Annotated in this window: 92 protein-coding genes, 2 tRNA genes and 2 pseudogenes (1 of these 96 only partly in view); 53 read left to right on the top strand and 43 right to left on the bottom strand. The window is 70.1% G+C overall.

Annotated elements, in window-relative coordinates; all coding sequences use genetic code 11:
- Positions 1 to 346: 346 nt before the first annotated feature.
- On the top strand, positions 347 to 1,045 hold the full coding sequence (locus ACFY0T_RS39870) for a hypothetical protein (protein WP_388882570.1): 699 nt from the start codon (positions 347 to 349) through the stop codon (positions 1,043 to 1,045).
- Between the two features lie 908 nt (positions 1,046 to 1,953).
- Here ACFY0T_RS39870 and ACFY0T_RS39865 read toward each other — a convergent pair.
- The gene (locus tag ACFY0T_RS39865) at positions 1,954 to 2,490 is read right to left on the bottom strand and encodes a hypothetical protein (protein WP_388882567.1); all 537 of its coding nucleotides are present in this window, start codon (positions 2,488 to 2,490) and stop codon (positions 1,954 to 1,956) included.
- Between the two features lie 671 nt (positions 2,491 to 3,161).
- Between ACFY0T_RS39865 and ACFY0T_RS39860 the strand changes: the two genes are divergently transcribed.
- Positions 3,162 to 3,809 carry a hypothetical protein gene (locus tag ACFY0T_RS39860; RefSeq protein WP_388882564.1) on the top strand — a complete coding sequence of 216 codons (648 nt, stop codon included), beginning with the start codon at positions 3,162 to 3,164 and terminating at the stop codon, positions 3,807 to 3,809.
- 303 nt (positions 3,810 to 4,112) lie between these two features.
- On the opposite strand, the gene ACFY0T_RS39855 is transcribed toward ACFY0T_RS39860, so the two are convergent.
- The 5 genes and pseudogenes from ACFY0T_RS39855 to ACFY0T_RS39835 form a co-directional block, all read right to left on the bottom strand.
- Positions 4,113 to 4,901: a hypothetical protein gene (locus ACFY0T_RS39855; protein WP_388882561.1), complete on the bottom strand. Its 789-nt coding sequence runs from the start codon at positions 4,899 to 4,901 to the stop codon at positions 4,113 to 4,115.
- Positions 4,902 to 5,249: 348 nt separating this feature from the next.
- Entirely contained in the window at positions 5,250 to 5,747 is a 498-nt protein-coding gene (locus ACFY0T_RS39850; RefSeq protein WP_388882558.1) for a DUF1877 family protein, read from the bottom strand.
- Positions 5,748 to 6,223: 476 nt separating this feature from the next.
- Positions 6,224 to 6,361, bottom strand: a pseudogene (locus ACFY0T_RS39845) (ATP-binding protein); the annotation flags it as partial.
- Positions 6,313 to 6,765 (bottom strand): VOC family protein, encoded by a 453-nt coding sequence (locus tag ACFY0T_RS39840; protein ID WP_388882555.1) that lies wholly within the window; start codon positions 6,763 to 6,765, stop codon positions 6,313 to 6,315. The pseudogene ACFY0T_RS39845 and the gene ACFY0T_RS39840, both read right to left, overlap by 49 nt.
- 63 nt (positions 6,766 to 6,828) lie before the next feature.
- A complete protein-coding gene (locus ACFY0T_RS39835; protein ID WP_388882552.1) occupies positions 6,829 to 7,605 on the bottom strand; it encodes a transposase in 777 nt (258 codons plus the stop codon).
- On the opposite strand from ACFY0T_RS39835, the pseudogene ACFY0T_RS39830 reads away from it, so the two are divergent.
- A pseudogene (locus ACFY0T_RS39830) lies at positions 7,515 to 7,935 on the top strand (tyrosine-type recombinase/integrase); the annotation flags it as partial. The gene ACFY0T_RS39835 and the pseudogene ACFY0T_RS39830 overlap by 91 nt on opposite strands.
- Before the next feature lie 71 nt (positions 7,936 to 8,006).
- Here ACFY0T_RS39830 and ACFY0T_RS39825 read toward each other — a convergent pair.
- The 4 genes from ACFY0T_RS39825 to ACFY0T_RS39810 all read right to left on the bottom strand — a co-directional run bounded on the left by ACFY0T_RS39825 (position 8,007) and on the right by ACFY0T_RS39810 (position 12,616).
- A tRNA-Arg gene (locus ACFY0T_RS39825) sits at positions 8,007 to 8,079 on the bottom strand.
- Positions 8,080 to 8,541: 462 nt separating this feature from the next.
- Positions 8,542 to 9,162 carry a ScbR family autoregulator-binding transcription factor gene (locus ACFY0T_RS39820; RefSeq protein ID WP_388882549.1) on the bottom strand — a complete coding sequence of 207 codons (621 nt, stop codon included), beginning with the start codon at positions 9,160 to 9,162 and terminating at the stop codon, positions 8,542 to 8,544.
- A gap of 158 nt (positions 9,163 to 9,320) precedes the next feature.
- Positions 9,321 to 11,066 carry an IclR family transcriptional regulator C-terminal domain-containing protein gene (locus tag ACFY0T_RS39815; protein WP_388882600.1) on the bottom strand — a complete coding sequence of 582 codons (1,746 nt, stop codon included), beginning with the start codon at positions 11,064 to 11,066 and terminating at the stop codon, positions 9,321 to 9,323.
- Between the two features lie 272 nt (positions 11,067 to 11,338).
- Positions 11,339 to 12,616 (bottom strand): M6 family metalloprotease domain-containing protein, encoded by a 1,278-nt coding sequence (locus ACFY0T_RS39810; protein ID WP_388882546.1) that lies wholly within the window; start codon positions 12,614 to 12,616, stop codon positions 11,339 to 11,341.
- 352 nt (positions 12,617 to 12,968) lie between these two features.
- On the opposite strand from ACFY0T_RS39810, the gene ACFY0T_RS39805 reads away from it, so the two are divergent.
- Together ACFY0T_RS39805 and ACFY0T_RS39800 are read left to right on the top strand one after the other, a co-directional pair.
- Entirely contained in the window at positions 12,969 to 13,613 is a 645-nt protein-coding gene (locus tag ACFY0T_RS39805) for a TetR/AcrR family transcriptional regulator (RefSeq protein ID WP_388882597.1), read from the top strand.
- A gap of 138 nt (positions 13,614 to 13,751) precedes the next feature.
- Entirely contained in the window at positions 13,752 to 15,299 is a 1,548-nt protein-coding gene (locus ACFY0T_RS39800) for an MFS transporter (protein WP_388882543.1), read from the top strand.
- 204 nt (positions 15,300 to 15,503) lie between these two features.
- Here ACFY0T_RS39800 and ACFY0T_RS39795 read toward each other — a convergent pair whose 3' ends face one another.
- Entirely contained in the window at positions 15,504 to 16,016 is a 513-nt protein-coding gene (locus ACFY0T_RS39795) for a MarR family winged helix-turn-helix transcriptional regulator (RefSeq protein ID WP_388882540.1), read from the bottom strand.
- A gap of 109 nt (positions 16,017 to 16,125) precedes the next feature.
- On the opposite strand from ACFY0T_RS39795, the gene ACFY0T_RS39790 reads away from it, so the two are divergent.
- Positions 16,126 to 16,932, top strand: coding sequence for a dioxygenase (locus ACFY0T_RS39790; RefSeq protein WP_388882537.1), 807 nt, complete (start codon positions 16,126 to 16,128; stop codon positions 16,930 to 16,932).
- A gap of 32 nt (positions 16,933 to 16,964) precedes the next feature.
- Here the strand turns inward: ACFY0T_RS39790 and ACFY0T_RS39785 are convergent, their stop codons facing one another.
- Positions 16,965 to 17,492, bottom strand: coding sequence for a GNAT family N-acetyltransferase (locus ACFY0T_RS39785; protein ID WP_388882534.1), 528 nt, complete (start codon positions 17,490 to 17,492; stop codon positions 16,965 to 16,967).
- Between the two features lie 169 nt (positions 17,493 to 17,661).
- Here ACFY0T_RS39785 and ACFY0T_RS39780 point away from each other — a divergent pair, with 169 nt between their 5' ends.
- Together ACFY0T_RS39780 and ACFY0T_RS39775 are read left to right on the top strand one after the other, a co-directional pair.
- Positions 17,662 to 18,660, top strand: a complete 999-nt coding sequence (locus ACFY0T_RS39780) for an RNA polymerase sigma factor RpoD/SigA (RefSeq protein WP_388882531.1) — start codon at positions 17,662 to 17,664, stop codon at positions 18,658 to 18,660.
- A 550-nt stretch (positions 18,661 to 19,210) separates the two neighbouring features.
- Positions 19,211 to 19,831, top strand: a complete 621-nt coding sequence (locus tag ACFY0T_RS39775; protein ID WP_388882594.1) for a TetR family transcriptional regulator — start codon at positions 19,211 to 19,213, stop codon at positions 19,829 to 19,831.
- Between the two features lie 416 nt (positions 19,832 to 20,247).
- On the opposite strand, the gene ACFY0T_RS39770 is transcribed toward ACFY0T_RS39775, so the two are convergent.
- Positions 20,248 to 21,333, bottom strand: a complete 1,086-nt coding sequence (locus ACFY0T_RS39770; RefSeq protein ID WP_388882528.1) for a helix-turn-helix transcriptional regulator — start codon at positions 21,331 to 21,333, stop codon at positions 20,248 to 20,250.
- Between the two features lie 62 nt (positions 21,334 to 21,395).
- Here ACFY0T_RS39770 and ACFY0T_RS39765 point away from each other — a divergent pair, with 62 nt between their 5' ends.
- The 5 genes from ACFY0T_RS39765 to ACFY0T_RS39745 all read left to right on the top strand — a co-directional run bounded on the left by ACFY0T_RS39765 (position 21,396) and on the right by ACFY0T_RS39745 (position 28,062).
- The gene (locus tag ACFY0T_RS39765; RefSeq protein WP_388882525.1) at positions 21,396 to 22,919 is read left to right on the top strand and encodes an MFS transporter; all 1,524 of its coding nucleotides are present in this window, start codon (positions 21,396 to 21,398) and stop codon (positions 22,917 to 22,919) included.
- A 255-nt stretch (positions 22,920 to 23,174) separates the two neighbouring features.
- Positions 23,175 to 23,936, top strand: coding sequence for a DeoR/GlpR family DNA-binding transcription regulator (locus ACFY0T_RS39760; protein WP_388882522.1), 762 nt, complete (start codon positions 23,175 to 23,177; stop codon positions 23,934 to 23,936).
- Between the two features lie 73 nt (positions 23,937 to 24,009).
- Positions 24,010 to 24,963, top strand: a complete 954-nt coding sequence (pfkB, locus tag ACFY0T_RS39755) for a 1-phosphofructokinase (protein ID WP_388882519.1) — start codon at positions 24,010 to 24,012, stop codon at positions 24,961 to 24,963.
- Between the two features lie 613 nt (positions 24,964 to 25,576).
- Positions 25,577 to 27,670 (top strand): fructose-specific PTS transporter subunit EIIC, encoded by a 2,094-nt coding sequence (locus ACFY0T_RS39750; RefSeq protein ID WP_388882516.1) that lies wholly within the window; start codon positions 25,577 to 25,579, stop codon positions 27,668 to 27,670.
- A 131-nt stretch (positions 27,671 to 27,801) separates the two neighbouring features.
- On the top strand, positions 27,802 to 28,062 hold the full coding sequence (locus ACFY0T_RS39745; RefSeq protein WP_388882514.1) for a hypothetical protein: 261 nt from the start codon (positions 27,802 to 27,804) through the stop codon (positions 28,060 to 28,062).
- 182 nt (positions 28,063 to 28,244) lie between these two features.
- On the opposite strand, the gene ACFY0T_RS39740 is transcribed toward ACFY0T_RS39745, so the two are convergent.
- The 3 genes from ACFY0T_RS39740 to ACFY0T_RS39730 form a co-directional block, all read right to left on the bottom strand.
- Entirely contained in the window at positions 28,245 to 29,033 is a 789-nt protein-coding gene (locus ACFY0T_RS39740) for a DUF6227 family protein (protein ID WP_388882512.1), read from the bottom strand.
- A 157-nt stretch (positions 29,034 to 29,190) separates the two neighbouring features.
- Positions 29,191 to 30,411, bottom strand: a complete 1,221-nt coding sequence (locus tag ACFY0T_RS39735) for an Ig-like domain-containing protein (RefSeq protein WP_388882509.1) — start codon at positions 30,409 to 30,411, stop codon at positions 29,191 to 29,193.
- Between the two features lie 330 nt (positions 30,412 to 30,741).
- The gene (locus tag ACFY0T_RS39730) at positions 30,742 to 31,965 is read right to left on the bottom strand and encodes a low temperature requirement protein A (RefSeq protein WP_388882507.1); all 1,224 of its coding nucleotides are present in this window, start codon (positions 31,963 to 31,965) and stop codon (positions 30,742 to 30,744) included.
- Positions 31,966 to 32,129: 164 nt separating this feature from the next.
- Between ACFY0T_RS39730 and ACFY0T_RS39725 the strand changes: the two genes are divergently transcribed.
- Positions 32,130 to 32,342 carry a hypothetical protein gene (locus tag ACFY0T_RS39725; protein WP_388882503.1) on the top strand — a complete coding sequence of 71 codons (213 nt, stop codon included), beginning with the start codon at positions 32,130 to 32,132 and terminating at the stop codon, positions 32,340 to 32,342.
- Between the two features lie 43 nt (positions 32,343 to 32,385).
- On the opposite strand, the gene mscL is transcribed toward ACFY0T_RS39725, so the two are convergent.
- The 6 genes from mscL to ACFY0T_RS39695 form a co-directional block, all read right to left on the bottom strand.
- The gene (mscL, locus tag ACFY0T_RS39720) at positions 32,386 to 32,856 is read right to left on the bottom strand and encodes a large conductance mechanosensitive channel protein MscL (protein ID WP_388882501.1); all 471 of its coding nucleotides are present in this window, start codon (positions 32,854 to 32,856) and stop codon (positions 32,386 to 32,388) included.
- 114 nt (positions 32,857 to 32,970) lie between these two features.
- Complete coding sequence (locus tag ACFY0T_RS39715; protein ID WP_388882591.1) at positions 32,971 to 33,477, bottom strand: hypothetical protein; 507 nt, start codon at positions 33,475 to 33,477, stop codon at positions 32,971 to 32,973.
- Positions 33,478 to 33,690: 213 nt separating this feature from the next.
- Entirely contained in the window at positions 33,691 to 34,569 is an 879-nt protein-coding gene (locus tag ACFY0T_RS39710) for an S-methyl-5'-thioadenosine phosphorylase (RefSeq protein WP_388882498.1), read from the bottom strand.
- An 87-nt stretch (positions 34,570 to 34,656) separates the two neighbouring features.
- The gene (locus ACFY0T_RS39705) at positions 34,657 to 34,959 is read right to left on the bottom strand and encodes an FmdB family zinc ribbon protein (RefSeq protein ID WP_388882495.1); all 303 of its coding nucleotides are present in this window, start codon (positions 34,957 to 34,959) and stop codon (positions 34,657 to 34,659) included.
- Positions 34,960 to 35,027: 68 nt separating this feature from the next.
- Positions 35,028 to 36,290, bottom strand: a complete 1,263-nt coding sequence (locus tag ACFY0T_RS39700) for an MFS transporter (RefSeq protein ID WP_388882492.1) — start codon at positions 36,288 to 36,290, stop codon at positions 35,028 to 35,030.
- 262 nt (positions 36,291 to 36,552) lie between these two features.
- The gene (locus ACFY0T_RS39695; protein WP_388882489.1) at positions 36,553 to 38,115 is read right to left on the bottom strand and encodes a potassium/proton antiporter; all 1,563 of its coding nucleotides are present in this window, start codon (positions 38,113 to 38,115) and stop codon (positions 36,553 to 36,555) included.
- Positions 38,116 to 38,312: 197 nt separating this feature from the next.
- On the opposite strand from ACFY0T_RS39695, the gene ACFY0T_RS39690 reads away from it, so the two are divergent.
- Complete coding sequence (locus tag ACFY0T_RS39690; RefSeq protein ID WP_388882486.1) at positions 38,313 to 41,069, top strand: penicillin acylase family protein; 2,757 nt, start codon at positions 38,313 to 38,315, stop codon at positions 41,067 to 41,069.
- 67 nt (positions 41,070 to 41,136) lie between these two features.
- On the opposite strand, the gene ACFY0T_RS39685 is transcribed toward ACFY0T_RS39690, so the two are convergent.
- Positions 41,137 to 41,712, bottom strand: a complete 576-nt coding sequence (locus ACFY0T_RS39685; protein ID WP_388882484.1) for a 5-formyltetrahydrofolate cyclo-ligase — start codon at positions 41,710 to 41,712, stop codon at positions 41,137 to 41,139.
- 133 nt (positions 41,713 to 41,845) lie between these two features.
- Here ACFY0T_RS39685 and galU point away from each other — a divergent pair, with 133 nt between their 5' ends.
- From galU to ACFY0T_RS39650, 7 genes are all read left to right on the top strand, one after another.
- On the top strand, positions 41,846 to 42,748 hold the full coding sequence (gene galU, locus ACFY0T_RS39680) for a UTP--glucose-1-phosphate uridylyltransferase GalU (RefSeq protein WP_388882481.1): 903 nt from the start codon (positions 41,846 to 41,848) through the stop codon (positions 42,746 to 42,748).
- Positions 42,749 to 42,753: 5 nt separating this feature from the next.
- Complete coding sequence (gene glp / locus ACFY0T_RS39675) at positions 42,754 to 44,076, top strand: gephyrin-like molybdotransferase Glp (RefSeq protein WP_388882479.1); 1,323 nt, start codon at positions 42,754 to 42,756, stop codon at positions 44,074 to 44,076.
- Positions 44,077 to 44,227: 151 nt separating this feature from the next.
- On the top strand, positions 44,228 to 44,740 hold the full coding sequence (gene moaC / locus ACFY0T_RS39670; RefSeq protein ID WP_388882476.1) for a cyclic pyranopterin monophosphate synthase MoaC: 513 nt from the start codon (positions 44,228 to 44,230) through the stop codon (positions 44,738 to 44,740).
- Entirely contained in the window at positions 44,737 to 45,249 is a 513-nt protein-coding gene (locus tag ACFY0T_RS39665; protein ID WP_388882474.1) for a molybdenum cofactor biosynthesis protein B, read from the top strand. The genes moaC and ACFY0T_RS39665 overlap by 4 nt, the downstream gene beginning before the upstream one ends.
- A 23-nt stretch (positions 45,250 to 45,272) precedes the next feature.
- Positions 45,273 to 45,932 carry a GNAT family N-acetyltransferase gene (locus tag ACFY0T_RS39660; RefSeq protein ID WP_388882588.1) on the top strand — a complete coding sequence of 220 codons (660 nt, stop codon included), beginning with the start codon at positions 45,273 to 45,275 and terminating at the stop codon, positions 45,930 to 45,932.
- 187 nt (positions 45,933 to 46,119) lie between these two features.
- Positions 46,120 to 47,403 carry a gephyrin-like molybdotransferase receptor GlpR gene (gene glpR / locus ACFY0T_RS39655; protein WP_388882471.1) on the top strand — a complete coding sequence of 428 codons (1,284 nt, stop codon included), beginning with the start codon at positions 46,120 to 46,122 and terminating at the stop codon, positions 47,401 to 47,403.
- 97 nt (positions 47,404 to 47,500) lie between these two features.
- Positions 47,501 to 47,574, top strand: a tRNA-Ala gene (locus ACFY0T_RS39650).
- A 57-nt stretch (positions 47,575 to 47,631) separates the two neighbouring features.
- On the opposite strand, the gene ACFY0T_RS39645 is transcribed toward ACFY0T_RS39650, so the two are convergent.
- The 3 genes from ACFY0T_RS39645 to ACFY0T_RS39635 all read right to left on the bottom strand — a co-directional run bounded on the left by ACFY0T_RS39645 (position 47,632) and on the right by ACFY0T_RS39635 (position 50,385).
- Complete coding sequence (locus tag ACFY0T_RS39645; RefSeq protein WP_388882468.1) at positions 47,632 to 48,858, bottom strand: hypothetical protein; 1,227 nt, start codon at positions 48,856 to 48,858, stop codon at positions 47,632 to 47,634.
- Positions 48,859 to 48,886: 28 nt separating this feature from the next.
- A complete protein-coding gene (locus ACFY0T_RS39640) occupies positions 48,887 to 49,768 on the bottom strand; it encodes a YwqG family protein (protein ID WP_388882465.1) in 882 nt (293 codons plus the stop codon).
- A 140-nt stretch (positions 49,769 to 49,908) separates the two neighbouring features.
- The gene (locus ACFY0T_RS39635; RefSeq protein WP_388882462.1) at positions 49,909 to 50,385 is read right to left on the bottom strand and encodes a GNAT family N-acetyltransferase; all 477 of its coding nucleotides are present in this window, start codon (positions 50,383 to 50,385) and stop codon (positions 49,909 to 49,911) included.
- Positions 50,386 to 50,443: 58 nt separating this feature from the next.
- On the opposite strand from ACFY0T_RS39635, the gene ACFY0T_RS39630 reads away from it, so the two are divergent.
- Positions 50,444 to 51,247: an exodeoxyribonuclease III gene (locus tag ACFY0T_RS39630; RefSeq protein WP_388882460.1), complete on the top strand. Its 804-nt coding sequence runs from the start codon at positions 50,444 to 50,446 to the stop codon at positions 51,245 to 51,247.
- A gap of 971 nt (positions 51,248 to 52,218) precedes the next feature.
- Here the strand turns inward: ACFY0T_RS39630 and ACFY0T_RS39625 are convergent.
- Positions 52,219 to 52,848 (bottom strand): MerR family transcriptional regulator, encoded by a 630-nt coding sequence (locus ACFY0T_RS39625; protein ID WP_388882585.1) that lies wholly within the window; start codon positions 52,846 to 52,848, stop codon positions 52,219 to 52,221.
- Between the two features lie 154 nt (positions 52,849 to 53,002).
- Here ACFY0T_RS39625 and ACFY0T_RS39620 point away from each other — a divergent pair, with 154 nt between their 5' ends.
- From ACFY0T_RS39620 to ACFY0T_RS39605, 4 genes are all read left to right on the top strand, one after another.
- Positions 53,003 to 54,529: a flavin-containing monooxygenase gene (locus tag ACFY0T_RS39620; RefSeq protein WP_388882457.1), complete on the top strand. Its 1,527-nt coding sequence runs from the start codon at positions 53,003 to 53,005 to the stop codon at positions 54,527 to 54,529.
- The gene (locus tag ACFY0T_RS39615) at positions 54,526 to 55,509 is read left to right on the top strand and encodes an alpha/beta fold hydrolase (RefSeq protein ID WP_388882455.1); all 984 of its coding nucleotides are present in this window, start codon (positions 54,526 to 54,528) and stop codon (positions 55,507 to 55,509) included. The genes ACFY0T_RS39620 and ACFY0T_RS39615 overlap by 4 nt, the downstream gene beginning before the upstream one ends.
- Positions 55,506 to 56,390, top strand: a complete 885-nt coding sequence (locus ACFY0T_RS39610; RefSeq protein WP_388882452.1) for an SDR family oxidoreductase — start codon at positions 55,506 to 55,508, stop codon at positions 56,388 to 56,390. The genes ACFY0T_RS39615 and ACFY0T_RS39610 overlap by 4 nt, the downstream gene beginning before the upstream one ends.
- 115 nt (positions 56,391 to 56,505) lie before the next feature.
- Positions 56,506 to 56,688 (top strand): hypothetical protein, encoded by a 183-nt coding sequence (locus ACFY0T_RS39605; RefSeq protein WP_388882449.1) that lies wholly within the window; start codon positions 56,506 to 56,508, stop codon positions 56,686 to 56,688.
- A gap of 115 nt (positions 56,689 to 56,803) precedes the next feature.
- On the opposite strand, the gene ACFY0T_RS39600 is transcribed toward ACFY0T_RS39605, so the two are convergent.
- Entirely contained in the window at positions 56,804 to 60,103 is a 3,300-nt protein-coding gene (locus ACFY0T_RS39600; RefSeq protein WP_388882582.1) for a S41 family peptidase, read from the bottom strand.
- Positions 60,104 to 60,353: 250 nt separating this feature from the next.
- Here ACFY0T_RS39600 and ACFY0T_RS39595 point away from each other — a divergent pair, with 250 nt between their 5' ends.
- Both ACFY0T_RS39595 and ACFY0T_RS39590 read left to right on the top strand, forming a co-directional pair.
- Entirely contained in the window at positions 60,354 to 60,941 is a 588-nt protein-coding gene (locus ACFY0T_RS39595; RefSeq protein WP_388882446.1) for a TetR/AcrR family transcriptional regulator, read from the top strand.
- A 141-nt stretch (positions 60,942 to 61,082) separates the two neighbouring features.
- Complete coding sequence (locus tag ACFY0T_RS39590) at positions 61,083 to 63,299, top strand: MMPL family transporter (protein ID WP_388882443.1); 2,217 nt, start codon at positions 61,083 to 61,085, stop codon at positions 63,297 to 63,299.
- Positions 63,300 to 63,386: 87 nt separating this feature from the next.
- Here the strand turns inward: ACFY0T_RS39590 and ACFY0T_RS39585 are convergent, their stop codons facing one another.
- Positions 63,387 to 63,797, bottom strand: coding sequence for an SsgA family sporulation/cell division regulator (locus tag ACFY0T_RS39585; RefSeq protein WP_388882440.1), 411 nt, complete (start codon positions 63,795 to 63,797; stop codon positions 63,387 to 63,389).
- 241 nt (positions 63,798 to 64,038) lie between these two features.
- Here ACFY0T_RS39585 and ACFY0T_RS39580 point away from each other — a divergent pair, with 241 nt between their 5' ends.
- The 6 genes from ACFY0T_RS39580 to ACFY0T_RS39555 all read left to right on the top strand — a co-directional run bounded on the left by ACFY0T_RS39580 (position 64,039) and on the right by ACFY0T_RS39555 (position 69,059).
- The gene (locus ACFY0T_RS39580; RefSeq protein ID WP_388882437.1) at positions 64,039 to 65,088 is read left to right on the top strand and encodes an energy-coupling factor ABC transporter permease; all 1,050 of its coding nucleotides are present in this window, start codon (positions 64,039 to 64,041) and stop codon (positions 65,086 to 65,088) included.
- A 1-nt stretch (position 65,089) separates the two neighbouring features.
- Positions 65,090 to 65,851 (top strand): cobalt ECF transporter T component CbiQ, encoded by a 762-nt coding sequence (gene cbiQ / locus ACFY0T_RS39575; RefSeq protein ID WP_388882434.1) that lies wholly within the window; start codon positions 65,090 to 65,092, stop codon positions 65,849 to 65,851.
- A complete protein-coding gene (locus tag ACFY0T_RS39570) occupies positions 65,839 to 66,600 on the top strand; it encodes an energy-coupling factor ABC transporter ATP-binding protein (protein WP_388882431.1) in 762 nt (253 codons plus the stop codon). The genes cbiQ and ACFY0T_RS39570 overlap by 13 nt, the downstream gene beginning before the upstream one ends.
- Positions 66,601 to 66,640: 40 nt before the next feature.
- Entirely contained in the window at positions 66,641 to 67,108 is a 468-nt protein-coding gene (locus ACFY0T_RS39565) for a MarR family winged helix-turn-helix transcriptional regulator (protein ID WP_388882428.1), read from the top strand.
- A 274-nt stretch (positions 67,109 to 67,382) separates the two neighbouring features.
- On the top strand, positions 67,383 to 67,829 hold the full coding sequence (locus ACFY0T_RS39560; RefSeq protein WP_388882425.1) for an organic hydroperoxide resistance protein: 447 nt from the start codon (positions 67,383 to 67,385) through the stop codon (positions 67,827 to 67,829).
- Between the two features lie 66 nt (positions 67,830 to 67,895).
- Positions 67,896 to 69,059, top strand: coding sequence for a serine hydrolase domain-containing protein (locus ACFY0T_RS39555; RefSeq protein ID WP_388882422.1), 1,164 nt, complete (start codon positions 67,896 to 67,898; stop codon positions 69,057 to 69,059).
- A gap of 289 nt (positions 69,060 to 69,348) precedes the next feature.
- Here the strand turns inward: ACFY0T_RS39555 and ACFY0T_RS39550 are convergent, their stop codons facing one another.
- From ACFY0T_RS39550 to ACFY0T_RS39525, 6 genes are all read right to left on the bottom strand, one after another.
- On the bottom strand, positions 69,349 to 70,194 hold the full coding sequence (locus tag ACFY0T_RS39550; RefSeq protein WP_388882419.1) for an EamA family transporter: 846 nt from the start codon (positions 70,192 to 70,194) through the stop codon (positions 69,349 to 69,351).
- Positions 70,191 to 70,739, bottom strand: a complete 549-nt coding sequence (locus ACFY0T_RS39545) for a YbaK/EbsC family protein (RefSeq protein ID WP_388882416.1) — start codon at positions 70,737 to 70,739, stop codon at positions 70,191 to 70,193. Before ACFY0T_RS39545 ends, ACFY0T_RS39550 begins: the two co-directional genes overlap by 4 nt.
- A gap of 45 nt (positions 70,740 to 70,784) precedes the next feature.
- Positions 70,785 to 71,516 (bottom strand): DUF4253 domain-containing protein, encoded by a 732-nt coding sequence (locus ACFY0T_RS39540; protein ID WP_388882413.1) that lies wholly within the window; start codon positions 71,514 to 71,516, stop codon positions 70,785 to 70,787.
- 108 nt (positions 71,517 to 71,624) lie between these two features.
- Entirely contained in the window at positions 71,625 to 73,298 is a 1,674-nt protein-coding gene (locus ACFY0T_RS39535) for a penicillin-binding transpeptidase domain-containing protein (protein ID WP_388882410.1), read from the bottom strand.
- 96 nt (positions 73,299 to 73,394) lie between these two features.
- Positions 73,395 to 75,038, bottom strand: coding sequence for a penicillin-binding transpeptidase domain-containing protein (locus ACFY0T_RS39530; RefSeq protein WP_388882407.1), 1,644 nt, complete (start codon positions 75,036 to 75,038; stop codon positions 73,395 to 73,397).
- Between the two features lie 116 nt (positions 75,039 to 75,154).
- Entirely contained in the window at positions 75,155 to 76,894 is a 1,740-nt protein-coding gene (locus ACFY0T_RS39525) for a dolichyl-phosphate-mannose--protein mannosyltransferase (protein ID WP_388882404.1), read from the bottom strand.
- 62 nt (positions 76,895 to 76,956) lie between these two features.
- Here ACFY0T_RS39525 and rsmI point away from each other — a divergent pair, with 62 nt between their 5' ends.
- The 11 genes from rsmI to ACFY0T_RS39470 all read left to right on the top strand — a co-directional run bounded on the left by rsmI (position 76,957) and on the right by ACFY0T_RS39470 (position 91,845).
- Positions 76,957 to 77,814 (top strand): 16S rRNA (cytidine(1402)-2'-O)-methyltransferase, encoded by an 858-nt coding sequence (rsmI, locus tag ACFY0T_RS39520; protein WP_388882401.1) that lies wholly within the window; start codon positions 76,957 to 76,959, stop codon positions 77,812 to 77,814.
- Between the two features lie 197 nt (positions 77,815 to 78,011).
- A complete protein-coding gene (locus ACFY0T_RS39515; protein WP_388882399.1) occupies positions 78,012 to 78,422 on the top strand; it encodes a hypothetical protein in 411 nt (136 codons plus the stop codon).
- A 74-nt stretch (positions 78,423 to 78,496) separates the two neighbouring features.
- Positions 78,497 to 79,366 (top strand): TatD family hydrolase, encoded by an 870-nt coding sequence (locus ACFY0T_RS39510; protein ID WP_388882396.1) that lies wholly within the window; start codon positions 78,497 to 78,499, stop codon positions 79,364 to 79,366.
- A gap of 191 nt (positions 79,367 to 79,557) precedes the next feature.
- Complete coding sequence (locus ACFY0T_RS39505; RefSeq protein ID WP_388882393.1) at positions 79,558 to 80,955, top strand: ubiquitin-like domain-containing protein; 1,398 nt, start codon at positions 79,558 to 79,560, stop codon at positions 80,953 to 80,955.
- A gap of 169 nt (positions 80,956 to 81,124) precedes the next feature.
- Positions 81,125 to 82,030, top strand: coding sequence for a 16S rRNA (adenine(1518)-N(6)/adenine(1519)-N(6))-dimethyltransferase RsmA (gene rsmA, locus ACFY0T_RS39500; protein WP_388882390.1), 906 nt, complete (start codon positions 81,125 to 81,127; stop codon positions 82,028 to 82,030).
- Positions 82,027 to 82,926, top strand: a complete 900-nt coding sequence (locus ACFY0T_RS39495) for a 4-(cytidine 5'-diphospho)-2-C-methyl-D-erythritol kinase (protein WP_388882387.1) — start codon at positions 82,027 to 82,029, stop codon at positions 82,924 to 82,926. The genes rsmA and ACFY0T_RS39495 overlap by 4 nt, the downstream gene beginning before the upstream one ends.
- A gap of 117 nt (positions 82,927 to 83,043) precedes the next feature.
- Complete coding sequence (locus ACFY0T_RS39490; protein ID WP_388882384.1) at positions 83,044 to 84,417, top strand: acyltransferase; 1,374 nt, start codon at positions 83,044 to 83,046, stop codon at positions 84,415 to 84,417.
- Positions 84,418 to 84,962: 545 nt separating this feature from the next.
- A complete protein-coding gene (locus ACFY0T_RS39485) occupies positions 84,963 to 86,771 on the top strand; it encodes an ABC-F family ATP-binding cassette domain-containing protein (protein ID WP_388882381.1) in 1,809 nt (602 codons plus the stop codon).
- A 296-nt stretch (positions 86,772 to 87,067) separates the two neighbouring features.
- A complete protein-coding gene (locus ACFY0T_RS39480) occupies positions 87,068 to 88,948 on the top strand; it encodes a PQQ-binding-like beta-propeller repeat protein (RefSeq protein WP_388882378.1) in 1,881 nt (626 codons plus the stop codon).
- Positions 88,949 to 89,029: 81 nt separating this feature from the next.
- Complete coding sequence (locus ACFY0T_RS39475) at positions 89,030 to 90,871, top strand: PQQ-binding-like beta-propeller repeat protein (protein ID WP_388882375.1); 1,842 nt, start codon at positions 89,030 to 89,032, stop codon at positions 90,869 to 90,871.
- Between the two features lie 263 nt (positions 90,872 to 91,134).
- Positions 91,135 to 91,845, top strand: coding sequence for a LuxR C-terminal-related transcriptional regulator (locus ACFY0T_RS39470; protein ID WP_388882371.1), 711 nt, complete (start codon positions 91,135 to 91,137; stop codon positions 91,843 to 91,845).
- A 109-nt stretch (positions 91,846 to 91,954) separates the two neighbouring features.
- Here the strand turns inward: ACFY0T_RS39470 and ACFY0T_RS39465 are convergent, their stop codons facing one another.
- Positions 91,955 to 92,311: a hypothetical protein gene (locus ACFY0T_RS39465; RefSeq protein WP_388882368.1), complete on the bottom strand. Its 357-nt coding sequence runs from the start codon at positions 92,309 to 92,311 to the stop codon at positions 91,955 to 91,957.
- Positions 92,312 to 92,332: 21 nt separating this feature from the next.
- Positions 92,333 to 94,084 (bottom strand): sodium:solute symporter family protein, encoded by a 1,752-nt coding sequence (locus ACFY0T_RS39460; protein ID WP_388882365.1) that lies wholly within the window; start codon positions 94,082 to 94,084, stop codon positions 92,333 to 92,335.
- A 153-nt stretch (positions 94,085 to 94,237) separates the two neighbouring features.
- Between ACFY0T_RS39460 and galT the strand changes: the two genes are divergently transcribed.
- From galT to galK, 3 genes are read left to right on the top strand one after another with little or no spacing between them, the layout of a single operon-like run.
- Complete coding sequence (gene galT / locus ACFY0T_RS39455) at positions 94,238 to 95,350, top strand: galactose-1-phosphate uridylyltransferase (RefSeq protein ID WP_388882362.1); 1,113 nt, start codon at positions 94,238 to 94,240, stop codon at positions 95,348 to 95,350.
- Positions 95,347 to 96,306: a UDP-glucose 4-epimerase GalE gene (gene galE / locus ACFY0T_RS39450; protein ID WP_388882360.1), complete on the top strand. Its 960-nt coding sequence runs from the start codon at positions 95,347 to 95,349 to the stop codon at positions 96,304 to 96,306. Before galT ends, galE begins: the two co-directional genes overlap by 4 nt.
- 20 nt (positions 96,307 to 96,326) lie before the next feature.
- Positions 96,327 to 97,469, top strand: a complete 1,143-nt coding sequence (galK, locus tag ACFY0T_RS39445) for a galactokinase (RefSeq protein WP_388882357.1) — start codon at positions 96,327 to 96,329, stop codon at positions 97,467 to 97,469.
- A 204-nt stretch (positions 97,470 to 97,673) separates the two neighbouring features.
- Here galK and ACFY0T_RS39440 read toward each other — a convergent pair whose 3' ends face one another.
- Positions 97,674 to 98,129 carry a GNAT family N-acetyltransferase gene (locus ACFY0T_RS39440; protein WP_388882355.1) on the bottom strand — a complete coding sequence of 152 codons (456 nt, stop codon included), beginning with the start codon at positions 98,127 to 98,129 and terminating at the stop codon, positions 97,674 to 97,676.
- 256 nt (positions 98,130 to 98,385) lie between these two features.
- Here ACFY0T_RS39440 and ACFY0T_RS39435 point away from each other — a divergent pair, with 256 nt between their 5' ends.
- Complete coding sequence (locus ACFY0T_RS39435; protein ID WP_388882353.1) at positions 98,386 to 99,156, top strand: LuxR C-terminal-related transcriptional regulator; 771 nt, start codon at positions 98,386 to 98,388, stop codon at positions 99,154 to 99,156.
- Here ACFY0T_RS39435 and tamR read toward each other — a convergent pair.
- Positions 99,115 to 99,612: a MarR family transcriptional regulator TamR gene (gene tamR / locus ACFY0T_RS39430; protein WP_388882350.1), complete on the bottom strand. Its 498-nt coding sequence runs from the start codon at positions 99,610 to 99,612 to the stop codon at positions 99,115 to 99,117. The genes ACFY0T_RS39435 and tamR overlap by 42 nt on opposite strands.
- Positions 99,613 to 99,825: 213 nt before the next feature.
- On the opposite strand from tamR, the gene ACFY0T_RS39425 reads away from it, so the two are divergent.
- A complete protein-coding gene (locus ACFY0T_RS39425; RefSeq protein WP_388882348.1) occupies positions 99,826 to 100,647 on the top strand; it encodes a trans-aconitate 2-methyltransferase in 822 nt (273 codons plus the stop codon).
- The gene (locus tag ACFY0T_RS39420; RefSeq protein ID WP_388882345.1) at positions 100,647 to 101,006 is read left to right on the top strand and encodes a glyoxalase; all 360 of its coding nucleotides are present in this window, start codon (positions 100,647 to 100,649) and stop codon (positions 101,004 to 101,006) included. The genes ACFY0T_RS39425 and ACFY0T_RS39420 overlap by 1 nt, the downstream gene beginning before the upstream one ends.
- A gap of 55 nt (positions 101,007 to 101,061) precedes the next feature.
- On the opposite strand, the gene ACFY0T_RS39415 is transcribed toward ACFY0T_RS39420, so the two are convergent.
- Positions 101,062 to 101,742 (bottom strand): TetR family transcriptional regulator, encoded by a 681-nt coding sequence (locus ACFY0T_RS39415; RefSeq protein WP_388882342.1) that lies wholly within the window; start codon positions 101,740 to 101,742, stop codon positions 101,062 to 101,064.
- Positions 101,739 to 102,749, bottom strand: a complete 1,011-nt coding sequence (locus tag ACFY0T_RS39410; RefSeq protein WP_388882340.1) for an acyl-CoA desaturase — start codon at positions 102,747 to 102,749, stop codon at positions 101,739 to 101,741. The genes ACFY0T_RS39415 and ACFY0T_RS39410 overlap by 4 nt, the downstream gene beginning before the upstream one ends.
- A gap of 366 nt (positions 102,750 to 103,115) precedes the next feature.
- Here ACFY0T_RS39410 and ppc point away from each other — a divergent pair, with 366 nt between their 5' ends.
- Positions 103,116 to 105,848 carry a phosphoenolpyruvate carboxylase gene (gene ppc / locus ACFY0T_RS39405; protein ID WP_388882337.1) on the top strand — a complete coding sequence of 911 codons (2,733 nt, stop codon included), beginning with the start codon at positions 103,116 to 103,118 and terminating at the stop codon, positions 105,846 to 105,848.
- Positions 105,849 to 105,928: 80 nt separating this feature from the next.
- Here ppc and ACFY0T_RS39400 read toward each other — a convergent pair whose 3' ends face one another.
- Both ACFY0T_RS39400 and ACFY0T_RS39395 read right to left on the bottom strand, forming a co-directional pair.
- A complete protein-coding gene (locus ACFY0T_RS39400; RefSeq protein ID WP_388882334.1) occupies positions 105,929 to 106,606 on the bottom strand; it encodes an LPXTG cell wall anchor domain-containing protein in 678 nt (225 codons plus the stop codon).
- 238 nt (positions 106,607 to 106,844) lie between these two features.
- A protein-coding gene (locus ACFY0T_RS39395; protein ID WP_388882331.1) for a hypothetical protein crosses the window boundary here: on the bottom strand, positions 106,845 to 107,276 show its 3' portion. It continues 75 nt past the right edge of the window; only the last 432 of its 507 coding nucleotides appear in the window; the start codon falls outside the window, past its right edge — the gene reads right to left on this strand; it ends in the stop codon at positions 106,845 to 106,847.

Here is a 107,276-nt window from a genome sequence, read left to right as displayed (position 1 = left end):
CATCTCGAAGCGTGGAGGACGGCCGCGTCACGCATGCCCGGAAACGGGAGGCTTCAGCAGGTCGGATGACGTGCGAGGTTAAACATCAAGCTCAGGTCTCACGCGCATAAAACGTCACGCCGCCCGGAGGAAAAGCCTTGACTAGCCAATGACCAAAAAGTGGCGGCTGAAGTAACTCATGTACCCAGCCTCGGAATGGCCAATGAGCAAGGTACAGAGATAAATTATCTCGCCTACCTCAATTCCTCCTCAAGAGATCACCGGAACCTTCGCTACCGCCATGCCCCTGACATACGGTCAGTGTGTCCGACTGCCAAGAGAGCAGTCCCCACCGGATTGGCGTCTCGTGAATACGACAGCACGTCGCACGATGTTCATATCCTCGACAGCACTCCTCCTGTGCACGGCCCTGACAGGCCCGACATTTGCCGCGGATGAGACTCCGGTTCCTTCGCCGTCCGTATCTGCCCAGGCCGAAGACCCGGTCATCAACACCGCGCCTCCCGAGGAGCCCGAGGAGAACATCACCGAAGTTCCGGACGACACGATCAACGAGCCAACGGAAGATCCCACCTTCACGGGCAAGCCTCAGCCGGGCGATACGCCCAACCCTGCCGACTGCAGCCCTGCTCACGGCGTCTATCTCCCGACGAACCAGGGCAAGGAATACCACCAAGGTGTAGGTCCGACGAACTCGAACCGCAACAACACTTCCAGAACGGCGCGGTCGACTTTCACCTCGGAGGTGACCGGCGAGGTAGGCGTCGCGATCAGCGGCGAACTAGAGACCTCTGTCGGCGCGCTGATCGCCAAGGTCAAGGCCAAGTTCGGCGTCACCGTGTCAGCGAAACTCACGGCCAAACTTGGCAACACGATCTCCGTGGACACGCCGTCACACAAGACCACCCATGCCCGGTACGGAGTCTGGCGGCTCAAGCACACAGGCAAGAGCTACTGGGTGCACCAGAATTGCACGGCCACGCCATCGCACACCGTTGTCAGCTACTCCCCCTATCGAGTCGGCTGGTACCTGTGGGAAAGCTAGGGGTCCTCGCAGCGGCAGGTGGGCTAGCGGCGGTGGTCGCGTTGACTGGATGCACCAGCGACCAAGACGACACTGCGCGCCCTCCCCACGCGTCCTCTCCTCAGCCCACAGGAACAGCGACATCCCATCGGGCCGAGAGCGTTCCCGGAGAGACAGTGACCAAAGCCCCAGTCCTCCCAGAGGGAACGGTCGTCGCGCAGGCAGCAAACGCGAGCGGCAACCGAGAGGTGGAAATCCCAGGTGGAATCAAGGCCGGACCCCTGTCTGTCCTCGTGAACTGCCAGGGCAAGGGAACGCTGACCATCTCAGTGGAACCGGTCGGGCTGAGCTTTCCCCTTGACTGCGTGGAGGGAGAGGTCAGCAGCACCTTCAACCGACTGAACCTGAAGCGCACTCGCGAGCAGGCAACAGTAAGCGTCACCGCTCCATCCCGAGTCCGCTGGGCACTCACCGTGGGAACATAGGCAAATGGAGCCCGGCAATCACACCAATGCCGGGCTCCATTCCACAGACGTCGGTCACACCGAATGCTCCCTGACAATCAGCAGCAGAGTTTCACTGGGCTACGCCCCGAAAGGCAGGCGCCGCCGACCGAAGGCCCGATGGCAACGCCACCAGCAGACAGTCGCGGGCTCGGGGGCGCCGGACCCGCCGTACGGGCACTTGTCAAGCCCGAACCGGGCTCAACGAAGTTGCAGGCCGCAGACCCCACCCCCCTCATTCGCCTGGCCAACACGCTTTCCAACTGTGTTGGTGGGGTGGTGGGCTGTGTGCAGGGGCGTTCACCTGCGTTCATGGGCGACTGGCTGCCGGGGCGGGGGCGGGTTCGGCTCTCGCTTGAACGGCAGTGAACGAGGCTGAATGAGACGGAAACTGAGACGGCCTGGGCCGAGGCACCGTAGCTCCCTCTACGCGAAGGGATCGTCGCAGTACTCGGCGAGCAGAGCGATGGTGCCAGCGCTCGCTGGGGTGGCGACGGCGTCCAACTGCTCTTTGAACGTCGCTATGTCATCGGTCAGAGCCAGCTCCGCCGCATCCGCTGCGCTCTCCGCCTCTGTCTGCGCTCTCAAGCCGCCTTCGCGGTCCAACTCCTTGGCCGCCTGGCACGCGGTTTCTCTGTTCGGCTTGCCGCTACTGCCGGTCTCAAGCCCGCATACCGCTTCGGAGACGCTCTCTAGGCCTTGAGCCTGCTTCACGATCTTTGCCGCTGCAGTCAGGGTTTCGTCGCTCAAGGACACTGCGGTCACCAAGAGCTCACCAGACTTGGACAACGCTTCGTCGGCCTGGGCAGACGCCTCGCACGATGGGACGGTGGGGGACGGGTGCGCGGAGCTGCTGACCGGCGCCGGAGTGGTCTCGGCAGATGATGTGTGGGATGACGGCGCAGGTGAGCAGCCTGCAGTGCAGATGCCGACCACCAGCACGACTATGACGAAGCGATGCACGGCTCACTCCCGGAGCAGGTGTGGAAGTCGGCTGAGCATAAGGCCCCATGCAAGACCTACTCGTCAGCGAGAACGTCTGGCTCTTAGCTTGGGAAGCTTGGGTTATCCAGGGCGGAACCGGCTGCTGACCTGTGGCGGAGGGCCGACGGCACAAGGCCGGCCGCCGACGGACTACCCGCTGTTCCCCGTGGTTCCCGCAGGATCTGGCACGCGTCTGGCACGCCTCCGCGGGCGTTGGCGGGTGCTGCAAGGTCGTTGTCAGTGGCAAGTTAGCTTCGGGATCAGGTATGAGCCGGTTCGCTGTTCTCGCTGGGACACGGCCGCCAGGGGGCCGGAAAGGGTCACTGGATCTACTGAGCCCGGGGACGCCGAATGGCTCCGCACCCACCCCCCACCACCTTCCGATCCGTAGCTCTACTGAGCAGCCGGCTGCAGGTCGGGCGTGGAGGGCGGTCCTTGTCAGTCCATCCGCCCGGAGGCGGTCGGATTGTGCACGGACCACGTCCGACGGTCAAGTCCCGTGTTCTCCCGCCACGCGATGCAGTGGCATGACGCGGTTCGAGGCGCCGGGCCTAATGGACACATGCGCTCCACGGCCCGAGACCCGTGAATCGCACGTCTTGAGACGACCCTTTGTTTACTTCCCCCGCTTTCGCCGGATGTGATTCCCCATGACTTCTCGTTCGCAGTTCCAGCGCCTGCTGCTCACCGCTTCGTCCGCCGTGGTCGCCGTAGGGGCCCTGCTGCCCAGCAGTGCGTTCGCCGCCACGGCGGCGCCGCAGACCGGCATGGTCACCGAGGTTGCCGCCGCTCATGGCAGTCCCGGTCCGTTCGGCAGTGCCGCTTCCGCCGCACGGTGGGTGGACGTCACCGACGCCGAGAGCGGAATCCGGATCCAGCTTCCCGGAAAATCCGACGTCCTGCGCTTCACCGAGGCCAAGGATGGTGTGGATGGTCGCTTTTACATGGTGAAAACGGATTACGGGATCGTCGCATTCGCGGTGGTGGACGCTCCTGGTACCGCTCCGACACTCGACGACGAATTGAAGAGCTTCCTGGACGGCTTCAACAGATCGTCTGGCGACAAGCTCACCAGTACCGGCCTCCACAAGTCTACGATCGATGGTCGGCCAGCCCTCGATGCGCATCTGAAGAGCAGCCAGGGCCTGGTCGGTGCCACTCGCATCATCGACGACGGCGAGCATGCAGTTCAAATGGCGACCATCGGCCCCAAGAAGAATGCAAAGCCCTTGGACGAGATGCACCAGCGGCTTCTGTCCACCCTCCGCATGCCGCCCACCAGCGCCAGGGTGACCTGAGAAGCACCTGATGCCGTCCGACGCCCGGTAACCCCAGGGGCCGGATTCACCAAGCGGACCAGGCCCTGAATCCGGTGTTCCCGGCAGGATTCGCACCTGCGACACCCGCTTTAGGAGCGAGCGGGGACGAACTCACCCCGACCTGCTGCTCGCCGTCCCCGGCGGCAGCTGGCCGTGTTTCCTGCCAGCCGCCGGAGTTCCCCGTGGCTCCCCGCCGAATCTGGGCGCGGTTGTGGCACGGGGACTTTTGATCAGTGGCGCCAGGCCGCGTCCGGCGGTTCGTTCAGCGATGGCAAGCCTGCGTCAGTGCAGATCTACTTGGAAAGGATGACGGTGGTCGACAGGGCAGGCGAAGATCCGCAGGTCGCCCCACCGCCCTACGATGACTCCCGTCTCAGCGTCGCTGGCCACGGTGAACAGCAGCGTCATCTCCGTGTCGCACGTGCGGCAATGGAAGACCATGGGATGCGTCAGGTGCCAGGTCGGCCAGCCACCGAGTTTCCATCCCACGACACGAGTGATCACATCGTCGCCGTCACCGGTCTTGTTGACCAACTCTTCCAACGCCGGGCGGAGCTCCGAGGGAAGCTCCTCCCGGAAGGGGAAATCGGTCAGCGCCTCACCGGTGACGATGCACGGCTCGGGCAGATAACCATCCTCAGCGTGACGTGAAGGCGATGGCGGGGCCACCAGTCTGCTGTCCACGTCAGCGGCTCGACGCCACCGCAACTCCACGACGGGGCTCACATCGGCCTGTTGAGCGAGGGGATCCCAGTGCTCGTTGGGACACCACAGAATTTGCAAGAGATCGGCGTCAGCGGGCCACCACGGCCCCGGCACGTCCCGCTCGAAGACCTGGACCACCGACACCATGGCAGTAGCAGGCAGGCCGACGGGGTTCACTTCGTCGGGCAAGGAGCACACAGGCCACGGTTCGTCATTCGGCCAGAGCAGCGGGCCACCGATCGAACTGTCCCCAGGATTCGGCTCCCCCCGTTCGGGGCGAAGCACGACGGCGTCTCGTGCAAAAGGCGCGAGGTCCGGCAGAGCATCGAGTATCGCTTCGGTCGAAGGTCTCAGCGGGTGCGCCATCGCGCCTCCTCCTCGGCTGGCCACAGATCGCTCGTAACGTACAGGCCAGAGGTGACAGAGCACGCGAGGTCGGTGGCGTCTCAACGGCCAAGGCAAACCAGAGGCCCTCTTCCGCCAGGCTGAGCCCCCTGGCCGGCCGCAGGACTTGAATCTGTGGCCTCATCCTCATCAGGTCGATCACGGGGGACTGCCGATGTCGATCAACCGGCTCTGCGCCTCGATGGATCGTCCACTGAGGTCCGGCCTTGACCGTCGCTGTTCGCCCGTGTTGGTGTCAGCCGCTGATGTCAGCCAACCGTGCAGGTCGCAGTTATCAACGAATGGTTGTGACCGGCACGTGACCACGCCTCAAGCCCACACTGCCTTGACTACGGCGTGGCCCACTGCAGCCGCCCGCCCGTAGAACCCTAGGAGGTCCCTGTGATGGTCGAGGAACTCCTGCCTGTCCTGCGCCTCGTCTCGGCCGTAGTAGCGAAGCTTGGCACTGGCGACGTTCCACAGCTCATCGAAAGAGACACTCGCGAGGAAGTTTGCGGCCTGTGACACCCCGGGTGGCTCCAGAATCATCAAGGGCGGGTTGGAGGGGTCGGCTTCGGCGCTGTGTGCCACGGGGCGGCCGCCGTAAATCGGCAGCGTCCACAGCTTGTCGGCGTCTGCTTCGAGGGCATCGGCAGCGGCGTAGAGGTCATTGACGTCGTCCCAGACCTTGTCGATCGAGTCAGCGATACCCGCTGCGTACTCGTCGGGGTGGTTGTCCCAAGCCGTCCACATGAACGCCGCAAGCCAGGTGTGGTCGTCCCGGATCTCGGACTGCGCGACGGCGCGAAGGTGTAGGTGGATGCTCACGGCGACGAGTCCTTCTGTCCGTTCGGCCCGCCTTTCGGGCCGAACGGACAGAACTTATCCGACGGCACTGACGGCGAGACGTCGCGTCTCCTGGCGCGGAATCCCAGGCGCTGTCAAGGCGCCCTGCGGCACCCGAGCGCCGTGTGTCATCGAGATCGACCACTGCGGGCAAACCATCCGAGCTGGCCTGCTCCTTTGCTGGGGGAAGTGATGGAGTAGGGCCACCGACTACAGGGCGGCGGAGTCTCAACAAGATGCCCCCCTGTCGCTCCGGAGACGCTTGCCGATCCCTGGCGCATGCGCTGGCGAGGACGCGCCAGGCGTGATCTACAGTCCCTGCACGTGACGCGGATAGATACGACTCTCGCCCTCATTGCCCGCCGACGCCTCCGGCGCGTTTCGGCTTGGAAACGAGGTGTCCTGAGCGTGTCTGCGGCCCTCGGCGGGGTGGCCGTGGGTGATTGGGTGGCGGTCGCGAACAGCGTGCGCTGCCCGGCGAGGCAGGCGCGGATCCCGAGCGCGACGGCGAGGTGGGTCTTGCCGGTGCCGGGTGGGCCGAGCAGGATCACGTTCTCGCGGGCGTGGAGGAAGTCGAGCTGTCCGAGGTGCTCGACGGATCCATCCACATGACCTGCCAGCCGTGGCCGTCGAGGTCGAAGAAGCTGCGTGAGTACATGAAGCCGTGGTCCTCGGGGCCATCCGCCTCGGAGCCACCCGCGGCGAGCGCAGCCTCAGCGACCGTGTCAACCTCATCGCGGGCCGACACGCTGAAGCAGTAGAGCGCCAGCGTGTGCGTGGTGGGATCGGCCATCGGCAGCTTCGCGAACTGCGCGAACGTCTCGTGGCTGAGCAGCATGACGGAGGCTTGCTCGCCGACCAGCATGCAGGCGGCGGTCTCGTCGGTGAACATCGGGTTGTAGCTGAACCCGAGCCGCGCGAAGAAGGCCTTGCTGCGCTTGATGTCCGCCACGGGGATGTTCACGAACAGCATGCGGCCGGCGTGTGCGGGAGTGGTCATGGTGGGTCTCCAGTCCGAGGTTCGATGGTGTACGCCGGGGTAGACCGGCCCAGCCTGCGGAACTCATCGGTGGATTTCGGAACTCGCATCGAGCGACAGGCCGAAGCCGGGGGGAGAGATTTCCTGCACGACGCCGTCGGGGCTCTGGGAGCGCAACAGCGGCCGGTGATCGCGTTGGAGGATCTTGGCTTCGAACAGGCTGGTCTCGCTGTTCCAGCGTTCCGCATAGGCCGCGGCGACTTGCTGGGCCGGGGCTTCGTCAGGGTCCAGCAGGCTGGTGATCACGCGCAGTGGGCGGGTGCGGGGCGGTCCGTGTTGGGGGGCGGCGGTGATGTCCGCGTCCACGACCCGCACCGCGGCGCCGTGCGGATGGCCCGGGGGCATGCGCCGGTTGCAGAACCGGGAGGCGGCCTGGCGCTGGCTGGAGGCCCGGTCCGGGACACAGGACAGGAAGCTTCCGTCTTCCAGCTCGCGCAGGTGGGGCAGCCAGTGGTGGGCATGGGCCCGGACGATGAAGTCGGCGCCGCAGGCGGTGATCCGGGCGAGGATGTCGTGGCCGTGGAAGGCCCGGTCCATCAGTACGAGTTGCCCGCCGGACAGCATCGGGGCCGTGGCCAGGTGTTTGGCCAGGGTGACTTCGTTGTCCCGGCGCGGGCCGAAGCGGGCGCCGAGGATGCCGCGGGTTCCGCAGGCGATCAGCCGGACGAGTTTGACCTGGGGGCGGTGGCCGGGTTTGTGGCTGCCGCCCGGAGACGGAGAGCCGTCGTCGTCGCGTCGTTCCGCTGCCCGCGCTCTGCATCGCCCCGCTGCGCTGGCACCGGATGCGGCAGTCGGCCGCACGCGCCAAGGCGGGGGAGCAGTGGCACGAGTCGGGCTACGTCTTCACCACCCGCACCGGTCGCCAGGTCGAGCCGCGGAACGTGTACCGCTCCTTCACCCGCATCGCCGACTCCGCAGGCATCCGAGTCGTCCTGGCTGCACGACGCCCGGCACGGCACCGCCACCCTCCTCACGGCGGCCGGAGTCGCGCCCCGCGTCGTGATGGAGATCCTTGGGCACAGCCAGATCAGCATCACCATGGACGTCTATACGCACGTCGTGCAGGACACACAGCGCGAGGCCATGAGCCACATGGACCGGCTGCTCAGGAAGCGCTCCGGTCGTCACTGACCGTGCTCGTTGATGTCAATCGTGGATGTCAAAGGCCCCGGACCATGATCGGTCCGGGGCCTTTGCCCTTGTGCCCCCGGCAGGATTCGAACCTGCGACACCCGCTTTAGGAGAGCGGTGCTCTATCCCCTGAGCTACGAAGGCGTGCGGATCCCGGTGGGATCCGGTGGCTAGCCTAGCGGATGCGGGACGGAGGCTGGGAGAGTTCCGGTTTGCGCAGGTGGGGTGGGGGAGGGGTGGATTAGGAGAGGGCGTGGGGGATGCGGGTTTGGAGGCCGTCGAGGACTCGGGCCAGGCCGTAGGCGAAGTTGGCTTCGCGGGTGGCGCGGGGGTCCGGGCAACCGCCTGGGTGCCGGCGCGGCCTCCCCACCACCGAGGTCGACCAAAGGCCCCGGACCATGATCTCGACCAGGCGGCCTCGCTGGTGGCCATGCCGATGACGTAGGCGACGAGGGTCGAGGCCGCCTGGTGTACGCATCGATTGGGATGGAGGGGTTGTGGCGGGGGACGTCAGGTGGAGTTCTGGACGATACGGGGTGCGTGTACTTCGGGGTGCGGGTCGCGCTGAAGGTGGCGTAGCCGCGAAGACTTCAGTCGCGTACGGCGTCACCGCGCCGAAAGTGCCGGCCGCACCACTCGCAGCATCCGGGTCAGCAGCTGATCGGCCGTCTCGCGCGAGGTGAACCGGCCGTGGCCGAGGGCGAGTTCGGTATGGGGGGTATGGGTCATGGTCGTGGTGCCGATGATCAGGGACAGCATGAGGGCGGCGGCCGGTTGGGCGTCGACGCCGGGCAGCAGCGAGCCGTCGGCCTGAGCCCGGCGAAGGGTCGGGTGGAGGGCACCGAGCCAGGCCACGTGGCAGTGCAGCGACGGGTCGTTCGGGGTGTCGATCTCCTGGGCGAGACGGGCGCCCGCGCGGACGACGACGTCGGTTTCGAGGCGTCGTACGAGGGTGTGGGCCATGTCGACCGCGATCTCGAAGGCCGGTCCCGGGCGCTCCGCCAGCTCCGCGAGGGCGGCGCCCGACGCGGTGCAGGCCTCGGCCTGGACGGCGCGGGCGAGATCGGACTTGGCCGCGAAGTGGAAGGACAGCGCGCCCTTGGTGACCTGGGCGCGTTCGCTGATCACCAGCAGGGTGGCGCGCTCGTAGCCGACCTGGTCGAACACGGTGGAGGCGGCTCGGATCAGGTTGCCCCTGGTGCGCCCGGACCTCTCCTGCTTCACCACGCCGCAACCACTGCAACCACCGCAACCACCCTGATACTCCTAGTCACTTGGCCGCCAGTTGATCTGCCGCAAGCGACGCTAGGAATCATCGCTCCGGTTCGTCAACGGGGCCTTGCGCCGGAGATCACCGTACCAACTGCCCACGGGCAGAAGGGATTTCAGCCGCGCGGTACGCGCCGGAAGCGGCCCGCGACGCGCAGATCCGCCTCGATGCGGCCGGCCATCGCGTGGAGTTCGGGCAGCACGTCGCGGACGCACTCCTCGCGGGTGCGGCGGCTGCTGTGCATGGCGACGTTCACCGCGGCGACGACCCGCCCGTCGCGCCCCCGCACCGGCACGGCGATGGACCGCAGCCCCTCCTCCAACTCCTCGTCGACCAGGGCGTATCCGGCATCCCGTACGTGGTCCAGTTCGGCCCTGAGCTTCTCCGGGTCGGTGAGGGTGTGCGGGGTCAGCGGGAGCAGCTCGGGAAGCGGGGGCTCCGGCAGATCGGCCAGTATCACGCGGCCCAGCGAGGTCGCGTACGCGGGCAGCCGGGTGCCGACGGTGATGTTGACGCTCATGATGCGGCTGGTGGCGACGCGGCCCGTGTAGTGGATCTCGTCGCCGCTCAGGATCGCGAGCGACACCGAGTCGTGCAGCCGCTGCGAGAGTTCGGTCAGGTGCGGGGCCGCGATCTCGGGGAGGGAGGTCCGCGACAGCGGGGGGAAGCCGAGGCCCAGGACGCGCGGCGTGAGCAGGAAGACGCGGTCGTGCGTGGTGACGTATCCGAGGTGCTCCAGGGTGATCAGGGCGCGCCGGGCCGTCGCGCGGGCGAGCCCCGTGGCCCGGGCGACCTCCGTGAGGGTGAGTTCGGCGCGGCCCTCGCCGAAGGCGGTGATCACGGTCAGCCCGCGGGCCAGCGACTCGATGAACTCCCGTCCCAGCTCCTGCTTGGAGGCGCTGGTCCAGGTGGCGAGCCCGGATGCGGCCTCCGGTGCGGCCGGCGGCGCCTGACGCAACTCACGCTCCATCGCGGCGACAGCCGTCCGCAGCCGCGGCAGCAGCGTGTCGCGCAGGTCGGCCGCGGTGTGCCGGCTGGTGTGACTCACCACGCTCACCACACACGCGATGCGCCCCGCCTCCCGCACCGGCATGGCGACGGCGACGAGGCCCGGCTCGATCAGCTGATCGTCCAGCGCCCACCCGGCCTTCCGCGCCTCGGCCGCACGCTGTTCGAAGTCGTCGCCGACGGTGGGGAGCTGGGCCGGTGCGGCTGACGTGGAGTCGGCCGCGTCACCGCCCCCGTACGGTCGGCTCCGCGCCGGTACGGCGGGAAACCCGCGGTCCTCCGGATCGGCTGCCCGGCGTTCGCGCCAGCGCGCCCAGTCCTCCGCGCCCCATTCGGTGGCGAACAGCGGTCCCGGCGCGGTGCGTTCGGCGGGGAGCAGGTCGCCGATGCGGAAGCTCAGGGACATGGCGCGGCGCCGGGTCGCCTGGTGGATGAAGCGGATGCCGTCCCGGTCGCCGACGGCCAGGGACACCGACTCGTCCAGCGCGTCGGCGAGCGCGTCGGCGTGCGCGTCGAGGAGGCGGGGGAGTCGCAGGGCGGCCAGGTAGGCGTTGCCGAGTTCCATGAGCCGGGGGGCCAGTACGGCGTCCCGGCCGTCGAGGCGTACGTACCCCATGCGCGCGAGGGTCGCCGTGATCCGGTCGACGGTGGAACGCGCGAGCCCGGTGGCCCGTTCGAGCCCACTCAGGCTGGACACCCCGTCGGCCTCGGTCAGCCGCCGCAGCACGGCGATCCCGCGGATGAGGGGAGTGACGGCCTCGGCGGGCACGGCGGGTAGGGCCTCGGACCCGTGTCCCGCGGGTCGGTTCTCGGACCCGTGTCCCGCGGGTTCGTTCTCGGATCCGCGTCCCATGGGCCCGTTCTCGGACCCGGCGGCCTGCGGCGCGACGTTCGATGGCATGGGCTCTCCGTTGCGGCTCTCCGCAGAGACACCGTGGTGCGGACCTCAGAAGAGACGGATCTCAGAAGAGACGGATCTCAGAGATGGATCTCAAAAGAGGCGGATCTCAGAGATGGATCTCAGAAGAGACACCGTAATGCTTGCCCGGCCACTCCAGCAGGTCAGCAATGCCTGCACGGGCACTCGAGGCAGGCAGCGCGGGTCAGCAGCGCACCCGCTGAGCCTCAGCGCCTCGTCACAGACACCCGGTAGTTCCCCGCGAGGTCCGCCCCGGTGACCTCGACCTCGACGCCCGTCCGCGGGTCCTTGAAGGACTCGCCGGGCACGAAGGGCGCGTCGGAGAGTTCGGCGTGCACGTTGGGGGAGCGGGTGCAGCCGCCGCTGTCGCGCTGGGAGTCGTACACGGTGATGGGCCCGTTCCCGGTGTCGACGTCCGCGTCGACCTTGTAGATGAGGATGCCGGGACGGCAGACCGCGGAGTCGTTGCCCGCGCGGGTGCGCAGTTCGAGGGCGAACCCGGTCTTGGTGCTGGTGGGCACGAAGACGAGCTTGGTGCCGCCGGGCCGGGCCAGCGGGGTGAGCGTGTACTGCGTGGTGCCGGGCGCGGCGGCGCAGCGGACCTGGGAGTCGTCGAGCCAGCCGAGCTTCCATTTGTGCCAGCCGAGCAGATCGTTGTCGGCCCCCCAGTCCTCGCTCATGATGTCCCAGTGGCCGACCGCGCCTCCGCCGTCCTGGGTGTAGAGGTCGGGCAGGCCGAAGGTGTGGCTGTTCTCGTGGGGAAGGACCCGATAGCCGGTCTTGCCGTAGGAGCCGGAGCCGTCGTCCTGGCGGCTGTAGACGAAGGACGCGTTGGCGACCGGGACGCCGTCGGCGACCGGCGCCTCCGCGTTGCCGGCGAAGGTCACGGACAGCACCGTGTCCAGTGCGGAGGGCCCGGCGTTCGGCGTCACCAGGATGTTCATGATGTCGTACGAGTCGAAGTCGACGGTCGGGTCGGCGGCGGCCACGATGTCCTGGACGAGATCGCGGTATCCGGGGTCGAAGGGCGCGCCGCGCTCTATGCCGTACGCCTTGAACGGCTTGGGCATCCGCAGCCAGTGCGGGATGGGGGTCGCGGGGCGGTAGTCGAGGCGGCCGTACGAGCTGGTGCGGAACCACCGCCGGGTCTCCGGGAAGAACTCGCCGTAGCGGTCGAGCGCGCTGCCCTTTCCGGGCGCGTCGGAGAAGTCGACCATCAGCGTGAGGGCCCGGACGGTGCCGGTGGAGCGGGCGTAGCCGGGCGCGGTCGGGATGCCTTCCCCCATCTGTACGCCCGTCGAGCCGTTGATCATGCAGGGACCGAGCGCCGTGGAGCGGGCCAGCGCGATGGAGCCCGCCGTGGCAGAGCCCGCCGTGAGGTGCCCGGTGCCGGCGGAGGTGCTGACCGCCAGCGTCAGAACGGTCACCGTGGCGAGCGCGGCCACGCGGCGCGGGCGTATCCGGCGGCGGCTGGTCGGCTGCATGCGGGGCCCTTCGCTCCATGGCAGCCGCCGGTCTCCGGCTGCACCCTTGCGATCACCCTGTGTCGACGGCGTGTCGGGCGCGCGCTGGAGGAGCCCGATCGTGGGTTTCTCGCCGGGAGAGGCGCCACGAGCGGCCGACGAGCGGCCGACGAGCGGCGCCACGAGCAGCGCTATGCGCGGTCCACGAGCGGCCCACAAAACGCCCCGATGGGAATGTGACGCGGGTCACTCGAAAGTTTTCGGTGGGCGGGAAATAACCGGGGAGCGTTTCCCCGTTTAGCCATACGTCCGCGCGAAACGGGGAGCGAATCCCCGGATCGCATCAGGCTTGAAGAACTTCGAGGAGTACACCGTGGAGACCGCCACCCCCGTGCGGCGCCGAGAGGTCCGGCCGCGCGCCGATGCCCTGCGCAACCGGGAGCGGATCGTCGCCGCGGCCCGCGAGATGTTCGTCGAGTTCGGCCCCGAGGTGCCGTTCGACGAGATCGCCCGCCGGGCCGGGGTCGGCAACGCCACGGTGTACCGCAACTTCCCCGACCGCGACGCCCTGACGCGGGAGGTCGTGTGCTCGGTCATGGACCGCACGTCGGAGTCGGTCGAGGAGGCGATCGCCAGGGGTGGCGACGCTTTCGAGGCGCTGAGCGAGTTCGTGCACTTCGCCGCCGACGAGCGGATCGGCGCGCTGTGCCCGATGCTCTCCAAGACCTTCGACCAGAACCATCCCGACCTGGTCGCCGCGCGCGACCGGATCACCGCTCTGATCGAGCAGCTGATGGCCCACGCCCGCGAGGCCGGGCAGCTGCGCCCCGACGTCGAGTTCGGCGACCTGATGATCGCCGTCAGCCAGCTCACCAGGCCGCTGCCCGGCACCGCGTGCCAGGGCATCGACCGCTTCGTACACCGTCATCTGCAGCTGTTCCTGGACGGGATGCGGGCCCCGGCCCGCTCCGAACTGCCCGGAGTGGCCGCCACCGTGGAGGACATGCAACGAGCGTGACCCGAACCGACTACGCGACCGATTAGTTCAGCGCACCACGCCAGTCAGAACTCGCACAAAGCTTCCGGCCGTCGCCGATGACGAGCCGTCCGTTCTCCTCATCCTTTTTCGCCACGAAGTACCGAAGTGGGTACCCCCATGTCTGAAACAGCCAAGGCCCCCGCGAAGGCGGCACAGGCCGACGCCCATTCCAATCGCTGGAAAGCGCTCACCTTCATCGCGCTCGCCCAGCTGATGGTCGTCCTCGACGCGACCATCGTGAACATCGCCCTTCCGTCCGCCCAGCAGGACCTGGGGATATCGGACGGCAACCGGCAGTGGGTCGTCACGGCCTACGCCCTCGCCTTCGGTGGTCTGCTGCTCTTCGGCGGCCGGATCGCCGACCTGTGGGGCCGCAAGCGCGCCTTTGTCGCCGGTCTGGTCGGCTTCGCCGGCGCGTCCGCCCTCGGCGGCGCGGCCACGAACGAGGCGATGATGTTCGGCGCCCGCGCCCTGCAGGGTGCGTTCGGCGCGCTGCTCGCGCCCGCCGCGCTCTCGCTGCTCGCCGTGATGTTCACGGAGCCCAAGGAGCGCGCCAAGGCGTTCGGCATCTACGGCGCGATCGCCGGTGGTGGCGGCGCCGTGGGCTTCATCCTCGGCGGCATCCTCACCGAATACCTCGACTGGCGCTGGACGTTCTTCGTGAACATCCCGTTCGCGGTCGTCGCCGCGGCCGGCGCGTACTTCGTCATCCGTGAGCCGGAGGGCGGCCGCAACCGTTCGCCGCTCGACATCCCGGGTGTCGTCCTGTCCACCCTCGGTCTGGTCTCGCTCGTCTACGGCTTCACGCGTGCCGAGTCCGACGGCTGGGGCGACTCGACGACGGTCGGCCTGTTCATCGCCTCGGCGGTCCTGCTCGCGGCGTTCGTCCTGACCGAGTCCAAGGTCAAGGCCCCGCTGCTGCCGCTGCGCGTCATCACCGAGCGCAACCGCGGAGGCGTCTACCTCTCCCTCGGCCTCGCGATCATCGCGATGTTCGGCCTGTTCCTCTTCCTGACCTACTACCTGCAGATCGTGAAGGGCTACTCGCCGGTCAAGACCGGCTTCGCCTTCCTGCCGATGATCGGCGGCATGATGGTGGGCTCCACGCAGATCGGCACGCGGCTGATGACCCGGGTCGCGCCGCGCCTGCTGATGGGCCCGGGCTTCCTGGTCGCCGCGGTCGGCATGCTGCTGCTGACCCAGCTGGAGATCGGCTCCTCGTACGCCAGTGTGATCCTGCCGTCGATGGTGCTGCTCGGCCTCGGCATGGGTACGGCGTTCATGCCCGCCATGTCCCTGGCCACACAGGGCGTCGAGCCGCGTGACGCGGGTGTTGCCTCCGCGATGGTCAACACCTCGCAGCAGGTGGGCGGCGCGATCGGTACGGCCCTGCTGAACACGATCGCCGCCTCGGCGACGACCTCGTACATCAAGGACCACATCGGCGGCGCCGCCTCCAAGTCCCAGCAGCAGCTGGTTCAGCTGGAGGGCCAGGTGCACGGCTACACCAACGCGATCTGGTTCGCCGTCGGCATCCTTGTGATCGCCGCGACGATCGCCGTGACCTTCATCAACACCGGTCGCCCGGACGTCACTTCGGTCTCCGACGCGGGTGCGGGCGACGGCATCGAGGACGAGGTGAAGGTGCCGGTGATCGCCCACTGATCACCCGTACCACCGGTACCACCGGTACTTCGGGCACTTCGCGTACGGACGCGGGGTGGGGACGCCTCGTCCGTACGCATCCCAGGGTCTGCCCCGGCTCCGAGCTCATCGGAGCCGGGGCAGACCCGCGTCCGGGGCCGTCTGCAGCAGACCCGTGTCCAAGTCCAGCTGCCGGTCTGAGCGAGAGCTCCCCACGAGAGAGCTCTAGCGCAGCCAGGGCAGGTCGGCGGCCGCGTCCTTCGGCTGGAGCCCCTCGGCGATGATCCGCATGGCGTCGCCGAGGGCGTTCTGCTGGTCCGGGGTGAGGCGGTCGAAGAACGCCTGGCGTACGGCGGCCACGTGGCCCGGCGCGGTCCGGCGCAGCACCTCGTAGCCCTCGTCCGTCAGGACCGCGAACTGTCCCCGCTTGTCGGAGGGGCAGTCCTCGCGGCGCACCCAGCCGTTCTTCTCCAGGCGCGCGATGGCGTGCGAGAGGCGGGAGCGGGTGATCTTCGCGTTCATGGCCAGCTCGGTCATCCGCAGCCGTCGGCGCGGCGCCTCGCCGAGCTGCACGAGCAGCCCGTAGTAGACGTGCGGCATGCCCGCGTCGCGCTGGAGCTGGCGGTCGAGATGGTCCTCGAGGAGGGTGGAGGCGTGCATGTACGCACGCCAGGTGCGCTGTTCCTCGTCACTGAGCCAGCGCGGCTCTTCAGCGGGTGCCGTGTTCATGTACTCCACTCTACGAGCCCCTTCTTGAATATTAAACAAATGCACGCTAAGCTCCGCGGCAGAGCTTTAAACTTCAAGTATCGCCTCGTTTGGAGGGAACCCTCCGGAGGGAGTCGCCATGTCCGCCGCCACTGAGGAGCGTCCCGCGCTCGAGCGCATGCCCGCCCTCTATCTGAGCCATGGTGCCCCGCCGCTCGCCGACGACCCGATCTGGCCCGGCCAGCTCGCCGCCTGGTCCGCCGACCTGCCGCGCCCCAAGGCGATCCTCATGGTCTCCGCACACTGGGAAGAGGCCCCGCTCGCCCTCGGCGCGGTGCAGGCCGTGCCGCTCGTGTACGACTTCTGGGGCTTCCCCGAGCACTACTACCAGGTGACGTACGCGGCCCCCGGCGCCCCCGAACTCGCGGAGTCCGTACGGAAGTTGCTGCGCGCGCCCGGTACGCCGGTGCAGGACATCCCGGACCGCGGGCTCGACCACGGCGCGTACGTCCCGCTGGTGGAGATGTTCCCCGCGGCCGACATCCCGGTCCTGCAGATCTCCATGCCGACCCTCGACCCGGTCCGCCTGTTCGAGATCGGCCGCAAGCTGGCGCCGCTGCGCGACGAGGGCGTGCTGATCGTCGGCTCCGGCTTCTTCACCCACAACCTCGCGGCCCTGCGGCACGCCGGTGGGGGAGTCCCGTCCTGGTCGAGCGAGTTCGACGACTGGGGCCACCGCGCCCTGGACGCCGGCGACGTGGACGCGCTGCTCGACTTCGAGCGCAAGTCCCCGGCCGGCCGTCTCGCCCACCCGCGCACCGAGCACTTCGCGCCCCTCTTCGTGACCATGGGCTCGGCGGACGCCTCGGGTGAACTTGATGGGCAGCGGTCCGTGATCGACGGCTTCTGGATGGGGATGGCGAAGCGGTCGGTGCAGTTCGGCTGACGCGCTCCTGACCGGGGCGTTCCTGGCAGGGGCTAGGTGAGGTCCTTCTCGTACCAGGCCACATCCCAGTACCGGCCGAACTTGCGGCCCACCTCCCGGTAGGTGCCGACATGCCGGAAGCCGAAGCGTTCGTGCAGCCGCACGGATGCTTCGTTCCTCTCGGGCTGGGCGATGCCCGCGTAGGCGCGGTGCAGATCCTCGTCGGCGAGGGCTTCGAAGAGGGCCTTGTAGAGGAGGGTGCCGACGCCGCGGCGACCGGCGTCCGGGGCGAGGTAGATGGTGACCTCGACGGAGGTGTCGTACGCGGGCTTCACGCGAAAGGCGCTGGATGTGGCGTACCCAAGAATCGCCTGTGTGTTTTCGTCCGTGGCAACCATCAGGCGGTGCGGTCCGTCTTCAGGGTGGGAGAGCAGCCACGAGCGACGCTCTTCCGGCGTGAAGACAGCGGTATCGAATGTGATGGGCGTCTCACGTACGTAGTGGTTGTAGATGTCCGTGAGGGCGTCGAGATCGCCCTCGACTCCCGGCCTGACCTGCACCTCTGTACGTTCCGACGGCATCCGTCCTCCCCTGTGGCCCGACAGGGTACTGCATGATCAGAAAAATCGAGGGGCGGCTTGGGAATTCTGTCCGGATTCCAGTCGTTGTTTCCATCGGATGCCGGGCACCCGGGAGGGTGAGCCCGAAGTCCAGGACCACCCGCAAGCCCACCATCGCAAGGGAGCACGCATGGCAACCCGTGCCGTCGCCCGTCGTCAGTCCGCCAGCGGCGAGACCAGCGACGCGGCACGCAGTGTTCGCGTCGTAGGCGGCGAGATCGCCGACCGCGACCTGGTCGGCATGTACCTCGACGAGATCGCGCGTACGCCACTGCTCGATGCCGCCAAGGAAGTCGAGCTGTCCCAGATCATCGAGGCGGGTGTGTTCGCGCGGCAGATCCTCGACGGTGAGGAGGAGGCCAAGGCGGATGCCACCCGCGAGGAGCTGGAGGCGCTGGTCGCCGACGCCGAGCGGGCGAAGGACATCTTCATCCGCTCGAACCTCCGACTGGTCGTGGCCGTCGCCCGGCGCTACCCGCGCAGCGGCCTGCCCCTCCTCGACCTGATCCAGGAGGGCAACGCGGGTCTGGTCCGCGCCGTCGAGAAGTTCGACTACCGCAAGGGCTTCAAGTTCTCGACGTACGCGACGTGGTGGATCCGCCAGGCCATCACCCGCTCCATCGCCGACCAGTCGCGCACGATCCGCCTCCCCGTCCACCTGGTCGAGGAGCTGGGCCGGATCCGGCGCGTACAGCGCGAGTTCAACCGTGAGAACGGGCGGGAGCCGGAGCACGCGGAGATCGCCGCCGAGCTCGGTTCGACGCCGGAGCGCGTGGGCGACGTCCTGGACTGGGCCCGCGACCCGGTCTCGCTGAACATGGCGGTGGACGACGAGGGCGAGACCCAGTTCGGCGACCTGCTGGAGGACACCTCCGCCGTGTCGCCCGAGCAGTCGGTCCTCACCCTGCTGCGCAGCGAGGAGCTGGACGACCTGATCGGCCGCCTCGACCAGCGCACGGCCTCCATCATCAAGATGCGGTACGGCATCGACGACGGCCGGGAGCGCACGCTCACGGAGGTCGGCAAGGAGCACGGCCTCACGCGCGAGCGCATCCGCCAGATCGAGAAGCACGCGCTGCTCGAACTGAAGAAGCTGGCCCGCGACACGGGGTTCGACGCGGCGGCGTAACGCTCGTACGGGCCGCCACGCGCGGACCGTGGGCCGCCACACGCGGACCGTACGGACACGCCCGCCACGTTGGCCACAAGTCGACCAGACATGGCCATGTAAAGCCGCTTCAACCTGCTGGGCTCTGGGCACAAGACTTCAGGGCCCAGGGTTCAGGGGTTCCACCCAGGGGCGTACACACGCGCCCCTCCCAGAACCGAGTCCCGACGCACTCCCCCCGCGCCGGGACTCTTCCGGAGCCGAGCTTCGGCGCCTTTCCCCCCCCCTTGGCGCCGAAGCTCGGCTCCATTTGTTGACGGCGGAGGCGCTGCTTCTTGTTGGCGGCGGGGGCGCTGGTTCCGGGCAGGTCGTTGGCGGGCCACCCCGAACCTGAACCCCGGGGTGACCCGGATGGCAGATTCTGCCACAGGGGCATAACCTGCCGTCCGTGACCGGTACCGAACGCGTGGCGCGCACCTCCGCCGGCCGATCGGCCCCGGCTTCTGCCTCCTCGGATCGCGCGGCCGGCGCGGGTTCTTCGCTGACCGAGCGGCGCAAGGCGGCCACCCGGATGGAGATCGCCCGGGCCGCGGCGGAGCTCTTCATGCGCCATGGTCTGCGGGGCACCCGTGCCGAGGACATCGCCCGAGCGGCCGGGGTCGCGCCCCGCACCTTCTACCGGTACTTCGCGAGCAAGGAGGAGGCCCTCGGCCCCCTCTTCACCGCGGGCGTCCAGAAGTGGGCCGAGGCGGTCCGCGACGCCCCGGCCGAGCTGACGGTTCCCGAGGCGCTCCGCCACGCGATCGTCTCCACCTTGACCCCGGGCGTCGGTGTCCGACACGAGTCCCTGGACTGGGCCCGCGCCCTCCTCCGCCTGGCCGAGGACAATCCGGCCCTGCTGAGGGTGTGGGGCGAGGCGTGCCAGACGGCGGAGCGGACGTTGGCGGGGGTGCTGGCGGCGAGGGGTGCGGCGGCCGCTGAGCAGTCGGATGCCGTTTCCTCCGAGCCTGCCCCCGGGCTCCGCCTCAGCGCCGCCGTGGCCGGCGCGGCCGTCCGCGTCGCGGTGGAGGCCTGGGCGGCCGGGGACGACGCGGCGGACGGACCGAACGGCCCCGCCGCGCTCGCGCTGCGCAACCTCGGGGCCCTTCGCGACTTTCCCTGGGGCGCCGAACTTCCCTCGGGCGACGGCTGATCGGTGGGTCCGAGGGTCAAGTACGGGACGGCGTGCTGAGGTTGGAGTCTCCCGGGCCGCCTCCGGCCCGGGTCTGACGGGGTCGGCGGCCACGGAGCCGCCCCCGGGCTCGCGTCAGGCGGTCCGCCATCTCCCGTACATAGCCGACCAGTTCGTGCGGCGGCTCCCGGGCGACGGCTGATCGGCGGGCCCGAGGGTCAAGTACGGGATGGCGTGCTGAGGTTGGAGTGTCCCGAGCCGTCCCCGGGCCCGCGTCTGGCGGGGCTGGAGTCTCCGGAGCCGTCCCCGGGCCCGTGTCTGGCGGGGTCGGCGTCCCCCGAGCCGCCTCCGGCTCGCGTCAGGCGTTCTCCCAACTCCCGTACGTAGCCGACCAGTTCGGGCCGCTCCCGGGCGACGGCTGATCGGCTGCCCGAGGGTCAAGTACGGGACGGTGCGCTGAGGTTGGAGTCTCCTGAGCCGCGTCCGGGCCCGCGTCTGGCGGGGTTGGAGTCTCCGGAGCCGTCCCCGGGCCCGCGTCTGGCGGGGTCGGCGTCCCCCGAGCCGCCTCCGGCCCGCGTCAGGCGGTCCCCCAACTTCCGTACGTAGCCGACCAGTTCCGGCGGCTCCCGGACGGCGAACTCGCAGTCGACCATCGCGATCCGCACCGCCAGCCACTCCACGGAGTCGCCCGCGGAGGAACGCAGCCGGCAGCTGTGGTCGTCGATCGGCTCGGGTACGCCGAGCCAGGCGGGCAGGCGCGCCGCGACGAACGCGGCGGGTGCGGCGAAGGTGACCTCGAACTCGTACGTCTGCTGCCGCCGGAACATCGACTGCCGCAGAAACTCCGCCGCACTCCCCGTCGGCAGCTCGCGCGGCGTGAACCGCGCCCCGGTCGCGAAGGGCTCGGCGACCCGGTCGACACGGAACGTACGCCAGTCCTCGCGATCGAGGTCGTACGCGACGAGGTACCAGCGGCGGCCGGTGGAGACGAGCCGGTACGGCTCGGTCAGCCGCCGCGACGGTGTCCCGTCCCCGGAGCGGTAGGCGAACCGCAGCCGCTCCTGCCCCGCGATGCTCGACGCCATCACGGTCAGTGTCTCAGGCGCGATACTCGCCCCGTCTCCGCTGGTCAGCGGGGTGGTGGCGGCCTGCAGCGTGGACACGCGGTGCCGCAGCCGGGACGGCAGCACCTGTTCCAGCTTGGCGAGGGCCCGTACGGAGGCCTCGTCCACGCCCTCGACGGCGTGCCCGGCACCGGCCCGCAGGCCCACCGCGATCGCCACGGCCTCCTCGTCGTCGAGCACCAGCGGCGGCATCGCCTTCCCCGCCACCAGCCGGTACCCGCCGTCGGCCCCCTTGGTCGCCTGCACCGGATAGCCCAGCTCGCGGAGCCGGTCGATGTCCCGCCGGACGGTACGACGGGACACCCCGAGCCGCTCGGAGAGCTCACCGCCGGGCCATTCGCGGGGCGTCTGGAGGAGGGAGAGGAGCTGGAGAAGCCGGGCCGGCGTATCCGTTGTCATGAGTTCGAGGATGCCGCACCACTAGGACACAATCTGACCTAATGGGCCCGTAGCTTCGAGACATGACCTCCACCGAGACCACTCTCAACAGCCCGGCCGATGTGGCCGACAGCCCGGCCGACCGGCGGCGCTGGTTCGCCCTCGCCATCGTGATGACCGCGGCCTTCATGGACCTGGTCGACGTCACGATCGTCAACATCGCGATCCCGTCGATCCAGCAGGACGCGGGCGCCTCGTTCAGCCAGATCCAGTGGATCACAGCGGGCTACGCGCTGGCCTTCGCCGCCGGGCTCATCACCGGTGGGCGGCTCGGCGACATCCACGGCCGCAAGAGGCTCTTCCTCCTCGGCATAGGCGGCTTCACGATCGCCTCGGCACTGTGCGGCTTCGCCGCGAACCCGGAGATGCTCGTCGCCTCGCGCATCCTGCAGGGCGGAATGGCCGCGATGATGGTGCCGCAGGTGCTGTCGATCGTGCACGCCACTTTCCCGGCGCACGAGCGGGGCAAGGTCTTCGGCCTCTTCGGCGCGATCGTCGGCCTGGGCGCGGTCTCCGGTCCGCTCCTCGGCGCGCTGCTCACCGAGTGGAATCTGTTCGGCCTGGAGTGGCGGCCGATCTTCCTCATCAACCTGCCGGTGGGGGTGGCCGCGCTGATCCTGGGCCGCCGGTTCATCAGCGAGTCCAAGGCCCCGCAGGCGCTGAAGCTCGACCTTGTCGGCGTCGCCCTGGTCACCCTCGGAATGCTGATGCTGATCTACCCGCTGACCCGCGGCCGTGAGCTGGGCTGGCCGCTGTGGGGGTACGTGTCGATGGCCGGCGCCCTTGCCGTCTTCGCGGCGCTGGTCGCATACGAGAAGCGGAAGACGCGGATCGACGGTTCCCCTCTCGTCGAACTCTCCCTGTTCAAGGTGAAGAGCTTCGCGGCGGGCATCGCCGTACAGACCGTCTTCGGGGTCGCCCTCGGGATCTTCTTCCTGGTCTGGACGCTGTACATGCAGAAGGGGCTCGGCTGGAGCCCGCTGCGGGCGGGGCTGACCGGAGTGCCGTTCTCGATCGCCGTGTCGGCGGCGGCGGGCATGTCGGTGCAGCTGCTGGTGCCGCGCTTCGGGCGCAAGGTGCTGCAGGCGGGCGCCCTGATCATGGCGGTCGGCGTGCTGCTCTACATCTGGGAGTCCGACCGGTACGGGATGTCCATCGCCTCCTGGCAGATGGCGCTTCCGCTGGTGGTCATGGGCGCGGGCATGGGATTCATCGTGGCCCCGCTGACGGACGCGGTGCTGTCGGAGGTCCCGCGCGAGCACTCCGGTTCGGCGTCCGGACTCATCAACACCGTGCAGCAGATGGGCAACGCGCTGGGGCTCGGGCTGGTGTCGGTCCTCTTCTTCGGCGAGATCGGCGACCGGCTGACCCCGGCCCAGGTGGGCCCCGCCTTCGTCAACGCCTTCCAGTACGCACTGGGCTGGGTCGCGGCGGTGATGGCGGTCATCTTCCTGCTGATGTTCGCCCTGCCGAAGAAGCAGGCGCAGCATGTGGAAGGAGCTTCCGAGGTGGTCGAGGTGGAGAAGGAGCCGGCGCTGGTTGGGTGAGCGACGGCTGAAGGGGCCCGGCACCTCAGGTGCCGGGCCCCTCTTTGGGTTACCGACCAGGCCCGGAAGCTTCGGGTTACCGACCTGGCCCTGACGCTTCGGGTTACCGACCTGGCCCTGCAGTTTGGGTTACCGACCTGGCCCCGAAGTCCGTTCATGCCCGAATCACGCCCGAACCTGTTTACTTTCCAGAAATCCAGGCGTAGCCTCCGAGTGAAACCACAGGTTCGGGCATTGAATCGGAGGTGAACGGACATGTACGCACCGGAGCGGCAGCAGGAGATCCTCCGGCTCGCCCGTGACGGCGGCCGGGTGGACGTCCTCTCCCTGGCCGAGGAGTTCCAGGTCACCGCGGAGACCATCCGCCGGGACCTGAAGACCCTGGACCGCGCGGGTCTCGTACGCCGTGTGCACGGTGGTGCGATTCCCGCCGGGCGCCTGGACTTCGAGCCCGACCTCGCCGAGCGCGAGTCCACCGCGGCCGACCTGAAGGACCGTATCGCCCAGGCCGCGGTCGCCGAACTGCCCACCGACGGCACGGTGATCCTGGACGCCGGATCGACGGTCGCCCGGCTCGCCGGAGCACTCCCGCTGGAGGCGACGCTCACCGTCGTCACCCACAGCCTGCCGATCGCGGCCCGCCTCGCGGACCACCCCGGCATCCAACTCCATCTCGTCGGGGGGCGCGTACGGCACCGTACGCGCGCCGCCGTGGACGCCTGGGCGCTGCGCGCCTACAGCGAGATCCGTGCCGATGTTCTCTTCATCGCCGCCAACGGCTTCTCCGCCGACTACGGACTGACCACCCCCGACCTCGCCGAGGCCGCCGTCAAGCGCGCGACCATGCGTGCCGCGCGCCGCGTGGTGCTGCTCGCCGACTCCTCCAAGAGCGGCCAGGAGCACTTCGCCCGCTTCGGCGACCTGAGCGATGTGGATCTGCTGATCACCGACCGGGGGCTGAGCCCCGAAGACGCCGCCGCCATCGAGCGCGGTGGCACCGAAGTGCTGTGTGTATAGAGCGGCGAGCGGCGCGAAAGTGCCGTGTCGTCACAGCGGCGCGAAAGTGCCGTGTGTTGAGAAACGAGTGCGCATGATCCTCACCGTCACCCCCAACCCGTCCCTGGACCGTACGTACGAGGTCCCGTCGCTCGACCGCGGCGAGGTCATCCGGGCCACCGGCGAGCGCATGGACCCGGGCGGCAAGGGCGTGAACGTCTCGCGCGCGGTCGCGGCCGCCGGGCAGCGCACGGTTGCCGTGCTGCCCCTGGGTGGTGCGCCCGGCGCACTCGTCGCCGACCTGCTCGACGCGCAGGGCATCGAGGTCGCGCCGGTCCCGGTCGCCGGAGCCACCCGCTCGAACATCTCGGTCGCCGAACCCGACGGCACCCTGACGAAGATCAACGCCCCCGGCCCCGAACTCTCCGCCGCCGAGGCCGAACTCCTCCTGGAGACCGTCCGGCAGCAGTACCGCGCCGGCGACATCACCTGGATCACCTGCTGCGGCAGCCTGCCGCGCGGGCTCGGACCGTCCTGGTACGCCGACCTCGTGGCCCGCGCACACGCGGCGGGCGCCCGGATCGCGCTGGACACCTCCGGTCCGGCACTGCTCGCGGCGCTGCGCGAGCGGCCAGACGTGGTCAAGCCCAACGCCGAGGAGCTCGCGGAAGCCGTCGGGCGCCCCCTCGCCACGGTGGGCGACGCGGTGAAGGCGGCCGAGGAATTGCGCGAGCTGGGCGCGGGCGCCGTGCTCGCGAGCCTGGGCGCGGACGGGCAGTTGCTCGTCGACGCCGCGGGCACCTGGTTCGGCAGCGCGCGGGTGGATGCCGTACGCAGCAACGTGGGCGCCGGCGACTCCTCGCTCGCCGGCTTCCTGATCGCCGGCGGCACCGGCCCCGAGGCGCTCGCCTCCGCCGTCGCCCATGGCGCCGCGGCCGTCCAACTCCCCGGCAGCGTGATGCCGGGCCCGGCCGACCTCGACCCCTCCGCCGTGACCGTCACGTCGGAGGTCCCGGTGGATCTCGCACTGACGGAGCCCGTGTCATGAGCACCGGATCACTTTCCTACCGCGGGCGTGGCGCACTGCGCTACGACGAGCGTGGCGCGCTGCGCTACGGCGGCCGCGGCGCATTGCGCCACGGCGTGTGGGGCTCACCGCGGTTCGGCGAGCATGGCTCACTGCGCGTGGGTGGGCATGGCTCACTGTGCGACGGTGGGCATGGCTCACCGCGCTTCGGTGGGCACGGCGCACTCCGCGGCGGCGGGCACGGCGCACTGTGCGACGGTGGGCACAGCTCACTCCGCGGCGGCGCGTGCGGCTCACCTCGCCGTGGTGCTCGCGGATCGCTTCGCTACGGCGCGCGAGCCGCGTACGCCGCATCGCGTACGGGGCTTGTGAGCCCGGGGGCGCTCCCGTCCCGTACGCCCCCTGAACCGGCCCTGAAGCGGTGGGGTCTCCCCTTCCCCGCCGCAGCCATGCGGAGGTGGGATCCCCCCGGTCCCGCCCCCGAGGAGAGGCGGGGTTTCCCCGGCCCCGCCTCTTCCACTCACCTCACCACCCGTCCCACCCCTGCGACCCCTGCCCCCTCTGAGCGCAACACCCCTGTCCCCACCCCCGCCCACCACTCCCCCCGGGCGATACGCGTGCGAAGGAGCCCGCGATGAGCGAGATGATCACCGCGGACCTGGTCGACCTCGACCTGTCCGCCGATACGAAGGAAGCGGCGGCGCGCGCCCTCGCCGAGCGCATGGTCGCCAAGGGTCGGGTCACCGACCTCGACGGCTTCCTCGCCGACGTGGCCGCCCGCGAGGCCCAGATGCCGACCGGCCTGGACGGCGGCATCGGCATCCCGCACTGCCGAAGCGAACACGTCACCGAGCCGACGCTCGCCTTCGGACGCAGCGCGGCAGGGATCGACTTCGGCGCCCCGGACGGGCCCGCCGACCTGATCTTCCTGATCGCCGCCCCGGCCGGCGCGGACGACGCCCACCTCACGATCCTGTCGTCCCTCGCCCGCCAGCTGATGAACGACGAGTTCACCTCCGCGCTGCGGGCCGTGGACGACACGGCGGCCGCGGCAGCGCTCATCCGCGGCGACGAGCCCCTGGCGCCCGCAGGCGCCCCCGAGAACGCCGCGGCGGCGTCGAATGCGGCGGCCTCCGCCGACGCCGCCGCGGACGGCACGGCCCCGGTGCCGGGTGCGACCGTCGAGGACGGACCCGCCCCGGCGCCGGGCGCCACCGACGGCGCCAAGCCGTTCCGTATCGTCGCCGTCACCTCCTGCCCCACCGGCATCGCCCACACCTACATGGCGGCCGAGTCGCTGGAGAACGCGGGCCGCGAGGCCGGCATCGAGGTGGTCGTCGAGACGCAGGGCTCGGCCGGTTTCACCCGGCTCGACCCGGCGGTCATCGCCGCCGCGGACGGCGTCATCTTCGCCCACGACGTGCCTGTACGGGACAAGGACCGCTTCGCCGGGAAGCCGACGGTCGACGTCGGTGTGAAGGCGGGCATCAACAAGCCCGCCGAGCTGATCGCCGAGGTGCGGGACAAGGCCGCACGCGGCGAGGTGACCGCGGGCTCCGCGCCCGGCACGCCGGTGGAGCGCGCCGGTGCGTCCGGCGAGGGCTACGGCACCAAGCTCCGCAAGTGGCTGATGTCCGGCGTGAGTTACATGGTCCCCTTCGTCGCGGCGGGCGGTCTGCTGATCGCCCTCGGCTTCGCGATCGGCGGCTACAAGATCAACAAGGCGCCGTCGGTCATGGACCACTTCCTGTGGACCCAGGCGGACAGCTGGGGCGCGCTGTTCTTCCAGATCGGCGTCGTCTCCTTCGGCTTCCTCGTCCCGGTCCTGGCCGGCTACATCGCCTACGGCATGGCGGACCGGCCAGGTCTCGTGCCCGGCTTCGTCGGCGGCGCGATCTCCCTCACCATCAACGCGGGCTTCCTCGGCGGTCTGGCCGCCGGTCTCATCGCCGGTGGTGTGGTGATCGGGATCCAGAAGGTCAAGATCCCGGCGGCCTTGCGCGGCATCATGCCGGTGGTGGTGATCCCACTGATCTCCGCGGCGATCGTCGGGTTCCTGATGTTCGTGGTGATCGGCAAGCCCATCGCCTCCGCCCAGAAGGGCATGACCGACTGGCTGAACGGCCTCACCGGCACGAACGCCATCCTGCTCGGCATGCTGCTCGGCCTGATGATGTGCTTCGACCTCGGCGGCCCGGTCAACAAGGTCGCGTACACCTTCGCCACCGCCGGTATCGCGGTCGCGAGCCCCAGCGACTCGGCCATGAAGATCATGGCGGCCGTGATGGCGGCGGGCATGGTTCCGCCCCTGGCCATGGCCCTGGCGACGACCGTGCGCGGCAAGCTCTTCACGCAGACCGAGCGCGAGAACGGCAAGGCGGCCTGGGTGCTGGGTGCCTCCTTCATCTCGGAGGGCGCGATCCCGTTCGCGGCTGCCGACCCGCTGCGCGTCATCCCCTCCTCCATGGTGGGCGGTGCGGTCACCGGCGCCCTGTCGATGGCCTTCGGTGCCACGCTGCGCGCCCCGCACGGCGGCATCTTCGTGGTCCCGCTGATCGGCAACCCGTTCCTCTACCTGATCGCCATCGCGGCCGGTGTCTGTGTCACCGCCGCCCTGGTGGTCGTCCTCAAGGGCATGCGGAAGCCGGCCGCGGCGGGCGCCGCCACGGAGGTCGCGGACGCCGCGATATCGGCCCAGGCCGGGTCGAAGGAGCCGGTCGCGGCCTGAACGGCCAACTGCCTGCCCCTGTAGAGCGCCTGCGCCTGCCCCTTTAGGGCTCCAGTGAGGTGTTCACCGCATCTGCGAGATACATCACGGTCCGGGACTAAAGTCCCGGACCGTGGTGTCTACTGGGGCCTATGCCTGAGCATGTGTCGACCTTCCAGCTGATAGGCGTACCCGCCCTCGCCCTGGTGACCGCCGTCTGCATCGTCGGCCTGGGACGCCTCCGGCGTCAGCGCCGGTTCGAGGCCGCTGTGCGGCGCCACCGCGACACGCTCCGGGCCATGCCCGACCAGCGCCCTTCCGGCCCCGTCGCCGAGTCCGTCGAGCTCACCCCCGAGGAACACGCCGCCTTCACGGGCCTGGTACGTCGGTTCGGCAACGACAGCCGCCCGTAACCATCCCGTACGCGGGCGGGCGCAAAGCCACTTGGGGCCAAGTCACGCCGCGCGCCAAGCCGCGTGCGTGGACGGCAGGCAAGCCGCGCGGCGCGCCAAGCCACGTGCGTGGAGGTCGGCCAAGTCGCGCGGCGCGCCAAGCCACGTGCGTGGACGGCAGCGGCAAGTCGCCGGCGCGGGCGTCAGCCGAGGCGTGCGGCCCGGCGCTCCATCGCGTCCCGTGCCGCGTCCTCCGTCGCGTACACCTCGCACATGTGCCGTCGGTCCGGCGTCGCCGTGTGCTCGACCTCCCACAGGGAGATCTCCCGCCCGTCGCGCAGCAGGAACGCGTGCTCGTAGAGCGAGAAGCACAGCCCCGCCTGGCCGGCCCGGCAGGGGCGCCCGAAGGCCTGGGTGATCTGATGCGCGAACGCCTCACGCAACAGCAGCGTCGTGACGTCGGCCCCCGGCCGGTCCGGGTTCTCCGCCCGCCGCAGCAGCCGGCGCGCATGGTCCGCGGAGTCGTCGGGCACATACTCCCCCAAGCTCTCGACTCCGCTCGACCAGGAGGGACCCCCACGCCGCGGCTCGGGGATCGGTGACAGCTGTACGAACACGGGCAGTTCGAAGTCCGGCGCGTCCGCCGGCAGCGGGAGCCGGGCGGTGGCGGCGCGCAGCTCCTCCTCGTCGACGTACACCTCGTGCTGCGGTTCTCTGCCGGGTGCCGTGTTGTGCACGAGCTCCCACAGCGTGACCGCCGAGCCGTCGGCGAGCAGCCAGGTGTGACGGTACGTCTCCCGGTGCAGCCCCGCGCTGTGGTGCGCGGAGTGCAGCGAACTGTCGTGCGCCAGCGCGCAGTCGAGCCGCCTTATCGTCTCGTCGGGCAGCTCGAAGGAGTTCAGGGCGCGACCGAGGAGTCGCGCGAGATGCTCCTCCGGAGACTCGGGCGACTCGGGTGGTTCGTACGCTGCTGTCTCGTACGGAACGCTCAAGGTTTCTCCCGGCGTTGCTGCATGTCACCTTGTGGGTGCATACCGTAGCCCCTCGGTCGGACATCATGTCCGCGAACCGAGAAAACGTACGGACGGAAAACGGGCGGGCCGCGCGGCAAGTTCCCACGCGGCCCAGCCGGGCGTCAAAAGGCCCTCGTCAGACGGCACTTCCCGCGGTCCACGCGCTCCACGACATGTTCCAGCCGTTGAGCCCGTTGTCCGGGGAGACCGTCTTGTCGGGCGAGTTCTTGACCGTCACGACGTCCCCGATGAGCGAGTTGTCGTAGAACCACTTGGCGGTCGTGTCCCCCTGGGCGCCCTGCACGTCCGCCAGTCCCACGCAGCCGTGGCTGGTGCCCTGTCGGCCGAAGGGCGGATTCCCGCGGTTGTACCAGTAGTTGCCGTGGATGAACGTCCCCGACGACGTCAGCCGCATCGCGTGCGGGACATCCGAGATGTCGTACTCGCCGCCGTAACCGACCGTCGAGCCGTTCATCCGCGTCTGGACGAACTTCTCCGAGATCACCATCTGCCCGTTGTACGTGGTGTGCTCCGGGCTGCCCGCCGAGATCGGGACCGTCTTGAGGGTCTTGCCGTCGCGCACCACCGTCATGGTCTGCGTGTTGACGTCGACCGTGGAGACCTGGGAGCGGCCGATGGTGAAGGTGACCGTCTTCTTCTGCACCCCGTAGACGCCGTTCGCGCCCTGGACGCCGTCCAGGTCGATCTTCATCGTGACCTTGGACCCGGCCTTCCAGTACTCCTCGGGCCGGAAGTCGAGCCGCTGCGCCCCGAACCAGTGCCCCACCACCTGCTGCCCGCTGCTGGAGCTGACCGTGATGTGCGACTGCACGGCCTTCTTGTTGCTGATCACCTTGTCGAAGTTGAAGGAGACCGGCATGCCGACACCGACGGTGGTGCCGTTGTCGGGCGTGTACGTACCGATGAAGCTGTCGCTCGAAGACACCGTCGTGAAGATGGAGTTGGCCGCGGAGGTCCGCCCCTTCGCGTCCTTCGCGGTGACCGAGATCTGATACTTCGTCCCCCGCTCCAACTGCTCCTTCGGTTTCCAGGCACTGCCGTTCGCGGTTATCGCCCCGGGTACGGCCGTCCCGGTCCCGGCCACCGTCATCTTCACGTCGGTCAGCTTGCCGTCGCTGACCTTCACCCCGGTCGCGTTGATCGACGCGCCCGTCGAACCGTCCTTCGCCGAGATGACGATCTTCGCCGTGGATGTCTTGGTCGCGTTCTTGCCGTCCTTGCCGCTCTTGCTGTCGGCGTTGGCGTTGCCGCCGCAGGCAGTGAGGGTGAGGGCGCCGACCATCAGGGCGGCACAGGCCCCCAGTGCGCGCCGCGCTGTCATGTCCGGCGTTGTCACGGGTTGCTCCCCATTCTCGTGATGTGCGTGATCCGCTCCAGTGCGTGAAGAAAGAGCGAGCCGCGCCGCGAGGGGTTCCCACACCCCACGCCAAACGCCATCACGTGACAGAACCGGGACAATCTCCCAACTGACGCCCCCCTGAAACCCCTCGTACGACGGCCACACCCCACCCCGCCCCGCGAGCTTCTGCGCCTGCGGACGCGTCAGATCGGCGTCGGTGGCGAGAACGGGGAGCGCGGCGTGCGAAGGGGAGCGTGGTGTCGAAGGGGAGCGTGGTGTTCAACGCGGCGGGGCGTTCTTCGCCCGTTGGCACGCACGGCTCCCTTCCTAAGCGGTCCCCGCCCCCTCCCGGACGACCATCTGTGCCGTCAGCGTCACCCCGACCGCCACCGCCAGGGCCGAGACGATGCCCGCCGCGAGTACGGCCCAGTCGCCCAGGAAGGTGCACAGGATGACCAGCAGTGCGGTGGTCGGCAGGATGAGCTGTTGGGCGATGCCCACCTTGAAGTGGCGGGAGTGCAGCACCCATACGGTGAGGAGGTAGAGCGCCGTCGGCAGTGTCACCGCGGCGGACGCGGCCAGCGTCGAGATGTGTGCCTTGCCGACCGCCTGCTCGACCGCGACCTCCAGACCCGCCCCGATGGCGGCCGCCGACGCGAAGATCAGGTAGTGGCCGTATCCCCACAGGAACGCCTGCGCGCTGGACCGCAAATGGCCATGGATCGGCACCACGAAGTAGATCCACCACGCGGAGAAGACGATCAGCAGCCCGCCCGCGGCGATCGGCAGCAGGTCGCCCAGTGCGTCGTTCTCGTCCACCCCCGACTTCACGGCGACCGTGGCCGCGGCGATCGTCTCGCCCAGCACGATGATGGTGAACAGGCCGTATCGCTCGGAGATGTGGTGCGGGTGCCAGGACGTGGTGAGGGCCTTCTCCGCGTACACCGGCACGCACAACTCGGCGATCGCCATGACCAGGAACACCCAGGGGCGGCCGGACTCCGGCAGGAACAGCAGCCCCAGCCAGCCGATCTGACACAGCAGCACACCGCCCGCGTACCGCAGCGCCATCGTTCGCTCCGCCCCCTCGGCGGACCGTGCCACCCGCAGCCACTGCGCGATCAACGCGAACCGCATGATCGCGTAGCCGAGAACGACGATGAGGAAGTCGTGGTCCTCGAACGCCCGTGACACCCCGGCCGCGAGCACCAGGACGCCGGCGATCTGCACCAGCGTGACGACCCGGTAGAGCGCGTCGTCGTTGTCGTACGCCGAGGCGAACCAGCTGAAGTTCATCCAGGCCCACCAGATCGCGAAGAAGACCATCGCGTAATTGAGGATGCCCTCGCCCGCGTGCCCCTCCGCCACGGCGTGCACCAACTGAGCGCCCGCCTGGGCGATGGCCACGACGAAACACAGGTCGAAGAAGAGCTCCAGCGGCGTGGCGACCCGGTGCGCCTCGTCGCGGCCACGGGCGGTCATTCTGCGCAGCGGTCCACGGCCGCTGGGCCGTGGCGTCGGAGCCGATTCGGAAGTGGAACTGGACGTCATACGGCCAAGCACAGCAGAAAAGTCCCGGGAACTCTTCCTGTGGCCGTTCGACGGCTGCCACACCGCTCTCCGCGCCGTCCGCCGACGGTTCCGCGCTTGCCCGGGCGCCGAGGCCTCGGGCAGAGCCGGAGGGGGCCACCACCCCCTCGGCGTACCCTGGACGCATGAGTGCCGCCCCCGCCCCCGAACCGCGTGCCGCGACTTCCCGGGCCGTACCCCAGGACACCCGGAAGTCCGCTCTGGTCTTCGACGACCCGCTGAGCCAGCAGTCCTCGGACGACACGGACCACGGGTGGGGCGAGCGGGCCGACAGCACCGGCGACAGCGCGGCCGACCTGAAGCGCTTCCTCGACGAGAAGCCACCCCACCACATCTGAGCCCGGCCGCGGAGATTCTCGGCCCGGGCCCGGAGCCGCGCCGTCAGTCCTGGCCGTGCCCCGAACCGCGCTGGGCCACGAGGGCGTCGCGGATCTCCTTCAGCACTTCCAGCTCGGACACCTCGATGACCTCCTGCGCGCCCTCCTTCGCCTTCCGGCGGGCCTCCATCCGTGCCAGGTACTTGGCCATCGGCAGGACCATCAGGAAGTAGACGACGGCCGCGGTGATCACAAAGCTGAGCGTCGCGCCCAGCACCGAGCCCCACATGATCCGGATGCCCGTCGCGTTGTCCCCACTGCCGGCGCACGGGCTCTTGAGGCAGGAGCTGTAGCTGTCGAGGTTCTGCGTGCCTATCGCGCCCACCAGCGGGTTGATGACGCCCTTCACCACTGAGTTGACGATGTTGGTGAAGGCCGCGCCGATGACCACCGCGACGGCCAGATCGACGACGTTGCCACGCATCAGGAAGGCCTTGAAGCCCTCCCAGACGCTGGATTGCTTCTTCTCGCTCACCAAGGGGCCCCTCTGCACAAGTTGCGGAACAAACAGCTCCGCAACCTACGGCAGGGCGCGCCGACCCTGTCCGGTTCGGCAGATCCAGCGACGGACTTGACACCAATTCGTCACTCAGCACAGCGTCACCGCCAGCCGTGCGGTGGTGCTCGCGCCGGCCAGCCGCGCCGCCGTCGCCCGCGGGACGGAGAGGACGACCAGCGCTCCGGTATCGGTGGCGCCGACGTCCGGCACCTCGGTGACGCGCGCTCCGGCCGCGACCACCCGTGCCTCGCCGCCGCTGTCCGCCGCGACGACGTCGACCCGGTCGCCCGGCCGTAACAGCCGCACCGTGGCGCCGTCGGAGATCCGCACCGGCGCCGTCACCGTCTCGACCGCGTGCCGCTCGCGTGTGGGAGAGGAGGCGGTGGCGGAGGCGGCCGCCGGATGCCCGCGCGTCCGCTCGGCGTCCCGGGGACCCGCCGCCACGAGGGCTGCCGCCGTGACCGCGAGCCCCGCGGCCACGGCCCGCCGCCGGTGCCGGGCGAGGCGCCGCAGCTGATATCGCCCGCCGCGCACGCGCACAGGAGCGAAGTGCGGCACCTCGCAGGTCGGAGGCGCGTCCGCGCCGGGCGGGCGCATGGGATCCGTGCTTGGCGGGCGCGTGAGATCCGCGCCGAGCGGGCGCATGAGAGGGGAGAGCTGTGCCATGGAGACCACCACCTGCGACGAGAGATCGGCTTGCGATCCCACGATGAGGCTTCGCGGCGAAGCCCGTCGGAGCCCGTGGACCACCGACGGGTTGTGGACAACTCCCTCACCCGAACGGGAAGTTCCGCACTCCGGTGCGTCCCGCTACGGCAGCACGAACCCCGGATCCATCCCACCCAGCGCCGTCGTGCACAGACAGTCCCGCGTCTCGTTCGCCGGCAGCCCCGCGACCGCGTCGAACAACACGCTCCGCAGCCGGTCCACATTGGCGGCGAACACCTTCAGCACCTCGTCGTGCGAGACGCCCTCGCCGGTCTCGGCGCCCGCGTCGAGGTCGGTGACGAGGGTCATGGACGTATAGCAGAGCTCCAGTTCGCGGGCGAGCGCGGCCTCGGGGTGGCCGGTCATGCCCACCACCGACCAGCCCTGCGCCTGGTGCCACAGCGATTCGGCGCGGGTGGAGAACCGCGGTCCCTCGATCACCACGAGCGCGCCGCCGTCCACCGGCTCCCAGTCCCGCCCGCGTGCCGCTTCCAGGGCGACCTTGCGCCCGACGGGGCAGTACGGGTCGGCCAGCGACACGTGCACCACGTTCGGCACCGTGCCGTCCGGCAGCGGAATCCCGTCGAAGTACGTCTGCGTCCGCGACTTCGTACGGTCCACCACCTGGTCCGGCACGAGCAGCGTTCCCGGCCCGTACTCCGGCCGCAGTCCGCCCACCGCGCAGGGCCCGAGGATCTGGCGTGCGCCGACGGAGCGCAGTGCCCACAGGTTGGCCCGGTAGTTGATGCGGTGCGGCGGCAGATGGTGGCCGCGGCCGTGGCGGGGGAGGAAGGCGACCCGCCGCCCGGCGATCTCGCCGAGGAACAGGGAGTCGCTGGGCGCTCCGTAGGGGGTGTCCACCTGTATCTCGGTGACGTCGTCGAGGAAGGAGTAGAAGCCCGAGCCGCCGATGACCCCGATCTCGGCCCCGGCCGTCGTCCGTTCCCCGTCCGGGCTCTGTGCATTCTCCGTGTTCGCCATGGACCGCACCCTAGCCGGGTCGGGGAACGCCGAAGACCCTGCCGTCGTGCGACGACAGGGTCCGGTAAGAACTGGTCCTACGGAGCGTTACGCGGCGGAGCTGCCGGCCGAACCCGTGCCTGACGCCTTCGAGTCCGAGGACGACGAGGTCGTCGACGAGGACGAAGAAGCGGTCGAGGACTTCGACGACGCCGGCGAGCTGCTCGACGAGGAGCCGCGGCTGTCGTTGCGGTAGAAGCCGGAGCCCTTGAAGACAATGCCGACGGCCGAGAACACCTTCTTCAGGCGGCCACCGCAGTTGGGGCACTCGGTCAGGGCGTCGTCGGTGAACTTCTGCACCGCTTCGAGACCCTCGCCGCACTCGGTGCACTGGTACTGGTAGGTCGGCACTTGTCTTCCTCCTGGCACTCTCACTCAATGAGTGCTAACGACGGTCCATACTGACGTATTCCGAGAGATCAGTCCACCGTCACCGGCACTCGGTGACCGACGCCACGTGCGACGGTGCGACTCGGGGCCCGCGTCGCCAGCCGTGACCGCAGGGCCACCAGGGTCGCCAGAGCCAGTCCCGTACCGGCCATCGGCACCAGGAAACCGGCGCCGTCCCAGAGGCGGTCCTCCAGCTGTCCGGCGACCGTGACGGCGGCCGCCTGGCCGAGCGCGACCGCGCCGGTCAGCCAGGTGAAGGCCTCGGTGCGGGCGGCCTGCGGGACCAGGCCCTCGACCAGGGTGTAGCCGGTGATCAGGGCCGGAGCGATGCACATGCCGACCAGCAGGCCGATCGCGGCGAGCACGGTCACCGAGTGGGCGGCCCACAGCCCGGAGGCGGCGAGCGCCAGGGCCGTGTAGCCGAGGACGAGCCGGTGCTGCGGGGCCACCTTCCAGGCGATGGCGCCGCAGACGATGCCGGAGAGCATGTTGCCCGCGGCGAAGATGCCGTACAGGACGCCGTTCAGACCGGGTTCGCCGATCGACTCGCTGAATGCGGCGAGGGAGACCTGCATGCCGCCGAAGACGGAGCCGATGCCCAGGAAGGTGACGATCAGCACGCGCACTCCGGGGACCCGCAAAGCGGAAGCGTGCTCCACGCGCGCGTGCCCGGCGGGAGCGACCGAGGGCTGGGTGCTCTTCTGCGCGGCGAAGAGGAGACCGCCGATCAGGGTGAGTGCGGCCTCGGTGAGCAGGCCCGCGGACGGGTCCACGGCCGTGCACAGCGCCGTGGCGAGCAGCGGGCCGAACACGAAGGTCAGCTCGTCGGTGACGGACTCGAAGGCCGCCGCGGTGGTCATCAGGGGCGAGCCCTGCAGCTTCACGCCCCAGCGGGCGCGCACCATGGGGCCGATCTGCGGCACCGAGGCACCGGTCGGCACGGCGGCGGCGAACAGCGCCCACAAGGGGGCGTCGGTCAGCGCGAGCGCCGTCAAGGACAGGCCCGACAGGGCGTGCGCCAGGACGCCGGGCAGCAGCACGGCCCGCTGACCGTGGCGGTCGGCCAGACGCCCCGTGAAGGGCGCGAACAGGGCCATGGAGACACCGGTGACGGCGGCGACGGCGCCGGCGGCTCCGTACGAGCCGGTGGTGTGCTGCACGAGCAGCACGATGGAGATGGTCAGCATCGCGAACGGCTGGCGCGCCGCGAAGCCGGGAAGCAGGAACGTCCAGGCGCCGCGGGTGCGCAGCAGCTGTCCATACCCAGGGCGGGAGGTGACCGTGGATGCCACGGCCCGTGCCTTTCTGCCGCCTGGTAGCGCGCCCGTGCGGGGGCGCCGAGAGCTGTCCTCTTGCGCGGAACTGCGGTAGATACCGGGCTGCCCACTGCCAGGGCGCCGCGGCCGCCGTGCGGTCGCGCCAGCTCTGCGTCAGGCAGAGTTGGTTCGATCAAGGTGTGCCTTCATCGTACAGGGACACAGACGCCGATGCCTGTGAAAACGAGCACCATGGCAGCGTTCGCCTGTGAATGCCCATCGCCCCTTAATGTCCCGTTTACTGTCCCGGTCCGTTGCCCGACATCCCCAGCCAGCTGGCCAGTTTGCCGCCCTGGCCCACTGCGCGGAGCCGCTTCTCGGCCGCGTCCCGGACCGGATCGGTGGCCACCACGAGCAGCTCGTCGCCGCGCCGCAGCACGGTCGTGGGCAGCGGCACGAAGGACTTCCCGTCGCGCACGACGAGCGTGACGGCGGCGCCCGCGGGCAGCCGCAGCTCGCCCACCTCGACTCCGTGCATGCGTGACCCCTCGGGGATCGCCACGGACAGCAGATGGCCGCGCAGCCGCTCCAGGGGCGCCGATTCGATGCCCAGGTCGGCGGCCTCCACGGGCTCGCCCAGGCGCAGTGTGCGGGCCAGCCAGGGCAGCGTGGGCCCTTGGACGAGGGTGTAGACGACGACCAGGACGAAGACGATGTTGAAGATCCGGCGGCTTTCCTCGATGCCGCTCACCATCGGGATCGTCGCCAGGATGATGGGCACGGCACCGCGCAGCCCCGCCCAGGACATCAGCGTCTGCTCCTGCCACGGGATGCGGAACGGCAGCAGGCTGACGACGACGCTCAGTGGCCGCGCCACCATGGTCAGCACCAGGCCGATGACGAGCGCCGGCCAGATGTCGTCGCCGATCTCGTGCGGGGTGACCAGCAGGCCGAGCAGGACGAACATGCCGATCTGGGCGATCCAGCCGAGTCCTTCGGCGAAACCGCGCGTGGCGGGCCAGTGCGGCAGTTTCGCGTTGCCGAGCAGCATCGAGGCGAGGTAGACGGCGAGGAAGCCGCTGCCGTGGGCGAGCGCCCCGGCCGCGTACGCCACGACCGCGATCGCCATCACGGCGATCGGGTAGAGGCCGGAGGCGGGCAGCGCCACGTGCCGCAGCCCGTACGCGCCGAGCCAGCCCACCGCGATGCCGATGGCGGCGCCGATGGCCAGCTCCAGGGCTATCTCGCCCAGCAGCGCGTACCAGTGCTCCACGGGGCCCGCTGTGGAGAACGCCACGACGAGGATGACCACCGGGGCGTCGTTGAAGCCCGACTCGGCCTCCAGAACGCCCGTCACGCGCGCGGGGAGGGGGATTTTCCGCAGTACCGAGAACACCGCCGCGGCGTCCGTCGAGGACACCACCGCCCCGATGATGAGCGCCTGCCGCCACTCCAGCCCGATCAGGTAGTGCGCGCCCGTGGCCGTGATGCCGACGCTCACCGCGACCCCGACCAGCGCCAGCGAGGAGGCGGCCGGAAGTGCCGGTCCGATCTCCTTCCACTTCGTGCCCAGACCACCCTCGGCCAGGATCACGACCAGGGCCGCGTACCCGATGACCTGGGTCAGCTCGGCATTGTTGAAGTGGATGTCGCCGATCCCGTCCTGGCCCATCGCGACGCCGATGCCCAGGTACACGAGCAGGCTGGGGAGCCCGCTGCGCGACGAGATCCGAACCGCTGCCACCGCGACGAGCAGGACGAGCGAGGACACGAGCAGGAGCTGGTTGAGGTGGTGGACAGACAGCGGCTGTTCCCTTCTCGCCGATCCGGGCACGGAATGCGAGTACGTCGATCCGAACACCGGGCGTGAGTACTCAGTCCAAGTACTTCGTTACCTTACCTAACTCTTGACGCTTTCTTGACACTCCAGTAGGCAAGATCGAACTCCCGTGCGCTCGGGTACCCGACTCCGCGTCAAGGCCGTGTGGGCCCTGCGCCTATGGTTGCTCCAGCACTCCAGGACCGCCTGCCGCTCGCGTTAGGACAGCAAGGACAGCGATGCCCCCCAACACCACCGCCTCTTCCGGCCAAAAGCCCGGCAAGTCCGGCAGGAAGAAGGGGCGCAAAGCCCGACTGTTCTTGATTGTCCTGGTCCTGGCCATCGTCGGAGGCGTCGCCTTCGGCGCGTACTGGAGCATCAGCACCGTGCGCGCCTCCTTCCCGCAGACCAAGGGCTCCATCACGCTCGACGGCCTGTCGGGACCCGTAGACGTGAAGCGCGACGGCTACGGCATCCCGCAGATCTACGCCTCGTCCGACGAGGACCTCTTCATGGCGCAGGGCTTCGTCCAGGCGCAGGACCGGTTCTACGAGATGGACGTGCGCCGCCACATGACCTCCGGCCGGCTGTCCGAGATGTTCGGCAAGAGCCAGGTCGAGAACGACGAGTTCCTGCGCACCCTGGGCTGGGACCGGGTCGCGAAGAAGGAGTACGACACCAAGCTGTCGGACTCCACGAAGAAGTACCTCCAGGCGTACGCCAAGGGAGTCAACGCCTATCTGAAGGGCAAGGACGGCAAAGACATCTCCCTGGAGTACGCGGCCCTTGGTTTCACCAACGACTACAAGCCCCAGGAGTGGACTCCGGTCGACTCGGTGGCCTGGCTCAAGGCGATGGCCTGGGACCTGCGCGGCAACATGCAGGAGGAGATCGACCGCTCCCTGATGACGAGCCGCCTCGGCCCGCAGCAGATCGCCCAGCTGTACCCGGACTACCCGTACAGCCGGAACAAGACCATCGTGCAGGAAGGCCAGTACGACAGCATCACCAAGTCGTACGTCCAGGGCAGCTCCACCACGTCCTCCTCGACGTCCACGGCGGGCACCGGGCTCACGGACAACGCCACGGCGCCCTCCGGCCTGCAGAGCCAGCTGTCGGGCCTCTACGACGTCCTCGACGACCTGCCCACGGCCGTCGGCGTGAGCGGCAACGGCATCGGTTCCAACTCCTGGGTGGTCGACGGCGAACACACCATCACCGGCAAGCCGCTGCTGGCCAACGACCCGCACCTGTCGCCCTCGCTGCCGTCGGTCTGGTACCAGATGGGCCTGCACTGCCGCAGCGTCTCCGCCAAGTGCCAGTACGACGTCTCCGGCTACACGTTCGCGGGCATGCCCGGCGTGATAATCGGCCACAACCAGGACATCGCCTGGGGCATGACCAACTCCGGGGTCGACGTCACCGACCTCTACCTGGAGAAGCTCACCGGCGACGGCTATCAGTACGACGGCAAGGTGGTCCCCTTCACGACCCGCAAGGAGACGATCAAGGTCGCGGGCGCCTCGCCCAAGAAGATCGTCGTCCGGGAGACCAACAACGGGCCACTGCTGTCCGACCGCGACGACGAGCTCGTCAAGGTCGGCAAGAAGGCCACCGTCGACACCGCGGCGCCCGACCGCGGCGACGGCTACGGCATCGCGCTGCGCTGGACCGCGCTGGACCCGGGCAACTCCATGGACGCCGTCTTCGAGATGGACAAGGCGTCGGACTGGGCCGGGTTCCGCAAGGCGTCCGCGTCCTTCGACGTGCCCTCCCAGAACCTGGTCTACGCCGACACCAAGGGCCACATCGGCTACACGCTGCCGGGGAAGATTCCGACGCGTGCCGAGGGGGATGATGGATCGCTTCCGGCGCCTGGGTGGGACTCCAAGTACCGGTGGACCGGGTACATCAAACAGTCCGAACTTCCCTACGAGTTCGACCCCAAGCGCGGCTACATCGTCACCGCCAATCAGGCCGTGATCGACAAGGACAAGTACCCCTACACGCTCACCACGGACTGGGGCTACGGCACGCGCAGCCAGCGGATCGCCGATCTGATCAAGACGAAGATCGACGGCGGCGGCAAGATCTCCACCGACGACATGCGCCAGATGCAGCTCGACAACAGCAGCGAGATCGCCAAGCTGATCGTGCCCAAGCTGCTCAAGATCGACGTCGCCGACAAGAACGTCCGCGAGGCGCAGAAGCTCCTGGAGGGCTGGGACTACACCCAGGACGCCGACTCCGCGGCGGCCGCGTACTTCAACGCGACCTGGCGCAACATCCTCAAGCTCGCCTTCGGCAACAAGCTGCCCAAGGAGCTGCGGGTCAAGGGCCAGTGCCTGTGGGTCGACCGGGTCGACACCACCGGTCCCGCGGACGAGGACCAGACGGTGCGCGAGTGCGGCCAGCGTGACGCGGACCAGGCGCAGCCGGACGGCGGCGACCGCTGGTTCGAGGTCGTCCGCAAGATCATCGACGACGAGGGCAACGACTGGTGGAAGTCGCCCAAGACGCGCCTCGACAAGGCGACCGACACCCGTGACGAGCTGTTCGGGCGGGCCATGAAGGACGCCCGCTGGGAGCTGACCGCCAAGCTCGGCAAGGACATCGACACCTGGAGCTGGGGCCGGCTGCACCGCCTGTTCCTGAAGAACCAGACCCTGGGCGCCGATGGTCCCGCGTTCCTGAAGTACATGCTCAACCGCGGCCCCTGGAAGCTCAGCGGCGGCGAGGCGGCGGTCAACGCAACCGGCTGGAACGCGGCGGGCGGCTACGGAGTGGTCTGGGTGCCGTCGATGCGGATGGTGGTCAACCTCGGGGATCTCGACAAGTCCAAGTGGATCAACCTCTCCGGCGCCTCCGGGCACGCCTACAGCGCCCACTACACCGACCAGACGGACAAGTGGGCCAAGGGTGAACTGCTGCCCTGGGCCTTCTCGGGGAAGGCCGTCGACAAGAAGACGAGCGACACGCTGGTCCTGAAGCCCTGACGGCCGGTACGGAAGTGAAGGGGCCCTCCACGCACGCGTGGAGGGCCCCTTCACGCACGCGAGGGCGTCAGCGGAAGCGGCGCACGCCGGAAGGGGTCACCACCGCGTGGACGGGCCGGTCGTGCGCCTCCTCGGGCACCCGCTCGACGACCTCCGTGTCGTACAGGAGCACCACCAGCGCGGGATCGGCCCCCGCGCGCTCCAGACGGGCCAGGACGCGGTCGTACGAGCCTCCGCCGCGCCCCAGGCGCATGCCGCGCGCGTCGACGGCGAGGCCGGGCAGCAAAACGGCGTCGGCGTCCTGGACGGCCTCCGGTCCCAGCCGCTCGCCCGCGGGCTCCAAGAGGGCCATCTTTCCGCCGTGTTGGACCCGCACGAGGGAGTCCTCCCCGGAGTACGCCCCCCAGTCCAGGTCGTTGTCCGCCATCAGGACCGGCAGCAGCACGCGCACCCCGCGCGCGTGGAGCGCGTCCAGGAGCGCGAGGGTGCCGGGCTCGCTCCCCACGGAGACGTACGCCGCCACTGTGCGCGCGTGCGCCAGCTCCGGCAGCTCCAGGGCGCGGGTGGCGAGCGCCGCGGCTGTTTTCCGCACGTCATCGGCCGTCAACCTGTTTCTCACCGCAAGGAATCCTCGCCGCAACATTCGCTTGTCAGGCTCTGGTTCTGGTCCGACGTGACTCACAGGTTGCTCCCGTACCCTTTCTAATGCGCTCATATGAGAGCGAATTAACCGGAGCCTCAGATTCCGCACATAGCCACCGGATATGGTTGCGGGCATGACTGAGTCACACCCCAGGATCAGCAAGGCTGTCATTCCCGCAGCAGGCCTCGGCACCCGGTTCCTGCCGGCCACCAAAGCCACTCCCAAGGAGATGCTGCCGGTCGTCGACAAGCCGGCGATCCAGTACGTGGTCGAAGAGGCCGTGTCGGCGGGTCTTGACGACGTCCTGATGATCACCGGCCGAAACAAGCGCCCCCTCGAAGACCACTTCGACCGCAACTACGAGCTCGAGTCTGCCCTTCAGAAGAAGGGCGACGCCGACCGGCTCGCCAAGGTCCAGGAGTCCAGCGACCTCGCCACCATGCACTACGTGCGCCAGGGCGACCCCAAGGGCCTCGGCCACGCCGTCCTGTGCGCGGCCCCCCACGTCGGTCACGAGCCCTTCGCCGTACTCCTCGGCGACGACCTGATCGACCCGCGCGACCCCCTGCTCGCGCGCATGGTCGAGGTCCAGGAGCAGCGCGGCGGCAGTGTCATCGCGCTCATGGAGGTCGCGCCCGAGCAGATCCACCTCTACGGGTGCGCTGCCGTCGAGCCCACCGACGAGGGCGATCTGGTCAAGGTGACGGGCCTGGTCGAGAAGCCGGACGCGGCGGACGCGCCCAGCAACTACGCGATCATCGGGCGCTACGTCCTCGACCCGCACATCTTCGACATACTGCGCAAGACCGAGCCGGGCCGCGGCGGTGAGATCCAGCTCACCGACGCCCTCCAGCAGCTCGCCACGGACGAGAAGGTCGGCGGCCCCGTGCACGGCGTCGTCTTCAAGGGCCGCCGCTATGACACCGGCGACCGTGGCGACTACCTGCGTGCCATTGTCAGACTCGCGTGCGAACGTGAAGACCTGGGCCCGGACTTCCGGACCTGGCTTCGCAGTTACGTAGCCGAGGAGATGTAGGGACTTTGAGCAGCGCCGCGACCCGCACCACCGGCCAGGACCACCTGTGGTCGGTGACCGAACACCTGGAGGACATCCTCGCGACCGTCCGCCCCCTCGAACCCATCGAGCTGCAACTCCTTGACGCCCAGGGCTGCGTCCTGGTCGACGACGTCACGGTGCCGGTCTCGCTGCCGCCGTTCGACAACAGCTCGATGGACGGGTACGCGGTGCGGGTCGCGGATGTCGCGGGCGCGAGCGAGGAGTACCCGGCCGTCCTCACGGTTGTCGGCGACGTCGCGGCCGGCCAGGCCAAGCTGCTCCACGTGGGCCCCGGCCAGGCCGCACGCATCATGACCGGCGCCCCGCTGCCGCCCGGCGCCGAGACCGTCGTCCCCGTGGAGTGGACCGACGGGGGTCTCGGCGAGGGCCCGGTGACCGGAATGCGCGCCCGCAGCCTGGCCCCCGAGGCCGCCTCCGGACATGTGCACGTGTACCGCCCGGCCGAGGCACGCGCGCACGTGCGCGCGAAGGGCAGTGACGTGAAGGCCGGCGACCGCGCCCTCGAAGCCGGCACGATCCTCGGCCCGCCGCAGATCGGCCTGCTCGCCGCGATCGGCCGCGGCACCGTACGCGTGCGCCCGCGCCCGCGCGTGGTCGTCCTGTCCACCGGCAGCGAACTGGTCCAGCCCGACGAGGAGTTGGGCGCAGGCCAGATCTACGACTCCAACAGCTTCGCCCTCTGCGCCGCCGCCCGCGACGCCGGAGCCATCGGCTACCGGGTGGGCGCGGTCGCCGACGACGCCGAGACGCTCCGCGCCACCATCGAGGACCAGCTCATCCGCGCGGACCTGCTGGTTACGACGGGCGGCGTGAGCGTCGGCGCGTACGACGTGGTCAAGGAGGCCCTGTCCTCCGTGGGCGACGAGGACGAGGAGGGCAGCGGCGTCGAGTTCCGCAAGCTCGCCATGCAGCCCGGGAAGCCCCAGGGCTTCGGCTCCATCGGCCCCGACCACACTCCCCTGCTCGCGCTCCCGGGCAATCCCGTGTCGTCGTACGTCTCCTTCGAACTCTTCGTACGCCCCGCGATCCGCACCCTGATGGGCCTCAAGGACGTCCACCGGCCCACGACCAGAGCCACCCTGAAGACGGACAAGGCGCTGACCTCGCCCGCGGGCCGCCGGCAGTTCCTGCGGGGGACATACGCGGACGGCGAGGTGACGCCCGTCGGCGGCGCCGGGTCCCACCTGGTCGCGGCCCTCGCACACGCCGACGCACTGATCGTCGTCCCCGAGGACGACACCTCCGTCGAGCCCGGCGCCGAGGTCGAGGTGGTCCTGCTCGGCTGAGCCGCCGGGCCCGAGAGAGACCTGCTCACCTGAGCTGCCCGGCCAGAGAGGATCCTGCTCGGCTGCGCACCCCGACTTGGCGGTACCGTGTCGCGCACAACAGGCCCACGCGCCGCACCGCGATGGGCCCGGACCGGGAGCGCCGACGCACATGACTGTTCCGCCCCGGGGGGAGACCCCCGGACCCCCTGTGCAGGACCGACTGACCCACATCGACGATGCGGGCGCCGCCCGCATGGTCGACGTGTCCGGGAAGGACGTGACCGCGCGCACCGCCCGCGCCAGCGGCCGCGTCCTGGTCTCACCCCGTGTGATCGAGCTGCTGCGCGGCGAGGGGGTCCCCAAGGGCGACGCCCTCGCCACCGCGCGCATCGCGGGCATCATGGGCGCCAAGCGCACACCGGACCTGATCCCGCTGTGCCACCCGTTGTCGGTGTCGGGTGTCAAACTTGATCTGTCGGTCGCGGACGACGCCGTCGAGATCATCGCCACCGTGAAGACCACCGACCGTACGGGCGTCGAGATGGAGGCGCTCACCGCGGTCAGCGTGGCGGCCCTCACCGTGATCGACATGGTCAAGGCGGTCGACAAGGGGGCGGTCATCACGGACGTACGGGTGGAAGAGAAGACGGGCGGGAAGTCGGGCGACTGGAGCCGGGCATGACGGCATCGTCGTATCGCGCCCTGGTGGTCACCGCCTCCAACCGGGCCGCCGCGGGGGTCTACGAGGACAAGGGCGGTCCGTTGATCGCCGAGGGGCTGGCGAAGTTCGGCTTCGCGGTGGACGGGCCGCAGGTCGTCCCCGACGGCGACCCGGTCGAGGCCGCGCTGCGGGCGGGCGCCGACGCCGGGTACGACGTCATCGTGACCACCGGGGGTACGGGGATCTCGCCGACCGACCGGACCCCCGAGGCGACGCGGCGCGTGCTCGACCACGAGGTGCCGGGCATTCCCGAGGCCATCAGAGCGTTCGGAAGAGAGAAGGTGCCCACGGCGGCGCTGTCCCGGGGGCTCGCCGGAGTCGCGGGACGGACGCTGATCGTCAACCTGCCGGGCTCCACCGGCGGGGTGCGTGACGGCCTCGCCGTCCTGGAGCCCCTCCTGATCCACGCCGTCGATCAGATCCGCGGCGGCGATCACCCCAGACCCAGCGGCAGTGGGGGTGCGAGCTGAACAGCCCATCCTGGCCCGTCGAGCTGGTGGACGGTGATGTCGTCCTCCGGCCGATAAGGCTGCGCGACCAGCGGGTCTGGCGCGAGGTGAACCGGCGCAACCGGGACTGGCTGCGGCCTTGGGAGGCCACCATTCCGCCGCCGACGCCCAGCGGCCCGATCGCGCACCGGCCGACCTATCGCCAGATGGTCCGGCATCTGCGCGCCGAGGCCAACGCGGGCCGGATGCTGCCCTTCGTGATCGAGTACCAGGGGCGGCTCGTCGGGCAGCTGACGGTCGCCGGGATCACCTGGGGCTCGATGTGCTCCGGGCACATCGGTTACTGGGTGGACCAGGCGGTCGCGGGCCGCGGAGTGATGCCGACGGCTGTCGCGTTGGCGACCGACCACTGCTTCCGCACCGTCGGACTGCACCGCATCGAAGTCTGTATTCGCCCCGAGAACGGGCCCAGCCGTCGGGTCGTGGAGAAACTCGGATTCCGCGAGGAAGGGCTTCGCCCACGTTATCTTCACATCGACGGGGCCTGGCGCGACCATCTCGTGTACGCGCTCACCGCCGAAGAGGTGCCCGAAGGGCTGCTCGGACGCTGGCGCCGGGCGCGCACGGCACAGACCCGCTCGGAGCAGGTGGGATCGGAGCAGGCGGGCTCGCAGAACCCGAGTAAGCCGGGCAACGCCGGATAATGGAATAGGTGTTCGAAATTGACCGGTCGGCGATCGTCTTGAGTCTGTCTCCGGTCATTGAATTCGCGGTCTCGGCGGCCTGCTGATCGCATCGGTCACAAAAAAAGCTCGAAATATCAGCCAGATCGTGCGACACACCGGCTGAATTGGCAGATGGCCTCACGCAAACCCCTCTACCGTGTGAGGCGTGAGCAGCAGCGGCCTCATCTACGCAGTCATCGTCGGGGCCTGGGCCGCCTACTTGGTGCCGATGTGGCTCCGTAGGCAGGACGAGCTGAACGAAGCCCGTCCGACGGAACGCTTCAGCACCGCCATCCGGCTGCTGTCCGGACGGGCGGGTATGGAGCGCCGGTACGCCAAGGACCTGCGGGCGCGCTCCGCCGAAGAGGGGGAGTCCAGCGTCGACCCGGACGGCGTCACCGATTCGGTGGACGTCCGGGCCTTCGCCATGCCTCCGACCCGGTCGCAGCCGCAGGCCCAGCACCGGCCTCAGGTGCAGGAGCGGGTTCAGCCGCCGTCCCCGGAGCAGCCCGAGGCGGCGTCCAAGGCGGCCGCCAGGCAGGGGGCCGCCCACGAGGCCCCGGGCGCCGCCAGGCCCGTACCGCAGCAGTCGGCCAAACCCGCGGCGAAGCCATCGGCCAAGTCCGCGCCCCAGCCGTCGGCCAAGTCCGCGCCCCAGTCCGCGTCCCGGCAGGTGCCGGGCGCGCGGCGTGGTTCTTCGGCGGAGGCCGCAGCGCGCGCCCAGCGCTCGAAGGTGCTCGCGCGCCGACGGCGTACGACGGTGATGCTCTTCCTTGCCTTCACGCTCGGCGCGATCGTGGCGGCCGTCGGCGGGCTCGCGTTCCTGTGGGCGCCTGGTGTGCCCGCGGTGATGCTGAGCGCGTACATCGTGTACCTGCGTGCCCAGGAGCGCCGGCGCTTCACCTACACCATGGACCGCCGCCGGGCCGAGGCCGCGGCGCAGCGGCTGCGGGAGCGGCAGCCGCGCCGGCGGCCGACGGTCGACCCCGCCGGGGCCGACGAGCCGGACGAGGGCCCAGAGCCGGAGACCGACCCCGGCCTCTCCGCGCTCGCGGCCGACCGCCGCGCGCTCGTCGAGCAGACCGACCACGCGGAGTGGGTCGACCAGCAGCGCGAGCGCCAGCGCGGTCCCGGCCAGGGCGACAGCTGGGACCCGGTGCCGGTTCCGCTGCCGACGTACGTGACCGCGCCGGTCGCGCCCCGGGCCACGCCCAGCGTCGACCTGGGCGCACCGGACGCGTGGAGCTCGGCGCGCTCCAGCGCCGTCGAACCGTCCGCGCCGGAGGCCGAGCCGACCGCCGAGGAGCAGTCCGGCACCGCGGAGGCCGTCGACGACGGTCGTAGTGACGCGCGTCGCGCCGCGTCCGCCCGGCGCGCCCGCGAGCGCGGTCGCACTCCGCTCTTCGACCAGTACGAGGACGGGGAACGGCCGCGCGCGGCCAACGAGTGACGGGTGTGACGACGGGGGCCCGGGAGCCCCTGGCTGACCAGCCAGGAACGGATTTCCAAGCACCTCGATGGGGATGCTAGAGTTTCACTCGTTGCAAGGGCCTGTGGCGCAGTCCGGTAGCGCACCTCGTTCGCATCGAGGGGGCCAGGGGTTCAAATCCCCTCAGGTCCACGCAGCTCAAAGCCCCCGTCGGGGATACCGACGGGGGCTTTGGCATGTCACGGGGGTTCAATTCCCTTGGCCTACGTCGCACATGGCGAGGTCCGGGAGGATCGCCAGGGCCACGTCGCGGGGGAGCGCGTGGGGGCCTGCGGCCTTTTCCTGTGCGCGGGGATGCCATGAGGACACTTGGTTCAGCGCTGTGGCCACGGCGTGGTCGTCTCGGGTGAGGAGTGCTGTCACCAGGGACAGGACGTCGGCTCTGGTGGTGCCGGACGGGGCGGGCAGCTCGTTCAGTCGGGGTGGGAGCGGGACGTTCTGGTCGTCGCAGGCGGCGGCGAGGGCGGCCAGGGCGAAGCGGGTGGCGTCGGTCTCGTCGGGCCAGCGGGCCAGCAGGCTTGGCAGTTCGCGGGTGATGGCCTGGCGGGTCAGGTGGTCCCCGGCGGACTCCGGTCGGGTGGCGCCGAGGGCGGCGGTGCGGTCGGCCAGGGAGACGGCTGTCGCCGCTGCGGTGGCGGCAAGTCGTAGAAGGTCGCCCAGCAGGAGGATGCGCGTCCCGTCGGGGAGGTCCTCATCGCGGGCCAAGTGGGCCAGGAACGGGACGGCCTCGGCCGTGGCGGCGGTGCAGGTGCCCTGGTGGGCCACGGCATCCACCAGATCGCCCAGGAACTCGGCCGCCGTCTCGTACGGTTCGCCGAAGGCGAACTCCTCGTCCAGCAGCCAGCCCACCGCGTCCGGGGCGTCCTCGGCGCTGCCGTACGTCTGCTCGGCCGCCGTCACCACCGCGCGGACCACTTCTGTCGGGTCGCCGATCCCGGCGAGGGGCCACGAGGGACCGGCCGGCGGTCGGATGGGGTCGGTGGGGAGAGGGGTGGGCAGGGGGACCTCGGCCGTTGGGTGTTCGTGTGTCAGGCCGTCCCTCGGGAAGACCCTTTCGAGGGTGTCCGCGTGTCCTTCGCCGGCGCCCTGCTGGAAGCCGCCGTGTGTGCGGGCGATGTGGGCCACCTGTAGGCGTTCGCCTCGGAGGAAGGGCTGAAGGGCCAGGCGGTTGAGGTCGCGGCCGGCTCCGCCATAGACGGCCAGCGAGAACACCTGCCACCAGCCTGCCAGTTCGGGGTCCAGTGACGTCGTGCCCTGCCAGGGGCTCGATGGGACGGTGCCGGAGGGGGCGTGAGCTCGTACCGCTGTCAGGCGGTGTCCTCGGCCGGCCAGCTCGGCAGCGGCTGCCCGTGCCGCGTCCTCGGCGGGCAGGCACAGCGCGTACCGGACGCCCCAGGCCGGTGGTGTGGTGGTCATCGGGTGCGCCTTCGGGCGTGCGCGGTCATCAGCAGCACTGCCACGTGAACAGCGCGCGGTCGAAACGGCGCTCGGCCAGATCTCGAGGACGGATCAGCCAGTACAGGGCCCCGCTGTCGCCCCACATCATGTCCGCGGCGTCCTCGCTGTCGAACTGCGCCAGCAGTACCCAGTTGCCCGCCTCTTCGGACAGGCGCGGGTCCTCCCAGGACACCTCCCCGTCCAGCGACGCTTCCGCTGTCTCGATCTCCACCGGGTTCTGCACGGAGCGTGCGTGGCCGCCGATCTGGTGGCCGATCGCGTCGCCGAAGTCCCAAAGAGCGTTGAGGAACTCCTGGGCGCACACCGGGTGGTTGTAGCGCTGCCCGAGCGGGGCCCCCGGCGCGAAGGCCTCGCGGATCCGCGGGTGCCAGGGCTCGGCCGCCGTCATCTCCACCCGCGCGGTCAGTGGCACCACGGGGTACGGCTGGAGCCCCCCGGGTGCGGTGTGCTCCATCACCGTCTCTCCGGCGGGAATGTGGAGCACGCGGGCGCCCGCCCAGCTGTCGCGGTCCTCGGCCAGGACCAGGGCCTCGCCGTCGTCCAGCTGACCGTCGAAGTAGAAGAAGAGCAGCGTTCCATCGGCCGGGAGATCGATGTCCAGGGCGTCGGCGGGCAGCGCCGCGCAGTCGATCGCGGCGATGAACGACAGGGGACCGTGCGCCGCCCACACCGGCCAGTGCACGTCGGCAGGCAACTTCGGAAGGCCGCCGAGCTGCCCGACCACGTCGTGCGCCGCCGCGGCGCTCCCGTGCGCGGTCGCTTCCAGGCGCACGCCGGGCCGCAGCAGATTCAGCCACCGCTCCGCGTCGTCGGGAGGCAAGTGCCGTACGGCGAGATCGCGCAGGGCGTCCAGGGATCCGTGGGTCATGGGCTCGATCTTGCACGGTGCCACTGACAATCGGCTCACAGCCCCGTCCTACCTGCCCTGGAGAGCCCTGCCCCAGTCCTGAAACGCCTAGGCGTTGGCTGGAGCGCGTTGGGCAGAGCGCGTTGGGCAGAGCGCGTTCGCTAAAGCGTCTTGGCGTAGCAGAGGCTCAGTTCGTGGAAGCGGTAGTAGCCGAATTTGGGGCAGAGTTCATAGCCGCTCGATGTGTAGAGGGCGACGGCCTCGGGCTGCTTGGAGCCGGTTTCCAGGACCATGCGGGTGCGGCCGGCCGCGCGGGCGTCGGCCTCCAGGGCGGCCAGGATGCGCCGGGCGAGGCCGAGACCGCGGGCCTCGGGGACCACGTACATGCGCTTGAGCTCGGCGTCGCCGTCCGAGTACCCCTCGTCGTTCTCGTCCTGGGTGCGCCAGCCGCCTGTGGCCAACGGGCGGTCCCGCTTGTCGTACGCCATGAGGTAGAGGCCGAGCGGCGGGGCGAACATCGACGCGTCGAGGTGTGTGGCGTCGCCCTCGTCGCCGTAGCGCTCGGCGTATTCGGCCTGCACCTGGTCGTTGAGCTTGACGGCATCGGGGTGGTCGAAGGGGATCGGCTGGATATTCATGCGTAATATCGTACTTCTATGCATCGGCTGACGTGTACGGATTAAGTATCGTGCCCGGGTGCTGACTGTGACCTCTGTGAATGTGAACGGGCTCCGGGCCGCCGCGAAGAAGGGTTTCGTGGAGTGGCTCGCGGGGACCTCCGCGGATGTGCTGTGCCTTCAGGAGGTGCGGGCCGAGCCCGGACAGCTCCCCGAGAACGTACGGGCGCCGGAGGGGTGGCATGTCGTGCACGCTCCCGCCGCCGCCAAGGGGCGTGCGGGGGTCTCTCTGTACACCCGGCGTGAGCCGGACCGCGTACGGGTCGGGTTCGGGTCCGAGGAGTTCGACTCCAGCGGGCGCTACGTCGAGGCCGACCTGCCCGGTGTCACCGTCGCCAGCCTCTATCTGCCCTCCGGTGAGGTCGGGACCGAGCGGCAGGACGAGAAGATCCGGTTCATGGGGGAGTTCCTCGCCTACCTGAAGGGGCTGCGCGAGCGGGCCGCCGCCGACGGGCGCGAGGTCGTGGTCTGCGGCGACTGGAACATCGCCCACCAGGAGGCCGACCTCAAGAACTGGCGCGGCAACAAGAAGAACTCCGGCTTCCTGCCCGAGGAGCGGGAGTGGATGGGGCGGGTCTTCGACCTTGAGGACGGCGGGTACGTCGATGTCGTGCGGGCGCTGCACCCCGATGTCGAAGGGCCGTATTCGTGGTGGTCGTACCGGGGACGAGCCTTCGACAACGATTCAGGTTGGAGGATCGACCTCGCCGTCGCGACTCCTGGGCTCGCCCGGCGTGCGGTCAAGGGGTACGTGGAGCGGGCCGCCAGCCATGAGGAGCGCTGGTCGGACCATGCGCCGGTGACCGTGGTCTTCGAGACCTGACGGGTACGGGATGTGCCGCTCCGATCGGCGCGGCACGCCCAGTGGGACCTCGGTCGCCCCGACATGCGGCGGGGAACTGCCCGATGGTGAAGGTCAGGCGTGAGGTGTCCGGCCCGGCCAGGCGAGCGGGGCCGCCGCCCGAGCGGCCTTTGGCGACGGTGACGCGGACACCGCTGTGGAGAAGGTGCTCCCGGATCACCTCGGCCTCTGCGGTGGCCGTCCGGCGGTAGCGGTTGACCGCGTATTCCTCGAGCCGGTCGGATCGCATGCCGGAGGCGCGGGCACACCTAGCCTCGGGCAGGGGCACGGCACACGTAGTCGCCATACGGATACCCCTTGCGCGCGGCGAAGTACATGCGTCCGCCGCAGCCGGCACAGTGCCGCTCCGGCCAGCCGCACGCAGCGCTTCCGAAGACGAGTGTCCGGTCGTGCTGCCGCCCCCATGCGATCAACTCGGTCATGTGCGCCACAGATCGCACGGCACGGTCAATGTGGGACCACACGACGGTGTCCTACTTCTGGGGGCGCCGCGGCCAGGACGACAGGGACGGCCTGTCGAACGGGGACGTCCTGCGGGCCGAGACGCCAAGGTCCGATGCTTCGCCTACCAGCGTGAAGTCGAGCCGATCGGCGCAGAGTTGGATCGCGGAGCGCTGTCGACCAGGTGAAGTGGTCGCGCCGGTCAGGTAGTTGAGGCGCAGTGCGGTGAGAGCTCTCGGTCGCTCAGCGCAAGGCGAAGGCGGCGAAGCCTGTGGGGCCTTGCGCTTGGGCATGTTGGCACTCCTCGACGGTGTCGGCCATGCCCCGGGGCTGGTAGGACAGCCGCCGGGGTCTTTTCGGTCTCACTCTCGGAGTGCGAACTGAGGTTTGTCTTCCGTTGGCCGGAAAGTAGCTCGATGGGGTGAACGCTCAGGGGGCGGGGTTCTGGATCTCCGATGGTTCCTCCGCGGCCCCTTCCGGACCGCGGACACTCAAGCCCCGGGACGTCGGCTGAGCCGGCGGTCCAGTGCCATCGACACCTCCGCCTCCACCACGCTCTTCGCCAGCGGGCGCAGGCGCTGGAGGTCCTCGGCCGTGCGGTCCTCGGTGAGGACGAGGGTGGTGAAGAGTTCGGCGAGGGCGTCGGCGTGTTCGCGGACGCGGCGGGCGGCGGTGAGGACGTCGGCGAGCGGGATGCCCTCGCGGACCAGGGCCGCCGAGACGTCGAGCAGTCGACGGCTGATGTGGACGATCTCGCCGCCGTCGGTGCCGAGGTAGCCGAGGTCGAGGGCGGCGGCGAGGTTCTCCGGGGTCGCCTGGCCCGCGAAGACGTCGGCCAGTTCCTCGGGGGAGAGGCGGACGGGGGTTTCCTCGGTGGGCTCGCCCAGGCCCAGCAGCTCGCCCACGTCACGGCCGTGGTCGAAGGCCTCGGCCAGCTCGGCGATGCCGCTGAGGGTGTGGCCGCGTTCGAGGAGCGCCGAGATCGTGCGCAGGCGGGCCAGGTGTGTGTCGTCGTACCAGGCGATACGGCCCTCGCGGCGGGGCGGCGGTATGAGCTTGCGCTCCCGGTAGAAGCGCAGGGTGCGCACGGTGATGCCGGCCTCCTTGGCCAGCTCCTCCATCCGGTACTCACGCTTCTCCGCCACGTCCGCACCCTATGTCGTACCCCGGGTAACTTTCGCGGTCGCGACCCCTACCCATGAGTACGCCGCTGCTCTACGCTCCCCACTGCGCCAGTGTTCACTGGCAGGGTCGTGCGGCTAGGGAGGCGTCGGGATGACCGAGCACGAGCATGTACGGGTGGCGGTGATCGGGTCCGGGTTCGGCGGTCTGGGAGCCGCCGTGCGGCTGCGCCGCGAAGGGGTCACCGACTTCGTCGTCCTGGAGCGGGCCGACAGTGTGGGCGGCACCTGGCGGGACAACAGCTACCCGGGGTGCGCCTGCGACGTACCGTCCCACCTCTACTCGTTCTCGTTCGCGCCCAACCCCGACTGGCCGCGCACGTTCTCCGGGCAGCGGCACATCCGGGCGTACCTGGAGCACGTGGCGGACGTCTTCCGGCTGCGGTCGCATCTGCGCTTCAACTCCGAAGTGAAGATGATGACCTGGGACGCGGAGAAGCTGCGCTGGGGGATCGAGACCAGCAGCGGGTTCCTCACGGCGGACGTCGTCGTCTCCGCCACCGGGCCGCTCTCCGACCCCAAGATCCCGGACATCCCGGGGATCGACACCTTCCCCGGCAAGGTCTTCCACTCGGCCCGCTGGGACCACGACTACGACCTGCGCGGCAAGCGTGTCGCCATGATCGGCACGGGGGCCTCGGCCATCCAGATCGTGCCGTCCATCCAGCCCGAGGTCGCGAAGCTGACGCTGTTCCAGCGCACTCCGCCGTGGGTGATGCCGCGCGTCGACCGGGCCATCAGTGGCGCCGAGCGCTGGATCCATCGCCAGTTGCCCTTCACCACGCAGGCCCGGCGCGGACTCCTGTGGGGCATCCGGGAGTTGCAGGTCCAGGCGTTCACCAAGCGGCCGGGCGAGCTCGGTCCGGTGGAGCGGCTGGCCAAGCGGAACATGGCCCGTGTCATCAAGGATCCGGCCTTGCGCGCCAAGCTGACCCCCGACTACCGCATCGGCTGCAAGCGCATCCTGCTCTCCAGCGAGTACTACCCGGCGCTCACCCGGCCGAATGTGGACGTGGTGGCGTCCGGGCTCGCCGAGATCGACGGCTCCACCCTCGTCGCTGCCGACGGCAGCACCGCCGAGGCCGACGCGATCATCTTCGGTACGGGCTTCCACGTCACCGACATGCCGATCGCCGAGCGGGTCGTGGGCGCCGATGGCAGGACGCTCGCCGAGGTGTGGCGGACCGGCATGAAGTCGCTGCGCGGCGCCACCGCGGCTGGCTTCCCCAACTGGATGACGATCATCGGGCCCAACACCGGTCTCGGGAACTCGTCGATGATCCTGATGATCGAGTCCCAGCTGAACTACATGGCCGATTTCGTACGGCAGTTGGACGTACTCGGCGGGCGCGCGGCCCTCGACGCGCGCCCCAACGCCGTGAACGCCTGGAACCGCAAGGTCCAGGAGCGCATGAAGCGCACGGTGTGGAACACCGGCGGCTGCACCAGCTGGTACCTCGACGCCAACGGCGTCAACACCACCATCTGGCCGGGCACGACGAGCGAGTTCCGCACGGCCACACGGCGCGTGGACCTCGGGGAGTACGAGGTCCTGCGGGCGCCCGAAGCGTCGACGGTCGGCACGTCCCGCACCGAGAAGAAGGTGGAGGCCGAGGCGTGAGCCGACTGATGCATGTGGCGCACGGGGCGTACGCGCCACCCGCGCCCGCGCGCGAGCTGACCGCCGTCTCCGCCGACGGCGCACGACTGCACGTCGAGGTGCATGGGCCCGAGAGTGCGCCCGCCGTCGTCCTCGCGCACGGCTGGACCTGCTCGACCGCCTTCTGGGCGGCGCAGATACGCGACCTCGCCGCCGACCACCGGGTCATCGCCTACGACCAGCGCGGGCACGGGCGCAGCCCCGCGAGCGCCAGGTGCAGTACGGAGGCGCTCGCCGACGACCTGGAGGCGGTGCTCGCCGCCACCCTCGCGCCGGGCGAGAAGGCCGTGCTCGTGGGGCACTCCATGGGCGGGATGACGCTCATGGCCGCCTCGGCGCGGGCGCGCTTCAAGGAGCACGCGGCGGCAGCGCTGCTGTGCAGTACGGGGAGCTCGCGGTTGGTCGCGGAGGCGCGCGTCGTGCCGATGCGCGCCGGGCGGCTGCGGACCCGTATCACCAAGTCCGTCCTCGGCTCGCGCGCGCCGCTCGGGCCGGTCACACCGATCGCCCAGCGGATCCTCAAGTACGCGACCATGGGCGCCGGTTCGTCGCCCGGCATGGTCGAGGCGTGCGCGCGGATCGTGCACGCGTGCCCGCGCAAGGTGCGGTACGCGTGGTCGGTCGTCCTCGAACTGCTCGATCTCGACCACGGGGTACGGGAGTTGCGGGTGCCGACGGCCGTGGTCGCGGGCACGGCGGACCGGTTGACGCCCATCGTGCACGCGCGCGCCCTGGTCGCCGCGCTGCCGAACTGCGTCGGGATCACCGAGTTGCCGGGGCTCGGACACATGACACCGGTGGAGGCGCCCGAGCTGGTGACCTCGCGCATACGTGAACTCGTCACCACGTACACCTCAGGGGCGCCGGAAGCCGCAGAGACCGCAGAGACCGCAAAGACCGCAGAGATCGCAAAAACCGCAGAGATCAAGGAGGGCGCATGAGCAGGGTGAGCCTGGAAGGGCAGGTCGCGGTCGTCACGGGGGCGGCGCGGGGCGTCGGCGAACTCCTCGCCCGTAAGCTCTCCGCGCGCGGCGCCAAGGTCGCGCTCGTCGGCCTGGAGGCGGCCGCGCTCAAGCAGGTCTCCGAGCGGCTGCACAGCGACAGCGACCACTGGTACGCCGACGTCACCGACCACGAGGCCATGGCGCGGGTCGCCGAGCAGGTCAAGCAGCGGTTCGGGAAGGTCGACATCGTCGTCGCCAACGCGGGGGTCGCCAGTGGCGGGCCCTTCATGGACTCCGATCCTGTCGCCTGGCGGCGCGTCATCGAGGTCAATCTGATCGGATCGGCGGTGACGGCGCGGGCGTTTCTGCCCGTGCTGATGGAGAGCCGGGGGTACCTGCTGCAGATCGCCTCGCTGGCCGCGATCACTCCGGCCCCCATGATGACCGCGTACTGCGCGTCCAAGTCGGGCGTAGAGGCGTACGCGCACAGCCTGCGCGCCGAGGTCGGCTACAAGGGCGTGCGGGTCGGGGTCGGTTATCTGTCGTGGACCGACACCGACATGGTGCGGGGCGCCGACCAGGACGAGGTGATGCGCGAACTGCGGCAGCGGCTGCCGTGGCCGTCCAACAAGACGTATCCGCTGGGGCCCGCGGTGGACCGGATCGTCGCCGGGATCGAGCGGCGGTCGAGTCATGTGTACGCGCAGTGGTGGCTGCGGGGGATGCAGGGCGTCCGTGGGTATCTGCCCGGGATCATCGGGGCGGTCGGCCAGCGGGAGATGCGGCGGTTCGAGCCACGGCTCGCAAGTGTGCGTACGGGGCTGGTCGGGGCCGGTGGAGCCGCCGACGAGCAGCAGCGGCAGGGCACCTCACCTTGAGTCATCTGCCATGGCTCACCGTGCGTCACTGATCGAAATGCGTGCTTTGTGCCACCGTGTCAGTCTGGTCGAGGCCCAATCCCCTCACCCACTACGGGAGTGAAACCTCATGGGCATGAAGGACCAGTTCCAGGACAAGGCCGAGCAGATGAAGCAGCAGGCCAAGAAGAAGATGGGTGACGCGAAGGAGCAGACGCGCGAGCGGACTTCGCCGAACCAGCGCTCGCAGAAGCAGCGGGAGACCGAGCGCACTCAGCAGGAGGCTCAGGACCGCTTCGACCAGGACTACGACGTCTGAGTCGCTGCGACTTGCTGCGCCGGCTTTACCCGGGATGGGGCGCCCTCTTGAATGAGGGCGCCCCATTCTTGTGTTGGCTGCCGCTGGGGTTGAGCGGGACGCGTGGGCACGATGGTCAACTTCTCGGGGGAAGCTTCGGTCTCGTTCTGTCCGGGACGTGTGAGTAGTCCGGTGGGGATGCCGCCGGGTTGGTGTGCAGGAGGTCCAGGGCGAGTTGGATCGCGTCGTCGAGTTGGGCGTGGCGGCCCTCGGCCCAGTCGAGTGGGGTGCGCAGGATGTCCAAGTCCGGGATGACGCCCCGGTTTTCGATGGACCAGCCGTACGCGTCGAACCAGGCCGCGTTCATGGGGACCGTGATGACCGTGCCGTCGCCGAGGCGGTGGCGGCCGGTCATGCCGACGACGCCGCCCCAGGTGCGCTGGCCGACCACAGGGCCGAGTTTCAGCAGCTTGAAGGCGGCCGTGATCATGTCGCCGTCCGACGAGGTCGCCTCGTCCGCCAGCGCCACCACCGGGCCGCGCGGGGCGTTCGAGGCGTATGACACCGGCTGGGCGTTGCGCGTCAGGTCCCAGCCCAGGATCGTGCGCGTCAGCTTCTCGATGACCAGCTCGCTGATGTGGCCGCCCGCGTTGCCGCGTACGTCGACGATGAGGGCGGGGCGCGAGAGCTCCATGCGCAGATCGCGGTTGAACTGGGCCCAGCCCGAGCCGCCCATGTCCGGGATGTGCAGATACCCGCACATGCCGTGGCTCAACTCCCGTACGACTTCGCGGCGTTTGGCCACCCAGTCCTGGTAGCGCAGTGGCCGCTCGTCGATCAGCGGGACCACGGCCACCCGGCGCGAGGGGCCCTCGCCCTCCGCCGGGGTGAACGTCAGCTCCACCGTCGTACCGCCCGCGCCCGCCAGCAGGGGATACGGACCCGTCACCGGGTCTACGGGGCGGCCGTCGACATGGGTGAGCACCGCGCCCTCGCGGATGCCCGTACCGGCAAGCGGAGAGCGGGCCTTGGAGTCGGAGGAGTCGCCGGGGAGGATCCGCTTGAGCATCCAACTTCCGTTGCGGCGAACGAAGTTGGCACCCAGCAGGCCCTGCCAGCGCTGGTAGTGGGCCGGGCCTTCGTTGCGGCGGGCGGCGGAGACGTACGCGTGCGACGTGCCCAGTTCGCCCAGCACTTCGCGCAGCAGGTCGGCGAACTCGTCCGGTGACGCGACCCGTTCGACCAGCGGACGGTACTGATCGAGGACCGCGTCCCAGTCGATGCCGCACATGTGCGGTTCCCAGAAGTAGGCGCGGATGATGCGGCCCGCCTCCGCGTACGCCTGGCGCCATTCGGTGGGCGGGTCCACGGTGTGGATGATGCGGCGCAGGTCGATCCAGACCGTGGAGTCGATGTCGCCGGACTCGGTGGAGGGGACGGCACGCAGGTCGCCCTCGTCCACGACCACCAGCCGGGTTCCGTCGCCGCTCACCGCGAACCAGTCCAGATGCTCGACGAGTTCGGACTTCTTCGCCTTGGCGAGGTTGAAGTATTCGAGGGTCGGGCGGCCGGACAGGTCGGCCGGGTTCGCGAAGGTCTCGCCGAGCGCGCCCGAGATCGGCCAGCGCAGCCAGACCAGGCCGCCGCCCGCGACCGGGCACAGCGCCGAGTACTTGGAGGCGGTGACCGGGAAGGGTGTCACCCGGCTCTCCAGGCCTTCGAGCTCGACGCTCACGGCGCCGTGGTCGCCCTCGTCCTCGACCGGGTCCAGGCCCCCGGCGACCGGACGCCCTTCGGGGTTCAGAGCGAAGGGGGAGGGGACCGCGGACGACAACGGCACCAGATAAGGCCTGCAGCCGAGCGGGAAGGAGAGATCCCCGGTGTGCACGTCGTAGACCGGGTCGAAGCCGCGCCAGGACAGGAAGGCCAGATAGCGCCCGTCCCGTGTGAACACCGGGTTCTCGTCCTCGAAGCGGCCGTTGGTGACGTCGACGATCAGGCGGTCCTTTATCCGCGCCATCTTGATCTGGCGCAGGGAGCGGCCGATGCCCGGGTGCGACCAGGTCAGCCATGCCCCGTCCGGCGAGAAGGCGAGGTCGCGTACTGGCCCGTTGATGGACCGAATGAGCTCGGTGACCTCGTCTCCCCCAGACTCCGTCCGGGAGGTGCCCCCGGACTCCTCGGTGCCCGCGGCGGCAGCCGCTTTGTCAGACACAGTGAGCAACAGCAGCCGCCCGTCGTTCGAGGCGATCGCGAGACGCTCGCCCTGCGGGTCCGACACCAGTTCCTGTACGCGGCCCAGCTCGCCGGAGGCGAGGCGGCGCGGTTCGCGGTCGCCGGTGGCGCGCGGGAGGAAGGCGATCTCGACGGCGTCCTCGCCCTCCGCGCTCGTCACGTAGGCGACCTGCCCGCCCGAGCCGAGCATCTCCGGGAGCCGGACCCGTACGCCCGGGGCGTCCGTGAGGGTGCGCGCGGGACCGTCGCGGTGGGTGAGCCAGTACAGGCTGCCGCGTACGACGACGGCGCTGGCCCGGCCCGTCTCGTCCACGGAGATGCTGTCGACATTCTGCGTGGCCGGGACCTGGTACGTACGGCGTCCCGCGCGCGGCCCGCCCAGGCGGACGTCGAGGCGGCGCGGGATCGACTCGGGAGACAGGTCGTCGACGATCCAGAGGTCGCCCGCGCACTGGTAGACGACCCGGGTGCCGTCGCTGGACGCGTGCCGGGCGTAGAAGGCGTCGTGGTCGGTGTGCCGGCGCAGGTCGGAGCCGTCGTACGCGCAGGAGTAGAGGTTGCCGATGCCTTCGTGGTCGGAGAGGAAGGCGATCCGCCCGCCGACGAACATGGGGCAGTCGAGGTGGCCTTCGATGTGGGCGAGCAGCTGCTGGCCGTGCAGCCAGATGCGGCCCATCGCACCGCCCCGGTACCGCTTCCAGGCGGCCGGTTCGTGCGGCGGGGTGCCGGTGAGCAGCAGGGTCTTGTGCACGCCGTCGATGTCGGCGACCTGGATCGCGGAGACCGGGCCCCAGGGCAGCTTGCCGCCGGGGTCGCCGTTGGTGGGGACCTTGTAGGCCCAGGTGTAGTGCGAGAAGGGCTCGCCGTGCGAGGCGACGGCGAGGATGTCGCCGTCGGGGGACCAGCCGCAGACCTGGGTGTCCGCGCTGCCCCAGTAGGTGAGCCGTCTGCCGGGACCGCCGGCCACCGGCGCCAGATGGATCTCCGGGACGAAGCTGCGCCAGCTCGTGTACGCGATGTGGCGGCCGTCCGGCGAGAAGCGGGGGTGGCCGACCTTGGTGCGGTCCACGGTGACCCGCCAGGCGCGGTCCGACCCTTCGAGGGGGGCCACCCACAGGTCGTCCTCGGCCGCGAAGCACAGCAGGTCGCCGCTGAGGTGCGGGAAGCGCAGGTATCCGGGCGCGTTCTCGTCCGTGATCACCTCGTCGGTGGTCACCTGGCCCGTGGTCGCCTGGTCCGTGATCGCCTCGTCGGTGGTCGCCTGGTCCGTCGTCGCCTTCTCGTACTCGTCGCTCACCTACCCATGCTTTTCCTCTCGGCGGGCCCCGGCAACTTGTGAAAACGCGGGTCGTGACCCAGAACACGTACGAAACGGTTTCGTTTCGTTGACGCTGGGGGTATCGTCACAGACGTACGAAACCGTGTCGTTCGGAGCAGAGAAGGTGAGTGGGATGGCTGAAGTCGCAACGGCGCGTCGCAGTCGGATCACGCCCGAGCGCGAGGCCGAGCTGTACGGGGCCGTGCTCGACCTGCTCCGGGAAGTCGGCTACGACGCCCTGACCATGGACGCCGTCGCCGCCCGCACCAAGTCCAGCAAGGCCACTCTCTACCGCCAGTGGGGCGGCAAGGCCGAGCTGGTCGTCAAGGCGATGCGGCACAGCAAGCGGGGCATCGCCGATGTCGACACGGGGTCCCTGCGAGGCGACTTCCTCACGCTGCTGGCGCGTGAGGACGACTGCACCATGGAGCAGAACTCCGCGCTGATGCGGGGCCTGGCCATGGCGGTCCACTCCAACCCCGATCTCCTCAAGGCCTTCCGGGAGCTGCTCATCGAGCCGGAGATCGTGGAGATGCGCACGGTGCTCCAGCGTGCCGTCGACCGGGGTGAGATCCGTCCGGACAACCCCGCGCTGGACTACGTGCTGCACATGGTGATCGGTGGCTTCGTGGCCCGCACGTTCATCGACGAGCTGCCGCCGACTCAGGAGTTCCTCCGCAAGTACTTCGACGCCGTGCTCTTCCCCGCCCTCGGCGCCTGACTCTTCCCCCCATTCCCTTGTAAGACCCATCAGTTGCACCTGACGCGACCGCTCACGTCGTCGGGCTGATCCCCCCTGTCCCCACTACGGGTGATCACACCAGCCCCTGCCATCCCACGACCTGACCGGGAGTACGCCCTCGTGGCCACGTTCCTCTACAAACTCGGCCGACTCGCCTTCAGGCGACGGCACTTCGTCGCCCTGATCTGGGTGGCACTGCTGACGCTCGCGGGTGTCGGCGCCGCCTCCGCGCCCGCCGCGGGCTCGTCGTCCTTCTCGATCCCCGGCACCGAGGCGCAGAAGGCCTTCGACCTGCTGGAGAACCGCTTCCCCGGCATGAGCGCCGACGGAGCGACCGCGCGCGTCGTCTTCAAGGCGCCCAGCGGCGAGAAGATGTCGGACAAGGACAACAAGGCCACCGTCGAGAAGACCGTCAAGGCCCTCGGCACCGGCTCCGAAGTCACCTCCGTCTCCGACCCGTTCAGGGCGAAGGCCGTCAGCAAGGACGGGTCGATCGCCTACGCGTCGGTGAAGTACAAGGTCTCCGGGATGGAGTTGATGGACGCCTCGAAGGACGCCTTGAAGGAGACCGCGCAGGAGGCGCGGGACGCCGGGCTGACCGTCGAGGTGGGCGGTGACGCCCTCCAGGCGACGCCCGAGACCGGGTCCACCGAGGTCATCGGTATCGCGGTCGCCGCGGTCGTGCTGGTCATCACCTTCGGATCGCTGATCGCGGCCGGGCTGCCGCTGCTGACCGCGCTGATCGGCGTGGGCATCGGCGTCTCCTCGATCACGGCGCTCGCGAACGCGCTCGACCTCGGCACCACCACCTCCACCCTCGCGATGATGATCGGCCTCGCGGTCGGCATCGACTACGCGCTGTTCATCGTCTCCCGCTACCGGGCCGAGCTGGCCGAGGGCCGCGAACGCGAGGAGGCGGCCGGGCGGGCCGTCGGCACGGCGGGCTCGGCGGTGGTCTTCGCGGGTCTCACGGTCGTGATCGCACTGGTCGGCCTCGCGGTCGTCAACATCCCGATGCTGACGAAGATGGGCGTCGCGGCGGCGGGCACGGTCGCCATCGCCGTACTGATCGCGCTGACGATGATCCCGGCGCTGCTCGGGTACGCGGGCCGCAGGGTCCAGCCCGCGGGCAAGAAGAGCAAGCTGCTCGGCGGTGGCCGTGCCGCCAAGAAGGAGGGCAAGCCCAACATGGGCACGCGCTGGGCGAGTTTCGTCGTGCGCCGCCCGCTGGCTGTCCTGCTCCTCGGTGTCGTGGGTCTCGGCGCGGCGGCGATCCCGGCGTCCTCGCTCGAACTGGGTCTGCCCGACGACGGTTCGCAGCCGACGTCGACCACACAGCGGCGCGCGTACGACCTGCTGTCCGAGGGCTTCGGGCCCGGCTTCAACGGCCCGCTGATGGTCGTCGTCGACGCGAAGGCCAGCGACGCGCCGAAGGGCGCCGTCACCGAGGTGTCCGACAAGGTCAAGGACCTCAAGGGCGTCGTGACGGTGACCCCGGCGACGTACAACAAGGCCGGCGACACCGCGATGATCACGGTGATCCCCGACTCGAAGCCGTCCTCCGTCAAGACCGAGGACCTGGTGCACGGCATCCGTGACGCGGGTGGCGACATCAAGGCGGACACCGACGCGACGGTGCTGGTCACCGGCACCACGGCGATGAACATCGACTTCTCGCAGAAGCTCAACGACGCGCTGATCCCGTATCTGGCGCTGGTGGTCGGCCTCGCCTTCCTGCTGCTGATCGTCGTCTTCCGCTCGATCCTGGTCCCGCTGAAGGCGGCCCTCGGCTTCCTGCTGAGCGTGATGGCGGCCCTCGGCTCGGTCGTCGCGGTCTTCCAGTGGGGCTGGCTGTCCGGCCTCATGGGCGTCGAGGAGACCGGCCCGATCATGTCGATGATGCCGATCTTCATGGTGGGCGTCGTCTTCGGTCTCGCCATGGACTACGAGGTGTTCCTCGTGACCCGGATGCGCGAGGCATACGTCCACGGGGAGAAGCCCAGCCAGGCCATCGTGACCGGCTTCAAGCACGGCGCGCGGGTGGTCACGGCGGCGGCCGTCATCATGATCGCGGTGTTCTCCGGCTTCATCGGCTCCAGCGAGTCGATGATCAAGATGATCGGCTTCGGCCTCGCGATCGCCGTCTTCTTCGACGCGTTCATCGTGCGCATGGCGATCGTCCCCGCCGTCCTGGCGCTGCTCGGCAAGAAGGCCTGGTGGCTGCCGAAGTGGCTGGACCGCGCCCTGCCGAACGTCGACGTCGAGGGCGAGGGCCTGCGCGCGCTCGCCGAGCGGTCGAGGGACGAGGACGAGGACCGGGAACTGGCCCGGGTCTGACCGGCCTGCTTCAAGTCGCGGAAAGGGTGCCCCCATGCGTGGGGGCGCCCTTTCCTGGCTTCGGTCAGGCGGAGGCCTGCTTAGACGCTAGGCGCGGCCGTGCGAGGCCGCACCGTGCATGACCCGGGCGGACGACCGGCCGCCGGCCGTCGCGGGCGTCGTCGCCGTGTAGGTGCGGCGCAGGAAGCGGATCAGGGCCTTCGAGTCGAACTGCACGACCGATACACCGTGCGACGAGTGGAATTCCACGACCGCCTGTACCCGGCCGCAGGGCCAGACGCGTACGGCGCCGGACTCTGCCGGGGCGCGCAAGCCCTTCTCCAGGAGGTCGCGGGAGAAGGCCCAGTCATGGGGGCCGGGCAGCGTGATGTGCACCTGGCGGGGATCGCTCTCCGGGTCGTAGCGGAGGGCCACCGGGACGGCCCGGTGTTCGTCGTCGGGGGAGTCGGCGGTGTCGGTGACGATATGGGCGCGGGCGTACTGTTCGACGGCATACATAAACCGACTCCTCACGCTGCGTGACCTGTGCGGAATCTGTGAATCCCGCACCATTCCAATGTCGCACATCTCACGGAAACCGCTTCCGGATCATTTGAGGTGATCCTCCAAGACCCCGCCCTCGGGAGGCGATCCCTCAGGGGCTGATCATGGACCCAGGTGGGCGTTCAGCGGCCTCGGGAGCTATTCATGGGCGACTCGCTCTTGCAAGCCATTCGCAACAAGGCACTATCATCGAACGGTGCATGTGCCTGATGGATTCATCAACGCCCCGGTCTCGGCGGTCACCGCAGTGGTCGCCGCCGGTGCCATCGCCGTGAGTCTGCGCGGCGCCCGCCGCGAGCTCGACGAGAAGACCGCGCCGCTCGCCGGCCTGGTCGCCGCCTTCATCTTCGCCGTGCAGATGCTGAACTTCCCGGTCGCCGCCGGGACCAGCGGACATCTGCTCGGCGGCGCGCTGGCCGCGATACTCGTCGGCCCCTTCACCGGAGTCCTCTGCGTCTCGGTGGTCCTGCTGATGCAGGGCATCCTCTTCGCGGACGGCGGCCTGACCGCACTGGGCGTGAACATCACGGACATGGCGATCGTGACGACGGTCGTCTCGTACGCCGTCTTCCGGGGGCTGGTGAAGTTGCTGCCCCGCAAGCGGCGCTCCATCACCGTCGCCGCCTTCGTCTCCGCGCTCTTGTCCGTCCCGGCCGCGGCCGTCGCCTTCACCCTCATCTACGCGGTCGGCGGCACCACCGACGTCGCGATCTCCAAGGTCGCCACGGCCATGATCGGCGTGCACGTCCTCATCGGCATCGGCGAGGCCGCGATCACCGCGCTCACCGTCGGCGCCGTCATCGCCGTACGACCCGATCTCGTGTACGGCGCCCGCGGCCTCCAGCAGCGGCTCAAGCTGCGCGTGAACGGGGAGCTGGTCGACGCCCCCACGACCCTCGCCCCCGTCGCCGCCCGCTCCTCGCACCGCAAGGTGTGGATCACCGGCCTCGTCACCTCCCTCGTCCTCGCCGGGTTCGTCAGCTTCTACGCCTCCGCCAGCCCCGACGGCCTGGAGAAGGTCGCCAAGGACGAGGGCATCGACAAGAAGGTCGAGAAGCACGCGACGGAGGACTCCCCGCTCGCCGGGTACGGCGTCAAGGACATCTCCGACGCCCGGATCTCCGGCGGCCTCGCGGGCGTCATCGGCGTCGGCGTCACCGTCGTCGCGGGCAGCGGTGTCTTCTGGGCGATCCGCAGGCGCCGCAGCGCCGACGCGTCTCCCGCCTCCCTCCCCGAGGGCATCTGACATGGGCGCGGGCCACGCCCACCGGCTGTACCGGCACGGACACTCACCCGTGCACGCCCTGCCTCCGCATACCAAACTCGCGGCGGCCTTCGCCTTCGTGGTCGTGGTCGTCTCCACCCCGCGCGAGGCGATGTGGGCGTTCGCGCTGTACGCCGTCCTGCTCGCGGGCGTCGCGTACAAGGCGCGCGTGCCGGCCGGATTCCTCCTCAAACGGCTGCTGATCGAGATCCCGTTCGTCGCCTTCGCGGTGCTGATGCCGTTCGTGGCGGAGGGCGAGCGGGTGGACGTACTGGGCCTGTCGTTGAGCGTGAACGGCCTGTGGGGCGCGTGGAACGTGCTCGCCAAGGGGACCCTGGGCGTCGCCGCCTCCGTACTCCTCGCCTCCACCACCGAACTGCGCGAACTGCTCCTCGGCCTCCAGCGGTTGAAGCTCCCGCCGCTCCTCGTGCAGATCGCCTCCTTCATGATCCGATACGGCGATGTCATCACGGACGAGATGCGGCGGATGCGGATCGCGCGGGAGTCGCGCGGCTTCGAGGCCCGTGGCGTGCGGCACTGGGGCGTCCTCGCGAAGTCGGCGGGCGCGCTGTTCATCCGGTCGTACGAGCGCGGGGAGCGCGTGCATCTCGCCATGGTGAGCCGGGGGTACGCCGGTTCGATGCCGGTCATCGACGAGGTGACCGCGTCCCGGGCGCAGTGGTCGTACGCCCTCGCCCTCCCGTTCGCCGCCCTTGTCGTATGTCTGTTGGGATGGACCCTGTGACGACCCCCTCTCTCGAAGTGGCCGGACTGGCCTTCGCCTACCCCGACGGGCACCAGGCCCTCTTCGGTGTGGACTTCCGCGTCGGGCGCGGTGAGCGCGTCGCGCTGCTCGGCCCGAACGGCGCCGGCAAAACCACCCTCGTCCTGCACCTCAACGGCATCCTCAGCGGCGGCGCCGGGACCGTGACGGTGGCCGGACTGCCCGTCGGCAAGCGGCACATGGCCGAGATCCGGCGCAAGGTCGGCATCGTCTTCCAGGACCCGGACGACCAGCTGTTCATGCCGACCGTGCGGGAGGACGTCGCGTTCGGGCCGGCCGCGGCGGGGATGAAGGGGGCCGAGCTGGAGGAGCGGGTGCGTACGGCGCTGGAGCGGGTCGGCATGGAGGCCTTCGCCGACCGCCCGCCGCACCATCTGTCGTTCGGGCAGCGGCGCCGCGTGGCGGTCGCCACCGTCCTCGCGATGGAGCCGGAGATCCTCGTCCTGGATGAGCCCTCGTCCAACCTCGACCCCGCCTCGCGGCGCGAACTCGCCGACATCCTGCGGTCGTTGGACGTCACCGTCCTCATGGTCACGCACGACCTGCCGTACGCCCTCGAACTGTGCCCCCGGTCGCTCGTCCTGAGCGAGGGCGTGATCGCGGCCGACGGCAAGACCGGCGAACTGCTCTCCGACGACGAGCTGATGCGCACCCACCGTCTGGAGCTTCCCTTCGGGTTCGACCCGCGCTCCGTGACCATGGGCGCGTGAACTGGGCGCGTGAACTAATGGGCACGTGAACAATGGGCGCGTGACGAACGAGGACATCAAGAGCCCGGGCTCGCTGCTGCTCGACGACCAGCTGTGCTTCGCGCTGTACGCCGCCCAGCGCGCCGTGACCGCCGCGTACCGCCCGCTGCTGGAGGAGCTCGGTCTCACCTATCCGCAGTACCTCGTCCTGCTGGTCCTCTGGGAGCGCGGCGAGACCACGGTCAAGGAGCTGACGGCCGCGCTGCACCTCGACTACGGCACGGTGTCGCCGCTGCTCAAACGGCTGGAGTCGGCGGGGCTCGTGCGCCGTGAGCGCTCGGCGCACGACGAACGCTCCGTGCTCGTGGCGGTCACCGGGCGCGGGGAGGAACTGCGGGAGCGCGCGCAGGAAGTACCGCAGGCGCTGCTGACGGCGACCGGGGTGAGCGGGGCCGAGGTCGCGCGCCTGCGGGAGGAGCTGTGGCGCTTGGCGGAGCGTGCGGAGGGGGCGGCTGCGCGGGGTCGGTGAAGTGCGCCGGAGGGGGCGGCGGCGCGGGCCGCTGAAGTGGGCCGGACGGGCGGGCGGCGCGCGCCGCTGATGTGCGCCGGGCGTCGGTGCGCGGACCGGGCCTGCGGCACCGCGATCATCGCCCCGGCCGCCCGCCTGGGGTTACCCAGGGTTTCTACCCCCTGGTAACACAGAATTCCGTACCGGCCGGTACCTTGTGCACGATGTACTTGCACACATCTGTGTCGTCTGCCGCTTTACCTGCCGTGTTGTACGCCCTGGGGGAGGTCCTGTCGTGATCGATGGCGCCGCTGTCGACACCCGTCCGACGAAGATCATGTACGTCGCCGAAGCCACCGCGCACGGCGGCCGGGACGGCTACGTCACCAGCCAGGACGGTCAGCTCGAACTGAGGGTCGCGATGCCGCCCGCGCTCGGCGGCGACGGAAACGGCACGAACCCGGAGCAGTTGTTCGCCGCCGGCTACAGCGCCTGCTTCCACAACGCGCTGGTGCTGGTGGGCCGCCGCGCCGGGTACGACCTCACCGGCTCCACCGTCGCCGCGAAGGTCGGCATCGGCCCGAACAAGCAGCGCGGTTACGGCCTCGCGGTCGCCCTGAGCGTCTCGCTCCCCGTCGTCGACCAGGACCTGGCCGCCAAGCTCGTGGACGCGGCCCACGAGGTCTGCCCGTACTCGAACGCCACCCGAGGCAACATCGAGGTCACGATCCTGCTGGGCTAGGAATCCAGGCCTGTACGTGTGTGTTGCACTCACCGTGGCACAGGTGAGGCGACAAGGAGCGCGGGCGTGGACGTGAACGGCACAGTGGCCGAGGGCTTCGAGCCGGTCAGGGAAGCGTTCGTACGCAACTTCGAGGTGCTCGGGGACCTGGGCGCCGCCGCCACCGTGTACCGCGACGGGCACAAGGTCGTCGACCTGTGGGGCGGCACGCGGGACGTCGACGGCACCGAGCCCTGGCAGCACGGCACCGCGCAGATCGTGCGCTCGGCGACGAAGGGCGTGGCCGCCGCCGTACTGCTGCTGCTCGCCCAGCGCGGGGAACTCGATCTGGACGCTCCGGTCGGCCAGTACTGGCCCGAGTACAAGGCGGCGGGGAAGGAACGCACCCTCGTCCGGCACGTGCTCGCGCACCGGGCCGGGGTGCCCGTCCTCGACCGTCCGCTCACCCCGGCCGAGGCGGCGGATCCCGACCTCGCGGCCGCGGCGGTGGCCGCGCAGGCGCCGGTGTGGGAGCCGGGGGCCGACCACGGGTACCACGCGCAGACGTACAGCTGGCTGACCGGCGAGCTGGTCCGGCGGGTGACCGGGCGCTCGATCGGCGCGTGGATCGCGGACGAGATCGCGGCGCCGCTGGGGCTGGATCTGTGGGTCGGGCTGCCGGAGGCGGAGGCGGGGCGTGTCGGGCGGGTCGCGCAGGTCGAGGCCCCGTCGGCGCCGGGTGGCCTGAAGACCCGCCCGAAGCGGACGGTCTCCGAGGCGTACGCGGATCCGTCCTCGCTCACCCGCCGTGCCTTCGCCGCGATCACGCCGATGCCGGACGAGAACGACCCGGCGTACCGGGCGGCGGTCCTGCCCGCCTCCAACGGCATCGCTACGGCCGAGGGGCTGGCCCGCTTCTACGCGGCGCTGATCGGGGAAGTGGACGGCGGCGTACGGCTGTTCACGCCGGAGACCGTCGGGGCGGCCCGCGCGGAACAGTCCGCGGGGCCCGACCGCGTCCTCGTCGTCAACACTCGCTTCGGCCTCGGCTACATGCTCCACGGCACCGCCTCGCCCCTGCTCTCCCTGGGCTCCTTCGGGCACCCCGGCCGCGGCGGCGCCCTCGGCTTCGCCGACCCCGACACGGGCATCGCCTTCGGCTACGTCACGAACGCCTTCCGCAAGAGCGTGACGGCGGACGCCCGGGCCCAGGCGTTGGTGCGGGCGGTTCGGGTGGCTGTCGGGGGCTGAGCCGGCACCGGGGTCGGCGTCGAGGGTGGGCGGCGCAATCCGGCGCTAACGGGGTGCCTCCCCCAAGCTCTTCGAGCAGGGGGTACCCCCAGTGCCCACCCGTGCCGCCCCAGCGGCACGATTGCCCACAGCTAGGAGGGCCGGGAGGGCGCCCGGAGCGCCGGGTGCCGTCGCAACTGTCCCAGCTGTGGGCAGGCGTGCCGCTAGGGGCGGCACGGGTGGGCACAGCGGCACCCTGCGAGTGCCGGTAAGCGCACCCCCGACAGCGACCCCGACCCCGGGGCGGTGGTCAGCCCGCGTGCAGCATCAGGCCGATGCCCAGGACCAGCAGGCCCGCTGCCGCGATGCGGGGTGCGCCGAAGCGTTCCTTGAAGAAGATCGCGCCGATGGCGGCGCCGACGATGATCGAGGACTCGCGGAGGGCGGCGATCGGCGCGAGCTCCGCACGGGTCTGGGCCCAGAGGACCAGCCCGTACGCCGCGACGGAAAGCGCCGCGCCGAGCAAGCCGACGGCGGCGAACGGCCGCAGCACGGAGACCAGTTCACCGCGCCAGCGGTACACCGCGTACGCCGGGATCACGACGCCCTCGACCGCCATCAGCCAGGCGATGTACCCGAGAGAGGACCCGGACGCGCGCACGCCCAGACCGTCGACGACGGTGTACGCGGCGATCGACAGGCCGGTGGCCAACGCGGCGCCGATCGCCGCCCAGTTGGGGCGACGCCCGCGCAGCCCCCACAGAGCGACGCCGGTGAGCCCCGCGCAGGACAGCGCGATCCCGGACGCCGCCCACCCGTCGGGCACCTCATGCGCGAAGACCGCCGCCAGCGCCGTCACGACCAGCGGAGCGCTCCCGCGCGCGATCGGGTACGCCTGCCCGAAGTCGCCGAGCCGGAACGACCGCATCAGCAGCACGTAGTAGGCGACGTGGATCACGGCCGACGCGATGAGGTACGGCCACGCCCCGGCCGCCGGGAACGCCACGAACGGCACCATGACGAGGCCGATCAGCATGCCGCCGCCCGCGATCAGCGTGAAGCCGACCAGCTTGTCGCTGATGCGGTGCGCGAGCGCGTTCCAGCTGGCATGGGTGACCGCGGCGAGCAGCACCGCCGCGGTGACGACCGGCGTCACGCGGTCGGCTCGTGCACGTCCACCGGCTCGCGCACGTCCACCAGCGTGCCGCCGGCGTGGGCGATGAGGCTCTTCGGGTCCATCGGGAAGACGGTGTACGGCGTGCCCGCCGCGGCCCACACCGTGTCGTGGTCGAGCAGCGAACGGTCCGCCAGGACACGGGTCTTCGTACGGTGCCCGAAGGGCGGCACCCCGCCGATCGCGTACCCCGTCGTCTCCCGCACCACGTCCGCCTTCGCCCGCGTCACCTTCTCGACGCCCAGCTCCCGCCGTACGAGCTCCACATCGACCCGTGACGCGCCGTCCATGAGCACGAGCACCGGAACGCCGTCCGCCGCGAAGATCAGCGACTTGCAGATCTGGCTCAGCTCGCAGCCGATCGCGGCGGCGGCCTCGGCGGCGGTGCGGGTCGCGTCCGGGAAGCGGCGGATGCGCCCGTTCACCTCGTCGAGCCCCAACTCCCGCAGGGCCTCGGCGAAACGGGGGTGGGCGGCGTTCTGCGCGGAGGAGTGCTCCTCGGCGGCGTTCTCATCGGTGGCGGTCATGAACGGCACGCTAGCGGTCGGTGTACGGGGCACGCGACCGAGTTCCTAGTCCCACCAGAAGCGCCACAGCGGGGCGTCGACGAGGGACTGCGCGTACTGGGGGAAGGGGGTCGGCGGGTCGTCGACGAGGTTGTCGGCCGTGGTCAGGAGGTGTTCCAGCGCGATGCGGTGGGCCTCTGCCTCGGTGCGCGGCGGGCTCGCGACGGAGACGTACAGCGTCGACCCGACGGCGGCGAGGACGCGGGCCCCGAAGCGGTCCTCCCAACTGCGCAACAGGGCGCAGAGCAGGGGAAGGGGCGCCTCCGCCTGCCAGTTGACGACGACCGGTATGTCGGCGCTGCGCCGGGCGGCGACGAGGGCGAGACGGCCGTCCCACAGCTCGTACGGCCACTCGTCCACCAGCAGGGCGAATGCCGACCGCGCCGCCTCGTCCGGGTCGGCGCCCGAGGAGGCGAGCGTGCCGGGAGCCAGTCCGGGCCAGTGGTCGAACGGCGGCGCGGGCTCGTCCCAGCCGAGCCTGCGCCGCCGGTACGCACCCCAGCCCCTCTCCAGCTCGCCCTCGAGGTCGAAGACGTCCACGGCGGCGAGGTCGGGCGCCTCGGGACGGCGATTCGGAGAGCAGAGCACCGGCAGCAGACCGGTGTCGCCCTGCTGCCGCTGGTAACGCGTCCACTCGGCCAACGGGTCCGACGGAGGCTCGTCGGACTGCCACTGGACGGGGGAACCGTCGGGCAAGAGGCGCCCGGCAGGCAGCCCTTCGGGAAGCGAGAACGTCATACGCGGAGCGTAGAGGCCCCCACTGACACGACACCCGAGCCGGACCCCGCCCTCAACTCCCCCTCCGCGGCGGGGAGGCGAGCTGCCGGGGGCCGGAAAGCCCCGTGCCTAGCTGCCCGCCTTCAGCAGCGCCGCCACGATCGGCCCCGCCGTGTCGCCCCCGTGCCCGCCCTGCTGCACGACGCCCGCCGCAGCCAGGTCGCCCTTCCACGCCGTGAACCAGCCGTTCGGCTTGTCCTGGCCGTCGACCTCGGCGGAGCCGGTCTTGGCGCCGTAGTTCGGGCCGAGGCCGGACATCGCCTCGGCGGCCGTGCCGTACGCCGCCGTGTACTGCATGACTTCGCGGAGCTGGGAGAGCGTGGACGCGGACATGGTGCGGGACGCGGTGGCCAGCGTGCGGTGGTCGACCGTCGGGGACACCAGGTAGGGCTGGTGGAAGGTGCCCGCCTGGACCGTCGCGGCGACCGACGCCATGTTCAGCGGGTTCATACGGACGCCGCCCTGGCCCATCAGCGAGGCCGCCATCTGCGCGGCGCTCTGCACCGGCACCGAGCCGTCGAAGGAGGGGACGCCGATGGCCCAGTTGTTCATGCCCAGCCCGAAGACCTGCTGGGCCTGCTTGGTCAGGTCGTCGTTCTCCAGCTTCTTCGCCTGGGTGATGAAGGCGGTGTTGCAGGAGCGCGCGAAGCTCGCCTTGAACGTGCCGTTCTTGATCTCGAAGTCGTCGTCGTTGTGGAACTTCCAGCCGCCGTACGTCGCCGTCTTGGGGCACGGGTGCTTCTCGTCGGCCGAGGCCAGGCCCTTGTCGAAGAGCAGCGACGCAGTGATGACCTTCATCGTGGAGCCGGGGGCGAGGGAGCCCTGGAAGGCGGTGTTGAAGCCGTGGCTGGAGTTGGCGACCGCGAGGATCTCGCCCGTCGAGGGGCGCAGCACGACCACGGACGCCTTCGCCTTGGCGGCCACTCGCCGCTCGGCGTCGGCCTGCAGGGTCGGGCTGAGCGTCGTGTGCACGGTCCCCGGCGTGCCCTTGCTGAGCGTCAGCAGGGTCTTGTCGGGGGTCTTCTGGGCGCCCTTCTTCGCGGCCTTGCGCACCACGCGCAGCTCGATGCCCGCTTTGCCGCCGGCCGTCTTGCCGTACTTCTCGCGCAGCCCGTCGAGAACCGTGCCCAGGGACGGGTACGTGGCGGTGGTCAGCTCCCCGCCGTCCCGGTCGAGGGCCGTGACCGGGGGTGTGCCCGAATCGCCGGTGACCAGCCGGTCGCCGTCCTGGAGGTCCGGGTGGACGACGGACGGCTTCCAGCCGACCAGCGGTACGCCGTCCTTGGCGCGTCGTACGACCGTCAGCTTCGACTCGTACGCGAGCGGCTTGCTCTTGCCCTTGTAGGTGACGGTGGCCTTGACGGAGAACGGGACCAAGGCGCCCGAGCGCTCGCCGCTCGTCAGGGTCACGCCGGTGATGTGCGCGTCCTTGCCGTAGCCGGTCAGCACGGTCGTGGCGGCGGCCGAGTCGTCCGTGGCGGCGGCCGCCTTCGCGACGTCGCCGCTCTGCCAGGCGGTGAGGAACGCGGCCGCCGTCGTGCGCACTTCGCTCGCCGACAACGGGCCCGTCTTCACGGCCTTGTGATCGGCCGTCGCCGACGTCCGGCCCTCGGCCGCCGCACCGCTGCCGTAGAGGCTGTAGGCGCCGAACGCCCCGCCGGCGACGACCACGGCGATCATCCCGCCGAGCATGGCGGGTTGCTTCGTCTTCCGCCGCTCGGCGACGCGCCTTCTCTTGCCCACAGCTACTAGTCCTCCGCTGGATCCCCTGCCGCCCCCGTGGCCTCACGCTCCTCAACGAGAGCACCACCCTAGAGTCCCGCCCTGTGAGGGGTGACTTCAGCCACCAGTTCGTAGCACATTTGCGACGATCGGACCGGCGGCGTCCCCTCCGTGGCCGCCCTCCTGGGTCATCGCGGCGGCCGCGATGTCATTGCGGTAGCCGGTGAACCAGCTGTTGGACTTGGACTGGCCGTCGACCTCGGCGGAGCCGGTCTTGGCGCCGATGTCACCGCCGAGCCCGGCCATGACGCGCGCGGCGGTGCCGCTCGTCGCGGTCAGCCGCATCATCTGCTTGAGCTGCGCGGCGGTGTTCGCCGGCAGGCCCTTGGCCTGCGCCGGCACGCGGTCGTCGAGCTTCAGCGGCACGATGACCGGCTGACGGAACGTGCCGGTGATGGCGGTCGCCGTCACCGAGGCCATGTTCAACGGGCTCATCTGGACCTGGCCCTGGCCGATCGCGTTGGCCGCGCGGTCCGAGCCGCCGGAGGCCGGGACGCTGCCGTCGAAGGACGGAATACCGGTCTTCCAGTTGTCCTGGCCGAGGCCGAACCGCGTCTGTGCCTCGGTGGTCAGCGACTCGTCCGTGAGCGGCGTGCTGTCGGTGCCGTCGATGAGCTTCACGAAGGCCGTGTTGCAGGACCGCATGAAGCTGTTGGCGAGGCTGGCGTTCTCGTTGGGCGTCATGCCCGTGAGGTTGTGGAAGGTCTGGCTCTGCCAGGTGGCGGTGGGCGGACAGGGCGCCGGGCCGTTCATCGTGGTCACGCCGTTGTCGATGAACATCGCCGCGGTGATGATCTTCATCGTGGAGCCGGGCGCGACCTTGCCGAGGAACGCCGCGTTGAACCCGTCCTCCCGGTGGTTGGCGACCGCCAGCACCTCACCGGTGCTCGGCTTCACCGCCACCACGGACGACTCGGAGTACTGCGCGACCGCCTTCTCGGCGGCGGCCTGCGCGCTCGCGCTGAGCGTCGTACGGACCTTGCCCGGCTGCCCCTTGGCGAGGGTCACCAGGGTCGTGTCGCCGGTCTCCTCGCTCCCGTGCCGGATCGCCAGCTCGACCCCGGGCGTGCCGCCCGCCGTGTCGCCGTACTTGTCGCGCAGCGCGTCCAGAATCGGCCCCAGGGACGGGTACTTCTCCTTCGTCAGGACGGCGTCGTCGCGGTCCACCGCCTCGATCGCCGGACTCGCCGACTCGCCCGTGACGAGCGTGTCGCCCTCCTTGAGGTCCGGATGGACGACGGACGGCTTCCAGCCGACCAGCGCCTTCCCGGTGGTCTTCCCGCGCACGACGGTCAGTTCGGAGTCGTACGAGAAGGGCTTGCTCTTCCCGTCGTACGACACCGTCGCCTTCACCGAGAACGGCACGGTCGCCCCGGACGGCGTGCCCGGCGTGATCTTCACGTCGGTGAGGTGCGCGGCGGTGCGGTAACCCGCCAGCAGTTCTTGCGCGTTCGTCGCGTAGTTGGTGTACGCCGCCGCCTTGGCCGCGTCGCCCTTCTCCCAGGCCGCGAAGAACTTGTCGCTGGTCTCCTTGACCTCCGCACCGCTCGGCGGCCCGGTCTTCACCGCCGCGGGCCCGGCCGCGCCCGAGCCGCCGTCCCCACTGATCGCGGTCACCACGTTGTACGCGCCGTACCCGGCGCCCCCCACCATCACGGCGAACACCCCGCCGATGACGGCAGCCTTTGCCCCTCTGCGCATGCCGCTGTCCCCTCCCCGTGGACCCTCCCCCGAACTTCTGAACGCGTTCAGAAAAGCTGGTCTACGGGAACTGTATGCGGGAGCTGTGACTCAAGGGGCGGACGTTCTCCGAATCGTTAGACCCAAGTATCGAGCCACATCCGTGAACGCCATTCATCGATGGGGATCGCGGTGCCGGTGTACAGGGGCCAGAAATAGATGAAGTTCCAGGCGATCAGCAGGACCAGGACGCCCGCGCCCGCCGCGCCGATGACGCGGCGGCGTTCGGTGGAGCCGGGTGGGCCGAGGATGGCGCCGATCATCATGGCGACGGCCAGGCAGAGGAACGGCACGAAGACGACGGCGTAGAAGAAGAAGATCGTGCGCTCCTGGTACATGAACCAGGGGAGGTAGCCGGCCGCGATGCCGCAGGCGATGGCGCCCGCGCGCCAGTCGCGGCGGAACGCCCAGCGCCACAGCACGTAGAGGATCGCGAAGCAGGCCGCCCACCACAGCAGGGGGGTGCCGAGCGCCAGCACCTCGCGGGCGCACTTGTCGCCCGCGTCGGCGGGGCAGCCGTCCTTGCCGGGCAGCGGGGACTCGTAGAAGTACGAGACCGGACGGCCCAGGACGATCCAGCTCCACGGGTTCGACTGGTAGGTGTGCGGGGACGAGAGGCCGACGTGGAACTCGTACACCTCGTGCTCGTAGTGCCACAGGCTGCGCAGCCAGTCGGGAAGGAAGGCCCAGCTGCCGCCCTTCCCGTCCGTCACCGCCCAGTTGCGGAAGTAGCCGCCCTTGCCGTTGTCGGGGGAGAGGATCCAGCCGATCCAGGAGGTGAGGTACACGGCCAGCGCGACCGGGACCGTCGCCAGGAACGTGATGCCCGTGTCGTGCTTGAGGGCCGCCTGGTACGGGTGACGGGCGCCCGCGACCCGGCGCGAGGCCGCGTCCCACAGGACCGCCATCACACAGAACGCGGCGAGGATGTAGAGGCCGTTCCACTTGGTGCCGATGGCCAGGCCCAGCATCAGACCGGCCATCCAGCGCCAGGGGCGCCAGCCGAGGCGAGTCGTCTCGGCGGTGTGCGCGTCGGGGCGTACGTCTCCGTCCGCGTCGGCGGGCAGCGCCGCCGCCAGCCTGGCGCGCGCCTTGTCGCGGTCGACGACCAGGCAGCCGAACGCCGCGAGCACGAAGAACATCAGCACGCCGTCGAGCAGCGAGGTGCGGCTCATCACGAAGTGCAGGCCGTCCACCGCCATCAGCGCGCCCGCGAGACAGCCGAGGAACGTCGAGCGGAACAGCCGGCGCCCGATCCGGCACAGCAGCAGCACCGACAGCGTGCCGAGCAGCGCCGTCATGAAACGCCAGCCGAAGGGGTTGAACCCGAACATCCACTCGCCGAGCCCGATGACGTACTTGCCGACCGGCGGATGCACGACATAGGCGGCGTCGGACGGGATCGTCACATGGCCGTTGCCCTGCAGGATCAGGTCGTTGGCGTCCTTGGCCCAGTTGACCTCGTACCCGCGGTGGATGAGCGCCCAGGCGTCCTTGGCGTAATACGTCTCGTCGAATATCACCGCCTTCGGGTTGCCCAGGTTCCAGAACCGCAGCACCCCGGCGAGCAGCGTCACCAGAAGCGGGCCGATCCAGCCCGACCAGCGCGTGACGCGCTCGGCGACCTCGTGGCGCAGCCCGATCGTGGCCCAGATGCGCGGGCTGGGCTCGGCGTACGGCGGCACGAGCCGGTCGCGGACATCGCTTCTGGGCGGCGCCGTGTATCCGAAGCGGCGCAGCCGCTGCTGCCACGACGGCCGCTGCTCTTCGGCGGCCTGGCCCTGCCGGGTGTCCGTGGAGGACGCGGTACTGGTCACCGCGCCATCGTAGGGAACACGTCTGTGGGAGTCCCGTGCCTGGGCCCTGCGAGGATGGAAACGTGACAGGAACCCTTGTTTTGGCAGGCACCCCCATCGGTGACGTGGCCGATGCTCCGCCCCGGCTCGCCCAGGAGCTCGAGCGCGCGGACGTCGTCGCCGCCGAGGACACCCGGCGGCTGCGGCGCCTCACCCAGGCGCTGGGCGTGCAGCCCGCCGGGCGCGTGGTGTCGTACTTCGAGGGCAACGAAGCCGCCCGTACGCCGGAGCTGGTCGAGGCGCTGGCCGGCGGGGCGCGGGTGCTGCTGGTGACCGACGCCGGGATGCCGTCCGTCTCGGACCCCGGATACCGGCTGGTCGCGGCCGCCGTCGAGAAGGACATCAAGGTCACCGCCGTACCCGGCCCGTCCGCCGTGCTCACCGCGCTCGCGCTGTCCGGGCTGCCCGTCGACCGCTTCTGCTTCGAGGGCTTCCTCCCCAGGAAGGCGGGCGAACGCCTTTCGCGCCTGCGCGAGGTCGAGGGCGAGCGCCGCACGCTGGTCTACTTCGAGGCGCCCCACCGGCTCGACGACACCCTCGCCGCGATGGCAGAGGTCTTCGGGACCGAGCGCCGCGCCGCCGTCTGCCGCGAGCTGACGAAGACGTACGAGGAGGTCAAGCGCGGCCCGCTGGGCGAGCTGGCCGTCTGGGCCGCCGAGGGCGTACGCGGCGAGATCACCGTCGTCGTCGAGGGCGCCGCCGAGAAGGGCGCCGAGGAACTGGACGCCGCCGAGCTGGTGCGCAGGGTGCGGGTGCGCGAGGAGGCGGGGGAGCGGCGCAAGGAGGCGATCGCGGCCGTCGCCGCCGAGGCGGGAATTCCCAAGCGCGACGTCTTCGATGCGGTCGTCGCGGCAAAGAACGCCGCACGAAGCGCCCCATAGAAGGGCAAAGGACTGCGGTGAAAGGCAAAGCCCGGGCCGGGTAACGGGACCTTCCGACAAGGAAAGGCCAAATTGACTCCAATAGTCGACAGGCCAGATGCGTTCGCGCCGGGAGAAGCGTCCACTGGTTGAAGGGACGTACCCGTCCCTCGCCCCCGTTCGCGGGGGCGCTTGTCCAGCGGACAACTGGAGCTGGCATGAGTGAGAGCGCAGGGCAGACCGGCCACCGCGGTGCGGCGACTGCCGTTGTCAACGAGTCGTATTCCTTCGCCTGCATGCGCTGCGGGCAGGGCTGGGAGCAGTCCTACGAGATAGAGCACCACCTCGACGCCGAGGGCAACGAGTTCGTCATGTACGTGGCCGACGGCCGTGTCGTGCCGTCGCCGCTGAGCCGCCCGACCTGCCAGAACTGCGAAAGTCATGTGGTGCGCATCATGCGTCCGGGGCAGGTGTCCTCGGCGCGGAACTCCCTGCAGCGGCCGGTGTCCGCGCGGCGGCCCGAGCGCCCGGCGGACGCGCCCGAGACGGCGCCCGAGGCGCCCCGGGAGCACCACCACTGGCACCTCTCCGATCTGCTGCACCCCTTTCACCACCGCAAGGCGGGCTGATCCGCCCGGTGGCGGTGTGGCCTCCCGGCTCCCCGCGTGGTGAGGTCGGGCATGCCCCTTCGTAGGATCGGGGCATGCCTCCCACCGTCGAAGCCCCGCCGCTGCCGGACCCCCTCCGGGTGCCCGTCGCCGACTCGCACACCCACCTCGACATGCAGTCCGGCACGGTCGAGGAGGGCCTCGCCCAGGCCGCGTCGGTCGGGGTGACGACGGTCGTGCAGGTCGGCTGCGACGTGAACGGCTCGCGGTGGGCCGCGCAGACCGCCTTGGATTACGACGCCGTCCACGCGACGGTCGCGCTGCACCCGAACGAAGCGCCCCGCATCGTCCACGGAGACCCCGATGGCTGGTCCCGGCAGGGCGCGCGGCAGCCGGGCGGAGACGCCGCGCTGGACGAGGCGCTCGCGGAGATCGACCGCCTCGCCGCCCTCCCCCAGGTCAAGGGCGTCGGCGAGACCGGGCTCGACTACTTCCGTACGGGACCCGAAGGCAAGGCCGCACAGGAGCGGTCCTTCCGCGCCCACATCGAGATCGCCAAACGGCACGGCAAGGCGCTGGTCATCCACGACCGCGACGCCCACACCGACGTGCTGCGCATCCTCAAGGAGGAGGGCGCCCCCGAGCGGACCGTCTTCCACTGCTACTCCGGCGACGCCGAGATGGCCGGGATCTGCGCCCGCGCCGGCTACTTCATGTCCTTCGCCGGCAACATGACCTTCAAGAACGCCCAGCCGCTGCGCGACGCACTCGCCGTCGCGCCCCTGGAACTCGTCCTCGTCGAGACCGACGCGCCCTTCCTGACACCCGCGCCGTACCGCGGACGGCCTAACGCGCCGTATCTCATTCCGATCACAGTGCGCGCGATGGCAGCTGTACGGGGCATCGACGAGGACGCGCTGGCGACCTCGATCTCCGCGAACACTGCGCGGGCGTTCGATTACTGACGGATAACGGTTCCGGGGCTTTCTCCGGGGTGACCTCGGGGGAGTGTCGCGACACAGCGTAGTCGCGCCGCTTGGGAGAGTGACGACCGCTCCGCTAGGTTCTGGTCGCCCGCCCGTCTCCCACCGCCACCCTGCATGAGCCCTTCGGGCGCACCTTCTTCTCCACCGGACCCTCCCTGGAGCGTGTCGTCGTGAGCAGCTCGCAGTACGAGACGTATGGACCGACTGGTGGCACCGGTGCCGATGGCGCCGGTGGTGGCGTCGGCGCCGATGGTGGCGCTGGTGCGACGGGGACGTCGTACGAGGGAGACGCGCCGGCGTACGGCCTGGGTTACCCGGACACGTACCGGCCCGCGTACGAGGCGGCCCGGGTGCCCGTGTCGGAGGCGCCGACCGAGCCCCTGCTGCCTCGGCAGGGGCAGGCGGACGGGGCGCCCACGCCCGGCGGGCGAGCCGCGGCCCGGCGTGCGGCCCGGCGCAAGCGCACCATCGAGTGCCCCGCACCGCTGCGGCGGCTGCTGCCGCAGGCGCTGGTGGTGGCGTTCCTGGCCGGGGGCACCTCCGCGTTCGTCGCCAGCGACAAGGCGATCGAGCTCAGCGTCGATGGGAAGCCGCGCACCCTGCACACCTTCGCGGACGACGTCACCGAGCTGCTCGCCGAGGAGGGGGTCGAGGTGGGGGCGCACGACGTCGTCGCGCCCGCGCCCGGTACGGCGCTCGCCAGCGGTGACGAGGTCGCGGTGCGCTACGGGCGGCCGATGCACCTCACCCTCGACGGGCACCGGCACAAGGTGTGGACGACGGCGCACACGGTGGACGGGGCGCTCAGACAGCTGGGAGTGCGCGCGGAGGGCGCGTACCTGTCGACGTCGCGCTCCCAGCGCATCGGGCGGAAGGGCCTCGCGCTCGATGTCCGCACCGAGCGCACGGTGACGATCATGGCGGACGGGCGGACGCGGACGATCCGTACGAACGCGGCGAGCGTCCGTGAGGCCGTCGAGGAGGCCGGGATCACCCTGCGCGGGCAGGACACCACCTCCGTCGCGCCCGGGAGCTTCCCGCGCGACGGGCAGACGGTCACCGTCCTGCGGGTCACCAGGAGCAAGGAGGTCCGCGAGGAGCCGATTCCGTTCGAGGTGCGGCGGAGTCAGGATCCCCAGCTGTTCCGGGGCACGGAGGTCGTCGAGCGCGCCGGGCAGACCGGGGCGCGACGCGTCACATACGCGCTCCGGACCGTCAACGGGGTCAGGCAGAAGCCGCGGCGGACCAAGTCCGAGGTGGTGCGGGAGCCGCGGGCGGCGCTGGTGAAGGTCGGTACGAAGCCCCGGCCGCCGTCCGTCGACGGGGTCGACCATCTGAACTGGTCCGGGCTCGCGGAGTGCGAGTCCGGGGGGCGGCCGGGGGCCGTGGACCCCTCCGGCACCTACGGCGGCCTCTACCAGTTCGACACCCGCACGTGGCACGCACTCGGCGGCTCCGGGCGCCCCCAGGACGCGTCGGCCGCGGAGCAGACCTACCGAGCGAAGAAGCTGTACGTACGCCGGGGGGCGAGCCCTTGGCCGCACTGCGGCGGCCGGTTGCGCGCGTGAGGGGTTTCTTCGCCCCCTGAAGGGGCGCGGGGAACTGCGCGACCAGCCCCCACCCACCCGCGGCAGAAGAACGACCCGGGGGTCTGGGGCGGAGCCCCAGAGGACGGGACGGGTAGGGGCGGAGGGGGCGAAAAACCTCTCCGGCCGTCGGCACCCGTACCCTTGCTCCGTGACCAGCCCCACCCCCGACGCCCTCCTGGGCCCCGCCGAGATCCGCGAACTCGCGGGCGCCCTCGGCGTGCGACCCACCAAGCAGCGCGGCCAGAACTTTGTGATCGACGCGAACACGGTGCGCCGCATCGTGCGCACCGCGGACGTGCGTCCCGACGACGTGGTCGTCGAGGTGGGCCCAGGCCTCGGCTCCCTGACCCTCGCCCTGCTGGAGGTGGCCGAAAGGGTCATCGCCGTGGAGATCGACGACGTGCTCGCCGGAGCGCTCCCGTCGACCATCGCCACCCGCATGCCGACCCGCGCGGAGCGGTTCGCGCTGGTGCACTCCGACGCGATGCACGTACAGGAACTCCCCGGCCCGCCCCCCACGGCCCTCGTCGCCAACCTCCCGTACAACGTCGCCGTACCCGTCCTGCTGCACATGCTCGACACCTTCCCGACCATCGAGCGCACGCTCGTGATGGTGCAGGCGGAGGTCGCGGACCGGCTCGCGGCCGCGCCCGGGTCGAAGGTGTACGGCGTTCCGTCCGTGAAGGCGAACTGGTACGCCGAGGTCAAGCGGGCCGGCGCCATCGGGCGGAATGTCTTCTGGCCGGCGCCCAACGTGGACAGCGGGCTCGTATCCCTCGTTCGCCGGACCGAGCCGATCAAGACGACGGCCACGAAGCGCGAGGTCTTCGCCGTGGTCGACGCCGCCTTCGCCCAGCGGCGCAAGACGCTGCGCGCCGCCCTCGCCGGATGGGCCGGATCCGCGGCCGCCGCCGAGGCCGCGCTCGTCGCCGCCGGTGTCTCGCCGCAGGCCCGCGGGGAGTCGCTCACGGTCGAGGAGTTCGCCCGCATCGCCGAGAACCGTGTCGTCGAGAACGTCGAGAACGTCGAGAACAAGGAGTCCGGTCAGCCGTGACGGAGTCGGTGACGGTACGCGTCCCTGCCAAGGTCAACGTCCAGCTCGCGGTCGGCGGCGCCCGCCCCGACGGCTTCCACGACCTGGCCAACGTCTTCCTCGCGGTCGGCCTGTACGACGAGGTGACGGTCACGGCGGCGGACGAGCTGCGCATCACGTGCGCGGGCCCGGACGCCGGACAGGTGCCTCTCGACCGTACGAACCTCGCGGCCCGCGCGGCCCTCGAACTCGCCCGGCGGTACGACCTCGACCCCGCCGTCCACATCCACATCGCCAAGGACATTCCCGTCGCCGGCGGTATGGCGGGCGGCAGCGCGGACGGGGCCGGTGCGCTGGTGGCGTGCGACGCGCTGTGGGGTACGAACGCCTCGCGCGACGAACTCCTCGACATCTGTGCCGAGTTGGGCAGTGATGTGCCGTTCAGCCTGGTGGGCGGGGCGGCGCTCGGCGTCGGGCGGGGCGAGCAGCTGCGGACGCTGGAGGTCGGCGGGACCTTCCACTGGGTCTTCGCCATGGCCGAGCGCGGGCTGTCGACCCCGGCCGTCTTCAGGGAGTTCGACCGGATGAACGACGGGGTGCGGATCCCGGAGCCGGTCGCCTCGCAGGAGCTGTTCGACGCCTTGGCGAAGGGGGACGCCGGGGCCCTCGCGGGCGCCGTCTCCAACGACCTCCAGCCCGCCGCCCTCTCCCTCTTCCCGGCCCTCGCCGACACCCTCGCCGCGGGCCGCGCGGCCGGCGCCCTCGCCGCGCTCGTCTCCGGCTCGGGCCCGACCACCGCCTTCCTCGCCTCGGACGCGCGGTCCGCGAAGACGGTCGCCGAGGCGCTGCTCACCTCCGGAACCTGCCGCTCCGTACGCGTCACCGAGAGCCCCGCGCTCGGCGCGACCGTCCTCTGACAGCGCGTACGGCGCGTCGGCACCTTCAGCACCTGCGGCGCGTACGGCACATACTCAGAAGCGAGTTGAGTACGGGAGCGCTGCCGTCCGACGGGCGTGCGGCGCCACCGTACTCGTATGGGATCAAGCGCTGATGTCCTCGCCGCGGCCACGCCCGCCTCGCGCGACAAGTACATCGACCTGCTGCGGGTCGCCTCGCTCGGCACGGTGGTGCTCGGGCACTGGCTCATGGCCGCTGTGACCGTCGGGGACGACGGGCGGGCCGAGATCGGCAATCTGCTCGCCGTGGAGCCGAGGCTCCAACTCCTCACCTGGGCACTGCAGATCATGCCGGTGTTCTTCTTCGTGGGCGGCTTCTCGCACGCGCTGTCGTACCGCTCGCTCCGCCGCAAGGCAGAAGGGGCAGAGGGGGCAGAAGGGGCGCAGGGGGCGTCAGGGTCCGTCTACTCCGTCTTTCTGCGGGTCCGGCTGCAGCGGCTGCTGCGGCCGACCGTCGTGTTCATCGGGGTGTGGGGCGCGGCGGCCCTGGTGCTGCAACTCGCTGGTGAGGGGGGCGGGTTGCTGGACGTCTCGCTTCGGCTGGTGGCCCAGCCGTTGTGGTTCATAGGGATCTATCTGGCGATGGTGGCGTTCACGCCGCCGTTGCTGCGGCTGCACGAGCGGTACGGCTGGGGCGCGTTCGGCGGGCTGGTGGCGGCGGCCGGCGGCGTGGACGTACTCCGGTTCGCCCTCGGCGTGCCGTACGTCGAGTTCCTCAACTTCGCCTTCGTCTGGCTCGCGGTCCACCAGCTCGGATTCCTGCGCGCGGACGGGCGGTTGGGGCGGCCGTACGTCCTCGCGGGCGGCGGACTCGCGGGGGCCGCGCTCCTGGTGGCGTACGGGCCGTATCCGCTGTCGATGGTCGGGATGCCCGGCGAGAAGATCTCCAACATGGCGCCGCCGACCTTCGCGCTGCTGTGCCACGGGCTGTGGCTGGTCGGCGCGGTGGAGCTGCTGCGGGGGCCCGCGGCGCGGTGGCTGCGCGGGCCGCGGGTGTGGCGGACCGTCGTCGCCGCCAACGGCATTTCCATGACGGCCTTCCTGTGGCATCTCACCGCGATGCTCGGGGTGTACGGAGTGCTGCTCGGCGTGGGGGCGCGGCTGCCGGAGCCCGCGACGGCGGCTTGGTGGGCGCAGGTGCCGCTGCGGATCGCGGCGGCCGTCGTGGTCACGGGGGTGCTGGTCGCCGTGTTCCGACGGTTCGAACGGCCTTCTGGGGCTGGGGAGTTGAAGGTTTCCGCCGGTGGTGCGGGTCCGGCTGCGGCGGCCGGTGCGGTCCTGTGTCTCTTCGGCGTGCTCGGGCTGTCCATGGTCGGCTTCGGTGGGCTGCTGGAAGGCCGTACGGCGATGCTGATCGCGGTACGGGTGACCGCTCCGGCGGCCGTGGCGATGACGCTCGTGGGGTGGCTGCTGGTGGAGCGGGCGGGGCGAGGACGCTTGCTGGGTGCCTAGCACCTGGCTGCAGCGCGCGAGGCTCACGTACACCCCGGGGATCCCGCTCAGCAGCTCGGCCCGCTCGGACGCGGCCTTGAGCGCGGCCCGCTGCACGTGTACCCCGCCCGGTGCTCGGCCGCGGCGGCACCGGCAGCCAGACCCCCTGAAAGAGCCCTGGCCCCCGCATCGGCCCTGATCCCGCGCCAGCGTCTGTCGGGCGACGGAGCGTAACGCCTCTCCGGCGGGGGTGCGGGTGGGGGTTTCGCCCCCTCCGCCCCTGCCCGTCCCGTATCTGGGGCTCCGCCCCAGACCCCGTGGGTGGTTCTTCTGCTGCGGGTGGGTGGGGGCTGGTCGCGCAGTTCCCCGCGCCCCTGACGGGGCGCGGTTTTTCAGCCCGTCCGGCGTTTGAGGACGAGCGCGTTAGCGCGATGGCGGGGGTCTGGGGGCGGCAGCCCCCAGGTACGGGACGGGCAGGGGCGGAGGGGGCGAAAAAACTCTCGGCTTGGTCTGTAGGCCGCGCGGACTACCCTTGAGGGTCGATCGTCCCCCTTGGCAGGAGAGTAATGGCCGTCAATCTGGTCAATGTCGAGTCCGTCAGCAAGGTGTACGGCACCCGTGCCCTGCTCGACGGAGTCTCCCTCGGCGTCAGCGAGGGGGACCGGATCGGTGTGGTCGGGCGGAACGGCGACGGCAAGACCACCCTCATCCGGATGCTCGCCAAGCTGGAGGAGTCCGACACCGGCCGCGTCACGCACTCCGGCGGCCTGCACCTGGGCGTGCTGACGCAGCACGACTCCCTCGATCCCACGGCCACCGTCCGCCACGAGGTCATCCGGGACCTGGCCGACCACGAGTGGGCGGGGAACGCCAAGATCAGGGACGTACTGACGGGGCTCTTCGGCGGGCTGGACCTGCCCGGGTTCCCACAGGGGCTCGACACCGTCATCGGCCCCCTCTCCGGCGGCGAGCGCCGCCGCATCGCCCTCGCCAAGCTGCTCATCGAGGAGCAGGACCTGATCATCCTCGACGAGCCCACCAACCACCTGGACGTGGAGGGCATCGCCTGGCTCGCGCAGCATCTGCGCGACCGCCGCTCCGCCCTCGTCTGCGTGACGCACGACCGCTGGTTCCTCGACCAGGTCTGCACCCGCATGTGGGACGTGCAGAAGGGCGCGGTGTACGAGTACGAGGGCGGCTACTCCGACTACGTCTTCGCCCGCGCCGAGCGGGAGCGGATCGCCGCCACCGAAGAAGTGAAGCGGCAGAACCTTGTGCGCAAGGAGCTCGCCTGGCTGCGCCGCGGGGCGCCCGCCCGCACCTCCAAGCCGCGCTTCCGCGTCGAGGCCGCCAACGAGCTCATCGCGGACGTACCGCCGCCCCGCGACAAGAGCGAGCTGATGAAGTTCGCGAGCTCGCGGCTCGGCAGGACCGTCTTCGACCTCGAAGACGTGACCGTGCAGGCCGGCCCCAAGGTGCTGCTCAAGCACCTCACCTGGCACCTCGGCCCCGGCGACCGGGTCGGCCTCGTCGGGGTGAACGGCGCGGGCAAGACCTCGCTCCTGCGGGCCCTGGCCGACGCCGCCCGCAGCGAGGGGGAGGAGCAGCCGGCCGCCGGGCGGATCGTCACCGGCAAGACCGTCAAGCTCGCCTACCTCTCCCAGGAGGTCGCCGAACTCGACCCGAACTGGCGTGTGTTGCAGGCCGTCCAGGCCGTCCGCGACCGGGTCGACCTCGGCAAGGGGCGCGAGATGACCGCGGGGCAGCTGTGCGAGACGTTCGGCTTCAACAAGGAGAAGCAGTGGACCCCGGTCGGGGATCTCTCCGGCGGTGAACGTCGTCGGCTGCAGCTGCTGCGGCTCCTCATGGACGAGCCCAACGTCCTCTTCCTCGACGAGCCCACCAACGACCTCGACATCGAGACCCTCACCCAGTTGGAAGACCTGCTGGACGGGTGGCCGGGCTCGATGGTCGTGATCTCCCACGACCGGTTCTTCATCGAGCGGACGACGGACAACGTCTTCGCGCTGCTCGGCGACGGCACCCTGCGGATGCTGCCGCGCGGCATCGACGAGTACCTGGAGCGGCGCCGGAAGATGGAGGAGGTGGCCGCGGCCGCCGTACTCGCCGCCGCGCCGGGGCCCACCGCCAAGGCCGCCTCCGCCGCTGACGCCCGCGCCGCCAAGAAGGAACTCCAGAAGATCGAGCGGCAGCTGGACAAGATCTCCGAGAAGGAGACCAAGCTGCACACCCAAATCGCCGACAACGCCACCGACTTCGAGAAGGTCGCCAAACTCGACGCCGAGCTGCGCGAGTTGGCGGGGGAGCGCGAGGACCTGGAGCTGCGCTGGCTGGAGCTGGCGGAGGACGCGTAACAGGGCGTGCAGCAGGGCCTGTAGCAGGGCGCGTCAGAAGGCACGCGACGGGCGCGTACACCGCAAGTGCGCAGTGTGTACGGCGACATGGGCCCCGCGTGAAGGGCGCGTGAAGGCGCGTAACGACGGCATCACGGGCCGGTCCTCCCTTGGGAACAGGGGGCGGACCGGCCCCCTGTGCGGGGGCGCCAGAGTGATAGAAAGAGCCGTCTGAGAACAGTCTGAGAACCACCGGACGTGGCGCGAATCCAGCGCCGCCGGTGGGGCGCCACATCAGTGAAGAGGGGGAAGCGCTGATGAGTCAGCCGCCCAGTCAGCCGCCGCAGGGCGGCTTCGGAGCACCGCAGGACCAGCCGCCGGGCGGTGGTTTCGGCACGCCCCAAGACCCGCGGTCGCAGGGCGGCTTCGGCGCACCCCAGAGCCCACCCCAGGGCACGCCCCCCGGCGCACCCCAGGACCCGCGCGCGCAGGGCACACCCCCTCCGCCCGCGCAGCCGCCCCAGGCCCCCGCGCCCCCGCAGACTCCGCCCGCCGGTCCTCCGCAGCCCGGTTACGGATACCCCCAGCAGCCCGGCCCCTACGCCCAGCCGGGCCCGTACGGCCAACCGCAGCAGCCGCAACACCCCCAGCAGCCGGGCCCGTACGGCCAGCCCGGCCCCTACGGGCAGCCGCAGCAGCCCGGTTACGGATACCCGCCTCAGGCGCAGTACCCCGGCGCGCCCGGCACCCCGCCCCCCGGCGGCGGCTCCAAGAACCCCTTCAAGGGCCGGCCCGCGATGATCATCGGCGCCGCGGTGGCCGCGCTGCTCGTCGTCGGCGGCACCGTATGGGCCGTCAGCGGCGGTGGTGACGACGGCAAGAAGCCGGTCGCCGACAAGAGCCCGAGCGGCAAGGCCTCCGCCTCCGACGATCCGGTCAACCCCGGTGACGGCAGCGGCGACGGCGGCGAGGATCCCGAGGACCTCAACGCGGGCCGCCAGGCCGGCGAGGCGAAGGTGCTCTGGTACAAGGAGGCGCCGGACGCGCCCGGTTCCGGCGCCGACGCCCCCGGCCTGTGGGTCACCGACAAGGCCGCGGTGAAGCCGGCGTACAAGCAGGTCTTCGCCTACAACGTCGGGGACGGCAAGCCGACTTGGGACGCGATCGCCTTCCCGCAGAAGATCTGCGCGGTCACCCCGCAGAAGACCTCCGACGACAAGGCCGTGGTCGCGTACATGAGCGGCTCCGGCGACAACGCCAAGTGCAACCAGCTCCAGCAGATCGACCTCAACACCGGCGCCAAGGGCTGGAGCACGAAGGTCCCCGACGGCGAGCTCTTCGACAGCACGCTCACCATCGAACTGGCCATCACCGGCGACACGTTGATGGTCGGCCGCTCGATGTCCGGTACGGCGTACGACGTCAGCAGCGGCAAGCAGCTGTGGGACAAGAAGAAGTACGGCTCGGGCTGCTACCCGGCCGGGTTCGCGGGCGGCGCCAAGCTGATCGCCGTCTCGTCCTGCGGGGTCGCCACCGACACCGAGCACGACGAGGTACAGGAGCTGGACCCGGCCACCGGCAAGGCCAAGTGGACCACGAAGATCCCCAAGGGCTGGACGGTCGAGCGTGCGTACTCCGTCGACCCCGTCGTGCTGTACATGACCAACAAGGACAAGAAGCGGGTGAACGTCACCACGCTGAAGAACAACGGCGACCTCCGCTCGCAGCTGGAGAGCAAGGACACCTTCGCGCCGGAGTGCGGTTACGCCATCCTTGACCGCGATCTGTCGGGCTGCTTCGGCGCCGTCGCCGACGCCAACACCCTCTATCTGCCGACCGAGGCGAAGACCGGCGCCAACGAGATCGTCGCGTTCAGCCTGGAGACCGGCAAGGAGAAGTGGCGCGTCAAGTCGCCGGCGGACGAGTCGATGCTGCCGCTGAAGATGGACGGCACGAACCTCGTCGCCTATGTCGAGCCGTCGTACGACGCCGGTGGTCAGATCGTGTCGATCCCGACGACCGGCAGCAGCCACAAGACGACGAAACTGCTGCAGAACCCGCAGGGCGCCGCGGACATCGAGAACGGCTTCTTCTCCAAGGCGGTCGACTACGTGGACGGGCGCTTCTACATCTCCACCACCCGGCTGACGGGCAATGACGAGGCGAAGGAGAAGTTGATGCTGGCCTACGGCAAGTGACCTGCTGATCCTCGCCGGGGCGTTCCTCGTCCTCCTTTCGTTCAGACCCGCCAACCCTTCGTATTCCGAGGTACACACGTCATGAGCCAGCCGCCCCCGCCCCCGCCGAACCAGCCCCCGCAGGGCGGTTTCGGCGCGCCCCAGGACCCGCCGCCCGGCGGTTTCGGTGCCCCGCAGGACCCGCCCCCCGGCGGTTTCGGCGCCCCGACGCCCCCGCCGCCCGCGCAGGGCCCCGGCTACGGCTACCCGCAGACGCCCCCGCCGCCCCAGACGGCTCCGCCCGCCCCGCCGCAGCAGCCGTACGGTTACCCGCAGACGCCGCCGCCCCCGGCCCAGCCCGGCGGCTACGGCTACCCGGGGCAGCAGCAGGCTCCGTACGGCGCCCCGGGCCAGCCGCAGGCCCCGTACGGCTATCCGCAGCCGCAGATGCCGATGCAGCCGCAGGCTCCCCACGGCGGGGGCGGCGGGCGGAAGTTCAACAGCCAGCTGGTCATCATCGTGGCGGCCGTGGCGGCCGTCGCGCTGATCATCGGCGGCGGCGTCTGGTACGCGAGCTCGACCGGCAAGGACGAGGGCAAGAACAACTCCTCGGGCACGAGCGGCGGCACCGGCGGCAAGGACGGCAAGGGCGGCGGCAAGACCTCCGGTACCACCGGCAAGGAGAAGGTCCCGTCCAACACGAGCTCCAAGGTGCTGTTCCAGATCCCCGCGCCCGCGGTGAAGGACGACAGCAGCGTGACCACCGTCGGCTCCTGGCTCACCGACAAGGTGTACGCCAAGAGCGGCAACGCCGAGGTCAACGGCTACGACCCCGACTCGGGCGCCAAGCTCTGGACGATCAAGCTCCCCGGCCCGGTGTGCGAGGCCAGCCGCCACGCCACCGACGCCAACCGGACCGCGATCATCTACGAGCCCGCCATGCCGACCAAGGCGGACCCCTCGCACGGCTGCAGTCAGCTCGCGGCCCTGGACCTCGACACCGGCAAGAAACTGTGGACCAAGACGGTCAAGTCCGGCGACGAACTGGTCAACATCGACAATGTCACCGTGAGCGCGAACACGGTTGCCGCGGGCAGCACCAGCGGCGGCGCCGCGTTCGACATCTCGACCGGCAAGCAGCTGTGGGCGCCGAAGCCGACCGACAGCTGCTACGACGCCGGGTACGGCGGCGGCGACAAGCTGGTCGCGGTGCGCAAGTGCGGCGAATACGGCAGCACCCGTCAGCTGCACATCCAGACCATCGACCCGAAGTCCGGGAAGGTGCTCTCCGAGTACAAGATGTCGCCCGGCATCGAGTACGCGAGCGTCGTGTCGACCAACCCGCTGGTCGTCGCCGCCGACGTCGGCGACTCCGCCGGTGACGGCAGCGGCATCTCCGACTTCTTCTCCATCGACAACAAGACCGGCAAGCTGCGGACGAAGATCTCGGCGCCCGGCAAGACGTACGCCGCCCGGTGCGACGGGATCAGCAGGATCGAATCCTGCTCCTCGCTCGCCGTCGGCAACGACAAGCTGTACATCCCGACCGAGGAACACGACGGCACCGGCAAGTACAGCCAGACCAACGAGATCGTCGCCTTCGACCTCGCCACCGGAAAGCAGACCGGCCAGCGCGCCGACGCGGGTGACGGCTACACCATCACCCCGCTGCGCATGGACGGCGGCAACCTCCTGGCGTACAAGCGTCCGCCGTACGACAAGGGCGGGCAGATCGTCAGCATCGACGGCACCTCGTTCAAGGCGACCAAGCTGCTGGAGAACCCGGCGAGCGACTCGGTCAGTGACGCGGAGTCCAGCATGCTCCCGCAGTACGCCGAGATCATCTACAGCGACGGGCACCTGTACATGTCCCAGGTCTACGCCCACAAGCCGTCGTCCTCGGACGACAAGGAGTACCTGGCGATCGCCTTTGGCGCGCAGTAGTCGCGCACTAGTCGCGCGGTAGTTGAAACGCGCCGTTGTGAACGGCCCCGCCTCTGGTGCAGGATCCCTGCTCAGGGGCGGGGTCGTTCGCGTACCCCTCATCACTCCCGAATGGGAGGGATTTCGATATTCCGGGGCACTTCTCTCCGGTAGGGGAAGCGCAACGTCGAACAAGCGTGTAGCTTCCGGGGGATGGAGAGCCGGGGGGCTCCTAATCCACGGGGAACCAGTGGGGATGCTTGGGGGGACTGGGGGGTTGCCTGATGGGAGTGCGGCTCATGGTGGTCGACGACCACCGACTGCTCGCCGAGGCGTTGGCCTCGGCCTTGAAGCTGCGGGGGCACCGGGTGCTCGCCGCGGCGGCGCCGGCTGCCGGAGCGGCGGAGCTGGTGATCACACGGGCACCCGAGGTGTGCCTGCTCGGCACGGCGACACCCGCCGAACCGGGGATCTTCGACCCGGTGGTGAAGATCAAACGGGAGCGCCCGCAGGTGGCGGTCCTGGTCCTCGGCCCCGTACCGAACCCGCGCGGCATCGCCGCCGCCTTCGCCGCCGGCGCCTCGGGCTACGTACGCCATGACGAACGCATTGAAGGCGTCGAGCGCGCGATCATGAAGGCAAGGGCGGGCGAGGCGGCAGTGGCCCCACAACTACTCCAGAGCGCCTTCAGCGAACTCCTCAACCCCGCCGCCCAACCGGACGACGAGGGTCAGCGCCTGCTCCAGATGCTCACCCCGAGAGAGGTCGAGGTCCTGGTCCGGGTGGCCGACGGCGAGGACACCCGGTTGATCGCGGCCGGCATGGGCATCGCCCCGTCGACGGCCCGGACCCACGTCCAGCGCGTGCTGATGAAACTGGGGGTGGGGTCGAGACTTGAGGCAGCGGCACTGGCGGCGCGCACGGGATTGCTGGACCGCGCGGGCCCGGTGGCGATGCCACCCGGGGCTGCGGAGGACCCGCGCCCCGCGCAGTAGCCCTGATGGGCAGATCTGGGCCGGCCGGTGCGGCGTTGAGCAGGCTTTTTGTGAGCCGCCGATGGCCCAGATCTGCCCATCCTCCACCTCCTGTGAGGGCAGCACATCTCTACTCCGAGGGCCTCTCCTCCTCAGGGAGCGGCAGCGGAGGTGGTGCCAGGGGGCGTAGCCACAGCCAGGCCAGGAAGAACACGCCGAGGGCCAGCATGCCCAGACCGGTCCACAGGTTGATGTTGACGCCCTCCGCCTTGTCCAGGTTGGCGTCGGACACCGTGATGCCGGCGATCGTGACGATGATGCCGTAGATCACGAAGAGGCCGCCGATGATGCGGCGCAGGTCGAAGATCCGCGCGGCGGTCGCGGACTTGTGCTCCAGCTCGGTGACTTCCCGCTGGACGTCCTTCTCGGAGTATCCGGGATGTCCGGGGTACTCGGAGAATTCGGAGTGTTCGGAGTGCTCGGACATGGTCTCTCCATCCTCCCGCGGTCAGAACGAGAACGGGATGTAGCAGGCGGCGGCCAGGATGACCGCGCCCCAGCCCAGCAGGGCCGGCTTGCGATACCAGGCGTCGTCGCCGACGGCCGGCGGCTCGGCCATGCCGGGGGAGCGGGTGCCGTACACCAGGCCTTCGAGCTCGTCGGCCGGCTTCGGGGCGGTGAAGAGCGAGACGACGGCCATGACCACGGCACCGGCGACGAAGCCCGCGATCGCCGAGACGAAGTTGGCGCCCTGGTCGGAGGGAATGCCGATGATGCCCCTCTTGTACATCACGAAGTAGTTGACCATCGCCGTCACCGTGCCCGCGAGCAGGCCCCAGAAGCCGGACTTCGCGGACGCCCGCTTCCAGAACATGCCGACGATGAAGACCACGAACATCGGCACGTTGAAGAAGGAGAACAGGGTCTGGAGGTAACTCATGATGTTCGAGAACGACGACGCCAGGAACGCCGTACCGATCGACGCGAAGACTCCGATCGCGGTGATGAGGCGGCCGAACCGCACGTAGTACTCGTCCTCCCGGTGCCTGATCACGTACTTCGCCCAGATGTCGTTGGTGAACACCGTGTTGAAGGACGAGACGTTGGCTGCCATGCCTGCCATGAAGGCCGCCAGCAAGCCCGTCACCGCGATGCCCAGGACGCCGTTCGGGAGCAGCTCCTGCATCAGGTACGGGATCGCGTCGTTGTACTGCAGATCCGAGCCGCTCGTGCCGATCTTCGGGACCAGTACCGCCGCCACCAGGCCGGGGATCATCACCAGGAAGACGATGAAGATCTTCGGGTATGCGGCGATCAGCGGGGTGCGCTGGGCGGCGGAGAGGTTCCGCGCGGACAGCGCGCGCTGCACCTCCGCGAAGTTCGTCGTCCAGTAGCCGAAGGAGAGCACGAAGCCGAGGCCGAGGACGATGGTCAGCCAGTTGGCGCCCAGCGGGTTGGGGTTGCCGATGCCGGTGCCGCCCCAGGCGGTGACGAAGTCGGGGCCGTGGGTGGCGGTGAGCTTGTCGCTCAGGCCGCCCCAGCCGCCGACCTTCTTCAGGCCGAGCACGGAGATCGGGATGAGGGCCGCCAGGATCACGAAGAACTGCAGCACCTCGTTGTAGATCGCGGACGACAGACCGCCGAGGGTGATGTACGCGAGGACGAAGGCCCCGGCGACCACGATCGCCACCCACTGCGGCCAGCCGAGGAGCGCCTCGACGACGATCGCGAGGGCGTAGAGGTTCACACCGGCGATCAGGATGGCGGCGAAGGCGAACAGGATCGAACTGAGCAGGTGCGCCCACTTGTCGAAGCGCAGCAGCAGGAACTCGGGGACCGAGCGGACCTTGGACCCGTAGTAGAAGGGCATCATCACCAGGCCGAGGAAGACCATGGCCGGGATGGCGCCGATCCAGTACCAGTGCACGGTGTACGCGCCGTACTGGGCGCTGTTGGCGGCCATGCCCAGGATCTCGGTGGCGGCCAGGTTGGCCGAGATGAAGGCCAGGCCGGTGATCCACGCGGGCAGGGAGCGCCCGGAGAGGAAGAAGTCGAGGGTGGTCTTGACGGACCGGCGGGCGGCGAAGCCGATGCCGAGGACGACGACGAAGTAGATCCCGAGGATCGTGTAGTCGAGCCAGTTCGTGGGGAGCCGGAGCCCGGCGGCCAGGGAGGTCCGGAGCCCGTCGGCCAGAGAGGTCCCGAGTTCGTCGGCCAGGGAGGTTCGCAGCCCGTCGGCCAGATACGTGGGGGTAGGCATGCCCGTATCTATGCCCCGGACGCCCCGCAAGGCTGCCCAAGCTTCACAGACACCGCCCAAACCCGCGCAGGCATTGACGTTACTGTTGCATTGTGGTTTGTTGTGTTCGGTTCTGTTTGAAGGTTTGAATGGGTGCGGATGGGGAGTCCGACTGTGAAGAAGACCTCGACCCGGCTCGCCGACGGTCGTGAGCTCATCTACTACGACTCACGCGACGACGTGGTGCGCGACGCCGTGGACCGGCGCCCGCTCGACCCGACCGTCACCACGTCCGAAGTCCGCCGCGACCCGCTGCTCGGCGACGCGGTCGCGATTGCCTCGCACCGCCAGGGGCGTACGTACCACCCGCCGGCGAACGAGTGCCCGCTCTGCCCCACGCAGGGCGACCGGCTGAGCGAGATCCCCGACTCGTCGTACGACGTCGTGGTCTTCGAGAACCGCTTCCCCTCACTGGCCGGCGACTCCGGCCGCTGCGAGGTCGTCTGCTTCACCTCCGACCACGACGCGTCCTTCGCCGACCTGACCGAGGAGCAGGCGCGGCTGGTGCTGGACGCGTGGACGGACCGGACCGCCGAGCTCTCGCACCTTCCCTCCGTCGAACAGGTCTTCTGCTTCGAGAACCGCGGCGCCGAGATCGGCGTGACCCTCGGCCACCCGCACGGACAGATCTACGGCTACCCCTTCACCACCCCGCGTACGGCCCTGATGCTGCGCTCGCTCGCCGCGCACAAGGAGGCGACCGGCGGCGAGAACCTCTTCGACGAGGTCGTCGCCCGCGAGGTGGCGGACGGCTCCCGGGTCGTCCTGTCGAGTGACCACTGGGTCGCCTTCGTGCCGTACGCCGCGCACTGGCCGTACGAGGTCCACCTCTACCCGCGCCGCCGGGTGCCCGACCTGCTCGGCCTCGACGAGGACGCGCGCACAGAGTTCCCCCAGGTCTATCTGGAACTCTTGAAGCGCTTCGACCGGATCTTCGATGGGCCGGGTGGAGGGAAAGAAGGGGCGCCGGGTGGCGGGAAAGAAGGGGCGGGGGAGCCCCCGACGCCGTACATCGCCGCATGGCACCAGGCGCCGTTCGGCTCGCTGGAGGAGTTCGAGGGCGTCAACCGGGACGACTTCGCGCTCCACCTTGAGCTTTTCACCATTCGACGTACTTCCGGCAAGCTGAAGTTCCTCGCGGGTTCCGAGTCCGGCATGAGCGTGTTCATCAACGACGTGCCGCCGGAGACCGCGGCCCAGCGACTGCGAGAGGTAGCGAGTTCATGAGTGGGAAGTACCTGGTCACCGGTGGCGCGGGCTATGTGGGCAGCGTGGTCGCGCAGCACCTGATCGAGGCGGGCCACGAGGTCGTCGTACTGGACAACCTCTCGACGGGCTTCCGAGAGGGCGTACCGGCGGGTGCTTCGTTCGTGGAGGGCGACATCCGGGACGCGGCCAAGTGGCTCGACTCCTCGTTCGACGCCGTGCTGCACTTCGCCGCGTTCTCGCAGGTCGGCGAGTCGGTCGTGAAGCCCGAGAAGTACTGGGACAACAACGTCGGCGGCACGATGGCGCTGCTCGCCGCGATGCGCGAGGCGGGCGTCCGCAAGCTGGTCTTCTCGTCCACGGCGGCGACGTACGGCGAGCCGGAGACGACCCCGATCGTCGAGACCGCGCCGACGAAGCCGACCAACCCGTACGGCGCCTCCAAGCTCGCCGTCGACCACATGATCACCGGCGAGGCGGCGGCGCACGGCCTCGGCGCGGTCTCGTTGCGCTACTTCAATGTCGCGGGCGCGTACGGGGCGTGCGGCGAGCGCCACGACCCCGAGTCGCACCTCATCCCGCTGGTCCTCCAGGTCGCGCAGGGCCGCCGCGACGCGATCTCGATCTACGGCGACGACTACCCGACGCCGGACGGCACCTGCGTCCGCGACTACATCCACGTCGCGGACCTGGCCGAGGCGCATCTGCTGGCGCTCACGGCCGCTCGGCCCGCCGAACACCTGATCTGCAACCTCGGCAACGGCAACGGGTTCTCCGTCCGCGAGGTCATCGAGACGGTACGTCAGGTGACCGGGCACCCGATCCCCGAGGTGGTCGCTCCGCGCCGCGGCGGCGACCCGGCGGTGCTGGTGGCCTCGGCGGCCACGGCCCGGGAGCGGCTCGGCTGGAACCCGTCCCGCGCGGATCTCGCGGGGATCGTCGCGGACGCGTGGGCGTTCGCTCAGAACAGGGACTGAGGAGTACACAGGTGGGGCACGTGGAGGTTCGTGAGGGCTTCGAGGAGCTGTACGGTGCCGCGCCGGAGGGCGTCTGGGCCGCTCCCGGCCGGGTCAACCTGATCGGCGAGTACACGGACTTCAACGAGGGTTTCGTGATGCCGCTCGCCCTGCCGCACACGGCGGTGGCGGCGGTGTCGCGCCGCGACGACGGCGTACTGCGCCTGCACTCCGCGGACATCGAGGGTCCGATCGTCGAACTGGATGTGGAGTCGCTGGAACCGCTGACGAACACCAGCTGGGCCGCGTACCCGGCGGGTGTCGTCTGGGTGCTGCGCGAGGCCGGGCACGCTGTGGGCGGGGCCGATGTGCATCTCTCCTCGACGGTGCCGACCGGCGCGGGCCTGTCGTCGTCGGCGGCGCTGGAGGTGGTCACGGCCCTGGCCCTCAACGACCTCTACGAACTGGGCCTCACCCGAGCCGAGTTGGCTCGCGTGGCCCAGCGCGCGGAGAACGACTTCGTCGGCGTCCCCTGCGGCATCATGGACCAGACGGCGTCGGCCTGCTGCACCGAGGGCCATGCCCTGCACCTCGACTGCCGCGACCTGTCGATCCGCCAGATCCCCTTCGACCTGGCCTCCCAGGGGCTGGAACTCCTGGTCGTCGACACCCGCGTGAAGCACGCCCTGGGCGACGGGGCGTACGCGGAGCGGCGCGAGGGGTGCGAGGAGGGCGCGCGGCAGCTGGGCGTCTCCCACCTTCGTGACGTCGCGTACGAGGACCTCGACGCGGCGCTCGCCCGCCTCTCCGACGAGCGCGTGCGCCGTTACGTCCGCCATGTCGTCTCCGACGACCACCGCGTGGACCAGGTCATCGGTCTGCTGGACGCGGGCGACGTCCGGGCCATCGGCCCCGTCCTGACGGACGGCCACACCTCGCTCCGCGACGACCTGCGCATCTCCTGCCCGGAGCTGGACCTGGTCGTCGACACGGCCAACGCCTCCGGCGCCCTCGGCGCCCGCATGACCGGCGGCGGCTTCGGCGGCTCGGCCATCGTCCTGGCCGAGTCCGCGGACGCGGACACGATCACCAAGGCGGTGGAAGAAGCCTTCGCGGCGGCGGGCTACACGGCTCCCCGGGTGTTCCCGGCGGTGCCCTCCGCGGGCGCGCGTCGCTTGAGCTGAGGGTTTCTTCGCCCCCTCCGCCCCTACCCGTCCCGTCCCTGGGGCTCCGCCCCAGACCCCGCTCCTCAAACGCCGGAGGGGCTGGAGAGCTTTAGCCCGTCCGGCGTTTGAGGACGAGCGCGAAGCGCGATACGGGGGGTCTGGGGGGCGGAGCCCCCCAGGTACGGGACGGGTAGGGGCGGAGGGGGCGAAAACCCCTGGTGCTCAGTCCAATCGCTTCGTCAGCGTGTACTCCGTCACCCCCGGTGGATAGTCCGGGATGACGCACACCACCTCGTAGCCCTGCTTCTTGTAGAAGGCCGGGGCCTGGAAGTCCCAGGTTTCGAGGCGGGAGTTGCGGCAGCCGCGCTCGGTGGCGGCCAGGTGTTCGGCCGCTGCCAGGAGGCGGGAGCCGAGGCCGGTGCCGCGGTGAGGGGTGTCGACCCAGAGGTATGTCACGTGGAGCCAGGTCGTCCAGGTGTGGCCGACGAGGCCGCCGGCGAGGGTGTCGGTGGAGTCCAAGGCCCAGAGGTGGAGCGGAAGTTCGCGTTCACCTGGGGTTCCGCGCAGGGCGCGGAGGACGGGAGAGGCCTGAGTGTTGGTCTCGCGCAGGCGGCGGCGGAGCAGATCGCGCCGGTCTTTGTCGTCTCCTGTCTCAATACGAAACATACGGCTCACCATAAACGCGCTGGCCAACCAGTTCTGCAATTTGCCTTCCGCTCTCCGCCACCGGCCTTACCCTGATGAACAGCACCGGTGGGGGCCGGTGCTGATCAGGGGGCGAGACAGTCGGGTACGACGCCCGAAGTGGGGGTAGCAGTTTCAGCACGGCGGCGGCCGTGCGGCTGTGGCACCCCATTTCCCGAGTCGTCAGCGGGCTCGGGATCACTTCGGGCGCCGTACCCGCACCGGCCGTCCCCCGACAGTGGGGGTTTCAGTGGTTCGCATCCGAGTACTGGTCGTCGACGACCACCGCATCTTCGCCGAGTCGCTCGCTGCCGCCCTCGCGGCCGAGCCCGACGTCGACGTGTCCGCAGCGGGCAGCGGTCCCGCCGCGCTGCGCTGCCTGGAGCGCGCGGCGGCGGAAGGCCGCAGGTTCGATGTGCTGCTCGTCGACGCGGACCTGGGCGGCAATCTGCCCGGCCTGCGTCCGGCGGCCGTGCCCGTCCAGGAGAGCAATGAGGACGGGCTGGTGGACGGCATCTCGCTCGTCGCGGGTGTGCGGTCCGGGCAGCCGAGCGTACGGACCGTCGTGCTGGCCGAGAAGGACGATCCCCGGCGGGCCGCGCTCGCCCTGCAGGCCGGGGCCTCGGGATGGGTGGCCAAGGACTGCTCGTTGTCGCGGCTGCTCACCGTCATACGGGGCGTGCTGCGGGACGAGACCCACCTGCCGCCCGCCCTGCTCACCGGCGTACTGCGCGAGTTGACCGCCGCCCGCAAGCACCGCACCGAGAGCGAGCGGCTCGTCGAGTCGCTCACGCCCCGGGAGCGGGAAGTGCTGCGGTGCATGGTCGCCGGGCTGGGGAGGAAGGCCGTCGCCGAGCGGTTGTTCCTGTCGCCGCACACCGTCCGCACGCATATGCAGAACGTGCTCGGGAAGCTGGGCGTGCACTCCACGCTTGCCGCCGTGGCGCTCGCCCGCCGTGCCGGGGTCGGGCCCGTCGACCTAACCGGGGATGTTGTCGAACGGGGCGGTCAACTGGCGTAGCAGTCCCGCCAGTTCGCCCCGCTGGGCCGTGGTGAGCTCCGCCAGGATCGCGCGCTCCTGCTCCAGCAGGCCCGCCAGTGCCTGGTCCGCCCGGTCGCGGCCCTCGTCCGTCAGGCGCACCAGCACGCCTCTGCGGTCGCTCGGGTCGGGGAGGCGCTCCACCAGGCCCTTCTTCGCCAGCCGGTCGATGCGGTTCGTCATCGTGCCCGAGGTGACCAGGGTCTGCGTGAGCAACTGGCCGGGGGAGAGCTGGTACGGCGTTCCGGCGCGCCTGAGTGCCGTCAGGACGTCGAACTCCCAGGGCTCCAGGCTGTGTTCCGAGAACGCCAGACGGCGCGCGCGGTCCAGGTGCCGGGCCAGTCTGCTCACCCGGCTGAGCACTTCCAGCGGCTCCACGTCGAGGTCCGGGCGCTCCCGGCGCCACGCTGCGACCAGCCGATCGACCTCGTCCTCCATGACGATCAGTGTAGTGGTTGTGTCGACGTGAAGTCTCTTGATGTGAAGTCTCTTGACGTCGAGATAGCTGGCGGGTGAAGGTGGGTACCTGATCGGTCGAGGCCGTCGATGGATTTCAGCGGCCTTCGACGGCCTTCGACCATCGACGGCCTTCGACGATCTTCGACGGCCGTGCACGACTCTCCGGTGACTTCGATCGAGGAGGCCCCACCCATGCCCGCCCCCACCACCCCCACCTGGGACCCCGCCCAGTACCTCCGCCACGCCGAGCACCGCGCCCGCCCCTTCGCCGACCTCCTCGCCCGCGTCCCGGTGCTGCCCCGCGACCCGGCCCGCATCGCCGACCTCGGCTGCGGACCCGGCAACGTCACCACCCAGCTCGCCGAACGCTGGCCCACCGCGCACATCACCGGCTACGACAACTCCCCGGAGATGCTCAGGAGGGCCGAGGAGTACGCCGGTGCCACGGCCGACGGCGGCCGGCTCGACTTCGCCCACGCCGACCTCACGGACTGGGCGCCCCCGGAGACGTACGACCTGATCGTCTCGAACGCCGCGCTCCAGTGGGTCCCGGGCCACCTGGACGCCTTCCCGGGCTGGCTCGACGCGCTCGCCCCCGGCGGCACCTTCGCCTTCCAGGTCCCCCACAACATCGACGCGCCCCTGCACGCCCTGATGCGTGAACTCGCCGCCACCGCCCGCTGGAAGGACCGCCTCGCCGATGTGCTCCGGCGCGAGGACTCGGTCCACCACCCGCTGGTCTACCTGGACCGGCTGGCCCGCCTCGGCTGCGAGGTGGACGTCTGGGAGACGACGTACATGCAGCTGCTCGCGGGCGAGGACCCGGTGCTGGACTGGGCGAAGGGCACGGCGCTGCGGCCCGTCTTCACGGCCGTCGCGGACGAACCCGAGGTCCGGGAAGCCTTCGTGAGCGAGTACCGGGATCTGCTGCGCGACGCCTACCCGACGGAGCCGTACGGGACGGTGCTCCCGTTCCGCCGGCTGTTCGCCGTGGCCAGGAAGGCCGCCGCCTGATGCTCGTAGCCGTCGACCACGTCCAGCTCGCCGCGAGTGCGGGCAGCGAGCCCGAACTGCGGACGTACTACGTCGATGTCCTCGGGATGACCGAGATGCCCAAGCCGCCGGCCCTCGCCGCCCGCGGCGGCTGCTGGTTCCGGGCGGGTGCCGTGCAGCTGCACCTGGGGATCGAGGAAGACTTCCGGCCCGCGAAGAAGGCCCATACCGGGCTGCGGGTCACCGGCATCGAGGCGTACGCCGCCCGGCTCACGGCGCACGACGCGTCCGTCACCTGGGACGACAACCTCCCCGGCCACCGGCGCTTCTACTCCGAAGACCCGGTGGGCAACCGGCTGGAGTTCCTGGAGCCGCGCTGAAGAGAGCCCGTCAGAACGTGCGGTGCCAGGACGTGCGGTGGCCCATCAGGCCCCGTCAGGACTTGCGGTGGCCTATCAACCGCGGCTTCGGCTCCAGGCCGTCCAGGCCGTGCCAAGCCAGGTTCACCAGATGGGCGGCGACCTCCGCCTTGCGGGGCTTGCGGACGTCCAGCCACCACTGGCCGGTCAGGGCGACCATGCCGACCAGGGCCTGGGCGTAGAGCGGGGCCAGCTTCGGGTCGAAGCCGCGGCTCTTGAACTCGCGGCCCAGGATGTCCTCCACCTGGGTGGCGATGTCGGAGATGAGCGAGGCGAAGGAGCCCGTCGACTGGGGGATGGGGGAGTCGCGGACGAGGATGCGGAAGCCGTCCGTGTACTCCTCGATGTAGTCCAGGAGCGCGAAGGCGGCCTGTTCGCACAGTTCGCGGGGGTGGCCCGCCGTCAGCGAGCTGGTCACCATGTCCAGCAGGCGGCGCATCTCGCGGTCCACCACCACCGCGTACAGGCCCTCCTTGCCGCCGAAGTGCTCGTACACCACCGGCTTGGAGACCCCGGCCTTCGCGGCGATCTCCTCCACCGACGTGCCCTCGAAGCCCTTGGCGGCGAACAGCGTGCGGCCGATCTCCAGCAGCTGCTGACGGCGCTCGGCACCGGTCATGCGGGTGCGGCGCGCGCGCCGCGGCTTCTCATTGCTGCTCGAGGTGCTGCTGGAGTCGGTCGCCACGCTGTCAATCATGCCGCGTCGGCGGTTTCCGTCCTGCGGCGGGAGACGGACGGATCGGTGTTGCGGCGGGAATCGATACGCGACCGTGACGGCCAGCGCACGTCGTACGCCCAGCCGAGCTGCTCGCACCAGCGGATGATCCGGGCCGAGGAGTCCAGCTGGCCGCGCTCCACACCGTGCCGCGCCGAGGTCGGGTCGGCGTGGTGCAGGTTGTGCCAGGACTCGCCGCAGGAGAGCACGGCCAGCCACCACACGTTGCCCGAACGGTCACGCGACTTGAAGGGGCGCTTGCCCACCGCGTGGCAGATCGAGTTGATCGACCACGTCACGTGGTGCAACAGCGCCACTCGAACGAGTGAGCCCCAGAAGAAACCCGTGAACGCGCCCCACCATGACATCGTCGCCAGGCCGCCGATCAGGGGAGGAAGGGCGAGGGACAGGGCCGTCCAGAGGATGAACTGGCGCGAGATCGTGCGGATCGCCGGGTCCTTGATCAGGTCGGGCGCGTACTTGTCCTGCGGGGTCTGCTCCTCGTCGAACATCCAGCCGATATGCGCCCACCACAGGCCCTTCATCAGCGCCGGAACCGTCTCGCCGAAGCGCCACGGCGAATGCGGGTCGCCCTCCGCGTCGGAGAACTTGTGGTGCTTGCGGTGGTCGGCGACCCAGCGCACGAGGGGCCCCTCCACCGCCATCGAACCGGCGATCGCCAGCGCGATCCGCAGCGGCCGTTTCGCCTTGAAGGAACCGTGGGTGAAATAGCGGTGGAAGCCGATCGTGATGCCGTGGCAGCCCAGGTAGTAGAAGAAGACCAGCAGGCCGAGGTCCAGCCAGCTCACCCCCCAGCCCCAGGCCAGCGGCACCGCCGCGAGCAACGCGAGGAACGGGACGGTGATGAAGAGGAGAAGCGTGATCTGTTCGAGTGACCGCTTCTGCTCGCCGCCCAGCGTGGCGGAGGGGAGCGGGGTGTCGTTGTTCGCCTGCGGGGCGTCGTCGATCACATCGGAGCTCGTGGTCATGGGCGTCCCCTGTGGGTATCGAGGGTGGAGACAGATGTCCGGGGAGAGGGTTGAGCCAGATGTCCGGGGTACGGATCCCAGGGTGCTCCCGGATTCTGACGGGAGTACCTACGCGTCCGTAACCTACGGCGTCGTAAGTATGGCAGCGCGTAGCCCGGCGGCAAGAGCCCGTGAGCCTGCACGTCCGTATGGACACCTATCCTTGGAGTCGGTCGGACAGCGCGGTCCGTTCTGATTTCTTCCCGGATGCCACGCACCTAAGCGGCACCCGCCGCGCGGTCGCCACCCGGGTTCCCTCCCCAGCCGAGCTTCAGACGAGATTCCACACTCTTCAGACGAGCTTCACCACTGCAAGGAGCCGCACCTGTGAGCAGTGCCGACGACCAGACCACGACGACCAGCAGCGAGCTGCGCGCCGACATCCGCCGCTTGGGTGACCTGCTGGGGGAGACCCTTGTCCGGCAGGAGGGCCCCGAGCTCCTGGAGCTGGTCGAGAAGGTCCGCCGCCTGACCCGCGAGGACGGCGAGGCCGCCGCCGAGCTGCTGCGCGGCACCGAGCTGGAGACCGCCGCCAAGCTGGTCCGCGCGTTCTCGACCTACTTCCACCTGGCGAACGTCACCGAGCAGGTGCACCGAGGCCGCGAGCTGCGCGCCAAGCGCGCCGCCGAGGGCGGACTCCTCGCCCGTACGGCCGACCGGCTCAAGGACGCCGACCCCGAGCACCTGAGGCAGACCGTCAAGCACCTCAACGTGCGCCCGGTCTTCACCGCGCACCCGACGGAAGCCGCCCGCCGCTCGGTCCTCAACAAGCTGCGCCGTATCGCCGCGCTCCTGGAGACCCCGGTCATCGAGGCCGACCGCCGCCGCTACGACACCCGCCTCGCCGAGAACATCGACCTGGTGTGGCAGACGGACGAGCTGCGCGTCGTACGTCCGGAGCCGGCCGACGAGGCCCGTAACGCCATCTACTACCTGGACGAGCTGCACGCCGGTGCGGTGGGTGACGTACTCGAGGACCTGACGGCGGAGCTGGAGCGCGTCGGCGTGACGCTGCCCGACGAGACCCGGCCCCTCACCTTCGGCACCTGGATCGGCGGCGACCGCGACGGCAACCCGAACGTCACCCCCGCCGTCACCTGGGACGTCCTGATCCTCCAGCACGAGCACGGCATCAACGACGCCCTGGAACTCATCGACGAGCTGCGCGGCTTCCTGTCGAACTCCATCCGCTACACGGGCGCCACCGAAGAGCTCCTGGAGTCCCTCCAGACCGACCTGGAGCGCCTGCCGGAGATCAGCCCCCGCTACAAGCGCCTCAACGCCGAGGAGCCCTACCGCCTCAAGGCCACCTGCATCCGGCAGAAGCTGGAGAACACCAAGCAGCGCCTCGCCAAGGGCACCCCGCACGAGGACGGCCGCGACTACCTCGGCACGAGCGAGCTGCTCCAGGATCTGACGCTGATCCAGACCTCGCTGCGCCAGCACCGCGGCGCGCTCTTCGCCGACGGCCGGATGAACCGCACCATCCGCACCCTCGCCGCCTTCGGCCTCCAGCTCGCCACCATGGACGTACGCGAACACGCGGACGCCCACCACCACGCGCTCGGCCAGCTCTTCGACCGCCTCGGCGAGGAGTCCTGGCGGTACGTCGACATGCCCCGCGACTACCGTGCCAAGCTCCTCGCCAAGGAGCTGAGGTCCCGGCGGCCGCTCGGCCCGACCCCCGCGCCGCTCGACGCCGCCGGCCAGAAGACCCTCGGCGTCTTCGAGACGGTCAAGAGGGCCCTGGAGATCTTCGGACCCGAGGTCATCGAGTCGTACATCATCTCGATGTGCCAGGGCGCCGACGACGTCTTCGCCGCCGCCGTCCTCGCCCGCGAGGCCGGACTGCTCGACCTGCACGCCGGCTGGGCGAAGATCGGCATCGTGCCCCTGCTGGAGACGACGGACGAGCTCAAGGCCGCCGACACGATCCTGGAGGACATGCTCTCCGACCCGTCGTACCGCCGTCTCGTGGCGCTGCGCGGCGACGTCCAGGAGGTCATGCTCGGCTACTCCGACTCCTCCAAGTTCGGCGGCATCACCACCTCGCAGTGGGAGATCCACCGCGCCCAGCGCCGCCTGCGCGACGTCGCCCACCGCTACGGCGTACGACTGCGGCTCTTCCACGGCCGCGGCGGCACCGTCGGCCGCGGCGGCGGCCCCTCGCACGACGCGATCCTCGCGCAGCCCTGGGGCACGCTGGAGGGCGAGATCAAGGTGACCGAGCAGGGCGAGGTCATCTCCGACAAGTACCTGGTGCCCTCGCTCGCGCGGGAGAACCTGGAACTCACCGTCGCCGCCACGCTCCAGGCCTCCGCGCTGCACACCGCCCCGCGCCAGTCCGACGAGGCGCTGGCCCGCTGGGACGCGGCGATGGACGTCGTCTCCGACGCCGCGCACGACGCCTACCGGCGACTCGTCGAGGACCCGGACCTCCCGGCGTACTTTTTCGCCGCCACGCCCGTGGACCAGCTCGCCGACCTGCACCTCGGCTCACGGCCCTCCCGCCGCCCCGACAGCGGCGCCGGTCTCGACGGACTGCGGGCCATCCCGTGGGTCTTCGGCTGGACCCAGTCGCGGCAGATCGTGCCGGGCTGGTTCGGCGTCGGCTCCGGCCTGAAGGCGCTCCGCGAAGCCGGCCTCGACACCGTGCTCGACGAGATGCACGAGCAGTGGCACTTCTTCCGCAACTTCCTCTCCAACGTCGAGATGACGCTGGCCAAGACGGATCTGCGGATCGCCCGCCACTACGTCGACACCCTCGTCCCCGACGACCTCAAGCACGTGTTCGCCACCATCGAGGCCGAACACGAGCTCACCGTCCGCGAGGTGCTCCGCGTCACCGGCGGCGAAAAGCTCCTGGACACCAACCCGGTGCTCCAGCAGACCTTCGCCATCCGCGACGCCTACCTGGACCCCATCTCCTACCTCCAGGTCGCCCTGCTCAAGCGCCAGCGCGACGAGGCGGCCGCCGGTGCGGAAGCGGACCCGCTGCTCTCGCGGGCCCTGCTCCTGACGGTCAACGGTGTGGCGGCGGGGCTGCGCAACACCGGCTGAGGTCCTCGTAGATATGGCGGTGCCCCCGTGTTCGTACGAACCCGGGGGCACCGCTTTTGCCTATGTCAGGCGTTGCCCTGTCAGGCGTTGTTCGCCTTGCGGCGGCGGAACACCAGGTAGCCGCCCGCCGCGACGAGCGCGGCCGCCGCGGCCGAGAGGGTGCCGACGGGGGCGCTGCTGCCGGTCTCGGCGAGGTCGCCGCCGCCCTGCGCGGACGGGGAGGAGGACGCCGACGGGGCCGCTTCGCCGGAGGAGGCGGTCGAGGTCGGGGACGCGCTCGCCCCCGCCGAGCCGGACGCGGAGGCGGACGGCGTCGCCGAGGCGGACGGCGTCGTGCCGCCCCCCTGCTCGTCCTCGCAGTCCGTCCAGAACACCTTGTGCTTCGCGGCACCCTTCTCGCCGTCGAAGTTCCAGAACAGCTTGTAGTGGCCGTCGGGCAGCGACAGGTCGTTCGTGCGGCCGTGGCCCTCGGCGTCGAGCGTGATGTCGCCGGACTTCACGGTCTCGCCCTTCACATCGGCGGTCGGGGCCCAGGCCTCGATGTGCCAGTCGACCTGCTGGACGCCGTCGAAGCCGAAGGCGTCGAGGTAGAAGGTGCAGACGTGCGGCTCGTTCTTGCGGAGCTCCTCGCCGGTGGTGGCGTCGTGGATCTTCACGGTGCCGTTGTCGCCAGGGGCGGTGGCGTGGGCGGAGGGGGCCATCAGAAGCACTGCGGATGCGCCGGCGACGAGAGCGCCGGCGCGGGTGAGGGTACGCATGGGCAGTCCATCTTCGAGAAGAGAAACGGAAGATGTGGAGGGGGCGGCTCAGCATCGTGTCCCGCTGACTACCGGTCAAGCGGAAGGAAATCCCTCGTGCACCCTGTGTCGCGTATCGCCCCAATAGTCACGCATAACAATCAGGGAACGCACAGACTTTCCATGGATGCAAAGACGAGCCCGGCCGGAGAGCCTCAGGTCAGGGCACCAGTTCAGGTCGGCAGGTCAGGTCGGCAGGTCAGAGCGCCAGGAACGTGGCCGTCAGCTGGGCGAGCCCCAGCCCCGCCATCACCCACGCCGCCCGCGTCAGCCGCAGACCGCCCGCGACCACGACCGAGGCGAGCAACAGGGCGCCGCCCAGCGGGATCCACGCGTAGAGCAGTCCGGCCGGGCCGCTGCGCACGACCTCACTGCTGCCGGGCTTCACCGTGACCGTGTACGTCTGGCCCTTCTTCACCGCCACCGACTGCTCGATGGTCACGCGAGCCCGTGCCTTCGAACCCGCCGACGTCGGCGTGTACGGCCCTGTACAGGACCCGTCCGCACACGCCTTCACGGCGAGCGTCCCCTGCTCCCGGCCCTTGCTCAGCATCACATGCTGGGCGGTGCCCCAGGACGCCCAGACGCCCGCGATCAGGATCAGCCCGGCGACCGCGCCCATCGCCGCGAG

This window comes from Streptomyces sp. NPDC001530 (genome assembly GCF_042894545.1).
In the GTDB taxonomy this organism is placed as follows: domain Bacteria; phylum Actinomycetota; class Actinomycetes; order Streptomycetales; family Streptomycetaceae; genus Streptomyces.
This window is presented reverse-complemented; position numbering and strand designations above follow the sequence as displayed.

Coding starts and splice junctions, on each gene's coding strand:
- ACFY0T_RS39540 (WP_388882413.1), bottom strand. CDS start 71,516: ATGACGTTCTCGCTTCCCGAAGGGCTGCCTGCCGGGCGCCTCTTGCCC.
- ACFY0T_RS39710 (WP_388882498.1), bottom strand. CDS start 34,569: ATGGCGAACACGGAGAATGCACAGAGCCCGGACGGGGAACGGACGACG.
- ACFY0T_RS39585 (WP_388882440.1), bottom strand. CDS start 63,797: ATGTATGCCGTCGAACAGTACGCCCGCGCCCATATCGTCACCGACACC.
- ACFY0T_RS39780 (WP_388882531.1), top strand. CDS start 17,662: ATGGCAACCCGTGCCGTCGCCCGTCGTCAGTCCGCCAGCGGCGAGACC.
- ACFY0T_RS39625 (WP_388882585.1), bottom strand. CDS start 52,848: ATGGAGGAGCTGGCCAAGGAGGCCGGCATCACCGTGCGCACCCTGCGC.
- ACFY0T_RS39665 (WP_388882474.1), top strand. CDS start 44,737: ATGACGGCATCGTCGTATCGCGCCCTGGTGGTCACCGCCTCCAACCGG.
- ACFY0T_RS39750 (WP_388882516.1), top strand. CDS start 25,577: ATGAGCGAGATGATCACCGCGGACCTGGTCGACCTCGACCTGTCCGCC.
- ACFY0T_RS39790 (WP_388882537.1), top strand. CDS start 16,126: ATGTCCGCCGCCACTGAGGAGCGTCCCGCGCTCGAGCGCATGCCCGCC.
- ACFY0T_RS39715 (WP_388882591.1), bottom strand. CDS start 33,477: ATGCGCCCGCCCGGCGCGGACGCGCCTCCGACCTGCGAGGTGCCGCAC.
- ACFY0T_RS39770 (WP_388882528.1), bottom strand. CDS start 21,333: ATGACAACGGATACGCCGGCCCGGCTTCTCCAGCTCCTCTCCCTCCTC.
- ACFY0T_RS39760 (WP_388882522.1), top strand. CDS start 23,175: ATGTACGCACCGGAGCGGCAGCAGGAGATCCTCCGGCTCGCCCGTGAC.
- ACFY0T_RS39730 (WP_388882507.1), bottom strand. CDS start 31,965: ATGACGTCCAGTTCCACTTCCGAATCGGCTCCGACGCCACGGCCCAGC.
- ACFY0T_RS39530 (WP_388882407.1), bottom strand. CDS start 75,038: ATGCGCAGAGGGGCAAAGGCTGCCGTCATCGGCGGGGTGTTCGCCGTG.
- ACFY0T_RS39480 (WP_388882378.1), top strand. CDS start 87,068: ATGAGTCAGCCGCCCAGTCAGCCGCCGCAGGGCGGCTTCGGAGCACCG.
- ACFY0T_RS39620 (WP_388882457.1), top strand. CDS start 53,003: ATGACCGAGCACGAGCATGTACGGGTGGCGGTGATCGGGTCCGGGTTC.
- ACFY0T_RS39595 (WP_388882446.1), top strand. CDS start 60,354: ATGGCTGAAGTCGCAACGGCGCGTCGCAGTCGGATCACGCCCGAGCGC.
- ACFY0T_RS39640 (WP_388882465.1), bottom strand. CDS start 49,768: ATGACCCACGGATCCCTGGACGCCCTGCGCGATCTCGCCGTACGGCAC.
- ACFY0T_RS39785 (WP_388882534.1), bottom strand. CDS start 17,492: ATGCCGTCGGAACGTACAGAGGTGCAGGTCAGGCCGGGAGTCGAGGGC.
- ACFY0T_RS39800 (WP_388882543.1), top strand. CDS start 13,752: ATGTCTGAAACAGCCAAGGCCCCCGCGAAGGCGGCACAGGCCGACGCC.
- ACFY0T_RS39810 (WP_388882546.1), bottom strand. CDS start 12,616: ATGCAGCCGACCAGCCGCCGCCGGATACGCCCGCGCCGCGTGGCCGCG.
- ACFY0T_RS39465 (WP_388882368.1), bottom strand. CDS start 92,311: ATGTCCGAGCACTCCGAACACTCCGAATTCTCCGAGTACCCCGGACAT.
- galU (WP_388882481.1), top strand. CDS start 41,846: ATGACTGAGTCACACCCCAGGATCAGCAAGGCTGTCATTCCCGCAGCA.
- ACFY0T_RS39475 (WP_388882375.1), top strand. CDS start 89,030: ATGAGCCAGCCGCCCCCGCCCCCGCCGAACCAGCCCCCGCAGGGCGGT.
- ACFY0T_RS39745 (WP_388882514.1), top strand. CDS start 27,802: ATGCCTGAGCATGTGTCGACCTTCCAGCTGATAGGCGTACCCGCCCTC.
- ACFY0T_RS39685 (WP_388882484.1), bottom strand. CDS start 41,712: ATGTTGCGGCGAGGATTCCTTGCGGTGAGAAACAGGTTGACGGCCGAT.
- ACFY0T_RS39515 (WP_388882399.1), top strand. CDS start 78,012: ATGAGTGAGAGCGCAGGGCAGACCGGCCACCGCGGTGCGGCGACTGCC.
- ACFY0T_RS39400 (WP_388882334.1), bottom strand. CDS start 106,606: ATGCGTACCCTCACCCGCGCCGGCGCTCTCGTCGCCGGCGCATCCGCA.
- ACFY0T_RS39415 (WP_388882342.1), bottom strand. CDS start 101,742: ATGATTGACAGCGTGGCGACCGACTCCAGCAGCACCTCGAGCAGCAAT.
- pfkB (WP_388882519.1), top strand. CDS start 24,010: ATGATCCTCACCGTCACCCCCAACCCGTCCCTGGACCGTACGTACGAG.
- ACFY0T_RS39545 (WP_388882416.1), bottom strand. CDS start 70,739: ATGACCGCCACCGATGAGAACGCCGCCGAGGAGCACTCCTCCGCGCAG.
- ACFY0T_RS39645 (WP_388882468.1), bottom strand. CDS start 48,858: ATGACCACCACACCACCGGCCTGGGGCGTCCGGTACGCGCTGTGCCTG.
- ACFY0T_RS39815 (WP_388882600.1), bottom strand. CDS start 11,066: ATGGGACGCGGATCCGAGAACGAACCCGCGGGACACGGGTCCGAGAAC.
- ACFY0T_RS39425 (WP_388882348.1), top strand. CDS start 99,826: ATGCCCGCCCCCACCACCCCCACCTGGGACCCCGCCCAGTACCTCCGC.
- ACFY0T_RS39765 (WP_388882525.1), top strand. CDS start 21,396: ATGACCTCCACCGAGACCACTCTCAACAGCCCGGCCGATGTGGCCGAC.
- ACFY0T_RS39855 (WP_388882561.1), bottom strand. CDS start 4,901: ATGGCGCACCCGCTGAGACCTTCGACCGAAGCGATACTCGATGCTCTG.
- ACFY0T_RS39775 (WP_388882594.1), top strand. CDS start 19,211: ATGGAGATCGCCCGGGCCGCGGCGGAGCTCTTCATGCGCCATGGTCTG.
- galE (WP_388882360.1), top strand. CDS start 95,347: ATGAGTGGGAAGTACCTGGTCACCGGTGGCGCGGGCTATGTGGGCAGC.
- ACFY0T_RS39490 (WP_388882384.1), top strand. CDS start 83,044: ATGGGATCAAGCGCTGATGTCCTCGCCGCGGCCACGCCCGCCTCGCGC.
- cbiQ (WP_388882434.1), top strand. CDS start 65,090: ATGGGCGCGGGCCACGCCCACCGGCTGTACCGGCACGGACACTCACCC.
- ACFY0T_RS39690 (WP_388882486.1), top strand. CDS start 38,313: ATGCCCCCCAACACCACCGCCTCTTCCGGCCAAAAGCCCGGCAAGTCC.
- ACFY0T_RS39470 (WP_388882371.1), top strand. CDS start 91,135: ATGGGAGTGCGGCTCATGGTGGTCGACGACCACCGACTGCTCGCCGAG.
- ACFY0T_RS39410 (WP_388882340.1), bottom strand. CDS start 102,749: ATGACCACGAGCTCCGATGTGATCGACGACGCCCCGCAGGCGAACAAC.
- ACFY0T_RS39840 (WP_388882555.1), bottom strand. CDS start 6,765: ATGACCACTCCCGCACACGCCGGCCGCATGCTGTTCGTGAACATCCCC.
- ACFY0T_RS39460 (WP_388882365.1), bottom strand. CDS start 94,084: ATGCCTACCCCCACGTATCTGGCCGACGGGCTGCGAACCTCCCTGGCC.
- tamR (WP_388882350.1), bottom strand. CDS start 99,612: ATGGAGGACGAGGTCGATCGGCTGGTCGCAGCGTGGCGCCGGGAGCGC.
- ACFY0T_RS39440 (WP_388882355.1), bottom strand. CDS start 98,129: ATGGTGAGCCGTATGTTTCGTATTGAGACAGGAGACGACAAAGACCGG.
- ACFY0T_RS39605 (WP_388882449.1), top strand. CDS start 56,506: ATGAAGGACCAGTTCCAGGACAAGGCCGAGCAGATGAAGCAGCAGGCC.
- moaC (WP_388882476.1), top strand. CDS start 44,228: ATGACTGTTCCGCCCCGGGGGGAGACCCCCGGACCCCCTGTGCAGGAC.
- ACFY0T_RS39510 (WP_388882396.1), top strand. CDS start 78,497: ATGCCTCCCACCGTCGAAGCCCCGCCGCTGCCGGACCCCCTCCGGGTG.
- ACFY0T_RS39420 (WP_388882345.1), top strand. CDS start 100,647: ATGCTCGTAGCCGTCGACCACGTCCAGCTCGCCGCGAGTGCGGGCAGC.
- ACFY0T_RS39635 (WP_388882462.1), bottom strand. CDS start 50,385: ATGAATATCCAGCCGATCCCCTTCGACCACCCCGATGCCGTCAAGCTC.
- ACFY0T_RS39485 (WP_388882381.1), top strand. CDS start 84,963: ATGGCCGTCAATCTGGTCAATGTCGAGTCCGTCAGCAAGGTGTACGGC.
- ACFY0T_RS39860 (WP_388882564.1), top strand. CDS start 3,162: ATGACTTCTCGTTCGCAGTTCCAGCGCCTGCTGCTCACCGCTTCGTCC.
- ACFY0T_RS39725 (WP_388882503.1), top strand. CDS start 32,130: ATGAGTGCCGCCCCCGCCCCCGAACCGCGTGCCGCGACTTCCCGGGCC.
- ACFY0T_RS39610 (WP_388882452.1), top strand. CDS start 55,506: ATGAGCAGGGTGAGCCTGGAAGGGCAGGTCGCGGTCGTCACGGGGGCG.
- ACFY0T_RS39570 (WP_388882431.1), top strand. CDS start 65,839: ATGGACCCTGTGACGACCCCCTCTCTCGAAGTGGCCGGACTGGCCTTC.